At 64.8% G+C, this 114231-nt stretch carries 107 protein-coding genes (2 of these 107 running past the window's edge); 60 read left to right on the top strand and 47 right to left on the bottom strand.

What is annotated here, in order from left to right:
• From urtB to EN850_RS17300, 4 genes are all read right to left on the bottom strand, one after another.
• Nucleotides 1-246, bottom strand: the 5' portion of a protein-coding gene (gene urtB / locus EN850_RS17315) for an urea ABC transporter permease subunit UrtB (protein WP_127277729.1). 612 nt of this gene lie to the left of the window's left edge; only the first 246 of its 858 coding nucleotides appear in the window; it begins with the start codon at nt 244-246; the stop codon falls past the left edge of the window.
• 4 nt (nt 247-250) lie between these two features.
• The gene (locus EN850_RS17310) at nt 251-1372 is read right to left on the bottom strand and encodes a class II histone deacetylase (RefSeq protein WP_136091852.1); all 1122 of its coding nucleotides are present in this window, start codon (nt 1370-1372) and stop codon (nt 251-253) included.
• 84 nt (nt 1373-1456) lie between these two features.
• Nucleotides 1457-4171 (bottom strand): LuxR C-terminal-related transcriptional regulator, encoded by a 2715-nt coding sequence (locus EN850_RS17305; protein ID WP_136091851.1) that lies wholly within the window; start codon nt 4169-4171, stop codon nt 1457-1459.
• Entirely contained in the window at nt 4168-4815 is a 648-nt protein-coding gene (locus EN850_RS17300; protein WP_127277726.1) for a GNAT family N-acetyltransferase, read from the bottom strand. The genes EN850_RS17305 and EN850_RS17300 overlap by 4 nt, the downstream gene beginning before the upstream one ends.
• 177 nt (nt 4816-4992) lie before the next feature.
• Between EN850_RS17300 and EN850_RS17295 the strand changes: the two genes are divergently transcribed.
• The 4 genes from EN850_RS17295 to EN850_RS17280 are packed head-to-tail and all read left to right on the top strand — an operon-like array spanning nt 4993 to nt 9331.
• Nucleotides 4993-6294, top strand: a complete 1302-nt coding sequence (locus EN850_RS17295) for an ArgE/DapE family deacylase (RefSeq protein ID WP_189591133.1) — start codon at nt 4993-4995, stop codon at nt 6292-6294.
• Entirely contained in the window at nt 6291-7349 is a 1059-nt protein-coding gene (locus EN850_RS17290; RefSeq protein ID WP_136091850.1) for a phosphotransferase, read from the top strand. The genes EN850_RS17295 and EN850_RS17290 overlap by 4 nt, the downstream gene beginning before the upstream one ends.
• A 7-nt stretch (nt 7350-7356) precedes the next feature.
• Nucleotides 7357-8661, top strand: a complete 1305-nt coding sequence (locus EN850_RS17285; RefSeq protein WP_136091849.1) for an aspartate aminotransferase family protein — start codon at nt 7357-7359, stop codon at nt 8659-8661.
• A 13-nt stretch (nt 8662-8674) separates the two neighbouring features.
• Nucleotides 8675-9331 carry a GntR family transcriptional regulator gene (locus tag EN850_RS17280; protein WP_136091848.1) on the top strand — a complete coding sequence of 219 codons (657 nt, stop codon included), beginning with the start codon at nt 8675-8677 and terminating at the stop codon, nt 9329-9331.
• 22 nt (nt 9332-9353) lie between these two features.
• Here EN850_RS17280 and EN850_RS17275 read toward each other — a convergent pair whose 3' ends face one another.
• From EN850_RS17275 to EN850_RS17255, 5 genes are read right to left on the bottom strand one after another with little or no spacing between them, the layout of a single operon-like run.
• The gene (locus EN850_RS17275) at nt 9354-10658 is read right to left on the bottom strand and encodes an FAD-dependent oxidoreductase (protein ID WP_136091847.1); all 1305 of its coding nucleotides are present in this window, start codon (nt 10656-10658) and stop codon (nt 9354-9356) included.
• Nucleotides 10655-11638, bottom strand: coding sequence for a branched-chain amino acid ABC transporter permease (locus EN850_RS17270; RefSeq protein ID WP_189591132.1), 984 nt, complete (start codon nt 11636-11638; stop codon nt 10655-10657). The genes EN850_RS17275 and EN850_RS17270 overlap by 4 nt, the downstream gene beginning before the upstream one ends.
• Entirely contained in the window at nt 11635-12543 is a 909-nt protein-coding gene (locus EN850_RS17265; RefSeq protein WP_136091846.1) for a branched-chain amino acid ABC transporter permease, read from the bottom strand. The genes EN850_RS17270 and EN850_RS17265 overlap by 4 nt, the downstream gene beginning before the upstream one ends.
• Nucleotides 12540-13286 (bottom strand): ABC transporter ATP-binding protein, encoded by a 747-nt coding sequence (locus EN850_RS17260; protein ID WP_136091845.1) that lies wholly within the window; start codon nt 13284-13286, stop codon nt 12540-12542. The genes EN850_RS17265 and EN850_RS17260 overlap by 4 nt, the downstream gene beginning before the upstream one ends.
• Entirely contained in the window at nt 13283-14083 is an 801-nt protein-coding gene (locus tag EN850_RS17255; protein ID WP_136091844.1) for an ABC transporter ATP-binding protein, read from the bottom strand. Before EN850_RS17255 ends, EN850_RS17260 begins: the two co-directional genes overlap by 4 nt.
• A 126-nt stretch (nt 14084-14209) precedes the next feature.
• Between EN850_RS17255 and EN850_RS17250 the strand changes: the two genes are divergently transcribed.
• The 7 genes from EN850_RS17250 to EN850_RS17220 all read left to right on the top strand — a co-directional run bounded on the left by EN850_RS17250 (nt 14210) and on the right by EN850_RS17220 (nt 20167).
• Entirely contained in the window at nt 14210-14944 is a 735-nt protein-coding gene (locus EN850_RS17250) for a GntR family transcriptional regulator (RefSeq protein WP_127870547.1), read from the top strand.
• Nucleotides 14941-15423 carry a DUF3830 family protein gene (locus EN850_RS17245; RefSeq protein ID WP_136091843.1) on the top strand — a complete coding sequence of 161 codons (483 nt, stop codon included), beginning with the start codon at nt 14941-14943 and terminating at the stop codon, nt 15421-15423. The genes EN850_RS17250 and EN850_RS17245 overlap by 4 nt, the downstream gene beginning before the upstream one ends.
• A complete protein-coding gene (locus EN850_RS17240) occupies nt 15424-15783 on the top strand; it encodes a TIGR04076 family protein (RefSeq protein ID WP_127280858.1) in 360 nt (119 codons plus the stop codon). It begins immediately after the preceding gene.
• Nucleotides 15780-16835, top strand: a complete 1056-nt coding sequence (locus EN850_RS17235) for an aldo/keto reductase (protein WP_136091842.1) — start codon at nt 15780-15782, stop codon at nt 16833-16835. The genes EN850_RS17240 and EN850_RS17235 overlap by 4 nt, the downstream gene beginning before the upstream one ends.
• 4 nt (nt 16836-16839) lie before the next feature.
• Nucleotides 16840-17265: a DUF4440 domain-containing protein gene (locus tag EN850_RS17230; RefSeq protein WP_135929711.1), complete on the top strand. Its 426-nt coding sequence runs from the start codon at nt 16840-16842 to the stop codon at nt 17263-17265.
• Nucleotides 17266-17312: 47 nt separating this feature from the next.
• The gene (locus EN850_RS17225; protein WP_135881684.1) at nt 17313-18572 is read left to right on the top strand and encodes an ABC transporter substrate-binding protein; all 1260 of its coding nucleotides are present in this window, start codon (nt 17313-17315) and stop codon (nt 18570-18572) included.
• A 191-nt stretch (nt 18573-18763) separates the two neighbouring features.
• Nucleotides 18764-20167 (top strand): FAD-binding oxidoreductase, encoded by a 1404-nt coding sequence (locus tag EN850_RS17220; RefSeq protein ID WP_136091841.1) that lies wholly within the window; start codon nt 18764-18766, stop codon nt 20165-20167.
• 17 nt (nt 20168-20184) lie between these two features.
• On the opposite strand, the gene EN850_RS17215 is transcribed toward EN850_RS17220, so the two are convergent.
• From EN850_RS17215 to EN850_RS17180, 8 genes are all read right to left on the bottom strand, one after another.
• Nucleotides 20185-20985 carry an ABC transporter permease gene (locus EN850_RS17215; protein ID WP_135916139.1) on the bottom strand — a complete coding sequence of 267 codons (801 nt, stop codon included), beginning with the start codon at nt 20983-20985 and terminating at the stop codon, nt 20185-20187.
• Entirely contained in the window at nt 20982-21854 is an 873-nt protein-coding gene (locus tag EN850_RS17210; RefSeq protein ID WP_136091840.1) for an ABC transporter permease, read from the bottom strand. The genes EN850_RS17215 and EN850_RS17210 overlap by 4 nt, the downstream gene beginning before the upstream one ends.
• On the bottom strand, nt 21851-22954 hold the full coding sequence (locus tag EN850_RS17205; protein ID WP_136091839.1) for an ABC transporter ATP-binding protein: 1104 nt from the start codon (nt 22952-22954) through the stop codon (nt 21851-21853). The genes EN850_RS17210 and EN850_RS17205 overlap by 4 nt, the downstream gene beginning before the upstream one ends.
• Nucleotides 22955-23030: 76 nt before the next feature.
• The gene (locus tag EN850_RS17200; protein ID WP_136091838.1) at nt 23031-24056 is read right to left on the bottom strand and encodes an ABC transporter substrate-binding protein; all 1026 of its coding nucleotides are present in this window, start codon (nt 24054-24056) and stop codon (nt 23031-23033) included.
• A 52-nt stretch (nt 24057-24108) separates the two neighbouring features.
• Entirely contained in the window at nt 24109-25107 is a 999-nt protein-coding gene (gene araD1 / locus EN850_RS17195; protein ID WP_127870555.1) for an AraD1 family protein, read from the bottom strand.
• Between the two features lie 32 nt (nt 25108-25139).
• Nucleotides 25140-25919 (bottom strand): SDR family oxidoreductase, encoded by a 780-nt coding sequence (locus EN850_RS17190; RefSeq protein WP_135865110.1) that lies wholly within the window; start codon nt 25917-25919, stop codon nt 25140-25142.
• Between the two features lie 11 nt (nt 25920-25930).
• Nucleotides 25931-27658 (bottom strand): IlvD/Edd family dehydratase, encoded by a 1728-nt coding sequence (locus tag EN850_RS17185; RefSeq protein WP_135865112.1) that lies wholly within the window; start codon nt 27656-27658, stop codon nt 25931-25933.
• Nucleotides 27655-28446, bottom strand: coding sequence for a FadR/GntR family transcriptional regulator (locus EN850_RS17180; protein WP_167531350.1), 792 nt, complete (start codon nt 28444-28446; stop codon nt 27655-27657). The genes EN850_RS17185 and EN850_RS17180 overlap by 4 nt, the downstream gene beginning before the upstream one ends.
• Before the next feature lie 61 nt (nt 28447-28507).
• Here EN850_RS17180 and EN850_RS37750 point away from each other — a divergent pair, with 61 nt between their 5' ends.
• Both EN850_RS37750 and EN850_RS37745 read left to right on the top strand, forming a co-directional pair.
• On the top strand, nt 28508-28960 hold the full coding sequence (locus tag EN850_RS37750; RefSeq protein WP_281407278.1) for a hypothetical protein: 453 nt from the start codon (nt 28508-28510) through the stop codon (nt 28958-28960).
• Nucleotides 28957-29436 (top strand): hypothetical protein, encoded by a 480-nt coding sequence (locus EN850_RS37745; protein WP_281407277.1) that lies wholly within the window; start codon nt 28957-28959, stop codon nt 29434-29436. The genes EN850_RS37750 and EN850_RS37745 overlap by 4 nt, the downstream gene beginning before the upstream one ends.
• Before the next feature lie 25 nt (nt 29437-29461).
• On the opposite strand, the gene EN850_RS17170 is transcribed toward EN850_RS37745, so the two are convergent.
• The 8 genes from EN850_RS17170 to pcaQ all read right to left on the bottom strand — a co-directional run bounded on the left by EN850_RS17170 (nt 29462) and on the right by pcaQ (nt 37534).
• Nucleotides 29462-30907 carry an aldehyde dehydrogenase gene (locus EN850_RS17170; RefSeq protein ID WP_136091837.1) on the bottom strand — a complete coding sequence of 482 codons (1446 nt, stop codon included), beginning with the start codon at nt 30905-30907 and terminating at the stop codon, nt 29462-29464.
• Between the two features lie 35 nt (nt 30908-30942).
• A complete protein-coding gene (locus EN850_RS17165) occupies nt 30943-31728 on the bottom strand; it encodes a coniferyl-alcohol dehydrogenase (RefSeq protein ID WP_136091957.1) in 786 nt (261 codons plus the stop codon).
• 2 nt (nt 31729-31730) lie between these two features.
• A complete protein-coding gene (locus EN850_RS17160) occupies nt 31731-32786 on the bottom strand; it encodes a branched-chain amino acid ABC transporter permease (protein WP_136091836.1) in 1056 nt (351 codons plus the stop codon).
• The gene (locus tag EN850_RS17155) at nt 32783-33679 is read right to left on the bottom strand and encodes a branched-chain amino acid ABC transporter permease (protein ID WP_136091835.1); all 897 of its coding nucleotides are present in this window, start codon (nt 33677-33679) and stop codon (nt 32783-32785) included. Before EN850_RS17155 ends, EN850_RS17160 begins: the two co-directional genes overlap by 4 nt.
• Nucleotides 33676-34398, bottom strand: a complete 723-nt coding sequence (locus EN850_RS17150) for an ABC transporter ATP-binding protein (protein WP_136091834.1) — start codon at nt 34396-34398, stop codon at nt 33676-33678. The genes EN850_RS17155 and EN850_RS17150 overlap by 4 nt, the downstream gene beginning before the upstream one ends.
• Nucleotides 34395-35138: an ABC transporter ATP-binding protein gene (locus EN850_RS17145; RefSeq protein ID WP_136091833.1), complete on the bottom strand. Its 744-nt coding sequence runs from the start codon at nt 35136-35138 to the stop codon at nt 34395-34397. Before EN850_RS17145 ends, EN850_RS17150 begins: the two co-directional genes overlap by 4 nt.
• A gap of 21 nt (nt 35139-35159) precedes the next feature.
• Nucleotides 35160-36476 carry an ABC transporter substrate-binding protein gene (locus EN850_RS17140; protein WP_136091832.1) on the bottom strand — a complete coding sequence of 439 codons (1317 nt, stop codon included), beginning with the start codon at nt 36474-36476 and terminating at the stop codon, nt 35160-35162.
• A 140-nt stretch (nt 36477-36616) separates the two neighbouring features.
• Nucleotides 36617-37534 carry a pca operon transcription factor PcaQ gene (gene pcaQ / locus EN850_RS17135; protein ID WP_135916153.1) on the bottom strand — a complete coding sequence of 306 codons (918 nt, stop codon included), beginning with the start codon at nt 37532-37534 and terminating at the stop codon, nt 36617-36619.
• Nucleotides 37535-37627: 93 nt separating this feature from the next.
• Between pcaQ and pcaD the strand changes: the two genes are divergently transcribed.
• From pcaD to pobA, 6 genes are read left to right on the top strand one after another with little or no spacing between them, the layout of a single operon-like run.
• Nucleotides 37628-38437: a 3-oxoadipate enol-lactonase gene (gene pcaD, locus EN850_RS17130; protein ID WP_136091831.1), complete on the top strand. Its 810-nt coding sequence runs from the start codon at nt 37628-37630 to the stop codon at nt 38435-38437.
• Nucleotides 38430-38840: a 4-carboxymuconolactone decarboxylase gene (pcaC, locus tag EN850_RS17125; protein WP_127870566.1), complete on the top strand. Its 411-nt coding sequence runs from the start codon at nt 38430-38432 to the stop codon at nt 38838-38840. The genes pcaD and pcaC overlap by 8 nt, the downstream gene beginning before the upstream one ends.
• Nucleotides 38833-39585, top strand: coding sequence for a protocatechuate 3,4-dioxygenase subunit beta (gene pcaH, locus EN850_RS17120; protein ID WP_136091830.1), 753 nt, complete (start codon nt 38833-38835; stop codon nt 39583-39585). Before pcaC ends, pcaH begins: the two co-directional genes overlap by 8 nt.
• Complete coding sequence (pcaG, locus tag EN850_RS17115; protein ID WP_135921339.1) at nt 39585-40199, top strand: protocatechuate 3,4-dioxygenase subunit alpha; 615 nt, start codon at nt 39585-39587, stop codon at nt 40197-40199. Before pcaH ends, pcaG begins: the two co-directional genes overlap by 1 nt.
• Nucleotides 40200-40214: 15 nt before the next feature.
• Nucleotides 40215-41267 carry a 3-carboxy-cis,cis-muconate cycloisomerase gene (locus tag EN850_RS17110; protein WP_135916161.1) on the top strand — a complete coding sequence of 351 codons (1053 nt, stop codon included), beginning with the start codon at nt 40215-40217 and terminating at the stop codon, nt 41265-41267.
• Nucleotides 41267-42439, top strand: a complete 1173-nt coding sequence (gene pobA / locus EN850_RS17105; RefSeq protein WP_135865127.1) for a 4-hydroxybenzoate 3-monooxygenase — start codon at nt 41267-41269, stop codon at nt 42437-42439. The genes EN850_RS17110 and pobA overlap by 1 nt, the downstream gene beginning before the upstream one ends.
• 6 nt (nt 42440-42445) lie before the next feature.
• Here the strand turns inward: pobA and EN850_RS17100 are convergent, their stop codons facing one another.
• Genes EN850_RS17100 through EN850_RS17090 form a run of 3 tightly spaced genes read right to left on the bottom strand, consistent with a single transcriptional unit; the run spans nt 42446 to nt 45502 of the window.
• On the bottom strand, nt 42446-43309 hold the full coding sequence (locus EN850_RS17100; protein WP_135916165.1) for a carbohydrate ABC transporter permease: 864 nt from the start codon (nt 43307-43309) through the stop codon (nt 42446-42448).
• Nucleotides 43306-44196, bottom strand: coding sequence for a sugar ABC transporter permease (locus EN850_RS17095; protein ID WP_135881663.1), 891 nt, complete (start codon nt 44194-44196; stop codon nt 43306-43308). Before EN850_RS17095 ends, EN850_RS17100 begins: the two co-directional genes overlap by 4 nt.
• Nucleotides 44197-44209: 13 nt before the next feature.
• Nucleotides 44210-45502, bottom strand: coding sequence for an extracellular solute-binding protein (locus EN850_RS17090; RefSeq protein WP_135881662.1), 1293 nt, complete (start codon nt 45500-45502; stop codon nt 44210-44212).
• Between the two features lie 324 nt (nt 45503-45826).
• On the opposite strand from EN850_RS17090, the gene EN850_RS17085 reads away from it, so the two are divergent.
• From EN850_RS17085 to EN850_RS17055, 7 genes are read left to right on the top strand one after another with little or no spacing between them, the layout of a single operon-like run.
• Complete coding sequence (locus tag EN850_RS17085; RefSeq protein WP_136091829.1) at nt 45827-47098, top strand: extracellular solute-binding protein; 1272 nt, start codon at nt 45827-45829, stop codon at nt 47096-47098.
• A gap of 48 nt (nt 47099-47146) precedes the next feature.
• Nucleotides 47147-48079 (top strand): sugar ABC transporter permease, encoded by a 933-nt coding sequence (locus tag EN850_RS17080; protein ID WP_136091828.1) that lies wholly within the window; start codon nt 47147-47149, stop codon nt 48077-48079.
• Nucleotides 48076-48930 carry a carbohydrate ABC transporter permease gene (locus tag EN850_RS17075; protein ID WP_136091827.1) on the top strand — a complete coding sequence of 285 codons (855 nt, stop codon included), beginning with the start codon at nt 48076-48078 and terminating at the stop codon, nt 48928-48930. Before EN850_RS17080 ends, EN850_RS17075 begins: the two co-directional genes overlap by 4 nt.
• On the top strand, nt 48927-49667 hold the full coding sequence (locus EN850_RS17070; RefSeq protein ID WP_135881659.1) for a PIG-L family deacetylase: 741 nt from the start codon (nt 48927-48929) through the stop codon (nt 49665-49667). Before EN850_RS17075 ends, EN850_RS17070 begins: the two co-directional genes overlap by 4 nt.
• Complete coding sequence (locus EN850_RS17065; RefSeq protein ID WP_136091826.1) at nt 49664-50539, top strand: ROK family protein; 876 nt, start codon at nt 49664-49666, stop codon at nt 50537-50539. Before EN850_RS17070 ends, EN850_RS17065 begins: the two co-directional genes overlap by 4 nt.
• A complete protein-coding gene (locus EN850_RS17060; RefSeq protein WP_135881657.1) occupies nt 50536-51306 on the top strand; it encodes a GntR family transcriptional regulator in 771 nt (256 codons plus the stop codon). Before EN850_RS17065 ends, EN850_RS17060 begins: the two co-directional genes overlap by 4 nt.
• 39 nt (nt 51307-51345) lie before the next feature.
• Entirely contained in the window at nt 51346-52137 is a 792-nt protein-coding gene (locus EN850_RS17055) for an SIS domain-containing protein (RefSeq protein WP_135921326.1), read from the top strand.
• A 42-nt stretch (nt 52138-52179) separates the two neighbouring features.
• Here EN850_RS17055 and EN850_RS17050 read toward each other — a convergent pair whose 3' ends face one another.
• Nucleotides 52180-52851, bottom strand: coding sequence for an FCD domain-containing protein (locus EN850_RS17050; protein ID WP_127277803.1), 672 nt, complete (start codon nt 52849-52851; stop codon nt 52180-52182).
• Nucleotides 52852-53073: 222 nt separating this feature from the next.
• Here EN850_RS17050 and EN850_RS17045 point away from each other — a divergent pair, with 222 nt between their 5' ends.
• The 11 genes from EN850_RS17045 (at nt 53074) to EN850_RS16990 (ending at nt 67011) form a co-directional block, all read left to right on the top strand.
• Nucleotides 53074-53952 (top strand): fumarylacetoacetate hydrolase family protein, encoded by an 879-nt coding sequence (locus EN850_RS17045; protein WP_136091825.1) that lies wholly within the window; start codon nt 53074-53076, stop codon nt 53950-53952.
• Nucleotides 53949-54728 (top strand): alpha/beta fold hydrolase, encoded by a 780-nt coding sequence (locus tag EN850_RS17040; protein WP_136091824.1) that lies wholly within the window; start codon nt 53949-53951, stop codon nt 54726-54728. The genes EN850_RS17045 and EN850_RS17040 overlap by 4 nt, the downstream gene beginning before the upstream one ends.
• A 52-nt stretch (nt 54729-54780) precedes the next feature.
• On the top strand, nt 54781-56121 hold the full coding sequence (locus tag EN850_RS17035) for an amidohydrolase family protein (protein ID WP_135881653.1): 1341 nt from the start codon (nt 54781-54783) through the stop codon (nt 56119-56121).
• Between the two features lie 50 nt (nt 56122-56171).
• Entirely contained in the window at nt 56172-57173 is a 1002-nt protein-coding gene (locus EN850_RS17030) for a branched-chain amino acid ABC transporter permease (protein WP_167531366.1), read from the top strand.
• Nucleotides 57170-58195 carry a branched-chain amino acid ABC transporter permease gene (locus EN850_RS17025; protein WP_136091823.1) on the top strand — a complete coding sequence of 342 codons (1026 nt, stop codon included), beginning with the start codon at nt 57170-57172 and terminating at the stop codon, nt 58193-58195. Before EN850_RS17030 ends, EN850_RS17025 begins: the two co-directional genes overlap by 4 nt.
• A gap of 52 nt (nt 58196-58247) precedes the next feature.
• Nucleotides 58248-59495, top strand: a complete 1248-nt coding sequence (locus EN850_RS17020; protein WP_127870584.1) for an ABC transporter substrate-binding protein — start codon at nt 58248-58250, stop codon at nt 59493-59495.
• 25 nt (nt 59496-59520) lie between these two features.
• A complete protein-coding gene (locus tag EN850_RS17015) occupies nt 59521-60306 on the top strand; it encodes an ABC transporter ATP-binding protein (protein WP_246689229.1) in 786 nt (261 codons plus the stop codon).
• The gene (locus EN850_RS17010) at nt 60299-62515 is read left to right on the top strand and encodes an ABC transporter permease (RefSeq protein ID WP_136091821.1); all 2217 of its coding nucleotides are present in this window, start codon (nt 60299-60301) and stop codon (nt 62513-62515) included. The genes EN850_RS17015 and EN850_RS17010 overlap by 8 nt, the downstream gene beginning before the upstream one ends.
• A gap of 89 nt (nt 62516-62604) precedes the next feature.
• Nucleotides 62605-64791, top strand: a complete 2187-nt coding sequence (locus tag EN850_RS17005) for a flotillin family protein (protein ID WP_136091820.1) — start codon at nt 62605-62607, stop codon at nt 64789-64791.
• 255 nt (nt 64792-65046) lie between these two features.
• Nucleotides 65047-65484 (top strand): SRPBCC family protein, encoded by a 438-nt coding sequence (locus EN850_RS16995; RefSeq protein WP_135916184.1) that lies wholly within the window; start codon nt 65047-65049, stop codon nt 65482-65484.
• Nucleotides 65485-65493: 9 nt separating this feature from the next.
• Nucleotides 65494-67011: a zinc-binding dehydrogenase gene (locus EN850_RS16990; RefSeq protein WP_136091819.1), complete on the top strand. Its 1518-nt coding sequence runs from the start codon at nt 65494-65496 to the stop codon at nt 67009-67011.
• Nucleotides 67012-67017: 6 nt separating this feature from the next.
• Here EN850_RS16990 and EN850_RS16985 read toward each other — a convergent pair whose 3' ends face one another.
• Nucleotides 67018-68301 carry a D-tagatose-bisphosphate aldolase, class II, non-catalytic subunit gene (locus tag EN850_RS16985; protein ID WP_136091818.1) on the bottom strand — a complete coding sequence of 428 codons (1284 nt, stop codon included), beginning with the start codon at nt 68299-68301 and terminating at the stop codon, nt 67018-67020.
• On the bottom strand, nt 68298-69251 hold the full coding sequence (locus EN850_RS16980; RefSeq protein ID WP_135916187.1) for a sugar kinase: 954 nt from the start codon (nt 69249-69251) through the stop codon (nt 68298-68300). The genes EN850_RS16985 and EN850_RS16980 overlap by 4 nt, the downstream gene beginning before the upstream one ends.
• A 248-nt stretch (nt 69252-69499) precedes the next feature.
• On the opposite strand from EN850_RS16980, the gene EN850_RS16975 reads away from it, so the two are divergent.
• Nucleotides 69500-70534, top strand: a complete 1035-nt coding sequence (locus EN850_RS16975; RefSeq protein WP_127870590.1) for a LacI family DNA-binding transcriptional regulator — start codon at nt 69500-69502, stop codon at nt 70532-70534.
• Here the strand turns inward: EN850_RS16975 and EN850_RS16970 are convergent.
• The 3 genes from EN850_RS16970 to EN850_RS16960 form a co-directional block, all read right to left on the bottom strand.
• Nucleotides 70522-71472: an alpha/beta hydrolase gene (locus EN850_RS16970; protein ID WP_136091817.1), complete on the bottom strand. Its 951-nt coding sequence runs from the start codon at nt 71470-71472 to the stop codon at nt 70522-70524. The genes EN850_RS16975 and EN850_RS16970 overlap by 13 nt on opposite strands.
• 18 nt (nt 71473-71490) lie before the next feature.
• Nucleotides 71491-72639 (bottom strand): Gfo/Idh/MocA family oxidoreductase, encoded by a 1149-nt coding sequence (locus EN850_RS16965; RefSeq protein WP_136091816.1) that lies wholly within the window; start codon nt 72637-72639, stop codon nt 71491-71493.
• A 265-nt stretch (nt 72640-72904) separates the two neighbouring features.
• On the bottom strand, nt 72905-73666 hold the full coding sequence (locus EN850_RS16960) for a DeoR/GlpR family DNA-binding transcription regulator (protein WP_136091815.1): 762 nt from the start codon (nt 73664-73666) through the stop codon (nt 72905-72907).
• Nucleotides 73667-73828: 162 nt separating this feature from the next.
• On the opposite strand from EN850_RS16960, the gene EN850_RS16955 reads away from it, so the two are divergent.
• The 12 genes from EN850_RS16955 (at nt 73829) to EN850_RS16900 (ending at nt 85527) form a co-directional block, all read left to right on the top strand.
• On the top strand, nt 73829-74629 hold the full coding sequence (locus EN850_RS16955) for a class I fructose-bisphosphate aldolase (RefSeq protein WP_136091814.1): 801 nt from the start codon (nt 73829-73831) through the stop codon (nt 74627-74629).
• A gap of 3 nt (nt 74630-74632) precedes the next feature.
• Entirely contained in the window at nt 74633-75616 is a 984-nt protein-coding gene (locus EN850_RS16950) for a PfkB family carbohydrate kinase (protein WP_136091813.1), read from the top strand.
• A gap of 56 nt (nt 75617-75672) precedes the next feature.
• A complete protein-coding gene (locus EN850_RS16945; RefSeq protein ID WP_136091812.1) occupies nt 75673-76818 on the top strand; it encodes an ABC transporter ATP-binding protein in 1146 nt (381 codons plus the stop codon).
• A 111-nt stretch (nt 76819-76929) separates the two neighbouring features.
• Nucleotides 76930-78177 (top strand): sugar ABC transporter substrate-binding protein, encoded by a 1248-nt coding sequence (locus tag EN850_RS16940; protein WP_135932558.1) that lies wholly within the window; start codon nt 76930-76932, stop codon nt 78175-78177.
• Between the two features lie 138 nt (nt 78178-78315).
• Entirely contained in the window at nt 78316-79212 is an 897-nt protein-coding gene (locus tag EN850_RS16935) for a sugar ABC transporter permease (RefSeq protein ID WP_127275938.1), read from the top strand.
• Between the two features lie 5 nt (nt 79213-79217).
• Nucleotides 79218-80060: a carbohydrate ABC transporter permease gene (locus tag EN850_RS16930; protein WP_127870598.1), complete on the top strand. Its 843-nt coding sequence runs from the start codon at nt 79218-79220 to the stop codon at nt 80058-80060.
• Between the two features lie 179 nt (nt 80061-80239).
• Entirely contained in the window at nt 80240-81061 is an 822-nt protein-coding gene (locus EN850_RS16925; protein WP_136091811.1) for a sugar phosphate isomerase/epimerase, read from the top strand.
• Between the two features lie 3 nt (nt 81062-81064).
• Nucleotides 81065-82141 (top strand): Gfo/Idh/MocA family oxidoreductase, encoded by a 1077-nt coding sequence (locus EN850_RS16920; RefSeq protein WP_136091810.1) that lies wholly within the window; start codon nt 81065-81067, stop codon nt 82139-82141.
• A complete protein-coding gene (locus EN850_RS16915) occupies nt 82141-82959 on the top strand; it encodes a sugar phosphate isomerase/epimerase (protein WP_136091809.1) in 819 nt (272 codons plus the stop codon). The genes EN850_RS16920 and EN850_RS16915 overlap by 1 nt, the downstream gene beginning before the upstream one ends.
• Nucleotides 82959-83789, top strand: a complete 831-nt coding sequence (locus EN850_RS16910; RefSeq protein ID WP_136091808.1) for an alpha/beta hydrolase — start codon at nt 82959-82961, stop codon at nt 83787-83789. The genes EN850_RS16915 and EN850_RS16910 overlap by 1 nt, the downstream gene beginning before the upstream one ends.
• Nucleotides 83786-84508, top strand: coding sequence for a ribulose-phosphate 3-epimerase (locus EN850_RS16905; RefSeq protein ID WP_136091807.1), 723 nt, complete (start codon nt 83786-83788; stop codon nt 84506-84508). The genes EN850_RS16910 and EN850_RS16905 overlap by 4 nt, the downstream gene beginning before the upstream one ends.
• Nucleotides 84505-85527, top strand: coding sequence for an ROK family protein (locus EN850_RS16900; protein WP_136091806.1), 1023 nt, complete (start codon nt 84505-84507; stop codon nt 85525-85527). Before EN850_RS16905 ends, EN850_RS16900 begins: the two co-directional genes overlap by 4 nt.
• Before the next feature lie 173 nt (nt 85528-85700).
• Here EN850_RS16900 and EN850_RS16895 read toward each other — a convergent pair whose 3' ends face one another.
• Nucleotides 85701-87029: a dicarboxylate/amino acid:cation symporter gene (locus EN850_RS16895; RefSeq protein WP_127280707.1), complete on the bottom strand. Its 1329-nt coding sequence runs from the start codon at nt 87027-87029 to the stop codon at nt 85701-85703.
• Nucleotides 87030-87341: 312 nt separating this feature from the next.
• Between EN850_RS16895 and EN850_RS16890 the strand changes: the two genes are divergently transcribed.
• Genes EN850_RS16890 through EN850_RS16880 form a run of 3 tightly spaced genes read left to right on the top strand, consistent with a single transcriptional unit; the run spans nt 87342 to nt 90966 of the window.
• Entirely contained in the window at nt 87342-89159 is a 1818-nt protein-coding gene (locus tag EN850_RS16890; RefSeq protein ID WP_136091956.1) for an ATP-binding protein, read from the top strand.
• Nucleotides 89156-90508, top strand: coding sequence for a sigma-54 dependent transcriptional regulator (locus EN850_RS16885; RefSeq protein ID WP_136091805.1), 1353 nt, complete (start codon nt 89156-89158; stop codon nt 90506-90508). Before EN850_RS16890 ends, EN850_RS16885 begins: the two co-directional genes overlap by 4 nt.
• Before the next feature lie 29 nt (nt 90509-90537).
• Nucleotides 90538-90966, top strand: coding sequence for a GNAT family N-acetyltransferase (locus EN850_RS16880; protein ID WP_135881630.1), 429 nt, complete (start codon nt 90538-90540; stop codon nt 90964-90966).
• Here EN850_RS16880 and EN850_RS16875 read toward each other — a convergent pair.
• From EN850_RS16875 to murA, 9 genes are all read right to left on the bottom strand, one after another.
• Nucleotides 90963-92078 (bottom strand): anhydro-N-acetylmuramic acid kinase, encoded by a 1116-nt coding sequence (locus tag EN850_RS16875; RefSeq protein WP_136091804.1) that lies wholly within the window; start codon nt 92076-92078, stop codon nt 90963-90965. The two genes, EN850_RS16880 and EN850_RS16875, sit on opposite strands and share 4 nt — an antisense overlap.
• Before the next feature lie 4 nt (nt 92079-92082).
• Nucleotides 92083-93087 (bottom strand): serine hydrolase, encoded by a 1005-nt coding sequence (locus EN850_RS16870; protein WP_136091803.1) that lies wholly within the window; start codon nt 93085-93087, stop codon nt 92083-92085.
• Between the two features lie 208 nt (nt 93088-93295).
• On the bottom strand, nt 93296-95044 hold the full coding sequence (locus EN850_RS16860) for an ABC transporter ATP-binding protein (RefSeq protein WP_136091802.1): 1749 nt from the start codon (nt 95042-95044) through the stop codon (nt 93296-93298).
• The gene (locus EN850_RS16855; protein ID WP_127870608.1) at nt 95041-95880 is read right to left on the bottom strand and encodes an ABC transporter permease; all 840 of its coding nucleotides are present in this window, start codon (nt 95878-95880) and stop codon (nt 95041-95043) included. The genes EN850_RS16860 and EN850_RS16855 overlap by 4 nt, the downstream gene beginning before the upstream one ends.
• A complete protein-coding gene (locus EN850_RS16850; RefSeq protein ID WP_136091801.1) occupies nt 95880-96839 on the bottom strand; it encodes an ABC transporter permease in 960 nt (319 codons plus the stop codon). The genes EN850_RS16855 and EN850_RS16850 overlap by 1 nt, the downstream gene beginning before the upstream one ends.
• Before the next feature lie 34 nt (nt 96840-96873).
• The gene (locus tag EN850_RS16845) at nt 96874-98388 is read right to left on the bottom strand and encodes an ABC transporter substrate-binding protein (protein ID WP_136091800.1); all 1515 of its coding nucleotides are present in this window, start codon (nt 98386-98388) and stop codon (nt 96874-96876) included.
• A 164-nt stretch (nt 98389-98552) separates the two neighbouring features.
• Nucleotides 98553-99476 carry an N-acetylmuramic acid 6-phosphate etherase gene (gene murQ, locus EN850_RS16840; RefSeq protein ID WP_136091799.1) on the bottom strand — a complete coding sequence of 308 codons (924 nt, stop codon included), beginning with the start codon at nt 99474-99476 and terminating at the stop codon, nt 98553-98555.
• Nucleotides 99477-99639: 163 nt separating this feature from the next.
• Entirely contained in the window at nt 99640-100521 is an 882-nt protein-coding gene (locus EN850_RS16835) for an N-acetylglucosamine kinase (RefSeq protein WP_135921268.1), read from the bottom strand.
• The gene (gene murA / locus EN850_RS16830; protein WP_127870611.1) at nt 100518-101774 is read right to left on the bottom strand and encodes a UDP-N-acetylglucosamine 1-carboxyvinyltransferase; all 1257 of its coding nucleotides are present in this window, start codon (nt 101772-101774) and stop codon (nt 100518-100520) included. Before murA ends, EN850_RS16835 begins: the two co-directional genes overlap by 4 nt.
• A gap of 158 nt (nt 101775-101932) precedes the next feature.
• Here murA and EN850_RS16825 point away from each other — a divergent pair, with 158 nt between their 5' ends.
• Nucleotides 101933-102784 (top strand): MurR/RpiR family transcriptional regulator, encoded by an 852-nt coding sequence (locus EN850_RS16825; protein ID WP_136091798.1) that lies wholly within the window; start codon nt 101933-101935, stop codon nt 102782-102784.
• Between the two features lie 13 nt (nt 102785-102797).
• Here EN850_RS16825 and EN850_RS16820 read toward each other — a convergent pair whose 3' ends face one another.
• The 3 genes from EN850_RS16820 to EN850_RS16810 form a co-directional block, all read right to left on the bottom strand.
• On the bottom strand, nt 102798-104153 hold the full coding sequence (locus EN850_RS16820) for a glutamine synthetase family protein (protein WP_136091797.1): 1356 nt from the start codon (nt 104151-104153) through the stop codon (nt 102798-102800).
• A gap of 248 nt (nt 104154-104401) precedes the next feature.
• Nucleotides 104402-105100, bottom strand: a complete 699-nt coding sequence (locus tag EN850_RS16815; RefSeq protein ID WP_136091796.1) for a GntR family transcriptional regulator — start codon at nt 105098-105100, stop codon at nt 104402-104404.
• Nucleotides 105101-105283: 183 nt separating this feature from the next.
• Nucleotides 105284-107344, bottom strand: coding sequence for a N,N-dimethylformamidase beta subunit family domain-containing protein (locus tag EN850_RS16810; protein ID WP_136091795.1), 2061 nt, complete (start codon nt 107342-107344; stop codon nt 105284-105286).
• 42 nt (nt 107345-107386) lie between these two features.
• On the opposite strand from EN850_RS16810, the gene EN850_RS16805 reads away from it, so the two are divergent.
• From EN850_RS16805 to EN850_RS16780, 6 genes are all read left to right on the top strand, one after another.
• Nucleotides 107387-107698 (top strand): hypothetical protein, encoded by a 312-nt coding sequence (locus EN850_RS16805; RefSeq protein ID WP_136091794.1) that lies wholly within the window; start codon nt 107387-107389, stop codon nt 107696-107698.
• A gap of 88 nt (nt 107699-107786) precedes the next feature.
• Nucleotides 107787-108824 (top strand): cell division protein FtsZ, encoded by a 1038-nt coding sequence (ftsZ, locus tag EN850_RS16800; RefSeq protein WP_136091793.1) that lies wholly within the window; start codon nt 107787-107789, stop codon nt 108822-108824.
• A 185-nt stretch (nt 108825-109009) separates the two neighbouring features.
• The gene (locus EN850_RS16795; RefSeq protein WP_245512072.1) at nt 109010-110395 is read left to right on the top strand and encodes an SWIM zinc finger family protein; all 1386 of its coding nucleotides are present in this window, start codon (nt 109010-109012) and stop codon (nt 110393-110395) included.
• Entirely contained in the window at nt 110392-111831 is a 1440-nt protein-coding gene (locus EN850_RS16790; RefSeq protein WP_135865186.1) for a DUF5691 domain-containing protein, read from the top strand. Before EN850_RS16795 ends, EN850_RS16790 begins: the two co-directional genes overlap by 4 nt.
• A gap of 20 nt (nt 111832-111851) precedes the next feature.
• The gene (locus EN850_RS16785; RefSeq protein ID WP_135865188.1) at nt 111852-112931 is read left to right on the top strand and encodes an AAA family ATPase; all 1080 of its coding nucleotides are present in this window, start codon (nt 111852-111854) and stop codon (nt 112929-112931) included.
• Nucleotides 112932-112935: 4 nt separating this feature from the next.
• Nucleotides 112936-114231 carry the 5' portion of a DUF5682 family protein gene (locus EN850_RS16780; RefSeq protein ID WP_135865191.1) on the top strand. Its footprint extends 954 nt past the window's final position, so the window shows 1296 of its 2250 coding nt (coding positions 1-1296); the start codon lies at nt 112936-112938; its stop codon lies beyond the right edge, outside the window.

Below are 114231 nucleotides of genomic sequence, written 5' to 3'. Positions count from 1 at the left end.
GATGGCGAATTCCAGGATCCAGCCGACCACCGCGCCGGCTATCGGGGCAGCAAGCAGCCCCAGCCAGAAGGAGCCGCCGATGCTCTGGACGAAATAGACCGCGAAGGCACCGACGGTGACGAACTCGCCATGCGCCAGATTGGTCACGTTCATCAGGCCGAAGCTGATCGCCAGCCCGAGCCCGACCAGCATCAGGATGCTGATCAGCGTCAGCGCATTGAGCAGCGTGGTGACGACAAAATCCATCGCGTCAGGCCGCACTGGCGAGGCGATGGCGCAGGCCTGCGAGCAGGCCTTCGGCGGCGTCGATTACCTTGGCTTGGTGTGGCTGCAAATCCTGGCCGGCCCATTCGTCGATATGCTCCGACAGGGGATCGACCACTTCGGTGCGATGATTGGCCAAGGTTTCGATGACGGCGTGGCCACAGAACGGCACGTAGCCTTCGGAGTAGCCGCCTTCATGCGTCATCATCAGGCGCCCGTTCGAGACCTCGGCGGCCAGGGCCACCATGCGCGCGGCCAGGCGCCGGAAACATTCGCTGTTGAGCATCATGCGGCCGAGCGGGTCGAAGCCCGACGCGTCGAAGCCGGAAGCGACGATGACGAGGTCCGGCTTGTAGGCTCGCAGCGCCGGGGCGACGACGCGGTCGAAGCTCGCTTCATAGGCGCCGGTGCCGCTGCCGGCCGGCAGCGGGATGTTGATATTGTAACCTTCGCCTTCGCCCTTGCCGTTGTCGGCCAGCGCGCCGCGCCCGGTCGGATAGAGATTGTCCTGGTGCAGGGAAATCGTCAGCACAGACGGGTCGGAATAAAACACTGTCTCGGTGCCGTTGCCATGATGCACGTCCCAGTCGACCACCGCGGCGCGGCCGAGCAGGCCTTCATGCTGCAGCCGGCGCACCGACACGCCGATGTTGGAGAACAGGCAGTTGCCCATGGCCCGATCGGGTTCGGCATGGTGCCCTGGGGGACGCGCCAGCGCATAGGAATTGTCGACGCGGCCGGTCAGCACCGCGCGCATCGCCGCATAAGTGGTACCGGCGGACAGCAGGGCAATATCGAAGCTGTTGAGGCCGATCGGCGCTTGCGGCCCGGCGAAACCGGAACCGCGCTCGCTGAGCATGCGGATATCGTCGATATGGCGCTGCGTGTGCACGCGCAGCAGGTCCTCGACCGTCACTGGCTCGGCGATGATCGGCACCAGATGGCGCGACAGGCCACTCACCTGGATAAGGTTGTTCAGCCGGCGCTTCGAGCCAGGCGATTCCAGATGCCGGCCAGGCTCCACGAAACGGCCGGGCGGCATCATGTCGGCGCTGGAGCCGGTATCATGCCACATCAGCTGTTCGTGAAAGACGTAGCCTGTCGCCATCCGCGGCATCCTCCGAAAACCAGATGACGCTAGCAGGCTAACAATCGCCTGGCCCGACCCTAAAGAGGGGGCCACGTCTGCAATCTATGCCCCTCCTTTCGGAGGGGTGCGGACGTTTGTGGCGGCCTGCGCGGCGCGCACGGCCTGGACGCGGTTGGATACCGAGAGCTTGCCGAAAATGTTCTTCAAATGCCACTTCACCGTCGTTTCGCTCACCGACAGCGCAACGGCGATATCGCGGTTGGACATGCCTTCCGACAAGCAGTGCAGCAGCTCGGACTCGCGCTGGGTGAGCTGTTCCTTCTCGGCAACCGGGATGGCCGGCTTGCGCGTCGCCACCGGCGGTGTCTGCGCGGCATCGATGATGCGCGTTGCATAGGCCGACAATGCCGGGTCGGTCTTTGCCTGTGCCGCGCGCAGCCGCATCAATGCCTCGACGACGGGCCTGCCCTCATCGACGAAGGAGCGGATGAAGCCGGAGGGCTGGGCAAGGCGCAGTGCTTCGAGCAGATGCCGGTCGGCCTCGCGCTGGTCATGGCCGGCGCTCTTGGCGCGCAGGATCTGCGCCAGTATGTGCCGGCGCATGCGCCCGCTGCCTTTCGTTCGCTCCAGCAGCGCGTCGAAAATCGCCGCCGCCCCTGCGTAGGATTTCTCCGCCGTCAGCAGCCGGCCTTCGGCGAAGAACTCAAATTCGTTGGCGACAGTTGGGACGGTCTCGGCGCTTTCGCCGCGATGCTGGCTCAGCAATGCGCGTGCCTCGACGACGCGGTTCTGGTCGAGCAGCAGCCGGATGCGATCATGCACCAGCACCGAAGCGAGGCGGCGGTAGACGGAGCCGCGCACGCGCTGGTAGACGCGCTCCAGCATGTCCAGGGCCGCGTCGCCCCGGCCGGTCAGCTGCAGCACGCGGGCATAGGTCGGCACGCTGGCCAGGGGATAGACAATGACCGCGGCACCCTCGATCAGCGGCCCGAGATTCTCGACCAGCGCCAGTGCTTCGCCGGACGCGTTGGTCTCGTAGGCGAGTTCGGCAAGCAGCGTTCCGGCGAGCGCCTCGGCATAGGAGTTTGCGCCGATCCGCGTCCTGGCTTCGATGATCGCGTTGCGCAGCAGCCGTTCGGCGGCCGGCAGCCGGCCGGCCGATCGCTCGATGACGGCCATGTAGCAATTGGCGATGGTGACGCCGAGCAGGCTGCCGCTTCGCTCATGCGCCTTGCGCGCCGCGTCGACCGCCGCGCGCGCGCCTTCGAGGTCGCCCAACGCATAGAGATTATAGCCGATGACGTTGGCGGTCGCGCCTTCCATGAACCAGGCATCGGGCGCGATGATGCGCAGCGCGGCCAGCGCGGTGTCGCGTGCGTCCTCGAACTGTTCCAGCGTGCTGTGGACCGCAGCGGCAAGGACCTCGAGTTCTGCCTCGATCGTGGTGCCGGTCAGCGTGCCCGGGTCATTGCTGTCAGTCGGCCCGGTCTCGACCAGCTTGCGCGCGTTGGCGAGCGTCTGCTGGGCAATCTCGGGCTGGCTCGAGTGCACTGCCAACCACAGCACGACAAGCTGCAGCCGGATGCGCTGGTCGATCAGTTTCCTCGGCAGCAGCGCCAGCAGCTGGCGCACATAGAGCAACTGGCACTGGGCGATGAGTTCGAGCGCGTTGTTCTCGACGAACACCGCCGCGCGGGCCTGGTCGCCGGCGGCGAGCGCATGGCCGATGGCCTCGGTCAGCATCTTGCGTTCGCCGAACCATTCCGAAGCCGCCAGATGCAGCGGGGCGATCATCTCCGGCTCGCGCCGTTCCATCTCGCGGCTGAGAAAGTCATGGAACAAATGATGATAGCGGAACCAGCGGCGCTCCTCGTCGAGCGGCACCAGGAACAGGTTGCGGGTCTCGATCTCGGTGATAGCAGCCTCGGCGTCCGCCGCGCGTATCACCGCCCGGCAGGCCTCGGCGCTGAAACGCTCGAAGATCGAGGAGTAGAGCAGGAACTTCGCCAGCGCCGGCGGCAGTTCCAGGAACACTTCCCCCATCAGGAAGTCGGCGACGTTGCGGTTAGCACCGGTGAAATTGCCTATGACAGTTTCGGGCGCATGGGCGGCGCTGAGCGACAGCGAGGCGAGCTGCAAGCCCGCGGCCCAGCCTTCGGTGCGCGAGCACAAGGTTTCCACCGTGCCGCTGCCGATCGAGAGGCCAAGCTTGTCGTTGAAGAAGGCTTCGGCTTCGGACGAGGCGAAACGCAGATCGTCTGGGCCGATCTCGAAGACATCGCCGAGTACCCTGAGCTTGCCGAGCTGCAGGTCGGGCAGGTTGCGCGAACCGATGACGAAGGCGACGTTGGCGGGGGCCTGCCGTGTCAGGCGCTCCATGAACCGCTTCACCGCCGGTGCTTCGACAGCGTGATAATCGTCGAAGAACAGGGTGATGTCGGCATGGCGTGCCGCAAGACCCGCCACAAGGGCCGCCAACACCACGTCAAGCTGCGGGATCGGGCTCGACTGGAAGGCGAGGTCGAGCTCGGCCGGGTTCTGCACGAGATGGCGCAGCGCCCCAACCAGATGCGACAGGAAGGCGCCTTCGTCATTGTCCGTCGCTTCGCAGGACAGCCATGCCGTCAGCCGGCCGTGGCGCGCGACCTCGGCTGCCCATTGCGCCATCGTCGTCGACTTGCCGAAGCCGGCGGGCGCGGCAAACAGCACGATGCGCGTGTCGACATGCCGCTCCAGCCTCGACAGGATGCGCTCGCGCCGTACCCACCTTCGGTGGTGGGGCGATGCCTGGCCCGCGGGTTGCGAAGACGGTCTCATCTGGCGCCGGGCACCCATTCCGTTTCGATCAGCGGAATTTGCGGCGCGCAATCGCGCGGCAGGGTTCCCTTGATCCGCGGATCGTCGGTGATCTCGAAGCCGGCCGCGAAGGGTTCAAACCCGCAAGCCCGGTAGAAGCCAATGACGCTGTGATGATCGATGCTGCTGGTGTGCAGCCAGACACGCTCCGGCTTTAGGCGCCATGCCTGATCGAGCGCGCCCGCCATCAGTCGCTTGCCAAGGCCTCGGCCGGTCAAGGAAGGGAAGAGACCGAAATAGGTGATCTCGATCTCGTTCACGTCGGCGACAGTGAATTCGGCCATGCCGACATGGCTGCCGCTTTCATCGTGGCCGTAATAGAGATGCTGGCGCGGGTCGGCGAAATGCGCCGCGATGTCGGCGTCCGACATTTCGGCGGCGCGATCCCACAGCCAGGGAGCGCCGATCTCGAGAAAGACCGAACGGTAGAAGGCGGGCTCGGGGTTGGTGACGCGGGTCATCGCCAGCGGATGCGCGAGACCCTGCACCGGCGCGCGCACTTCCATCCACGTCACCGCATTGACGATCTTGCCGGCCGGAATACGCCGGTAGCCGGACGCGAGATCGGTGATTTCATCCGGCAATGTGCCTTCGGTGACTTGCATCTGTCCTCGATCTTCCGCCGCACGGCCTGCCGGCATGTCAAGAAGCTGATGCCAATTCTGCGGCCGACTGCCAAGAGGCTGCGGGGGTGGGCCATAATTTTGGCCGGCCTGTCTTCTTGCCTTTTCGGGAAATGGCATATGAGATATGATACACCATTCACAGGAAAGCGGAATATCATGCCTGGGCGAATTGCGGATGAGGCCATTTTGCGGGCGGTCGACGATGGTTTCGACCGTCAGCTCGCCTTTATGGCTGATCTCGTGCGCTTTCCCTCCCAACGCGGCGAGGAGCATGCCGCGCAATCCTTCATGGCGGCGGCTTATGAAGCCGATGGCTATGCGGTCGATATGTGGCGTGTCGATGTCGACGCGATCCGCGACCTGCCCGGATTTTCTCCCGTTGCGGTTTCCTATGACGACGCATTCAACGTCGTCGCCACTCACACGCCGAAAAACGCCACCGGCCGCTCGCTGATCCTCAACGGGCATATCGATGTCGTGCCGACGGGACCGCTCGATCGCTGGGTCCGCGACCCCTACGATCCGGTGATCGAGGATGGCTGGATGCATGGCCGCGGCGCCGGCGACATGAAGGCTGGCCTGTCGGCCTGCCTCTATGCGCTGGCCGCCTTGCGCAGCCTTGGCTATCAGCCGGCCGCGAAAGTGTTCCTGCAGTCGGTCGTCGAGGAGGAGTGCACCGGCAATGGCGCGCTCGCTTGCCTGCAGCGCGGCTACCGCGCCGACGCCGCCTTCATTCCCGAACCGCTGGAGCCAAGGCTGATGCGGGCGCAGGTCGGCCCGATCTGGTTCAGGGTCGAAGTCGATGGCGATCCGCAGCACGCGTCGGGCGCCTTCTCGGCCGGCGCCAATGCCATCGAAAAGGCCTTCCTCATCATCCAGGCGCTGAAGCAACTCGAAATCGTCTGGAATGCGAGAAAGGTCGACGACAGGCATTTCTGCGATCACCCGCACCCGATCCGCTTCAATCTCGGCAAGATCGAAGGCGGCGAGTGGACGTCCAGCGTTCCGGCGCGTTGCGTCTTCGAGATGCGTGTCGCGACCTATCCCGGCCAGAAGCTCGAGGACGCCAGGGCCGAGTTGGAAGCTTGTATCGCGGATGCGGCTCGCGCCGATCCGTTCCTCGCCAATCGTCCGCCGAGGATGACCTATAACGGCTTCATGGCCGAGGGCTATGTGCTGGAGGGCGCCGACGAGATGGAAGCCGTGCTGCGGCGCAGCCACACCGCCGTGTGGGGTGAGCCGCTGACGGAACACGTCACCTCGGCCACCACCGATGCGCGCTTCTTCGGCCTTTATGCCGACACGCCCGCAATCGTCTACGGCCCGATCTGCCGCATGCCGCATGGCTATGACGAGGCCGTCGATCTCGACTCCGTGCGCAAGGTCACGCAGACCATTGCGCTCTTCATCGCCGACTGGTGCGGTCTTGAACCCATAAATGCCGAGGTCAGGCCATGAACGCAGCCGTATCGGATGCCTTCGGCGAGACGCTTGCGGAGGATGCGCCTGATGTCTCGATCGCCGAGGCGCTTGCCCTGTTGCGCCGGCACTATGGGCTCACCGGCAGCGCGCGCCCGCTGCCGGGCGAACGCGACCATAATTTCCATATCCAGACCGAAGGCGAGGGCGAGTTCGTCCTGAAGGTCTCGCATCCGGCTGAAGAGGCCGGCTTCACCGATTTCCAGAACAAGGCGCTCGACCACATTCTGACGGTCGACCCTTCCTTGCCAGTTCCTTCCGTGCGCAAGAGCGTCGAAGGCGAAGCACAGTTCATGGTAGGCGTCGGCGGATCGCCGCCGCGCATCGTCCGGCTGGTCAGCTATCTGCCCGGCCAGCTGCTTTCGCGCTCGCCCACGTCAGCGGCGCAGGACCGCAATCTTGGCATCTTCCTCGCCCGGCTTGGCCGGGCACTGCGCGGCTTCTTCCATCCGGCCGCCGGCAGCGACCTTTTGTGGGACATTCGCAAGGTCGCCAAGACGCGGCCCATGCTGGCGCACATCGCCGATGCCGGCCATCGCGCCATGGTCGAGCGCGTCATCGACGCCTTCGAGGAACATGCGACGCCGGTGATCCCCGGCCTGCGCGCCCAGATCGTCCACAACGACATGAACTCCTACAATGTGGTGATGGATGCCGCGCGGCCGGAAGTGGTGAGCGGCATCCTCGATTTCGGCGACATGATCCATTCGCCGCTGATCTGCGACCTCGCCATCGGTGCCGTCTACCGCTGGCCGGCTGAAGCTCACCCTCTGGCGCCCGCGGCCCGCTTCGTCGCCGGCTATCAGTCGGTGCAGCCGCTCGAAATCGAAGAGCTTGGCATCCTCTTCCACCTCATTCGTGCGCGGCTTGCGCTCATCGCCAACATTGCCAGCTGGCAGGCCGAACGGTTTCCGGCCAAGCGCGACTATGTGCTTCGCCTCATCACCGAGGTCTGGACCTCGCTTGAACGGCTGGACGGTCTATCGTCCGCTGACGCCCGCCGCTATTTTCTCGACCATTCCAAGCCGGAGTAGATGCCCCGTGTCCCAGTCCTCGCCCGCAAGTGCCTCCGCCGATACCGGAGGTTCCGCACAAGAGCACGCGCTGCTCGAACGCCGCGCCAGATTGCTCGGGCCGACCTATCGCGCCTTCTACCGCAACCCAATCCATCTGGTGCGTGGCAGCGGTGTCTGGCTCTACGATGCCCAGGGCCGAAAATACCTCGACGCCTATAACAACGTCGCCTCGGTCGGACACTGCCATCCGCGCGTCGTCGAGGCATTGTCGGGACAGGCCGCCACGCTCAACACGCACACGCGCTACCTCAGCGAGATCATCCTCGATTACGCCGAAAAGCTGCTTGGCACGCTGCCGCCCCATCTCGGCCATGCCATGTTTACCTGCACCGGCAGCGAGGCCAACGATCTCGCCATCCGCATCGCCCAGCACTCCAGCGGCAACACCGGTGTGATCATCACCGAATTCGCCTATCACGGCGCCACCATCGCCACCGCGCAGTTGTCGCCGGCGGCGGTCGGGGCCAAGGGCGTGCCCGCGCAACACCGGACCGTGGCGGCGCCGGACACCTTCCGTGACGGCGGCCGCCCCGCGCATGATTTCGCCAAAAATGTCGCCGCCGCCATCGAGGATATGCGCGCGCGAAACATCCGTCCGGCGGCGCTGCTTCTCGATTCCGCCTTTTCCAGCGACGGCATCTTCTTCCCTGATGCTGCAGTCATGCGCGAGGCGGCCGATCACGTCAGGAAGGCGGGCGGCATCGTCATTGCCGACGAGGTCCAGTCCGGTTTCGGCCGGCTTGGCCGGGGCATGTGGGGCTTCGCCAATTATGGCCTCGAACCTGACATCGTCACCATGGGCAAGCCGATCGGCGACGGACATCCGATGGGCGCGGTGATCGTGCGGCCGCAGCTTGTGAGCTCGTTCGGTTCGAACACCGGCTACTTCAATACCTTCGGCGGCAATCCGGTCGCGGCCGCTGTCGGCATCGCCGTGCTCGACGTGATCGAGGGCGAGGGGCTGATCGAGAACGCGCGCACGGTCGGCGCCTATACCGGAGAACTGCTGGACGCCTTGAAAAGCCGCCACGGCATGGTGGCCGATGTCAGGCACAACGGCCTCTATTTCGGCGTCGAGTTGACGGCGGAGGATGAGGCCACCGCTGCCAAGACCACATCCGTCGTTGAAGCCATGCGCGAGGATGGCGTGCTGATCTCGTCCTGCGGTCCGCGCGGCAATGTCCTGAAGATCAGGCCGCCGCTGCCCTTTGCCAGGGACAATGCCGAGCAGCTGGCCGAGACGCTCGATCGCGCGCTGTCGGCATGGTGAGCTGAGCGGGCGCATGCTGAAGCTCGAGCATCAAACCCTCAACGACCGCGCCTATGGCGCGCTGAAGCAGGAATTGATTTCAGGCGGTTTCAGCCCGGGCCAGACACTGGTCATCCGCAAGCTCGCGGAAACCTTTGGCATTTCGACCACCCCGATCCGCGAGGCGTTGCAAAGGCTGGTCGCCGAGCGGCTTCTGGAAATGCAGAACAACCGCTCGATCATCGTGCCCTTGCTGTCCGGGCCCGCCTTCGCGGAACTGACGCGCATCCGCATCGCCGTCGAGGGATTGGCGGGCGAGATGGCCGCCACGCGCATGAGTGAGAGCGCGCTGGCCGACATACAGGTCGCGCTCGCCGGCATGCAACGCGCCATCGAGGCGCAGGACGCCAGGACCTATCTTTCCCTGAACGAGGCCTTCCATTTTGCTATTTATGAGCACGCCGGCGCGCCGATCCTCCTGAACATGATCCGCGATCTCTGGGGGCGCGTCGGACCTTATCTGAAGCTCCTGATGCGGGCCGATCGCTACATTCCGCAGTCCAATGACGCACATCACAGGATTGTCGCCGCGCTCGAACAGCGCAACGGTCCGGCCGTTCGTGTATCCCTTGAACAGGACATCGCCGTGGCGGCCGCGGTTCTCTCCGAAAATCTTCGCACGACAAACTGATCGGACGGCAGGCCCGGTCGGCCTATGCTGTTTCGTCCATCCGGTCGCGCAGCATGCTCCAGCCGAGCAACATGTTGGGTGCGTGTCGCAGCAGGGCGTGAAACGGAATCGGCGCCGGTGGCGCGAAAGGCAGTGGCAACTCGCGGGCGTCGGTTCCAGCGGCCCAGTCGGCCAGTACCTTGCCCATCGCCGTCGTCACGGCGATGCCGCGTCCATTGCAGGCGCGGCCGGCGATCAGGCCCGGGCCGAGGTCCAGGAGGTGCGGCAGGAAATCCGGCTCGACGGCGGCCATTCCCGACCAGCCATAGACAAGCGGGGGCAGGTCGGGCAGGTCGAGACGGGCGGCGAGCCGGCGCCAGATTGTTTGCGGTACGCGTCTGTCGGCACCGGCGCTTAGAATATGCATGCCGCCGCTGATCAGCCGGTTATCGGCATCGAAGCGGAAGGTGAAGAGATTGCGCCTGGTGTCGCCGACGCCTTGCCCCCCGGGAAGCAGACGCGTGCGGATTTCGAGTGGTAGCGGCGCCGTGGCGATCTGGAAAACCTTCAGCGGAAAATAAGTCCGCTGCAGCGACGGATCGAGCGACCCGCCATAGGCGTTGGTGGCGATCAGCACCCTGGCGGCGCGCACCGAGCCCGATGGCGTTTTCAGCGCCCAGCCGTCGGCCACGCGATCAATCGACGTGACACGTGCCTGTTCGAAAATCCGCGCGCCGGCCTTTTCCGCCGCATCGGCCAATCCGCGTGCATAGGCGACCGGATTGAGTACGCCGCCGGAACGGTCCATCCAGCCGCCGAGATAGCCGCGCGCGCCGGTCAGCGTTGCGACATCCTGCCGATCCAGGGTGACGACAGGCCGTCCACGCTGCGCCCATTGTCCCGCGCGTGATTTGACCTTCTCCAGGGCCGCCGGCGAGTGCGCCGGCTGGATCCATCCGTTCTGCACCGCGTCGCAATCGATGCCGTGCTGCCGGATCAGGCCGAAGACGAGGTCGGCGCTGCCGGCGGCAAAATCGATGAGGCGTTCGCCGCGTTCCGGGCCGAGATGGGCAAGGATGCCGTCCGGGTCCATCTTGGCGAAGTTCGGCACGACGAAACCGGCATTCCGGCCGGTCGCGCCCCAGGCGATGATTTCGGCTTCGAGAACGGCGACGGAAAGTCCTTTTCCGGCGGCGTGCAGTGCGGTTGAAAGCCCGGAAAAACCGCCGCCGACAATGGCGAGGTCGACATCGAGGTCGCCATTCAGCGCAGGCCGCTCGCGACGATCGCGGCTGACGGCGTGCCAGAGCGAAGCGCCATGCGCCTCCTGCCTGACCATCGCATTCATCCGTTGGAACTGCTTTTGGCCGTGTCCAGTTTCGCCCGCTTGCCGAAGCGTGCCCGCCGCGGCCTGTCGCCGAACAGGCCGTTTGGCCTGATCAGAAGGATGACGCAGAGCATGACGCCGATGGCAACGATTTGCAGCGAGGCGGCGCGCGCCTGCTGCTCGGGCGGGAAGAACACGCTGGTCGCCGTGCCCGATCCGGCCCATATTCCCCAGACCAGCACACTGCCGACGACGGCGCCGAGATTGCTGCCGGACCCGCCGACGATCAGCATGACCCAGACCTGGAAGGTCAGGATCGGCAGGTAATTGTCGGGTGCGATGAAGCCGGTGAAATGCGCCTGCAATGCCCCGGCCAGCGCCATGATGGCGCCGCCGACGGCAAAGGCCTGGACGCGGTAGAAACGCGCGCTCTTGCCGAGCGAGATCGCCGCACGCTCGTCCTCCCGCAGCGCCTTCAGCACGCGGCCCCAGGGACTGCGCGACAGATGCTCCAAGGCGAGATAGGCGATCAGCGTCACCACCGAGACGACGGCAAGGTTGGACAGGTTGAACAGCAGTGGCGTCTCCGCCAGGCCGCCGAAGGGGCGCGGGATGAAACCGATGCCGAATGGGCCACCCGTCAGCTTCTGCGCGTTGAGCGCGACCAGTTGCACGACCACGGCGACACCGAATGTGGTGATCGCCAGATAGTCGGATCGCAGACGCAATGTGGCCATGCCGGTAAGGGCTGCGGCCATACCGCCAACCACCATGGCGCCTGCCCAGCCGACAAGGATCGGCAGGCCGAAACCGCCCAGCCTCGCGGCGTCGTCCGGTGTCGTCAGCAGCGCCGATGTGTAGGCGCCGATGGCAACGAAGCCGGAGAGCCCGACATTGAACAGGCCTGTCAGCCCCCACTGCAGATTGAGCCCCAGCGTGACCAGCGAGAAGATCAGCGCCGTGGTCAGGAAGAAGGCGCCGTAGCCGACGATATCGATCATCTTTCCCGAACTCCGAAAAGGCCGATCGGCCGCACGAACAGCACCGCCATCAGGATGATGAAGGAGACGGCGGCGCGCCATTCGGCGCCGATCAATTGCACCGCACCAGCTTCGGCGAGCCCGATGATCAGGCCGCCGAGCACCGCGCCCGGGATGCTGCCGATGCCGCCGAGGATGGCGGCGGCGAACATCGGCAGCAGCATGTCGAAGCCCATGAAGGGGCGGATCTGCACCAGAATGCCGATCATCACGCCGGCAACGCAGGCAAGCGCGCCGCCGACGATCCAGGTGACGCGCACCACCTTGGCGACGTCGATGCCGACGATGCGGGCCAGCGCCGCGTTTTGGCTCAGCGCCTGCATGGAACGCCCGGTCTGTGTTCGCGTCATCAACAGATGCACGCCGAGCACGAGCAAGGCGGTCAGCGCCAGCAAGGCGATCTGGTCGGGCGTGATGCGGATGCCGAAGCCGACCGGCATGGCGATCTGGATGGCTCGGCTGAAATAGGTTGGCCGTGAGGTGAAGGTGAACTCCAACAGGCTCCGCAGCGCCATCGAGGCGCCGAAGCTCGCCATCACGACGATGATCGCCTGGCCTTGCGAGCGCAGCCGCGAGAACAACACCTTGTCGAGCAGCAGCGCCAGCAGTGCGGTGAACGCCATGCCGACGACCAGGGCAACAAGGAGCGGCCATCCGAAGGACAGCGGCCCGATCGGCGCCACTTTGCCGAATGTCGCGCCGATGGCGCTGACCACGGCCAGCGTCGCATAGGTGCCCCAGGCCATGAAGTCGCCATGGGCGAAGTTGGAGAAACGCAGGATCGAATAGGTGAGCGTCACCCCGATGGCACCGAGGCCGATCATCGAGCCGGTCAGCAATCCGTCGACGATGAACTGCAGGCTCATGCAGCGCCTCCCTGCTGGCGCTGGGGACGCTGGCCGAGATAGAGTTCGGCGACGACCGGGTCGTTCCACAATTCCGAGGCGACGCCCTCATGCCGGTCCTTGCCTTCGACCAGAACATAGGCGCGGTCGCCGATGGCAAGCGCTGCCTTGGCATTCTGCTCGACCAAAAGGATGGTGACTCCGGACTTGCGGATGCCGGCCAGCATCTCGAACACCGTCGAGACGAACTTTGGCGACAGGCCAGCCGACGGTTCGTCCAGCACCAGCACCTTGGGGTGGACGATCAGCGCGCGCGCGACGGCGAGCATCTGCCTTTGCCCGCCCGACAGATTGCCGGCGGCCGTGCGGCGCTGGCGGACAAGGTCGGGGAAGGCGGCATACATCTCCTCGAGGCGGGCCGGGATGTCGCGCCGCTCGAGGATGCCGCAGGCAACCCTGAGATTGTCCTCGACCGACATCAGCGGAAAGATATTCTCGGTCTGCGGCACGAAGGCGAGGCCAAGCCGCACCATGGTGTGGGCCGGTGCCGTGGTGATATCCTGGCCGTCCAGGAACACTGAACCGCCGGTGATCGGCACGAGGCCTGCGATCGCCTTGATGAAGCTCGACTTGCCGGCGCCGTTGGGACCGAGGACGACGACGATTTCACCTTTTCTGACCGTGATCGAGGCGCCGCGCACGATGGGCACGCCGGGTTCGTAGCCGGCTTCGAGATTGTGGACATCGAGGACGGTCTCGCTCATGCGGTGCCCCCGAGATAGGCCTCGATCACGCGTGGATCGCGGGCGACTTCTTCCGCCGTGCCTTCGCTGAGCAACTGGCCGCTCGCCATGACAAGGACGCGGTGGCAGAGCCGCGTCACCATGTCGATGTTGTGCTCGATCAGCAGGAAGGTGATGCCGCGCGCATTGATGTCGCGGATGCGGTCGATGATGACTTCGAGCAGCGTCGCGTTGACGCCGGCCGCCGGTTCGTCGAGCAGGATGATCGCCGGATCGGCCATCATCACCCGGGCAAGTTCGAGCAGCTTGCGCTGGCCACCGGAAAGCACGCGCGCCGGCTCATGCGCGAGGTGGGTGAGGGTGACCAGTTCCAGCAGTTCGAGCGCCTTTGCCCGGGCGGCTCTTTCCTGCGCCGCCACCCGCCACGGCGTGACGAAGTTGGCGAGCAGCCTTTCGCCCGCCTGGCCCTGTGCCGCCAGCATGATGTTCTCGATCAGCGTCAGATTGGGCAGCGGGCGCGGGATCTGGAAGGTGCGGCCGAGACCCCGGCCGATGCGCAGGTGAGCGGCTTCGCCGGAGACGCGCACGCCGTTGAGCAGGATGTTGCCACTGGTGGGCAGGATACTGCCGGCCAGCAAGTCGAACATGGTCGTCTTGCCGGCGCCATTGGGTCCGATCAGGCCAAGGATTTCGCCCGCTTTGACGTCGAACGAGACATCGTTGACGGCGACAAGGCCGCCGAACCGCCTGACGACCTGGCTCGCCGTCAGAACCGGCACACGGGTCTCCCGCCCTTGGCGTTCCGCTACCTCGCTCATCGAACCCTCTGGCCGAAGACGATCGTTGCCGCCTCCTGATTATGATTTGTGATCACACTTGCTTTGATCACGCTATTCGGCTTTAATTTCATCCGCAAGCCGAAAACCCGCCGAGAACGGAATTCCATGCAAAAGGCCGCTGTCGGAAAGAACAACGAGGCGATCGCGGCCCAGCTCGCGCCGGTCGGCCGCGAAACGGTGCAGGATCGCGTCTATTCCGAACTGCGGCGCGCGCTGATCGGCGGCCTGTTCGAGCCAAGCCAGGTGCTGACGATCCGCGGTCTGGCCGATGCGCTGGTCACCTCGACGATGCCGGTGCGCGAAGCGCTAGGCCGGCTGATCACGGAGAAGGCGCTGGAGGCGCTGCCCAACCGCTCAGTGCGCGTGCCGCCGATCACGCTGGAACGTCTCGACGATCTCCTGCGTGCCCGCGTCCTGATCGAGGGCGAGGCGATCGCGCTGGCCGCGGCGCGCATGGGGCCCCGCCAGATAGCCGCCATCGAAACCATTCTGGCTGAATGGGACGAGATGCGGGCGCTGAAACACAAGAAGGATGTCGACCGCGAAGTGACGCTCAACCAGAGCTTTCACTTCGAGATCTACCGATCCTGCGGCTCGGCCGTGCTGATTCCGATGATCGAGAGCTTGTGGCTGCAATCGGGGCCATGCATCCGCGTCGCCATCTACGCCTTCTCGGAAGCCGGCGAGGTCGACACCGCCCAGTATCACCGCCGTATCGTCGAGGCGCTGACCACGCAGGACGCGCATGCGGCGCGCGAGGCGCTGGCCGCCGACATCAGCCGGCCCTTCACCTTCCTGCGGAACAAGCTGCAATCCGCCGCCGCGAAAGCCCAGACATGACCTCCATCAGGATCAGTGAGCCTCGTTCGAAGCTTTCCGTCACCGCGCTCCTGTTGCCCGGGAAAGCGCCGGAAAACGCCGCCTTTCTCACGGCGTATCTGGCCACGCCACGCGTCGTCCCCGGCATCCACGCGATGTGGACGGGACCGGAGATTTCCTGTCCGGTTCCCGCCGCCGATCTTGAAGGCCAAACCTATGCCAAGCCCTTGCCGGCGGAGAACGCGACGCTGACGCCGCAGCCGGGCGACATCGTGCTGTCCTACGTGCCGCCACGCATGTGGGGCGGCAATCCCAATGCCATCTTCGACATCGGCCTGTTCTACGGGCAGGGCGCGCGCCTGCTGTTCCCCATTGGTTGGCTGGCCGGCAGCGTGGTGGCGCAGGTGCTTGCCGAGGACCGCGATCAATTCGCCGCCGCGTGTGGGGTGATCCGGCGTAACGGCGCCTGCGAAATCACCTTTAGCCTGGTGGAGGGTTGAATGGCTGAACGCGACGACAGTTTCGAGCTCTTCGATCTTCGCGTCGAGGCGGTCATCCCCGAGGGCAAACCGATCTACTGCGGCGCCAAGGCCGGCGATTATTTCGAGCTCAAGGGCGAGATGCTGTCGATGCCGGCGGGGCAGGGTTTTTCGATCTATTCGCTTGCCGCGGTGCTGCCGCTGCTGGCGGCAAAACAGCGCCCGACCCACCGGAACGACTGGATGACCTCGGACGCCGAGATCGCTTGTCCCGATCCCAATTGCGCCAGCCGGTTGCGGATCGTCAGGCTGGCCAAGCGGCGGTTCAGCCATGCCGAAACCACGGCCGTACCGCTGCCGAAGGAGAATGACCGGACATGACCGCCAAGGCCTTCGAGCTCAGCCCCGGCTATACCGTCTCACGTGTCATACGAGGCGGCTGGCAACTGGCCGGCGGCCATGGCGCCATTGATCGCAGCCAAGCGGTGACCGACCTGATCGCCACCTTCGATGCCGGGATTTGGACCTATGACTGCGCCGATATTTACACAGGCGTCGAGGAACTGATCGGCGCCGCGCGGTTGCGGCTGGCCAATGAACGCGGCCTCGATGCGGCGGCCAAAATGAAGGTGCACACCAAGCTAGTGCCTGATCTGGAACGGCTGGCCAACATCAGCCGCGATTATATCAGGGGCATCGTCGACCAGTCGCTGCGGCGGCTGAAGACCGAGCGGCTCGATCTCGTCCAGTTCCACTGGTGGGATTATGCGATGGCCGGCTACGTCGAGGCGATGGGCTGGCTCGAGGAGCTTCGGCGCGAGGGCAAGGTGCGCAATCTCGGCACCACCAATTTCGACACGCCACGGCTCGCCGAAATCCTGGCCGCCGGCATTCCGCTGGTCAGCCAGCAGCTGCAATATTCGGTGCTCGACCAGCGTCCGGCGAACAGCCTCGCGGCACTTGCCGAGAAAAACGGTGTCAGTTTCCTGTGCTACGGATCTGTAGCCGGCGGCTTCCTTAGCGACAGATGGCTTGGCGTGGCCGAACCTGTCACGCCGCTCGAAAACCGCTCGCTGGTCAAATACAAGCTGATCATCGATGATTTCGGCAGCTGGGACCTGTTCCAGCAACTGCTCCAGGCACTCAAGGTCGTCGGCGACCGCCACGGCGTCGACATCGCCACGATAGCCAGCGCTTGGGTGCTGGAGCAGCCGCAAGTGGCCGCCGTCATCGTCGGCGCCCGCAACCAGGCGCACGCGCTGGCCAATGCCGAGATCATGGATGTCGTGCTCGACGCCGATGACCGGGCACGGATTGCCGCCGCCATCGCGCGGGGCACCGGCCTTGAGGGGGACGTCTACACGCTGGAGCGTGACCGCCACGGCCGCCACGGCTCGATCATGCATTACAATCTGAACGCGGGCCGGGTGTGAAACCATGGACGACGACAGGCTGTTTTCGCAGGCCAGCGCCGAGATCATCGACCTGCACCGCTTTTTCGTCGACTGGTTCGTCGCCGCGCGGGCCGACAAAGTGGATTTCGGCCGCTTCGAAGCAGTCATGGGCGAAGGCTTGACCATGATCGCACCAGGCGGCCAGATCCTCGACCGCGATGCCGTGATCAACCATGTGCGCTCCAGCCGCGCCACTTGCGACGACGGCTTCGCCATTTCGATCGAAGACATCAAGCCCGGATGGCAGGATGGCGATACGATCGTCGTCCTCTACGTCGAGGCGCAGTCGCGTGGCGGCAGGCATAGCCGCCGCCAGTCTAGTGCCGTTTTCACCACCAGTTCATCGGCGCCCAATGGCGTTCAATGGCGGCATCTGCATGAAACCTGGCTGCAGGTGCCGGAACACTGAGACTTTCCAGACGTCAAATCAGTTCGTGTAACTCAAGGGGAACAACAATGAGAAAGACGATACTCCAACTCACCACCGCGCTTGCTCTTGTCACGATTGCCGGTGCTGCGCAGGCCGCCGACTGCAAGATCACCGTCGGCCTCGTCATGGAACTGACCGGTCCGGCCGGCGAATATGGCCAGGCCGGCGCCAAGTCGGTCGAAATGGCCTTCCGCGACATCAACGACGCCGGCGGGGTGCGCGGCTGCGATCTCGTCACCGATACCCGTGACAGTCAGAGCCAGGGCAACATCGCGGTCGACGCCGCGACCCAGCTGGTTCAGGTCAAGAAGGTGCCGGTCATCATCGGCGGCATCATCTCCTCGGTGTCGATTCCGATCCTGACCTCGGTCACCGCTCCGGCCAAGATCGTCCAGGTCTCGCCGGCGTCATCCTCGCCGACGCTGACGACACTCGGTCGCGACGGCAAGACCAACGGCATCTTCTTCCGCACCATCACCTCGGATGCGCTGCAGGGCGTGGCCGCCGCCAAATACGCCATCGACAAGGGCTTCAAGAAGCTGGCGATCATCCACGTCAACAACGACTTCGGAGTCAACATGGTGGCCGAATTCTCGCGTGCCTACAAAGCCCTCGGCGGCACCATCGTCTCCGACACGCCCTACAATGAGAAGCAATCGAGCTATGCCTCCGAGGTCACCGCGGCGATGGGAGGCGAGCCGGATGGACTTTATCTGGTCAGCACGCCGGTCGATGGCGCCACCGTTGCCCGCACCTGGATTTCCCAGGGCGGCGTGCAGAAGTTCCTGCTGAATGACGGCATGAACAGCCCCGACTTCATCGACTCCGTCGGCGCTGATTATCTGAAGGATGCCTATGGCACGTCCTCCGGCACCAGCCCTACCGCATCGACCGAGTATTTCACCAAGAACTACAAGGCATTCTCCGGCATCGAACCGTCGAACCCGGCGGCCGACCGCTCCTATGATGCCGGCGCCATCGTCGGCCTGGCCATCGCCATTGCCGGCTCCGAGGACCCAGCCAAGATCAAGGACGCCATGTACAAGGCGGTCGATCCCGCCGGCACGCCGATCTATGCCGGCAAGGAGGAGTTCGCCAAGGCGCTCGGCCTGATCAAGGATGGCAAGCCGATCCGTTACGAAGGCGTCATCGGACCGGTCGCCTTCGACAAGTTCGGCGACATCACCGGCCCGTTCCGGCTGTGGAAGATCGTCGACGGCAAGGTGACCACCGATGGTGAAATGACCACCGACGACGTCAACGCCCTGCAGGCCAAGCTTCAGTGAGCTGCGCGGTCCTTCCGGCATCAATCTCGGCTCTCGCGATCGATGCCGATATCGCTTGCACGGCATGCGATCACGAATAGGATCGGCCGGCTGCAATTGAAGGATGCGAGCGTGTTGAACAAGGCTACCCATCGGGCCGTCCGGTCGGTGTATGCGGATGACGCGTTTTGCCACACGGGCGCCTGAGCCCGATGTCGCCTGAAACGCAACGACTTCTGTCCGCGCTTGGCGATCGGCTGGGCGCGGGCGGCGTGCTCGCCGGCTCTGATGTCGACCAGCGCTACCGCGACGATCCCGACGGCAAGCTTGGCTTGCTGCCCGAAGTGGTGCTGCGTCCGCGCGATACCGTTGGCGTGGCGGCAGCACTCGCTGGCTGCAACGCTCTCTGTCAGCCGGTCGTCATCCAGGGCGGGCGCACCGGGCTGGCCGGCGGCACACGCGTCCAGTCGGGCGAGATCGTGCTGTCGCTGGAGCGGATGAACGGCCTTGCCGCGCCGGACATCCAAGCCGCCAGCATTGTCGCCGAAGCCGGCGCCACGCTGCAGGCGGTGCAGGAGGCGGCCGACGGCGCCGGGCTGATGTTCGGCGTCGATATCGGCGCGCGCGGTTCGGCCACGGTCGGCGGCAACATCGCCACCAATGCCGGCGGCATCCGCGTGCTGCGTTATGGCATGTACCGGGCGCAGGTGCTGGGGCTGGAAGCGGTGCTGGCCGATGGCAGTGTGCTGTCCTCGCTGAAGGGCCTGCCCAAGGACAATTCCGGCTATGATCTAAGCCAGCTTTTCATCGGCGCGGAAGGGACGCTTGGCGTCGTCACCCGCGCCGCGCTCAGGCTGCATCCGAAGCCTGCCTCCGAGGTGAACGCCTTCTGCGCGCTGCCTTCGCTCGATGCGGCGATCGCCTTGCTTGGGCTGCTGCGGCAAAAGCTCGGCCCGCTTCTGTCCGCCTATGAGGTCAACTTCGCGCCGCTCTATGACGTCATGGTTGCCAGCATGGCCATGCCGGCGCCGTTGCCTGCTGGCTCACCCGTCTATGTGCTGGCCGAAATCCAGGGCAGCGAGCCGGACCGCGATAGCGAGCGCTTCGCCGAGGTTCTGATGCAGGCGGTCGAGGACGGCGTCGTCGACCATGTCGTCATCTCGCAATCGCCGCGCGAATTCCGCACGCTCTGGGATGTGCGCGAAGACGCCAACCGCGTCCTGTTTTCGATCAAGGGCCTGATCGGCGTCGACATCAGCATCCCGCTGGCGCGCATGGGAGCCTTCCTGCAGGAAGCGGATGCCGCCATCCATGCCGTCGATCCCGGCGCCGACATCTATGTCTTTGGCCATCTCGGCGACGGCAACCTGCACTATCAGGTCCTGACCAAGGATCCGGCGGCGGCCTATGGCATCATCTATCGCGGCGTGGCGGCGGCCGGAGGCGGGGTGTCGGCCGAGCATGGCATCGGCCTCGACAAGAAGCAGTGGCTGCATCTGGTGCGCAGCGACGCCGAAATCAATGCGATGCGGCGGCTGAAGTCGGCACTTGATCCGAAGAACATCCTCAATCCAGGACGAGTCTTCGATCTCGGCCCGGCTGCTTCTGCCGGATGATCATCCTGGCTTAAACCTCAATTCCGTTCCGTCGCCATCTGCCTGGGAATGAGAAAACGGGCGGCGAGCACGCACAGCAGCACGGTGAACATCAGGATCAGCGCCACCAGGGCGTTGATGTCGGGCGAGAAGCCAAGCCGCATCATCGCCCACAGCCTGACCGGCAGCGTGCTTTGCGTGCCGGTGACCAGGATGGTGATCATCGTCTCGTCGAACGACAGCGCGAAGGCCAGGATGGCGCCGCCGACCATGGCGCTCGACAGGTTCGGCAGGATGACGCGCCAGAAGGTCTGCCAGCCGCTGGCGCCGAGATCGTAGGAGGCCTCGACCAGCGTGCGGCTCATCGACTGCAGCCGCATCAGCACGGTGCGATAGACGATCGCCAGCACGAAGACCGTATGCCCGATGACGACGGTCAGCAGCGAGCGTTCGAGGCCGATCTCGCGGAAGAAGATCAGCAGCGCGAGGCCGCTGATGATCGGCGGCATCAGGAACGGCAGGAAGATGATGAATTGCAGAACCGAACGGCCTGAGCGGCGGCCGTGGTAGTAGAGCGCCAGCAGCGTCCCGCTGACCACCGACAGGATTACGGTGCAGACGCCGACGATCAGCGTGGTGCGCAGCGCGGCCAGGATGTCGTGGTTCCCCGCCAGCGCCACATAGGTCGAAAGGGTCGGCGACGACCAGTCGACATTGCCGTGTGAAATGATGAAGAACGACGACACGATCGGCACGAACAGCGGGCTGTAGAGCAGCACCGCGACCAGTGACGTGATCGCGGCAAGGAAGATGGTGGACGGCCGGGGCAGCGCACTCATACCGACGTCCCCCGGCTGCGTCCGAACCGTTCGCCGATGAGAATGGCGGCGATCACCACGATCGCAAGCGCCACCGACAGCGCCGCGCCGAACGGCCAGTTATAGGCGGTGCCGAACTGGCTGTAGAGGATGCGGCCGAAGGTGAAGCCGCTGATCCCGCCGACCATCTGCGGCGTCAGGAAATCGCCGATCGCCAGCACGAAGACGAAACTCGCCGCCGAGGCGACGCCGGGCAGGCTGAGCGGCAAGGTGATGCGCAGGAACGTCTGCAGGCTGCTGGCGCCCAGATCGTCCGAGGCACGCAGCAAGGTCTGGGGGATCCGCTCCAGCGAGAGGAAGATCGGCAGGATGGCGAAGGGGATCAAAAGCAGGCTCAGCGTCAAAAGGATGGCGTTCATGTTGAAGACAAAAAGCGTCGACGGCTGATCCAGGATGCCGAGCGCCACCAGCGCCTTGTTGAGGAAGCCGTTGAGGCCGAGGATGCTGCGGATCGCATAGATCTTGATGACGTAGCTCATCAGCAGCGGCACCAGGAGCAGCATCAGCAAGGCGTAGCGCCACCGTCCTTTCAGCGTCGTCAGGAAATAGGCGGCGGGATAGGCGAGCAGGATGCAGATCACCGCCACCGACACGCACAGTACGATGGTGTTCCAGAACACCGGCAGAAAGATCGGATCGGTGAAGAACCTGACATAGTTGCCGAGCGTCGGCGAATGGACGATCGTGCCCTGGTCGACGCTGAAGAAACTGTAGACCAGGAAGATCGCCAGCGGCACGAGGACGAAGATCACCGGCAAGGCGAAGGCCAGCACCGTCACCAGCTGCGACAATCGCCGTTCCGCCGCCTGTGTCGACCCGGCTCCGCTCATGCCAGCACCAGATGGCCTTCATGCGGCGCAAAGCAAAGCGAGACCGTCTCGCCTGATTTCAAAATACTGCCGTCGATCCGACTCGGCATGCGCAACCGCAGGCGCTGAGCGGCGTTGTCCGCGCCCGCCATGATCGTGGCAACCGTCGACGAGCCGGCAAAGGCCAGATCGGCGATGACGCCGGAAAAGCGGTTGTCGCCATCATTGGCATCAGCAAGACGCAAGGCTTCGGGACGGAACGCCGCGAAGGCGCTGGCGCCGTCGGCGGCGGCCTTGAGATGCGGCTGGCCGCTGATCGAGCAGACCAGGCGGCCAAGCGCGGTCTCGATCGGCCGCTGCTCGCCCTGCACGGGACCGAGCTTTCCGGCCACCAGGTTGTTCTCGCCGAAGAAGCGCGCCACGAACTCGCAGTTCGGCTTGTAGTAGAGCTCGTGCGGCGTGCCGAGCTGGCGGATATGGCCGGCCTGCATGACGCAGATCCGATCGGCCATGCCGATCGCTTCTTCCTGGTCATGGGTGACGAACAGGAAGGTGGTTTTGATCTCGCGCTGGATGGATTTCAGGAATTCCTGCATCTGCCGGCGCAGTTCGAGATCGAGTGCCGCCAACGGCTCGTCGAGCAGGATCAGGCGCGGCTGGCAGATCAGCGCCCTAGCGAGTGCGACACGCTGGCGCTGGCCGCCGGAAAGCTGCGCCGGAAAGCGGTCGGCCAAACGCCCGAGCTGCACCAGTTCGAGGGCTTGCGACACACGGCTTGCGATCTCCTTGCGCTTGATATGGCGCACCGAAAGCCCGTAGCCGACATTGCCGGAAACCGTCATATGCGGGAACAGCGCATAGTCCTGGAACACGGTGTTGAACGGCCGCTTGTTGATCGGCATGCGGCTGATCTCCTGGCCGTCCAGCCGGATTTCGCCCGCGGTCAGCGGCTCCAGCCCGCCGATCAGCCGCAGGACCGTGGTCTTGCCCGAACCTGACGGCCCAAGAACGGTGAGGAACTCACCGTCCCGGATCGACAGGTCGATGTCGTGCAGCACGGGAACCGTGCCGTAGGATTTCGAGACGGACCGCAGCGTCAAGAGGTCGGTGTTCTGGTTCATGGAATATTCTCGCATACGCTTCGGCGGTCCGGAACGTCCGGACCGCCGGGTCCTTCGAGGTCAGGCGCGGAAAAGATCAGGGCGTCGCCTTGACCTCATTCCACATGTCCGAACGCTTGAGCGGATCCTCGACATTGTTGAGCCAGACCAGCTTGTCGTTGCCGCCGGCGCTGCTCGACTCGACCACGGTGTTGCCAAAGCCGGTACGCTCGGAAAGCTCGCCGCCGATCTTCTTGCTCAGCATGAAGTCGATCCACTTCTCGGCCGCCGCATTGTCGCGGACACCCTTGGAGATCACCCAGTTGTCTAGCCAGGCAAGCGCGCCTTCGCTCGGGTTGACGTAGGCGACATGGGCGCCGATCTTCTGCAACGCCTTGACCTGCTGCTGGCCGTAATTGGCCCAGATCAGGGCGACGTCATTGTTCTGGTATATCTGCTGCGCCTCGTCGGCGGTGGTGTAGAAGCTCAGCACATTGCGCTTGAGTTCGACCAGCTTGGCCTTGACCGCCGCCATCTGCTCCGCATTGAGGTTGAACGGATCCTTGTAGCCGAGCGTCAGCGCGGTGAAGGAGAAATTGTGCTCGCCATTGTCATAGGCGAGGATCTTGCCCTTGTAGGCCGGATCCCACAGCACTGACATCGAGGTCGGCGCCGGCTTGACCTTGTCGGTGTCGTAGATCAGCCCGATGGAATCGAAGCAGAACGGAATGCCGTAGACCTTGCCGTCCTTGGTGTCGCCGCTGACCTGCGACAGGTCGCGGAAGCGCGGCAGCACCTCCTTCTGGTTCGGCAGTTTCGCGATGTCGATCGGCGATACCAGATCGGCCTTGATGTAGCGCTGCAACTGGGCGGTGTTGACGGCGAAGACATCAAAGTCCTGCCCTTCGCTGCCCTTGATCTTGGCCCAGATCTCGTCATCGCTGCCGATGAAGACGACATCGACGCCAATGCCGGTGGCGGCGGTGAAGTCTTTCACCCAGTCCGGGTCGGCATAGCCGTCCCAGGCCAGCACGCGAAGGTTCGCGGCCAGCGCCGCCGATGTCATCAGGCCGATGCCAAGCCCGATTGTCGCTAATCTCAGAAATGCTTTCTTCAGTCCCATTTTTAATCTCCCATTGTCGTTCTGGTGGACCGTAATTTCCGGGGCTTTGCCGTCACAGCTGGGTGACGGCGACCAGTCCCTCGTCCGGCACCGACACCATCCGGTTGCGCAGCGGCTTGCCGAATGCCTGTGCCTGGATTTCATACTCGTCGCCGGAAGCCGTCTTGATACCGGAGGCGTAGCTCATCACCGCCGCCCCGAAGAAATAGGCGTGCAGGTCGCCCGCCCTGCGGTGCATGGGGTAGCGGAAATGGAAATGTTCGAGATTGGCGATCGAGTGCGACATGTGCGCTTCGCCCGACAGGAATTCCTGTTCCCAGATGACCGCGCCGTCGCGCAGGATGCGGGAATGGCCGCGCACTTCTTCGGGCAGGTCGCCGATCAAGAGCTCCGGACCGATCGAGCAGGAGCGGAGTTTCGAATGGGCGAGATAGAGGTAGTTCTCGGCCTCCGTCACATGGTCGGAATATTCATTGCCGAGCGCATAGCCGATGCGATAGGGGCGGCCATCAGGCCCATTGAGGTAGAGCCCGACGATCTCGGCCTCCTCGGCACCGGCGCGTGCGAAAGCCGGCATGGGCAGATCGGCGCCGGGCGGCACGACACAGGTGCCGACACCCTTGAAGAACCATTCGGGCTGGATTCCGATCTTGCCGGCGCCGGGCTTGCCGCCTTCCAGGCCCATGCGGAAGATCTTCAGCGAATCCGATTCCTCGGCGTCTTCGCCATGGGTCAGCACATGCATCTTGTCGCGCGCGGCGGCACTTCCGGTATGGGTCAGGCCGGTGCCGGTGACCAGGAACCGCGCCGGCTCCGGGTGGTCGACGGGAGCGAGCACGCGGCCATCGCGCAGCAGTTCGCCATAGTCGACCGTGGCCGCACCTGTCCGCTTCTCGACCAGCGCCGTGATCGATGCACCCTGGGCAATCGCCGCTTCGGCGAGTTCCAGCACGGTGCTGGTCTTGTCGAGCGGATGCAGGCGGTTGCCGTCATCGGAAACCCGGCCGACCCGCCTGCCGCCATCGGGCGTTGTGTACTGTACCAGACGCATGAAATACCCTTCTTCCTTTGAGGCTGTACCGGTCACACCCAGCCAGCATCGACGATGAACTGCTGGCTCGTGCACATGCGGCTGTCGTCGGCGGCGAGGAACAGCGCCATGCGCGCGATGTCGGAGGGCTGCAGCCGATCGGGCAGGCACTGCCTCTCGTCGATCTGGCGTTCGCCGGCCGGGTTCAGCCACAGGCTCATCTGGCGCTCGGTCATCACCCAGCCCGGCACCATGCAGTTGACGCGGATGCGCTCGGGGCCGAGTTCGCGGGCCAGCGCCCGCGTCATGCCGTACACCGCCGCCTTGGCGGTCACATAGGCGGGGCAATCGGGATCGCCGACCATCCAGGTGATGGAGCCGAAATTGATGATCGAGCCGCCGCCCTGCGCGCTCATCTGCGGGCGCACTGCCTGGGCCGCGAAGAACTGGTGGCGCAGATTGACCGCCATGCGGTCGTCCCAATACGCCACCGTCACGTCCTTGGTCTGGTGGCGGTCGTCATTGCCGGCATTGTTGCAAAGCACCTGGATCGGGCCGTTGTGCTGCATCGCCTCCGCGGTCGCCGCTTGCAACTGCTCGACATTGCGCAGGTCGCAGGGAATGAACAGCGGCGCGGCATGCCCCTCGGTCACGATCGCATCGACCAGGCGCCGCGAAGGCTCCTCGGCCAGATCGGCGAAGGCGACGCGGCTGCCTTGCGCACAGAAATGGCGCACCAGGCTTTCGCCGATACCGCTTCCGCCGCCGGTAATGAACACGCTGCGGCCCTTGAGGCTGGGGTAGGTCGCGTAGCTGCCGATCTGATCCGTCATCGCGCGCCTCTCTAGTGGGAATGCCGGGGGACGCCGGCATCGCGCCGGCCGACGAGAAAGTCGAAGTCGCAGCCCTTGTCGGCCTGCAGCACGCGCTCGACATAGAGGCTCTGGTAGCCGCCCAGCGGTGGCGTCGGGGGCTTCCAGTCACGGCGGCGGATGGCCAACTCTTCATCCGACACCAAAAGCTCGAGACGACGGCCGGCAACGTCGAGCTCGATGAGATCACCGTCACGCACCAGGGCAAGCGTGCCACCTGCCGCGGCTTCGGGCGCCACATGCAGCACCACCGTACCGTAGGCCGTGCCGCTCATGCGCGCGTCCGAAATGCGCACCATGTCGGAGACGCCTTCTCTAAGCAGCTTGGCCGGCAGCGGCATGTTGCCGACCTCGGCCATCCCGGGATAGCCGCGCGGCCCGCAGTTCTTCAGCACCATCACCGAGGAGGCATCGATATCCAGTTCCGGATCGTCGATGCGGGCGTAGTAGTGCTCGATATTCTCGAAGACGACGGCCCTGCCGCGATGCTGCATCAGCTCGGGTGTTGCCGCGGACGGCTTGATGACCGCTCCGTTGGGCGCCAGATTGCCGCGCAGGATCGAAATGCCGCCCTCCTTGGTCAGCGGCTCGCTCAGCGGGCGGATGACCTCACGGTTGTAGTTGGGCGCACCGTCGATCAGTTCACCGATGGTCTTGGCGCTGACGGTCATGGCGTCGCGATGAAGAAGCCCCACTTCATCAAGCGACGCCATGACCGCAGCTAGCCCCCCGGCATAGTAGAAATCTTCCATCAGGAACCGGCCCGACGGCATCAGGTCGACAATGGTCGGAACGTCGCGGCCAAGGCGGTCCCAGTCATCGAGGCTGAGATCGACACCAACCCGGTTGGCGATGGCGATCAGATGCAGCACCGCATTGGTCGAACCGCCGATCGCGCCGTTGACGCGAATGGCGTTCTCGAAGGCCTGCCTGGTGAGGATCTGCGAAATCGTCACGTCGCGGCGGACGAGATCGACGATCTGGCGTCCGGCCAGCTGGGCGAGCACGCCACGGCGCGAATCCACCGCGGGGATCGCGGCGTTGTCCGGCATGCCGATGCCGAGCGCTTCCACCATGCTTGCCATCGTCGAAGCGGTGCCCATCGTCATGCAGCTGCCCGCCGACCGGCTCTGGCCCTGCTCGGCGGCGAGGAAGTCGGCGACCGGCATGCGGCCGGCCTTGACCTCCTCGGCGAATTTCCAGACATGCGTGCCGGAGCCGATATCCTGTCCACGGAACTTGCCGTTGAGCATGGGTCCGCCTGACACGGCGATGGTCGGCAGGTTGCACGAGGCAGCCCCCATCAAGAGCGCCGGCGTGGTCTTGTCGCAGCCGACCAGCAGGATGACGCCATCGATCGGATTGCCACGGATGGATTCCTCGACATCCATGCTGGCGAGGTTGCGAAACAGCATGGCGGTCGGGCGCATGTTGCTTTCGCCCAGCGACATGACCGGGAATTCCAGCGGCAGGCCGCCGGCCTCGTAGACGCCACGTTTGACGTGGTCTGCCAGCGCCCGCAAATGCGCATTGCACGGGGTCAGTTCCGACCAGGTGTTGCAGATGCCGATCACCGGGCGGCCGTCGAAAGCGTCTGCGGGAATGCCCTGATTCTTCATCCAGCTGCGGTGCATGAAGGCATTCTTGCCCTCACCGCCGAACCAGGCTTCGGACCGCAGTTTGCGTTTGGTTTCGGTCACGATTGCTGGCCCCGGTCATTGCGGCGTTTGTTGCGGTTCTCGACGCTGCGGCGCACGTCGTCCTCCGCATTGTCGATGAGCACCAGCAGCGCCTTTTGCGCGCCGGCGGCGTCGCCGGCGGCAATCTTCTCGGCCACTTCCCGGTGCAGCGGCAAGGAATGGCGCTGGCCTTCCGGATTGTCGTTGGAAAGGCGAAAGCTCATTACCAATGCGGTCTCGACCAGCGCCGCCAGCGAGCCGATCAACTCGTTGCCGGTCATGCGCAGGATGGTCTGGTGGAACACCAAATCGGGCTTGGCGAAGCGGTCGCCATCGTCGCTGACTGCTTCCATTTCGGCCAGTGCCGCATGGATCTCGGCGATCTGCGCCTCCGTTGCACGCTGCGCGGCGAGGGCTGCCGACATCGGCTCGATGGCGCGGCGCAATTCGAACAACGCCCGCACATCCTCGGCGCTGACACCGCCGGCATAGCGCCAGGACAGGACGTCGGGGTCGAGGAAATTCCAGTCGGCGCGAGGCCGCACCCGCGTGCCGGTCTTTGGCCGCGATTCGACCAGCCCCTTGCCGGCCAGCACCTTGATCGCCTCGCGCAGCACCGTGCGGCTGACCCCCAGCATCTCGCTGGAATCGTCGGCATTGGGCAGGGCCTCGCCGGGGAGGAAGTCGCCTTGCACGATCCGCAAGCCGATCTGCTCGACAACGGTGGCGTGCAGCGCGGTGGAGCCGCTGGAAACCGCCACGGCAACCCGTGACGTGCGTGCCGTGCTGAACGATTTTCTATTCTTCATACTATTCATATGATATGTCTTATCGCCATGGCGATTGGAGTCAAGGGATTGGGGAGTGCCAATGACAAAGAATTCCGCTGTGGCCGTCGCGCAGCGCACGGAGCTGGTCTCGATCAGTGACGGCATCGCGACGGTCGAGATTGCTCCGGCGGCCGGCGGAGCGCTGGCGTCGTATCGGTGGTGGCAGGATGGTTCAGCCGTGGATTGGCTGCGCCCGACCGATCCAGTGGCGATCAGCCGTCGCGATGCTGGCGCCATGGCTTGCTTTCCGCTCGTTCCCTACTCCAACCGTATCAGGGGTGGCCGCTTCGAATTCGCGGGGCGTTCGATCCAATTGCCCAGCCAGCCTGACGATCCGCACTACGAGCATGGCCATGGCTGGCGTCGCCCATGGACGGTCATCAGCCACCAAGCCAGCATGATCGTCCTGCGCTACCGGCACACCGCCGATACCTGGCCATGGAGCTATGAAGCCGAGCAGAAGATCTTTCTGGCTGACGGCAGGCTTGCATGACCATTGCGGTGCGCAACCTGTCGGACGCGCCGATGCCGGTGGGCTTCGGCCTCCATCCCTATTTCCCGTCGACACCGTGGACGCATGTCCAGGCCCGGGTATCAGGCATGTGGGAAACCGATGCGGAGGTCCTGCCCATCCGGCATGTCCCGCCGCCTGGCGGGGCCGATCCATCCATCGGCTTTGACGTATCGGAGGTCGACTTCGACACGGTCTTCACGGGATGGACGCGCCGCGCCCGAATCTCCTGGCCCGAACACGAACGGCAGCTGGACATCGAGGCGGAGGCGCCGCTCGATTTCCTCGTCCTCTACACGCCGCCGGGCGAGCCGTTCTTTTGCGCCGAGCCGGTCAGCAACATCACCGACGCTTTCAACCGGATGGATGACGAGAAGATCCATACCGGCTGCATCGTACTGGCGCCTGGCCAGAAGCAATCCGCCAGTATTCGCTTCACACCGTCGCTGGCTGTTTGACGGTCAGCCGTCCAAAGCAGTCCGGTCAGAACGGATAATGCTGGCCAGGGTCCTCGATCGTCACCCAGCGCAAATCGGTGAATTCGGCGATCGAGGCCTTGCCGCCGAAACGGCCATAGCCGGAGCCCTTGACGCCGCCGAACGGCATCTGCGCCTCATCGCCGACCGTCGGTCCGTTGATATGGCAGATGCCAGCTTCGATGCGGGCGGCGACGGCAAACGCACGTTTGATGTCGCGGCTGAAGACGGCTGACGACAGGCCATATTCGGTGTCGTTGGCGACCCGCACGGCCTCGTCCTCGCCCTTGACGCGGATCACCGGCTTGACCGGTCCGAAGGATTCTTCCGAATAGACGCGCATCGTCGGCGTCACGTGATCGAGCAGCGTTGCCTCGACCACGGTACCGCTGCGCTTGCCACCGGCGACAAGCTTGGCGCCCTTGGCCACGGCATCGGCGACAAGTTCCTCCATCTTGTCGGCCGCCTGGCTGCTGATCAGCGAGCCCAGCACGACATGGCCGCGCGGGTCTCCCGCCGGCAGTTGCGAGGCGCGGACCGCGAGTTTTGCCACGAATTCATCGGCGATCTTTTCATCGACGATCAGCCGCTCTGTCGACATGCAGATCTGGCCCTGATGCATGAAGGCGCCGAAAGCGGCCGCATTGACCGCCGCGTCGATGTCGGCATCGTCCAGCACCAAAAGCGGCGCCTTGCCGCCGAGTTCGAGCAGCGCCGGCTTGAGGTGCCGGCCGGCGAGCTCGGCGATGATCCGGCCGACCTTGGTCGAGCCGGTAAAGTTGACGCGTTTCACCGCGGGATGCGCGACTAGCGCTTCAACGATACCGGCAGCGTCTTTAGGATCGTTGGTGACGACGTTAATGACGCCCTTGGGCAGCCCTGCCTCGACCAGCACCTGGCCGATCAGCCGATGCGTGCCCGGGCACATTTCGGAGGTTTTCAGCACCACGGTGTTGCCGCAGGCGATCGGCATGGCCACGGCGCGTGTCCCGAGAATGACCGGCGCATTCCAGGGTGCGATGCCGAGGCATACACCGGCCGGCTGGCGGATCGCCATGGCGAGCGTGCCCGGCTTGTCGGACGGGATGATCTCACCCGAAATCTGCGTCGTCATGGCGGCCGCCTCGCGCAGCATATTGGCGGCTAGCATGACGTTGAAGCCAGCCCAGGGGCCGGTGGCGCCGGTCTCTTCCATCATCAGCCTGGTGAATTCAGCGACCTTCGAGCCCATCACATCGGCGGCCTTGGAGAGCAGCGCGCGTCGTTCGCCGGGACCGGTCCTCGACCAGGCGGGAAAGGCGGCGGCGGCTGCGTCGACGGCCGCGTTGGCGTCGGCGATGCTGGCCGCCGCGGCGCGCGTCGCCAGTTTGCCGGTGAAGGGATCCAGGCGCTCGTAGGAGGCCTTGCCTGTTGCCGCCCTTTCGTCGCCGTCGATCAGAAGTCCGATATCCATTGTTTTTTCCCTCGCTCTCGATGGAGCTTCACAGATTAGAAGCCGAGCACTTCGGCATTGATGGATGCTTCGAGGCCACCGTCAACCGGCACATTAGCGCCGTTGACCCAGCGCGCGCCGTCCGAGCACAGGAACAGCACGACAGGCGCGACGTCACCCGATGTGCCGGCACGTCCGACCCGGGCGATATCGCTGTCGACGCGGGCATCGCCAAGCACGGAGCGAAACTGTTTCAGGATCGGTGTTTCGACCGGGCCAGGGCTCACCGCATTGACGCGGATGCCACGGTTCCTGAACAGCTCCTGATGTGCCGCGCGCATCGTCCACAGGAGCAGCAGTTCCTTGGACACGGGGTAGCCTTCCTCGTTCTTCATCGCGTGGTCGGCGACCACTTTGGCGACATCGGGGAAACCTTCGATGCCGACCATCGAGGCGGCGCGGTTGAGATTGGCGCGCCAGCCATAACCGGCGATCGAGGCGACGTTGACGATGGCGCCGCCTTCGCGAAGGCTGGGCGCAAGCCCTTCCGAGAGCGCACGCAGACCGAAGAAGTTGACGGCCAGCGTCGAGGCCGCACCGGTGTTGCCGGAGAGGCCGGCGACATTGCAGAGTGCATCGATGCGCTGCGGCAGGCGCGCGATGAGCTCATCGACGCCCGCCTTCGACGAGATGTCGGCCTTGACGAAACTGCCAACCGCTGCAGCCGGCTCGCGCACATCGGCGCCGATCACGTCGGCGCCGAGCTGGCCGGCAAGCTCCGCCGTGCGTGCGCCGATGCCGGAGGCAGCCCCGGTGATGAGGATGGTCTTGCCGAAAAGCATGCTCATGCCTTCTCCTGATATGTTGTGGCTTGCTGCGACGGGATCATGCCGCCATCGGCGACGTTCGCCGGCAGCTTGACGCGGTAGCCGACCGGCAGCAGGCGCAGCCCAAAGCGCTCCTCGATCGTTCCCCACAGGCCGCGCGGCAGGAAAAGCGAAAACAGCACGGCGGTGGCGCCGAGGCCGATCAGGTACCAGACGCCGGCGCCGCCGAACCAGGTCTCGATGAGGAAGAAGACCAGCGCGCCGAGAATGGCGCCCTCGAACGTGCCGATGCCACCGACCAGAACCATGAAGATCATGTAGGCTGTCCACTGCACGTTGAAGTAGGTTTTCGGCTGGAAGGTGATGGAGGTCGCCAGCCACAATGCGCCGGCAATGCCGATGCCGAAGGCGGCAAGCACGAACAGCAGCCGCTTGGTGCCGGTGACGCGCACGCCGACCGAAGCGGCCGCATCCTCATTGTCGCGAATGGCGCGGATGGCGGCGCCCGTGCTGCCGCGCAGCAGGCCGAAGAGGGCAGCGAGCAGGGCCGTCATCGAGGCCAGCGCCAGCCAGTAGATGGTCACCCGCCTCATCGAGGCATCGTAGACGTTGAGCGAGATCAGCGAGGTGCCGGTTTCGCCTTGCACCAGCCGGTCGAGATTGACCAGGAGATGGGTGAGCGCCGCGATCACCCACATGCCAATGGCGAACTCGCCGTTCTTGAGCCGCAGCATGAAGAGCGACAGCGGCCAGGAAACCGCGCCGACGATAATTCCCGATGCAAAGAGCGCCAGGAAAGGATTGAGACCGGCATCGGCAAGACGGATGGCGAAATATGCGCCAAGCCCGAAGAACACCTGCTGGCCGACCGAGACCAGGCCGCCGAAACCGGCCAGCGCGTTCCACATCGCCGCCAGGATCACATAGATGAACAGCGCCGTCATGCGGTCCACCGCGCCGGCCGACAGGAATTGCGGGGTGATGGCGAGCAGCCCAATGATGATGGCGACCGTTATCGCCGCAATGCGCGAGGTCGCGGTGCCGCGCTCGATGACGGGCGAGACGGCGCTCATGACGCGCTCCTCGACGGCGGGTTGAGCAGGCTGCGCAGGCTGAGGTCGGCCATCGAAAGCCGCACGAACAGCACGATGAGGAACACGGCGTGGCCGCCGATGAGGAAGCCTTGCGGATGCACCTGCGCGCCGAGCGTCTGGGCCAGCGCCAGCACGATGCCGCCGACCAGCGTGCCCCACAGCGAACCGGCGCCGCCGATGACGGCGGCCTCGAAGGCGAACAGCAGTTGCGGCGCACCGGCATAGGGATCGAAGGTAGCGCGCATGCCGAGGAAAGCGCCGGCAAGACCGACCGTCACCATGGCGATTGCCGCGGCGACAGCATTGGCGCGGCGCGCATCGACGCCGACCAGCCCGGCGGTGTCGGGATCCTCCGAGGTGGCGCGGATCGCGCGGCCGAGCCCGGTGCGGCTGAGGAAGAGCTGCAAGCCGCCAAGCAGCACCACGGCGGCGATGAACATGATCACCGCCAGCTTGCCGACATAGATGCTTCCCGGCCATTCCCAGGAATCGTAGGACAGGCTGCCGATATAGGGCGCCAGCGAGCGCGTATCGGCGCCGAACTGTTCGAACAGCATGTTGTCGATGACGATGGCGAGGCCGAAGGTCGTCAGGATCGGCAGCAGCGCGCCGCCGCGCGCGCTGCGCTCGAGCAGGAAGCGCTGCAGCGCCCAGCCGATCAGGGCCATCAGCGGCAGCACGATGAGCAGGCCGGCAAAGGGCGGAATGTGGAAGCGCGAGGCCAGCCACCACAGCGCGTAGGCCGAGAACACGGCCAGGCTGCCATGGGCGAGATTGATGATGCGCATCACCGAAAACATGAAGGACAGGCCGCAGGCGATGAGCGCGTAATAGCCGCCAAGCAGGACGCCCTGGACGATCTGGTTGCTCATGCCGGCTCGGCCTTCTGCTTGTGCAGGCCGAAATAGGCTTTCGTCACCTCGTCGCGCGAAACGCTCTTGCTGTCGGCCGCGAGCGCGATGCGTCCTTCCAGCATGCAGATGACCTTGTCGGAGACTGACAGCGCCCGGTTGAGATCCTGCTCGACCAGGATGATCGTGGTTCCCGAGCGGATCAGGCCTTGCAGCGCGGCATAGACGCGGTCGACGATCAGCGGCGACAGGCCGAGCGACACCTCGTCGAGCAGCAGCACGTCGGGATTGCTCATCAGCGCCCTGCCGATCGCCGTCGCCTGCTGCTCGCCGCCGGAGAGATGACCAGTCTTGGCATGGCGGCGCGGTTTCAGATTGGGAAACATGTCCAGCACTCTGTCGACGCTCCAGTCGCCTGGCCGCCCAGTGGTCTTGCCCAGCAGCAGGTTCTCCTCGACCGTCATCCGCACGAACAGTTTTCGCCCTTCCGGCACCAGCGCTATGCCCATGCCGACGCGTCTGTGCGACGGCACGCTGGTGAGATCGGCGCCATCCAGAAGCACACGGCCGGCCGCCGGCTGGTGCGCGCCGGCGATGGCCCTGAGCAGCGTCGTCTTGCCGGCGCCATTGGCGCCGACCAGCGCCAGCGTTTCGCCGCGCTTGACGCCGAAGCTGACGCCGCGCACCGCCTGCAGCAGGCCGTGCCGGACAACCAGGTTCTCGACCGACAGCAGGCTCATTTCGGGCCTCCGCCGAGATAGGCGCGCACGACCTCCGGGTCGGCCATCACCGTTTGCGGCTCGCCATCGGCGATGATCTTGCCCGCATCCATGCAGATCAGCCGCTCGGCCACCTGCAGCAGGATGTGCACGATGTGCTCGATCCAGACGATGCCGATCTTGCGCCGACGCAATTCCTTGATCGTGTCGACAAGCTCGCCGGCTTCGCCATCGGTCAGGCCGCCGCCGATCTCGTCCAGCAGCAGCAGCGTTGGCCGGGCCGCCAATGCGCGTGCCAATTCCAGACGTTTCCGGTCGAGCAGGCCGAGCGTCTCGGCGCGCCGGTTGGCGACCCCAAGCATGCCGCACAGCTTCAGCGAGCCGAGCGCCTCCTCATAGGCCTCGTCGCGGCCGAGCCCCGCGCCATGTGACGCGGCAACAAAAACATTCTCGAAGGTGGTCATGCCGCTGAATGGTTTAGGCACCTGATGCGTGCGCACCAGGCCCAGGCGGCAACGCGCCGTCGCCGGCAGCGCCGTTACATCGCCGCCCTTGAAGGAGACCGAGCCGGCGCTCGGCGGAAAGGCGCCTGAAAGCACGCTGAGCAGCGTGGTCTTGCCGGCGCCGTTCGGGCCGACAATCCCGACCGCCTCGTCGGCGGCCATGGTGAAATCGACGGCCTCCAGCACCACGAGCGCGCCGAAGCGCTTGTGGATGCCGGCGGCGGCGAGAACAACCTGTTGTTGCGGATGGGTCACCAGGCGGTCCTCGTCAGCGGTCCATCAGCCGTTGTAGGGCAGCAGCTTGGCTTCGACAGGCACTTTCGGGTCGGTGGCGTTCTCGGTCACGACGTAGTCGAGCGGGAACTTGCTGCCTTCCTTGCCGGCAATCCATTGCGTGCCGATGATCGGGCCGGGCGACACATTGGCCACCGGGCCGCCGGTGAAGTCGACTTTGCCGATCATGGTTTCGGTCTTGAGCGTGCTCAGCGCCTTGGCCACAGCCGCCTTGTCCTTGGCATTGGAGCTCGCTTTCAGCGCCTCGAAGCCGGCGTCGAGCAACGACATCGAGGCGCCGAGCTGCTGCGTCCATTGTTTGCCGCTCGCCGCCTCGTAGCCGTCGGCAAGCTCGGTCCCAGAGACGCCGGTCAAAGGCGACTTGTAGGGGAAGGCCTTATGCCAGTAGGCGGCGCTCGAAATCTTCATGCCGAGGTCGCCGAGCGCCTCGATGTCGGAGGGAAACAGCCCGGTCTTGGCCACCTGGCAGATCTTGATCTGCCTGATCAGGCCTTGCTGCGCCGCCTGGCGCCAGAAAGCGGCGAAGTCCGGCGGGATCGGGAACGAGTTGAAGATCTCGACGCCTTCCTGCTTGAACAGCGCGATCTGCGAGGAATAGTCGGTGGTGCCGGTCTCATAGGCGCCGGGATCGACAATGGTAAAACCCTGCTTGGCCAGCAACGGGGCCAGATGAGCTCGGATGGCGTTGCCGTCGGCGTCGTTCGGATACATGACGCCGACCTTCTTGTTGGTCTCGATCAGATTCCACTGCGACACGTAGGCCCTGAAGAATTCGTCGACCCCGAAGCCGAAATGATAGGTCCATTTGAACGGCGAGGGCGCGCCGGGCTTGGCGCCGCGGCCGAAATACCAGGCTTCCCACGGCATGACCGTCGACAGGCATGGCACGCCGGCGGCTTCGCAGGCATCGGCCACCGGGTTTATCACTTCGGGCGTCGATACCGCGAGCATCAGGTCGATGGCCTGGTTGTTGATCAGGTCCTTGGCGAGCTGGCCCGCGCGGGAGGGGTCCGATTGCGTGTCCTGGTCGAGGATTTCCACACTGTATTTCTTGCCGCCGAGCTCGATGCCGCCGGCCAGCGCCTTGCGGGCTAGGTCGAGCACATAGCCGTCGGTCTCGCCGAAGCCGCCGAGCGGTCCGGTGCGCGGGCTGACGAAGCCGACCTTCAGCGTGTTCTCAGCCTGGGCGAAGGCCTTGCCGCCACCAAGCGCGAGTGCCGCGCCGCCAGCCATCGAGGTGGCGAGAAACTGGCGCCGCGACACGCCACGAATACTGGATCTGCTACTGCTAGCGTAGGTCATGCATTCCTCCCTCTGTGGTCCTCCATCGGTACAGTGCACCAGTGATTTGGTTCGGTAAAATGATATTTTGCGGTGTTTCATTAACCCTGGGGTTAGCGGATTCCTGAGGGAAGACGGAGCCCGTCTGACCAGTCGATGCCTTAGCTGCCCGATCTGGCCGCCTCGCGAATGGTTTGCAGCAGAATGGTGAAGGCCGGCGAGGGGGCGGTGTCGGTGCGCATCGTCAGGCCGACCGGCCCCTTGGTCTCGTCGGTGTCGACCGGCAGGGAGACGAAGGCGCCGTTGGCGATCTCGTTGGCGACCACGCCGGCCGAAATGATCCACACCGCATTGCTCTGCCGCATGAAGGCGCGGCCGAACGAATCCGAGACCGTCTCGATCTCGGTGGCCGGCGCGGTCATGCCGTTGGTTATGAACAGGCGATCGACAAAGGGCCGGATGACGGATTCCCGGGTCGGCATCAGCACCGGAAATTCGTCGAGGCTGGCGAAGATGTCGGCCCCCGGCTCCAGTAGCGGATGTCCGGCCCGCACCACGAACAGCACTTGTTCGGAGTAGAGATGTTCGAAGAAAAAGCCGGTCATGTTCTCGGGCGCCGCCAGCCGTCCGACGACGAGGTCGAGCGCGCCGATGCGCAACTGTTCAAGCAGAACAGCGTTTTCGCCGGTGACGATTTTGAGAGCGGCGCCGGTATTTTCCCGCAGGAACAGGCTCATGGCTCGCGGCATGACCTTCGCCGACACGGTCGGCAGCGCGCCGATGCGGATCGGATGGCGATTGACGGCGCCGTCCTGGCGGACGGAATCGACACCGCGCTTGAGAGCCGTAATCGCCGAACCGGCATGGCCGAGGAAAATCTCGCCAAGCCTCGTGACGCGGATGCCGCGCCCGTCACGCTCGACGACGGCGACACCGAGCGCGTCTTCCAGTTCACGCAGCGTCTTGGTCACCGCCGGCGCGCTGACATGCAGAAAATCGGCTGCGCGAGCCACGCTGCCTTGTCGCGCAACTTCCAGGAATGCCTGCAGGTGGCGGAACCGGATGCGGCTCTCGGACATGAATTTGATAACCCCTGAGTTAATGAAACGGCGCAAAATATCATTTTACCGAACCAAATGCCTTGTGCAATGTGGAGATGGAGGATCGAAATCGTGCCATTCGTCACCCTTGGCGGCATCACGCTGCATCACCGATATGTCGAGGCGAACGGCAGGACGCCACCGTTGGTGTTCATCAATTCGCTGGGCACCGACTTCCGCATCTGGGACGAAACTGTCTCGGCGCTCGATGGGGAAATGCCCTTGCTGGTCTATGACAAGCGCGGCCACGGACTGTCCGACATCGGCGACATCAGGTCGATCGACGATCATGTCGACGATCTCTCTGCGCTCATCGATCATTTCGGGTTGGAGAAGGTCGTGCTGTGCGGCCTGTCGGTCGGTGGCATGATCGCGCAAGGGCTCTATGCCAGGCGGCCCGAAATCGTCGAGGCCATGATCCTGTGCGACACGGCCCACAAGATCGGCACGACGGACAGCTGGAACACACGCATTGCGACGGTCGAAAGCAAGGGTATCCAGGCCATTGCCGATGGCGTGCTCAAAGTGTGGTTCACTCCGACCTTCCATACCGCGCGGACGGCCGAGCTTGACGGCTATTGGAACATGATGACCCGGCAATCGCCCGCCGGCTATATCGGGACTTGCGCGGCGGTTCGCGACGCGGATTTCACCGATGCCGCACGCCGCATCGCGGTGCCCACGCTCTGTATCGCCGGCGACCAGGATGGCTCGACACCACCCGATCTCGTCCGCTCGCTGGCGGCTCTTATCCCCGGTGCGCGTTTCGAGATCATCCGCGACGCCGGGCACATTCCCTGCGTCGAACAACCCGAGGCGCTCACCGCCCTGATCCGCGATTTCATCGCATCGCTTGCCCCTGGAGCACAAACCCATGGATGAAGTCCCCGGCAACGCAGCCAGGTATCGCACCGGCCTTGCGGTGCGGCGCGCCGTGCTCGGCGATCCGCATGTCGATCGGGCCGAGGTCGCTGCCACCGATTTCGACCAGCCTTTCCAGGAACTGATCACCGAGGCTGCCTGGGGAACGGTGTGGGCCAGACCAGGCTTCAGCAAGCGCGAACGCTCGATCGTCACGCTGGCGCTGCTGGCGGCACTCGGCCATGATGAAGAGGTCGCCTTGCATGTGCGCGCCACCGCCAACACCGGTGCGACGCGCGAGGATATTTGCGAGGCCTTCCTGCATGTCGCGATCTATGCCGGCGTGCCGGCGGCCAACCGCGCCTTCAGGATTGCCAAGGAGGTGTTTGCGGAAATGGACGCAGACAAGGCTGCCCATGGCTGAGCCCGGCTCCAACCGGACGCCGGAAACCGGCGCCTTCTTCCAGCGCGACCGCCAATGGCACCCGCCGGCGTTCACGCCGGGTTACAAGAGTTCTGTGCTGCGTTCTCCACAGAAGGCATTGCTGTCATTCGACAACACGCTGTCGGAACTGACCGGCCCGGTGTTTGGCCATTCCATGATCGGTGAACGCGACAACGACCTGATCCACAATTTCGCCAGGCCAGGCGAGAGCGCCATCGGCGAGCGCATCATCGTCCATGGACGGGTGCTCGACGAGCGCGGCGTCGGCGTCCCCGGTGCACTGCTTGAGTTCTGGCAGGCCAATGCCGGCGGCCGCTATCGCCATAAGAAGGACGGCTATCTGGCGCCGCTCGATCCGAATTTCGGCGGATGTGGCCGCACCCTCACCGGCGAGGACGGCGCCTATGCCTTTCGCACAGTCCGGCCCGGTCCTTATCCCTGGCCGAACGGCCCGAACGATTGGCGGCCGGCGCACATCCATTTCTCGGTTTTCGGCCACGGCTTCGCGCAGCGGCTGATCACGCAGATGTATTTCGAGGGCGATCCGCTGATCTGGCGCTGTCCGATCGTCGGCGGCATTCGCGACAAGGCGGCCGTCGAAGCGCTGATTGCCGCGCTCGACATGCAATCGACAATCCCGATGGACGCGCTTGCCTACAAATTCGATATCGTGCTGCGCGGGCGCCGCTCGACGCTGTTCGAAAACAGACCGGAGGGCAATTGATGGCGCAGTCGCTCGACCGGCCGAAAGAGAGCCCTTCGCAGACCGCCGGACCCTATGTCCATATCGGGCTGACGCCGAATTTCTGCGGCATCGGCGGCGTCTATGAGGACGATCTTGGCTCGGCCATGGTCAATGAGCGGACCAAGGGCGAGCGCATCGAGCTGCGCATTCGCGTGCTCGACGGCACCGGCACGCCGTTGAAGGACGCGCTGATCGAGATCTGGCAGGCGGATGCCGACGGGCTCTACAATTCGTCCGCAGAGATGCGCGGTGCCGCCGATCCGAACTTCTTCGGCTGGGGCCGTTGCCCGACCGACATGGAAACCGGGCTCTGCTCGTTCGAGACCATCAAGCCCGGCCGGGTGCCGTTCCGCGACGGTCGCCTGATGGCGCCGCACATCACGCTCTGGATCGTCGCGCGCGGCATCAACCTCGGTCTGCATACACGGCTCTATTTTTCCGACGAGGAAGAGGCCAATGGCGAGGATCCGATCCTGGCGCGTATCGAGCACCGCGTTCGCGTGTCGACGCTGATCGCCGAGCGCCAGGGCGACGCCTATATCTTCGATATCCATCTCCAGGGGGAGAAGGAAACCGTCTTCTTCGACAGTTGATGGACGGAGCAGGACATGACCGTATCGCCCTTCGACCATCCGCTGCTTTCGGGCCTGCTCGGCGACGAGGAGGCGGCGCGGCATTTTTCGGTGGAAGCCGACATTGCCGCGATGCTGGATTTCGAACGTGCCTTGGCCGAAGCCGAGGCCGACCGCGGCATCATCCCCAGGGAGGCCGCGGCGGCGATCGTCAAGGCGATTGCCTCGTTCCGGCCGGATACCGGCAAGCTGCGCGCTGGGGTCACCAAGGATGGCGTCGTGGTGCCGGAGCTGGTGCGCCAGATCAAACTGGCCGTCGGCGAACCGCATGGCGGTTCGGTCCATTTCGGCGCCACCAGCCAGGACGTCATCGACACCAGCCTTGTGCTCCGGCTGAAATCCGTCGTCGAGCATCTCGGCCTGCTGCTGACCGAGACAATCATAAGGCTCGCGTCCCTGGAGGAGCGCTTCGGGGGTAGGGCGCTGACCGGGGTGACCCGCATGCAGCCGGCGATCCCGATCACCGTGGCGGATCGCGTGACGGCGTGGCGGGCGCCACTGCAGCGGCACCAGGAGAGGCTGTCGCAACAGTCGACGCGCCTGCTCGTCCTCCAGTTCGGCGGCGCCGCCGGCACTCTGGAAAAGCTTGGCGACAAGGGGCTGGCGGTGCGCGCCGCACTTGCCGCCAGGCTCGGCCTCGGCGATGCCTCGCAATGGCAGAGCCAGCGCGATGCGCTCGCCGATCTTGCCGGCCTGATGTCGCTGATAACGGGAAGTCTCGGCAAGTTCGGCCAGGACATCGCGCTGCTGGCGCAAGGCGGCACCGACATCGAGCTATCGGGCGGTGGCGGCTCGTCGGCGATGCCGCACAAGCAGAACCCGGTGAAGGCCGAAGCATTGGTGGCGCTTGCTCGTTTCAACGCCATGCAACTTTCCGGCATGCATCAGGCGCTGGTGCATGAGCAGGAGCGTTCGGGTTCCGCCTGGACGCTGGAATGGCTGCTGCTGCCGCAGATGGTCGTCGCGACGGCCGCATCCCTGCGCCTTGCCGCCGAACTGGCCGCGCAGGTCGAAAGCCTCGGCCACTGATGCGCACCCAGGTCGTCATCGTCGGCTCGGGACCGTCCGGCCTGCTGCTCGGCCAGTTGCTCGCCACCATCGGCGTCGAGACCGTCATCCTCGAGCGGTCGAGCCGCGAGCACGTGCTTGGCCGCGTGCGGGCCGGCGTGCTCGAACAGGGCACGGTCGACCTGCTTGGGGAGGCTGGTGCTGCTGAAAGGCTGCATGCCGAAGGCCTTCCGCACTCCGGCATCTCGCTTGCTTTCGACGGACGGCTGCACCGCATCGATCTCACTGCACTCACCGGTGGCAAGCATGTCACCGTCTATGGCCAGACCGAGGTGACACATGATTTGATGGACAAGCGCGAAGCGGCGGGACTGGTCACCGTCTATGAAGCAGCCGATGTCGCGCTGCACGATTTCGACGGTGCCGCGCCTTTCGTCACCTATGAGAGGGATGGCGTCAGCCATCGCATCGACTGCGACTTTATCGCCGGCTGTGACGGCTATCACGGTGTCTCCCGCAAATCGGCACCAGCGCGGGCGCTGAAAACCTTCGAGCGGCAATATCCGTTCGGCTGGCTGGGCGTGCTGGCGGAAGTGCCGCCGGCCGATCATGAACTGGTCTATGCCAATCATGAGCGAGGCTTCGCGCTGTGCTCGATGCGGTCGACGCACCGCAGCCGCTACTATGTGCAGTGCCCTCAGGACGACAGGGTCGAGGCATGGTCCGACGACCGCTTCTGGGACGAGCTGCGCCGCCGCTTGCCGGAGCGGACGGCAGCAGGCGTCACCACCGGGCCGTCCTTCGAAAAGTCGATCGCGCCGCTGCGCTCCTTCGTCGCCGAACCGATGCGCTTTGGCCGGCTGTTCCTGGTCGGCGATGCAGCCCATATCGTGCCGCCGACCGGCGCCAAGGGTCTCAACCTCGCCGCCAGCGACGTGCGCTATCTCTTTGCCGGCTTGCGCGACTTCTACCGCGAGAAATCCATGGCCGGCATCGACGCCTATTCGCAAAAGGCATTGGCGCGGGTGTGGAAGGCGGTGCGCTTTTCCTGGTGGATGACGACCATGCTGCATCGCTTTCCCGATACCGGCGACTTCGGCCAGCGCATCCAGGAGGCCGAACTCGACTATCTCGTGCACTCGCGCGCAGCGTCGACCGCGCTTGCCGAGAACTACGTCGGCCTTCCTTACTGAGGACGGCTACCCCTTGATCGCCGAGCCGACGATGGAATCGACGAAGAAGCGCTGCAGGAAGACGAACAGGATGAGAGGCGGCAGCACGGCCAGCGTCGCGCCGGCCATCACCAGTCCGGTGTTGACCGCGCCCCTGTTGTAGCTCAACAGCCGGCTGAGGCTGATGACGATCGGATAGGCGTCGGCGTTGCCTTGCAGCACCGTCAGCGGCCACAGATAGCTGTTCCAGTGATAGACGAAGGCAAACAGCGCCAGTGCGGCGATCGCGGGCGCCACGCTCGGCGCCACGATCTTGAACAGGATCAGCAGTTCCGAGGCGCCGTCCATGCGCGCGGCGTCGATGAGGTCGTCGGGCACCCCGGCGATGAACTGGCGCATCAGGAAAATGCCGAAGGCATTGGCGAGGTTGGGCACGATGATGCCGGCAAGGCTGGCATTGAGGCCGATCGAGCCGACAAGACGATAGAGCGGGATCAGCGTCACGATCGGCGGCAGGAACATGGTGGCGATCAGCACCGAAAACAAAAGCGAGCGGCCGGGGAAGTGGTATTTGGCGAAGGCGTAGCCGGCCATCATGCTGGTGACCAGCACGCCGCCCGTGGTGATTGAGGCGATCACCAGCGAGTTCCACATCGACCGGCCGACATTGACCACACCCGAAACTTTTTCATAGGCCTCGAGGCTCGGCGCATGCGGTATCCAGACCGGTGGCACCTGCATGCTCTCGGCCGGCGTTTTCAGGCTCGACAGCACCATCCACACCAGCGGGAAGGCGGATGCGACGGCGGCCAGCAGCATCAGCGTCGCCAGCAGCGCCTTGCGGCCGGAGGGGCGTCCGCGCGGAAGCCAGCTCGACGATCCCGCGCTCATTCCTGGTTCTTCCGGTTGGCGAGTGCGAAGAGCGCGCAGACAACGACGATCAGCGACAGCATCAGCATGACAGCCATGGCCGAGCCCAGTCCGCCCTGCGCGCGTTCGATGCCGACACGGCGGATGTGATAGGTCAAGACATTGGTCGAGCCAACCGGCCCGCCCTGCGTGATCAGCGCCACCGGCTCGAACACCTGCACCGCGTTGATGATGGCGATGACGGCGCTGAACAAAAGCGTGCGCCGCATCAGCGGCAAGGTGATGAAGCGGAACTGCTCGAATCGGTTGGCGCCGTCGAGCTTCGCCGCCTCGTAGAGGCTGCCCGGAATCTGCGTTAGCCCTGCGATTGCCAGCACGGTGAAATAGCCGACCTGCTGCCAGACGTTGAGGAAGACGATCGAGATCAGCGCCGAGCGCGGCGACGACAAGAAGGGCTGCGGTCCGACGCCGATCAGGCCGAGCATCTGGTTGAGCGGCCCCTCGCTCGGCGAATAGAGTTTCGACCAGACCAGCGCCACCGCGATCATCGGCACCATATAGGTGGAGAACAGCACCGTCCTCAGCGCCGTGCCGCCGGCGACATCGTGCTGGTAAACCATCAGGCCGAAAGCCACCGACAGCGGCAGGATCAGGACGACGGACAGTGCGGTATAAATGGCGGTGTTGGTCAGCGCGCCCTTGAAGTCGCGCCCGACCGAGGTCGGCCCGAAGATCTCGCGGAAATTGTCAAGGCCGATGAAGCTGGCGCTGGAAAACGGTGTCTGCGTCGACCAGTCCTGAAAGGACAGCCAGACGGTGAGCAGCATCGGCAGCAGGATGAAGATGCCGATCAGCGTCACGGCGGGCATAAGCATGATGCCCGCCGAGGCACAGTACCTCTGGATCATTACGGTCTGATCATTATTTGGCGGCGCGCTCCAGGATCGAGGTGGCGTCGGCCTGCGCCGTCGCCTGCGCATCCTTGGCCGAGACCTGGCCATACTGCAACGCCTCGATCGTCTGCTGCAGGGATTCCGAGAATTCCTGTCCGCCGGGCACCACCGGGAAGGGCTTTGCGTCGGCGAGCACGCTGACATAGCCGGACAGGAATTCCGAGCCGAGCTTGTCCTTGTGCGCCTCGATGTCGGAGGTGCGCGACGGCAGGATGCCCATCGACATCAGGATGTCGGACATGGCCGACGCGCCGTTCTTGCCGGACTTCGGATTGTTGAGCCAGGCCAGGAAATCCCATGCCGCCTTCTGCTCGGCCTGGCCCGCATTGGCGTTGACCACGGTCATCCAGGAATAGGAGATCGCATGCGGCTTGTCGCCGCTCGGGCCGACGGGGATGGGGGCCGTGGCGATGTCGGTGAACTTGTCGCCCATGCCGGTCTTCAGCGCACTCTCCCACCAGTTGGCCATGATGATCATGCCGGTCTTGCCGGAGACGAAATTGTCGAGGAACGGGCCGGTGGTGTTGGCGTCGGCGGTCGCCATGGCCGGCACGCTGGCGCCGGACTTGATGAGGTCTTCATAAAGCTGGAACGTCTCGCCGGCCTGCTTGCTGTCCAGCACCGGCTTGCCCTCCCTAACCAACTCGCCGCCATTGGAAACCAGCAGTGACGCGAAGGGATGGACGACGCCCGCGGCCCATGAATTGATCATGCCAAAACCCTGTTGGCCGGCGTCCTTGTTGGTCAGTTTCCGCGCCGCGTCCTTGAACTCGTCCCACGTCTTTGGCGGAGCGGCGATGCCGGCCTGCTTGAACAGCGCCTTGTTGTAGTTGAGCGCGTAGACGTCGATCTCGTTAGGTATGCCGTAGAGCTTGTCGCCGACCGAAGCGGCGCTGGCGACGCCCGCCGGCCAGGCGCCCTTGACCTCGCTCGCCACCGCATCGGGGGCAGGAGCGACGAGCTTGTCGCGGGCGAGTTCCGGCAGCCAGAGATCGTAGATGCCACCGATTGTCGGACCGTCCGCACCGCCGCCTTGGGAGCGAAGCGTGGTCAGGAGATCGCCGAAAGGAACGGCGCGCACGGTGACGCTGATGTCGGGATTGGTCTTGGCGTAATCCTTGGCCGCCGCTTCCAGCAGCGCCACCGTCTCGGGCGACCAGTGCGTCAGGTAGGAGATGTTGACCGATTGCGCCCAGCCGCTGGCGGGCAGGATGGCAAGACCCGCGGCCAGTGCCAGTTTCGACGTCCAGGCAAACGACATCCTCATCCTCCACTTGAGCATAGCGATCACAATGACGTTATGACAACATGAAGCGATCGCGCAAGGCCCGTTTGCGAAAAAGCTGCATGCAGAAACTGGCACCATCTTTCCATGGCCACCACAGTGAGATATTTAGTTATTCAAAAACAATAAGTTATTAGAATTTATTGAATCAGATCATTCGACGATGCCGTTCTGAGGGAAAATGACACCTCTTGCTAACAACGCTATGTCGTTATAATGACTTAGGCCGAGCGAATGACTCTCGTGCGGCATCGAAGTGTCGCGGGACGCCAAGGACAGAGAAAAACGGGAGAACTGGCAATGAGCATGCTTTCAATTCACCGGCGCGCCGCGCTAGGGCTGATCGGCGGCCTTGCCGCCGCCTGCGCGGGCATCTTCACGACCCTGCCGGCCAGGGCCGACAGCACGGTGACATTGTGGAGCTGGCGCACCGAGGACGAGGCGGCGATGCGCCGCATCTTCGACGCCTTCGAGGCCAAGAACCCCGGCATCAAGGTCAACATCCAGTTCACCCCGGATGCCGACTACCAGAACCGGCTGAGCACGGCGCTGCGCGGCGGCCGCGGGCCTGATATCGCCCAGCTCAAGGCCTATGGCGAGTTGCAGCCCTTCGTCGATGCCGGCTATCTCGACGTGCTCGACGACAGCGTGCCGGAATTGAAGAACATGCCGGACGCAGCCCTTGGCGGCGCGCGCGGCCGCACCGACGGCAAGGTCTACGGCGTGCCTTATTCGGTGCCGATGATGGGGGTGTTCTACAACCAGGATATCTTTGCCGCGCAAGGCATCGAGATCCCCAAGACCTACAAGGATTTCGTCGCCGCCTGCGAGAGGCTGAAGGCGGCCGGCATCACCCCGATCGCCACCGGCGGCGCCAATGGCTCCGCCTGGGAACTGGAGATCGGCGTCGGCGTCATCGGCCCGACCGTCTACGGCCCCGGCTTCTACGACGAGATGATGACCGGCAAGGCGACCTTCGAGGACCCCCGCTATGTCGCGGCACTGAAGCGCTTCGCCGAGCTGAAGCCCTATTTTCCCGACGGCTTCGCCGGCATCGACTACACCACGGCCACGCAGCAGTTCATCGGCGGCAAGGCGGCGATGTTCCTCGGCGGGTCCTTTGAGAACGGCAGTTTCAAGGCGCAGAACCCGAAGCTGAAATTCTCCATCTTCCCATTCCCAGCCGACGAAGCCGGGGCAAAGCTCTATACCTCGGCCTTCTCGGACGGCTCCTATGGTCTCGTCTCCGAGAGTCAGAACAAGGAGGACGCCACCAAGGTGCTGGGCTTCATGGCCTCGGCCGAATTCGCCCAGCTGTTCGCCGACGAGCTCGGCTGGCCGCCGGCCCGCACCGATGTGACGGTGAAGGACCCTGTGCTGGCGCAAATGATGGAAATGTCGAAGAAGTCGACACCCTATCTGACGCTGGTCGGCTTTCGCTGGCAGTCGCCGACGGCCTCCTCGGTCTTGCAGTCGGAGATCATCGACATGGTCGAAGGCAACATCGCACCCGAGAAGCTGGCCGCCGATATTCAGGCCGCCGTCGCCACCTGGTTCAAGCCGAAGCAGTGAGGAGCCGGGCCGGTCGCATCGCGGCCGGCCTCTCGCCGGACAGAACGTATGGCCAACCTTCACCGCACAAGCAGCCTGAAACGCACGCAGCAGCGCATGGCCGTGCTTTTCATCCTGCCGGCACTGGCCGTCTATGCGCTCTTCGTCCTCTATCCCCTGGCGATGTCGCTATGGGGCAGCTTCTTCATCTGGAAGGGGCTGCGCATGGTCGAGTTTGCCGGTTTGTCGAATTTCTCGCGGCTGTTCGTCTTCCCGAGTGGCGCGCGGCTCTACGGCGCGCTCTGGCACAACACCGCCTGGTTCTTCGGCATCATGGTCCTCCAGAACGGCATCGGCCTTTTGTTCGCCTGGCTGCTGTTCCTGCGCGACAGGGGCGCGGCCTTCTTCCAGTCGGTGTTTTTCTTTCCGGCGGTGCTGAGCCCGGTCATCGTGGGTGCGCTGTGGCGGCTGCTCCTGGCGCCCGGCGGCGTCGTCGAATGGGCGCTGAACGGGCTTGGCCTGCATGAGGGCAGCCTCACCGTGCTAGGCAACAGCCACACGGCGCTCGGAATGCTGATCGCCGTCGACGCCTGGAACTGGATGGGCTTGCCGGTGCTGATCTACACGGCCGGCCTGCGGCAGATTTCCGGCCAGATCTTCGAGGCGGCCAAGCTCGACGGCGCCGGCAATGCACGCATGCTGTTTTCGATCGCGCTGCCGCTTTTGATGCCGGCGCTCGGCACGCTGACGACGCTGTCGTTTATCAACACCTTCAACCAGTTCGACATCGTCTATGTTATGCAGGGCGTGCAGGGCAATCCGAGCTACGCGACCGACACGCTGGTGACCTATTTCTACCGGCTGGCCTTTGGCGCCGAGGGCGCTGTCGGTATCACGGATATCGGGCTGGCGCTGGCCTTGGGCACCGTACTGTTCCTGATCCTCAGCATCGGCACGCTTCTGATGCTGCGCTTCTTCGATCGCCGCACGGTGCAGCTATGAGCGCGCTGGCGATCCCGCACAGGACCTTCTCGCCGAGACTGGCGCGGCTGCCCGGCTGGACGGTGCTGGTCTGCTGGACGGCCGCGGTTCTGCTGCCGCACTACATCCTCGTCGTCTCCTGCTTCAAGACGACCGCCGAGATCTATGACAATCGGCTCGGCCTGCCGCAAAGCTGGGCCTTCGACAATTTCGTCCGGGCGTGGACGCGCGCCGATCTCGGCCACAATTTCATCAACAGCCTGATCGTCACCGGCGGCGCGGTCATTCTCACCATCGTCGTCTCGGCGATGGCCGCCTATCCGCTCAGCCGCTACCGGCTCGGCTGGAACGCCATCATGCTCGGCCTGTTCCTGTCGGGCATCATGCTGCCGATCAGGCTGGCCTCGGTCGAACTGTTCACCTTGATGCGCAATCTCGGCCTGCTCGATTCGCTGACCGGGCTGATCCTCGTCTATTCGGCGATCCGCATTCCCTTCGCCGTCTTCATCTTCGCCAACTTCATGCGCGTGTTGCCCTCCGAACTCGACGAGGCGGCGCGCATGGATGGCGCCGGCGAGGTCCGCATCCTGTTCCAGATTATCCTGCCGATGGTGAAGCCGGCGGTGTCGATCGTCGCCATCTTCACGGCGATCGCCGTGTGGAACGACTTCTTCTTCCCGCTGATCTTCATCTTCGACGACCGCTACAAGACCGTGCCGCTGGCGATCAGCGTCTTCGTCGGCCAGTTCCGCACCGACTGGGGCCTGGTCTTCGCCTCGCTGGCGATCTCCATGGCGCCCATCCTGATCATGTATTGTCTGCTCGCCCGCCAGATTCGCGAAGGCGTCGGCGCCGGGGGAGGCATGAAATGATCGAAGACAGGATCTACGCCGCAAGCTCCATCCTGGTCGTCGGCGCGCACGCCTTCGATGCCGAGGTGATCGCTGGGCCGCTGGCCGCCGCCGCCGTTAAACGCGGCGCTTCGGTGACCTTCCTGCACCTGACCATGGGCGAGCAGGGGCATCCCTGCCTCATCCCCGCGCATTATTGCGTGCAGAAGGAAGAGGAAGCGGGCAGGGCCGCCGAGCGGCTTGGTGTCAAGGTGCGCAGCCTCGGCCTGCGCGACGCCTTCCTGCCGTCGGACGACGAGACGGCGCTCGAGGTATGCGACATCATTCGCGAACTCAAACCCGAGATCGTCATCACTCATTGGCACGGCAGCTGGCACAAGGACCATCGCGCCGCCGCGCATCTGACGCAAACCGGCATCTTCTACGCCGCCCTGCCAACGGTAGCCAGCGACAACCCGGCGCACACGCCGCAACTGCTCCTGTTCGGCGAGAACTGGGAGGATGATGACGGTTTTCGGCCCGAACATCTCGTCGATGTCAGCGACGGCTTCGAGGACTGGAGCGAGGCGGTCAAGGAGTACGAGTTGGCGCGGGGCCTGAGCAGCTTTCCCTATGTCGATTACTACAGCGCGCTCTACCGGTTGCGCGGCTGCCTGCGCGGTACGCGTTACGCACAAGCCTTCGCGGCGGCGTCGCATTCGTGGAATGCCGGCAGCGGCCTGTTCGCGCCGCCGTTCGGCAAGGGGCCCGGCCGATGACGCGGGTTCTGGCCATCGATCTCGGCGGCACCAATCTGCGCGCCGCCGTCTTCACCGGCGATGTCGGCGCGCTGGACATGCCGAGCCGCGAGCCGGCGCCGGCAAGCCTTGATGCGTTCGTCGCCCGCATCCAGGCGCTGCGCGCTGGAGCCGGGGCGGTCGAGGCGCTCGGCATCGCGGTGCCCGGGCTCGTCGAAGGTGTCGTCTGCCGCTGGATCCCGAACCTGCCGTTTCTCGACGGCGTCGACGTCCAGGCCCTGTTTCCAGGCCTGCCCGTGGCGCTCGGCAACGACGCGCAGATCGCGCTGCTGGCGGAAGCCGTCGAGGGTGCGGCAAAAGGCATGTCGGATGCGATCCTGCTCGCCATTGGCACCGGCATCGGCTCGGCGGTGCTGGCCAACGGCCGCATCGTTGCCGGCGCGCATGGCGGCGCCTGCTCGTTCGGCTGGGCTTGCGCCGACATCAAGGATCATGGCGAGGAGCGCAGCGGCTGGCTGGAGCGCGTCGCCTCGGGCCGGGCGCTCGATGCGCTTGCCGGCCAGATCGGCCTCACCGATGGCCGCCAACTGATCGCCGCCGCTCAGGCAGGCGAACTCGCAGCGCAGACCTTGCTGGAAGTGCCGGCGCGGCGGCTCGGCACGGCGCTGGCCGGGGCCGTGGCGCTTCTCGATCCGCAGGCGGTTCTGATTTCGGGGGGACTGGCCGAGGCGCTGGAGGTGATGCGGCCGCCGCTGCTTGCCGCGCTGCGGCATCAGTTGCCGGCGCATCTGCGTGGCATCGATGTCCGGCCCGGCCGGTTCGGTCCGGGTGCCGGTCTTGTCGGCGCGGCGCTGGCTGGTCGCGCCGGGAAAGAGTGGAGACAGGTGCGATGAGCGAAGCGAGCTTTCAGCAGCCGGACCGCAGACGCCCGGAGCCGCTCTGGTATCAGGTCGAGGAGGCGATCCGCGCCATCGTCAAGAGCGGCGAATGGGCGACCGGCGACCAGATCCCGGCGGAAGACCGGCTGTGCGCTCTGTTTGGCGTCAGCCGCATCACCTTGCGCCATGCTCTGCGCAATCTGGAGGAAGGCGGGCTGCTGCGGCGCGAGCATGGCCGCGGCACCTTCGTGCGCTCGACCACGCTGGTGGCCGGCACGCGCGAGCTGACCAGCTTCACCCAGGAAATGGGCAATATGGGCGTGGTCGCCGGCTCGCGCCTGCTCGATTGCAGCCTGACGACGGCCAATGCTGCGGCGGCCGGCGCGCTGGAGATCGAGGAAGGCGATCCGGTGGTGCGCATCCGGCGTCTCAGGTTGGGCAACAACGAGCCGATCGGCATCCAGACGGCGCAGCTTTCGGCGGCGCGCGTGCCGGGGTTCCTCGACGCCGGCCTGCTGCAAGGCTCGCTCTACGAAGCGCTCGAGCGTCACTACGGCATCGTGCCGGTGGCCGCGCGGGAAAACTACCGCGTCGGTGCCGTTGGCGCGGCGGACGCCGACCTGCTCGATCTGCCCGCCGGCAGCCCCGCCTTCATCGTCGAACGCATCACCACCGACGAGCGCGGCCCGTTCGAATTCACCGTCTCCATCATGCGCGGCGACCGCTACGAAATCCGCTCGACGCTGCGCGCCGGGCGCGTCCCGTCGAACCCGCGAAGCTGATCCACCCTCCCAAGCAGACACTTAAACAGGAGTACCCACGTGTCCGATCTCTACATCCACCGTCTCGCCGCTCTCATCGACAAGGCAGCGAAAACCAACGAAGAGGCCTTCGGCCAGGCCGCCACCCGCTTCGCCGATTCGCTTGAAGGCGGCGGTCTGGTCCATCTCTACGGATCGGGCCATTCGGTGCTGCCGGTGCAGGAAGTGTTCCCGCGCTACGGCAGCTATGTCGGCTTCAATCCGCTGACCGACCCGCGCGTGATGTGGCACAACGTGCTCGGCGCCGGCGGCGTGCGCGAGCTTCTGTGGCTGGAGCGGACCGAGAAATACGCCGAGAAGTTCCTCGATCACCAGCCGCTCAACAAGGGCGATTCCATCATCATCTTCGGCCATAGCGGCCGCAATTCGTCGGGCATCGACACCGCGCTCTACGCGAAAAAACGCGGCATCTTCGTCGTCGCGGTGACCAGCAAGAACAATCTCGACAAGCCTGCCACGCATTCCTCCGGCAAGCGGCTGGCGGATGCGGCCGATCTCGTCATCGACACCTGCTCGCCGATCGAGGACGCCATCGTGCCGGTCGAGGGCTGGAGTCGTCCGGTGTCCGGTTCGTCGACGGTGCTCGCCATGATCCTGGCGCATGAGCTGATTGCCCGCACCGCCGAGCAGCTCGCCAAGCGCGGCATCGAACTGCCGGTCTTTGCCTCGCCGACGATCGCGGGCGTCACGCTGCACGACACCGACGTCATCTACGGTGTCTACCGCGAACGCATGCTGGAAGCGCAGAAGAAGCACCTGCCGACTTTCCAGGCAACGATGCGCGGCGAGTGATACTAGGGGCGGGGGAGGCGCTGCCGCGCCTTCCCGGCGCGATCACCGCCCCAAAAGATTGCGCTCGACGGTTTTCAGATGCGCTAGCATGGCCTGGCTGGCGCTCTCCGGATCGCGGCGCAGCAGCGCGTCGAGAACCGTCTGGTGTTCGCTGCAATAGATGCCGCGGCGCTCCTCGGAAAAGGAGCGCTTCTTCATTTCGAACCACGGTGCCTGATTGCGCAGGATGCGCATCAGATTGTGGATCTCCTTGAGGAATTCGTTGCGCGAGCAGGCGAAGATGCGGTGGTGGAACTCCGCGTCCCAGTGTTCGAAGGTCGGCATGTCCTGCGCTTCGCAGGCGATCTTGTGCGCCTCGCGCACCGCGTTCAGTTCCATGGCGCTGGCATTGGTGGCGGCGAACGATGCCGCCGCCGGTTCCAGCAACTGCCGGATCTCCATCATATCGGCAGGGCTGGTGCCTTCCATCCGGCCGACAACCGCCGCCATCGAGGCCGGATTGGTGGCGGTCAGGAAAGTTCCGCGCCCGACATGGCGCACCACCGTGCCGTCCTCCTCGAGGAAGGAAACGGCGCGCCGCACCGTGTTGCGCGCGACGCCGAACTCACTCGCCAGATCGCGCTCCGGCGGCATGCGGCCATTCTCGATCCACTCGCCCGAGGAGATGCGTTTTTTCAGGACGGTGGCGATATCGTTGGCGACGAGCTTCGGCATGTCTGGCAACTTTTATCTGATCCGATACTGAACCACGCATATCAGCTTCTTGCGCCGCCGTCCATTACGCAGCACCGGAGCGATTCCGCTGAAACTGGCATATCGCGGTCGGATACTTTTGGTGCGCTCAGCCGAGATTCCACTTGCGGCCTAAACCAATCGGCGATAGCGTGTAGCGAAAGAGCAAAAAATTGGCTCAATATTGGTTCAGGGAGGAACTGGATGCGGGTCGCGACTTTTTCGATATCAGGCGAACGTCGCGTCGGTCTTGTCGACCTCGATGCCCAGACTATCGCGCCTTTCGATTTTTCGGTCGACCAGGCCAGGTCCGGCATCCTGGCGCTGGTCGAGCGCAACGGCGCCGGCATCCCGCGTACCTTGTCGCCGATCCCGCTTGCGCAGGTCGAGATCGAGGCGCCGATCCCCCAGCCGCGCCGCAACATTTTCTGTGTCGGCAAGAACTATCACGAGCACGCGCATGAGTTCGCCCGCTCGGGCTTTGATTCCAGTGCCGGCGCCGGCGCGATCCCGAAGCACCCGATCATCTTTTCCAAAGTGCCGGAATCGGTGGTCGCCAACCATGCCAGCGTGCTGATCGATCCCTCCGTCTCGACGGCTATCGACTACGAGGCGGAACTCGCCGTCATCATCGGCAAAGGTGGACGCGGCATTTCCAGGGAGAACGCGCTCGATCACGTCTGGGGCTACACCATCGTCAATGACGTCACCGCGCGCGACCTGCAGGGCAAGTACAGCCAGTGGCTGATCGGCAAGTCGCAGGACACGTTCTGCCCGATGGGCCCCTGGGCGGTGACCAGGGACGACCTCGACCTGGCGACCGCCGGAATAAGGTGTTTCGTCAACGAGGATCTGCGCCAGGATTCCAGGATATCGCTGCTGATCTTCGATATTCCCACCATCATCGCCACCCTGTCGCAAGGCATCACGCTGAAGCCCGGCGACATCATCGCCACCGGCACGCCGGTCGGCGTCGGCATCGGCTTCGATCCGCCAAAATATCTCAAGGCAGGCGACGTCGTACGCATCGAGATCGACGGCATCGGCACGCTGGAAAACCGCTTCGCGGAGCATGCACGATGACCACCGTGACGGTTGGCCAGGTCGTTGCCGAAACTGTCGGCGAGGGGGCTGCCGTGGCGATGATCCACGGCCTTGGCGGCACCTCGAACATGTTCCAGCCGCAGATGGCGGCATTGTCCGCCTACCGCGTCATCCGGCTCGATTTGCCGGGCTCCGGCCGCTCGCCGCGTCCGATCGAGCCGCTGACCATCGAAGGCATGAGCGAGGCGGTGATCCGCGCCTTGGCCGGCATGGGGGTCACGTCAGCCCATTTCGTCGGCCATTCGATGGGCACCATCGTCTGTCAGCAGATCGCGGCGGCGCAGCCTTCGCTGGTTAGGTCGCTCGCCCTGTTTGGGGCCTTGGCCGAGCCGACCGAAGCGACACGGCAAGGGCTCGGCAAGCGGGCGCAACTGGCGCGCTCGGGCGGTATATCAGACATAGCCGACCAGATCGTCGCCAACGCGATCTCGGCACACAGCAGGGAAACCTCGCCGGCGGCAGTCGCCTTCGTGCGGGAATCGATCACGAGGCAGGATCCCGAATCCTATGCCCGCACCTGCGAGGCGCTGGCCAAGGCGACCGCCGTCGATGCGCGCCGGATCTCGGCGCCGACACTGCTGGTTACCGGCGATGCCGACACGGTCAATCCGCCCGGCGTCGCCCAGTCGCTTGCCGATAAAATCAAGGGCGCCGTATTCTCGTCGCTGGATCGGTGCGGACATTGGGCAACGGTCGAGAGCCCGCGCGAAAGCACCCAAAAGCTCGCTGATTTTTTGAGACGGGTTGATAGGTGAGGAATTCTGATCGGGCGTAAACTTATGCGCTCGGCAAGTTGGGAGGCTTGTGATGGCAGACGACAGCTGGAACGGCAACGGCTCGGGCAGCACGCTGTTCACCAATGTGCGCGTGCTCGACGCAACTGGTGAATATCCCTACACCGGCGAGGTGCTGGTGCAGGGCAACCGCATCAAGCAGATCACCAAGGGTTCGTCGCGCTTCGGCTCGTCCTCGTCGTCCTCCTACAGCGGTGGTGCAGCGGGGGGAGCAACTATCATCGACGGCATGGGCGCGACGCTTATGCCCGGCATGATCGACGCGCATCTGCACCTGTCCTGGAACAACGCGCCCGGCATCGATCCCATCCAGATGATGGAGGTCGAGGAACACATGCTGGTCACCATGGAGATGGCCAAGCTGGTGCTCGACGCCGGCTTCACCGCCGGCCGGGGCGCTGCCGCTGCCAAGCCGCGCCTCGATGTCGTGGCCAAGAAATTCATCAACCAGGGCCGTTTCCCCGGACCACGCTATCTCGCGGCGGGTCCCGAGATCACCACGGTCGGCGGTCTCGGCGATTCAGCGCCCTCGCACATTCCGCATGAGGGGCTGAACCTCGGCCTCGTCGTCTCCGGCCCCGAGGAAATCCGCCGCACCGTCCGCCAGCTGATCAAATACGGCGTCGATTCCATCAAGCTCAATTTGTCCGGCGAGAGCATCACCGGCATGGGCGCCGAGGAAACGCCGATGTCGGAGGAGGAGGTTGCCATGGCCGCCTCCGAGGCGCGCTGCCGCAACAAGGTGCTGTCGGCGCATGCGCGCTCGTCCGGCTCGGTCAAGCAGTGCGTGCGCCACGGCATCCAGAACATCTATCACGCCTCCTTCGCCGACGAGGAGGCGCTCGACATGCTCGAGGCGGTCAAGGACAAGCACTTCGTCGCGCCCGGCATTGCCTGGCTGATCAACACCGCTCGCCATGCCGAGCAATGGGGCATCAAGCCCGGCTCGCCGCTCTCGCTCGAATATGAGCGCGAACTCGAAATGTGCATCGACACGATGAAGAAGATGCATCGGCGCGGCATTCGTGTGTGCATCGGCGGCGACTACGGCTTTGCCTGGACGCCGCAAGGCACCAACGCCAAGGACATTCAGACCTTCGTCGAGATGCTCGGCTTCTCGCCGATGGAAGCGATCCAGGCCGGCACCAAATATGGCGGCCAGATCATGAACATGGGCGACGAGCTCGGTCTGATCAAGGAAGGCTACCTCGCCGATATCCTGCTCATCGACGGCGATCCGATCTCGGATGTGCGCATCCTGCAGGACAAGAACCGCATCCTCGCCATCATGAAGGACGGCAAGTTCCACAAGGCGCCGCGCATGAACGAGCAGCGCCGGCGGCTGACGGCATGAGCCTGCTCGACCAGCCATCCTCGTCGTCCGGGCTGTCCTCGGGCGATGGCATGACGCGCGGGCAAGCGTGGGGCCTTGTTGGCCTGCTCGCCGCCGCTGTCATCGCATGGCTGGTCTTTGCCGTCTGGCCCGATTGGCTGAACGCCATCCTGATCTCGAAGAAGGCTTTCGTCAGCGCCATCCTCAACGGCATTACGCTGGCCGGCCTCTATTTCCTCGTCGCCTCGGGCTTCACTCTGATCTTCGGCCTGATGCGCAACGTCAATCTCGCACATGGCTCGCTCTATCTGCTCGGCGCCTATATCGGCTACGAGGTCACCAACCGCACCGGCTACTGGCTGCTCGGCGTCGCCGCCGGCTTCGCGGTGCTGGCCATCGTCGGCGTCGTCATGCAGGTCTTCGTGTTCCGTCGCCTCGAAGGCGACGACCTGCGGCAGACCCTGGTGTCGATCGGCATTTCGATCGTCGCCGCCGACCTGATGCTGGCGGTCTGGGCCGGCGGCACTTACCAGATCACGACGCCGGAATGGCTCGACGGCGCCTTGACCTTGCCTGTCATCACGGCGGTGCGTTCCAACGGCGCCTCGGTCTTCCTCACCTATCCGCTCTACCGCGTCGTCGTGCTGGCGGCGGCGATCGTCATCGGCGTCGGCCTCTGGCTGATGCTGCACAAGACCCGCGTCGGCATGATGATCCGCGCCGGCGTCGACGACCGCGCCATGCTGCAGGCCTCCGGCGTCAACGTGCACGCGGTGTTCGCCATCGTCTTCGCGGTTGGCGCAGGTCTTGCCGGTTTTGCCGGCGTCGTCGGAGGGTCGGCACTGTCGGTCGCGCCCGGCGAGGACGTGCGCTACCTCCTGGCGTCGCTGGTCGTGGTCATCGTCGGCGGCATGGGCTCGATCACGGGCGCGGCCATCGGCGCGCTGCTCATCGGTCTCGCCGAGCAGATCGGCCTCGTCTATTTCCCGACCTACGGCATCGTGCTCACCTTCGTCATCATGGTGGTGACGCTGGCGGTCAGGCCGCAAGGCATCATGGGGAAGGCCCGATGAGCCTCGCCATCGCCACGGACGGCACGACGCAGCAGAGCTGGGTGGAGAAGCTCGGCGCCGGCCACATCATCCTTGGCGTCGCGCTGGTGCTGTACCCGCTCGTGGCGTCGGACTTCTTCCTGACCCAGATCGGCGGCTATTCGCTGATCTTCGGCATGCTGGGCCTCTCGCTTATGTTGCTCGCCGGTTATGGCGGCATGGTCAGCTTGGCGCAGATCACCGTTGCCGGCATATCGGCCTATGCCATCGCCATCCTCGGCAACAACAATTCCAATATCCTCGGTTTCGGCTGGCCGTGGTGGCTGGCGGTGCCATTCGCCGTGCTCGCGGCGGCGCTGGCATCGGCGCTGATCGGCTGGATCTCGGTGCGCACCGAGGGCATCTACACGATCATGATCACGCTGGCGATCGCCACCGCGACCTACTATTTCGCCCAGCAGAACTACGCCATCTTCAACGGCCATTCCGGCTATGCCGGCATCCGCGCGCCGGCCTTCTGGGGCATCGGCTGGCGCGACGCCAGGCCCTTCTATTACCTTTGCCTCGGCCTGGCGGCGCTCTGCTACGCGGCGGTGCTCTACGGATCACGCTCGACCTTCGGCATGACCTTGCAGGCGATCCGCGACAATCCGCGCCGCATGCGCGCGCTTGGCTACCATGTCACCGCGCACAAGGTCTTCGCCTGGCTGCTCTCCGGCGTCATTGCCGGTCTGGCGGGCATGCTGCTGGTCTGGTTCAACGGCCGCGTCTCGCCCGGCACTATCGGCGTTGATGCCGCGATCGATGTGCTGATCATCGCCGTCATCGGCGGCCTGCGCCATCCGATCGGGCCGTTCCTCGGCGCGCTCGTCGTCGTCCTGATGCAGACCTTCGCCATCGACATCGTCGGCGCTGAGCGGTTCAACACGCTGATCGGCCTTGTGTTCCTGGTGATCGTCTTCGTCTCACCGGACGGAATTCTTGGGTTGTGGGGGAGGATCAAGCCACATCTTGCCCAGGAGTCCTTGCGTTCCGGCGCCTAGCGACCGGGATGGAATGAACCACTGCAAAACGAAATCAACGGGAGGAAAAAACATGAGGATGCATAGACGTACCTTACTGGCGCTCGCGGTGTTCACCGGGCTGACCGCGCCGTCGATGGCGCTGGCCGCCGACGACACCGTCAAGATCGGCCTGCTCGCCACCTTCGAGGGACCGTTCACGGTGCTTGGCGAGGACGGCGAACGCGGCGCCATGACCGCGGTCGAAGAGATGAAGGGCATGGTCGCCGGCAAGAAGATCGAGATCGTCAAGGGCTCGTCCGACGCCTCGCCCGACAGCGCGGTGCGCGCGGCGCGCAAGCTGGTCGAGCAGGACGGCGTCAAGGTGCTGGTCGGCCCGCTTTCGGGCGACGAAGGCATCGCCGTCAAGGACTACGCCAAGACGCAGCCGAACGTGACCTTCATAAACGGTACGTCGGCCGCGCAGGACACCACTTTGCGCAATCCGGCGGAAAACTTCTTCCGTTTCTCCACCGACGGCGCGCAGTGGATGGCCGGCCTTGGCACCTATGCCTTCAAGGACAAGGGCTACAAGAAGGTCGCCACCGTCGCCGAGGACTATTCCTTCCCCTACACGCAGGTGTTCGGCTTCATGGCCGAGTTCTGCAAGGCCGGCGGCCATGTGCCGTCGAAGTCGTGGGTGCCGATCGGCAACAAGGATTTTTCGTCGGTCATCGCAGCCATTCCCGAGGACGTCGATGCGATCTATGTCGCGCTCGGCGGCGCCGACGCCGTCAACTTCCTGACCCAGTACCAGCAGGGCGGCGGCACCGCGCCGCTGATCGGCGGTTCGATCACCGTCGACCAGACGGTGCTGACCTCGAAGGGCAAGCTGAAGGACGTGCTCAAGGGCACGCCGTCGGCCGGACCGACCGCCGACACCAATGACGCGCCGGCGTGGAAGGCGTTCGTCGAGGCCTACAAGAAGCAGCCTGGCGCCTTTCCGTCGCCCTCGCTCTTCGCCCATGGCTATTATGTCGACATGAAGGCGACATTGCTCGGCCTCGACCAGGTCGGCGGCGATGTCTCCGACGGCGGCAAGAAGCTGCGCGACGCGCTGTCGAAGCTCTCCTTCGACACGCCGACCGGCAAGGTGTCGCTCGACAAGAACCGCAACGCGATTGCCGACATCTTCCTGACCGAGGTCACCGAAGGTGCCGACGGCAATCTCCTCAACAAGCTGGTCAAGGTCGTGCCGCAGGTCAACCAGACGCTCGGCATTCCCGAAGACGAGTTCATGAAGCTCGGCGCGGTCAACCGCGACAATCCGAGCTGCCCGTAACAGCCAATATCGAATGCAGCCGCCAGTGACCGAAAGCCTCGCAGCAAACCGCCTCCAGAGCACCGGTGCCTATGCGCTGGAGCTCGATGGTGTGGCGCGGCATTTCGGGGCGCTGGTGGCGCTTTCGGGCATCACCATAAGGATCGCGGCCGGAGAACGGCGCGCGGTCCTCGGCTCCAACGGCGCCGGCAAGACCACGCTGTTCAACGCCGTGACCGGCGACTTCATGCCGACGTCAGGGCGCATACGCTTCTTCGGCGAGGACATCACCGACCTGCCGCCGCATGAGCGCATCCGGCGCGGCCTGCGGCGCACCTATCAGATATCGCAATTGTTCAAGGGCCTGTCGGTTCTCGATTCCATCTTCCTTGCCTGTCGCGGCGTCTCGAGGCGGCGCTTCTCGCTGCTGCGGCCGGCTGCGTCGGACGTCAACATGGTGCAGGCGGAATCGATCCTCAACGCCGTGCATCTGGAAACCTATCGCGACACGCTGGTGGCGACGCTGAGCCATGGCCAGCAGCGCCAGCTGGAGATCGCCCTGGCGCTGGCTGGTGCGCCGCGCTTCATCCTCTTCGACGAGCCGGCGGCTGGCCTGTCGCCGACCGAGCGCCGCGACCTCGTCGCCATCCTCAACGCACTGCCCAGGCATATCGGCTACATCATCATCGAGCACGATCTCGACGTCGCGCTGCGCGTCTCGGAATATGTCTCGATGATGCACAATGGCCGCCTGTTCAAGGAAGGCACGCCGCAGGAGATCGAAGCCGACCCGGAAGTCCAGGAGATCTATCTCGGGGGCAAGCATGGCTGAGCGTGCCGGGAAGACCGCCAAGGCAATGCTGCGCATAGAAGACCTCCAGGTCTTTTATGGCGAAAGCCATGCCTTGCAGGGCGTTTCGCTGACGCTGGAAAGCGGCGTGCTGTCGGTGGTCGGCCGCAACGGCATGGGCAAGTCGACGCTCTGCAACACCATTGTCGGCCTGAAGCGCGCGAAGTCCGGTTCGATCCGCCTCGAAGGCCGCGAAATCACCTCGCTTGAGCCGCACGAGATTCACCGTCTAGGCGTCGGCTATGTGCCGCAAGGGCGCCGCGTCTGGCCGAGCCTGACGGTCGACGAGCATCTGCGCCTCGCGGCCGGCAACAGGCGCGACGCCTCCTGGACGGTCGAACGGGTCTACCAGACCTTTCCGCGTCTGGCCGAACGCTGGACAAATGGCGGCTCGCAGCTTTCGGGCGGCGAGCAGCAGATGCTGGCGATTTCGCGTGCGCTGCTCAGCGATCCCAAGCTGTTGGTGATGGACGAGCCGACCGAAGGGCTGGCGCCGGTCATCGTTGACCAGGTCGAAAAAATGCTGGTCGATCTCGCCGCCGAGGGCGAGATGGCGGTGCTGGTCATCGAGCAGAACATCGGCGTGGCGACCTCGGTGTCGAACCAGGTCGCCATCATGGTCAACGGCCGCATCAACCGGCTGATGGACGCCAAGGCGCTGGCCGCCGACCGCGAACTGCAGCAGCGGCTGCTTGGCGTCGGCCGCCACGCCGAGGAAGCGCCCGTCACGCTGGCCGAAGCCGCGCAGGCCAGGGAGCAACTGGCGGAAGTCTATCGCGTCGACCGTACCGGCACCGCATCGGGCGAGCCAATGCCTCAAGACGGCGTCTACCGACCGGTCGTCGAACTGCCCAACCGCTGGAACGTCCCGGTCACCGAATTGCGCCAGGCGGCGGTCGACAAAACCGCCCCGCAGGACGATCCGAAAAAAATCTTCGCCATCCCCTTTGCCGAGCGCATCGGCAGGACCGTGCTGGTTGTCGGCACCTTCGATACCAAGGGCAAGGAATTGCGCTTCATGGCCGACCGGCTGAAGGCGCTGGGCCTGCCAGTCCGCACCGTCGACTTGTCGACATCGGGAAAGCCGACCAGCGCCGACGTTCCGGCCATGCAGGTCGCCGGCATGCATGCGCGCGGATCCTCGGCCGTCTTCACCAATGACCGCGGCGGTTCGGTAAGCGCCATGGCTGAAGCCTTCGCGCGCTGGATCGAGCGCGAGCCGCGCATCGGCGGCGTGATTTCCGCCGGCGGCTCCGGCGGCACCACGCTGGCCACCGCAGGCATGCGCGTGCTGCCTGTCGGCATTCCCAAGCTGATGGTGTCGACGGTGGCGGCCGGCGATGTCGCCCAATATGTCGGCGGCGCCGACATCATGATGTTCCATTCCGTGGCCGATGTGCAAGGGCTGAACTCGATTACCGAACAGGTGCTCTCCAATGCCGCGCACGCCATGGCCGGCATGGTCGCGCAATTGCCCAATGCCGAGGCCTGGGAAGCCAAGCGCAAGCTGGCGCGGCCGGCCGTCGGCATCACCATGTTCGGCGTCACCACACCTTTGGTGCAAGCCGTCACGAAACGCCTCGAAGCCGACTATGACTGCCTCGTCTTCCATGCCACCGGCATTGGCGGGCGGGCGATGGAAAACCTCGGCGATTCCCGGCTGCTGTCGGCATTCTTGGATCTCACCACGACGGAAGTGGCCGACGTGATTGTCGGCGGCGTCTTTCCGGCGACGCAGGATCGTTTTGGCGCGGCGATCCGCACCGGACTGCCCTATGTCGGCTCGACCGGCGCGCTCGACATGGTCAATTTCGGCCCGCGCGACAGCGTGCCGGAGAAATTCCGCAGCCGCAAATTCGTCATCCACAATCCTAACGTCACACTGATGCGCACGACGCGCGACGAGAACCGCGCCTTCGGCGAATGGATCGGCGCGCGGCTCAACGCCATGAACGGCCCGGTGCGGTTCTTGCTGCCCGAGGGCGGCGTTTCCATGCTCGATGCGCCCGGCCAGCCCTTTCATGATCCCGAGGCTGACAACGCTTTGTTCGAAGCGATCGAGAGGACCGTTCGCAAGACACCGCAGCGTAACGTCGAGCGGGTGCGGGCCAACATCAATGACCCTACCTTTGTCGACGCGGTGATTTCCGCGTTCCACGCCATCACGCCGAAGCTGCAGAGGCGGGCATGAAGAATTGGACTTCGCCACCATACGGGTGGATGTTTGAAAATACCGCCGGTCGCCTCGCGCCGACCGCATTGTCTTGGGGAGGATAGATCATGGACGCGCAGGCCTTTGGCGCTTTCCTGTTGTGGCTGATCATTGCGGCGATCGTCGTCGTGATCGCCGTCTACATCTTGCGCTGGCTCTATCGCCGCTCGACGAAGGAGACGGCGTTCGTGCGCACCGGCTTCATGGGCGAGAAGGTGGTCGTGAATGGCGGCGCTTTCGTCATTCCGGTGCTGCATGAGATCACCCCGGTCAACATGAACGTGCTGCGCATCGAGGTGCGCCGCGAGGACGCGCTGGCGCTGATCACCCGCAACCGCATGCGCGTCGACCTGATCGCTGAGTTCTTCGTCCGCGTCGGCGCGCATCGCGAACTGGTGGCCGCCGCCGCGCAGACGCTCGGCCGCCGCACGCTGCAGCCCGACAGCCTGCGCGAATTGCTGGAAGGCAAATTCGCCGGCGCGCTGCGCACCGTCGCCGCCCAGATGACGCTGGAAGAAATGCATGAACTGCGCGGCGACTACGCGGCCAAGGTGCGCCGGTTGGCGGAGGAGTCGCTCGCCGCCAACGGGCTCGAGCTCGAAAGCGTCGCCATCGTCGATCTCGACCAGACCAGTCTTGAATATTTCGACCCGTCCAACGCCTTCGACGCCGAGGGCCTGACGCAACTGACCGAATCGATCGAGACCCGGCGCCGCATGCGCAACGAGATCGAGCAACGCACGCTGGTCGATATCCGCAACCAGAACCTCGACACCCAGCGCAAGGTGCTGGAGATCGACCGCGACACCGAATATGCGCGCCTCGAACAGGAGCGCGAGGTCGAGATCCGCCGCGCCGCGCAGCGTTCCGAACTCGCCATAGAGCGCGCATTGCGCGACCAGGAGTCCGAACAGGCGCAGCTTTCCTCGCGCGAGGCGGTCGAGAAATCGCGGCTCAACCAGGAGCGCAACATCACCGAGGAGCGCATCAAGAGCGAGGAGGACACGCAGCGCCGCGAGATCGCGCGCCGTCGTTCGCTCGACGAAACCGAGATGAAGATGCGCGAGCTGACCGAGCGCGAGCAGATCGCGCTCGAACTGTCGCTCGAGAAAGCCCGCATCGAACGCGAAGGCACGCAGCGCGAACTCGAAATCCAGCGCAAGAAACTGCTCGAAGTGGCCGAACTGGAGCGGCAGATCGCACTCGCCGAAAAGGCGCTCGAGGTGACGAAGGCGGAAGCTGAGAAGCGCCGCGCCGAAATTTCCGAGAACCAGGCGACCGAGACCGCGCGCATCGCGCAAGAGCGTGCGGTCGATGAGGTGCGGATCGCCAGGGAGCGGCATCTCGAAGCGCTTCAGATCGCCAAGCGGCAGGCCTTCGAGGAGGCCGAGATTTCGGCCGGCGAGGAGGTCGAACGGGCCCGCATCACCACCGAGCGCGGCATCGAGGAAGCGCGGCTGATCAAGGAACGCGACATCCGCCAGCTTGGCGTCGACCGCGACCAGAAGATCGAAATCGCCGAAATCCAGAAGGCGATCGACATCGCCAAGAAGACACAGGAGCGTTCTTCCGCGATCGCGGCGTCCGAAGCCGTGCGCGCCAAGGCCATCCAGGCCGAGGAACAGGCCTTCACTGCCCGCGAACGCGAAATCGCCGAGCGCCGCAAGCTGACCGACCTGATCGGCGCGCAGCGCGAGGCCGAGCGCGAGGCGCTGCGCGTCACATCCGCTGCCGACGCCGAGATGAAGGCGGCCAAGAGTCTGGCGGAAGCGCAGAAGATCGCGGCGCTGGCATCGGCCGAAGCGGAGAAGATCCATGCCCTTGCCGCGGCACAGCGTTACGAAGTCGATGCCGCCGGCAACCGCCAGCTCAACGAGGCCGAGAACCTGTTGTCCAGCGAGGCACGCGCCGGCCGCCTGCGCGGCAAGCTGCTCGACCACATGGAAGGCATCATCCGCGAAAGCGTCAAGCCGATGGAGAAGATCGACGGCATCAAGATCCTGCATGTCGATGGCATCAATGGCGGGCAGGGCGGCAACCGCAACGTCACCGACGAGGTCATCGACTCCGCGCTGCGCTATCGCGTGCAGGCGCCGATGATCGACAATCTGATGAAGGAGATCGGCATCGAGGGCGGCTCGCTCGGCCGCATGACCGACGTGCTGCGCGACGCCAAGGATATTTCCAGCCTGACCCGCGACAAGAAGGGCAAGGGCAAGGCCGCCAAGGACGACGATGACGACCGCGATCATTGACGGGAACGTCTGCGCTGCCCCTCACCTGCCTGCCGGCATCCTCTCCCCGTATAGTGACGGGGAGAGGGGCGCCGTCATCGACGGTTTCGCCAGCAGCCAGCGTTGCAAGGTGGGCGCCGAGGTAGCGGCCAGCCTCTTTCGCCCCGTCACTATACGGGGAGAAATGTCCGGCAGGACAATGAGGGTCGGCGCTGACATCAACAGGGAGGGCACACCCAAGCTCGGCCTCCATCGTTCCACTCTCGGCCAGCAAGCATGACCAAGGTCTATGTCTCTTCGGTCATTCCCGCACCGGCGGCGGAGGTCTGGAAGATCGTGCGCAATTTCAACGGTCTGGCAGGCTGGGCGCCGTTCGTCGCCGAAAGCCGCATCGAACAGAATGCGCAGGCCGACCAGATCGGCTGCATCAGGAATTTCACGCTCAAGGACGGCGGTCGCATCCGTGAAAGGCTGCTGGCGCTGTCGGATTACGACCTGTCCTGCAGCTATGCGATTCTGGAAAGCCCGATGGCGGTGGAGAACTATGTCGCCACGCTATCGTTGACGCCGGTCACCGACGGCAATCTGACGCTCGCCGAATGGCAGGCGGAGTTCGACTGCGCCGACGATCGCGAGGCGGCACTCATGCAACAGATCGGCAATGGCGTGTTCCAGACCGCGTTCACCGCGTTAAAGCACCGGTTCGGGCGCTGACGCCGGCCGATGGTCAGGGTTTGCCAGAGCACGATCATCGATGCACCGATCGACGAGGTCTGGGCGATCCTGCGCGATTTCAACGGCCATGATCGCTGGCACCCGGCGATCGCCTTCAGCGAGATCGAAGGCAGCGAGCCGGTCGATGCCGTCGGCTCGGTGCGCCATTTCAGGCTGAACGACGGCGGCGAATTGCGCGAGCAATTGCTGGCGCTGTCCGACAAGGACCGGCGGCTGAGTTACTGCCTGCTCGAAGCGCCGCTGCCGCTGATGGGCTATGTCGCCTCGCTGCGGCTGAAGCCGGTGACCGACGGCGACGCCACCTTCTGGGAATGGCGCTCCGAGTTCAACCCGCCGGCGCATCGCCGCGACGAGCTGGTAAAGCTGGTCACCGAAGGCATTTATCAGGCCGGCTTCGCCGCCGTGCGCGCTCTTCTGCGGCGGCGCAACGCCGGCGCGCCGGTGGAGGCGCGATCATCGCCAGCGATCGTCGCGCCGACCTCATCCGCAAGCGTGCCGCTCGTTGCTTCAAGGGCTGCCGCCGAAACGACCCACGCGATCGTCGTCGAACGCTACGGCGGACCGGAGGAGTTGCAGCTCAGGGACATCGCCTTGCCTCCGCCCGCGCCGGGCGAGGTGCGGATCCGTCACACGGTGATTGGTGTCAATTTCATCGACGTCTACTGTCGCACCGGTTTCTTCGACCTGCTGCGGCCACCCGGCGTGCCGGGCATGGAAGCCGCCGGCATCATCGAGGCGGTTGGTCCGGCGGTATCGGGTTTCTCAATCGGCGACCGCGTCGCCTATGCCTGTCCGCCGGTCGGCGCTTACAGCGAGCGGCGCAACATGGCGCCCGAACTGCTGGTTCGTCTTTCCGACGATATTTCGGACGAGACCGCCGCCGCCGGCCTGCTCAAGGGCGTCAGCGCGAGCTTCCTTCTGCACGATGTTCATGCCGTGAAGCCGGGCGAAATCGTGCTCATCCATGCGGCGGCCGGCGGCGTCGGTCAGTTGCTGGTGCAGTGGGCGCGTCATCTCGGCGCGACGGTGATCGCTACGGTGTCGAGCGACGACAAGGCCCGCATTGTCGAGCGTCTCGGCGCGCACCATGTGATCGTCTATTCCCGCGAGAACTTCGCCGATGCCGTCATGCGGTTGACGGCGGGCAGGGGTGCCGATGTCGCCTATGACGCGGTCGGCAACGACACCTTCGCCGGCTCCCTCGCCGCCCTTGCGGTGCGCGGCCATCTCGTCAGCTTCGGCCAGGCCTCGGGGCCGGTCGGCAATTGGGATATCGGCCGCTTCGCGTCGAAGTCGCTGACCATTTCGCGGCCCAACTATGCCCATTTTACCGATACGCCGGAGAAACTCGCCCCGCATGTCGTCAGGTTCTTCCAGGCGCTCCGCCAGGGCGTGGTCAGGGTCGACGCGCCGACCCGCTACGACCTTGCCAACGCCGCCGACGCTCATCGCGATCTGGAGGCGCGCCGCACCACCGGGGCGCTGGTCCTCGTGCCGGGACCGTAGCCTGGATCAGCCGGTTGCTCTGGCGTAGACATCGAGAATGTCGGTCACGCCGGCGATCAGGAGCTCCCTGGCTTTTGGCGCCACGGATCCGCTCGCCACCCTGCCGTCGAGGCGGCCGAGATACTGGCTGATCAGCGGGGAGGGAATGTCGCGCTCGCCCAGCGCCTGCATCAGCGCGTTCACGGCCTGCCGCGCCGTCGGCACCGGCCAATAATAGCGGATGCGGTCGCTGTAGGAGAAATGGCGTTCGATGCGCTGTTCGGCCTCCGAGCCGTGATAGTAATTCTTCCAGTGGCCCGGCGCCGCCAGCATGGCGCGCTCCATCGCCGCCGGCAGGCTTTCCCGGGATGGATCGGGTGCAAGAATGTCGGCGATATGGCTCAAACCATAAAGCGCTTCGCGCAACGCGAAGGTCAGCCAGGGCCCGACTTTCAGGATGGCGAAGCCATCGTCGACTAAGGCGCTCAGCGCCGCGATAGGCTGGTAGTCGGTCGAATGCGCCTCGAATACGAATTGCGGCAGGTCCCGCGGCGTGCCGGCCAGCGCCTGGGCGCGTTCGGGCCGGTAGGTGATGACCTCGGCATTGCCGAATTCGACGCCGGGCTGGACGACGACGCCAATCGCCCGCGAGAAGGCATGGTCGAGGCCACGCTGGTGGAAGGCCTGCTGGTGGATGCGCACCGTCTCGCCAGCCGCTTCCGGTGTCGTCACAGCCAGATGGTCCATCGCTTCCAGGGCACCGCCCGGCACCGGCACTTCCGTGCCGATCACATAGACAGGCTTGGCGCCGGCTGTTCGTTCAACCGCGGCCTCCGCCACCTCGGCCAGTTCGGCGGCGCGCGCGGCGATCGTCGCGTCGGGTGGTGCGGCACCTTCGCCGGCACAGCCCATGCTGGCGTCCAGGTGGATCTTGGTGAAGCCGGCCTGGGCATAGGCGTCCACCATGCGCGCTGCCTTTTCCATCGCCTCGGGCGCCGGCAGGTGCTTCCAGGGATTGGGGCCGAGATGGTCGCCACCGAGCACAAGCCTGTCCAGGGGAAACCCGGCCTTGCCGGCGATCGTCTCGACGAAGCGGCGGAAATCGCCCGGCGTCATGCCGGTATAGCCGCCTTCGTGGTTGACCTGGTTGCAGGTGGCCTCGATCAGCACATCGGCGCCGCGCGCCTTGCCGTGGCGCAGCGCCGCTTCGATGACCAACGGATGGGCCGAGCAGATCGAGGCAATGCCGGCGCGCTCGCCGGCCGCACGACGCTTTGCTATGGCGGCCAGCCTGTCGGTCGCCTGGCTCATGCCGGTGCTCCGGTCCTGGCGGTCGCGACGAACGCCTCGACAGTGGCCAGCGAGGCGATGCCTTCCATCGGGCCCTTCTTCGTCACCGCCAGCGCGCCGCAGCCATTGGCGATCTCGAGCGCCCTCCAAGGCGCTTCTCCACGCAGCCAGAAGGAGACGAAGGCCGCCGCAAAACAGTCTCCGGCGCCAGTCGGGTCGATTTCCTCGACGACGAAGCCGGGTGAAGCGATGCGCCCCGACCGGTCGTAGTGAACGGCGCCCTGCGCGCCCTTCTTGACGACCACGGCGGAGATGCCGCGGTCCAGCATTTCGCTAGCCGCGCTCTCCTCGTCGGTTGCCTCGGTGAAGGTGAAAAGTTCCGGCCCGCTCGGCAGGAAGACATCGGTCTTGGACAGCACGAAATGCAAGGCGTCGCGCATGCCCGGCAGATCGAGCATCTCCTTGCGAATGTTGGGGTCGAAGGAGACCGTGCCGCCGCGCGTCTTGACGGCTTCGATCCCGTCGCGGACAACCTCGATCACCTCGGGCGAGAACAGCGATGTTCCCATGACGTGAAAATGGTCGGCGCCAGAGAGCAGCGCGCGCGCTTCCGCACCGATCTCGATCAGTCCGGCGGCACTCTGTTTGATGTTGTAGACGAAGTGCCGGCTGCCATCGGTCTCATAGGTGACGAAGGCGGTTCCGGTCGCGGCACCCCGATGGACGGTGATGGCCGAGATGTCGGCGCCGTCGGCGCGCAAGCGCTCTATGTTCAAATGGCCGAAATCGTCGTCGCCCACTGCCGCGATCAGCCCCGCCGGCTGACCGAGCCGCGCCGCCTGGTCGATGAAGATGGCGGGAGCGCCTGACGGAAACGGGCCGACCAGCGGGCCGGCGGCGCGAAAACTCTGGCCGATCCGCTCGGCCATGATCTCGACCAGGATCTCGCCGGCGCAAACCAGTTTCTTCATGTCCTCACCATCTGCCGGACTCTGGTTGCCGTACGCTCCCCCCATGTCCGTGCGAGTTCAAAACCTAAGTTGTTGTTTTCAGAGCGTCAATAAATAATTTGACGTGCGCAATACTTTTGCGTTGTACTGGAAACGTGGAAATTTGACTGAATAAGTTCGGTCAAGCAATGCTGCCTCATCGCGACGGTCGCAAGGCTGATTCTGGCCGGAGCGCGAAGGGCGGCTTTGAGGTAAAGGGCTAAATATAGATGGCGGAGAAGACCCACCGGACGATGGATGATTTCGCCAGGGCGTCCGGCGTGTCGCGGCCGACCCTGTCGAAGTATTTCGACGATCCGGCCAGCGTGAAGCCGGCGACACGGGCGCGCATCGAGGCCGCACTTCGTTCCTCGGACTATCAGCCGAATGTTTTTGCACGCAATCTCAACCGCAAGCGCACCCGCAATGTCGGCATCGTCGTGCCGACGATCACCGATCCGTTCTACGCCGAGATGGTCAGCCGCATCGAACTGCGCTGCCGCGACGAAGGGTTTTGGCCGATCGTCATTTCCTCGCACGGTTCGCCGAAGCTGGAGGCGGAATCGGTCAGGACGCTGATGTCGCTGAAGGTTGCCGGCGCCATCGTCGCTCCTTTGGGACGGGTCTCCGAACCTGGCGTCTTCGAGCGGATGAGCGAGGACATCCCGATCGTCTATTTCGACACTTACATCGAAGGCGACACGCCGTTCGTCGGCAATGACAACCACCAGAGCACCTCGACGATCGTCGATTATCTCTGCCGGTCCGGCGAACCGCCGGTCTATGTCGACATTCCGCATGTCAACCACAATTCGGGCGAACGTCTGCAGAGCTATGTCGACACGATGCACGCCGCAGGCCTGGAGCCCACCGTTCTCAAGGCGGCGGGCGACTACAGCTGGGACTTCGAGCGCATCGGTCACGAATGGATGGACAGGACGCTCGAGAAAGGCGGCCTGCCGGCCCGCACGCTGCTCTGCGCCAATGACCGTCTCGCCTTCGGCGTCATGTCGGCCGCCTTTTCGCGCGGGCTGAAGATCGGCCGCCGCGCCGATTGCGATTTTCGCGTCGCCGCCCACGATGATCATCCGCTGAGCCGCTACACCTGTCCCGCGCTGACCACCATGGCGCAGGACTTTGCCGCCATGGCCGGCCGCAGCGTCGAGATCCTGCTGGCGTTGCTGGACGAGGCCGATCCGCCCGGCCACGACATGGCGCGCAACGTCAAGCTCGGCGCGACGCTGGTGATGCGTCAGTCGGCCTGAGCCCGCGTCTGGGCGTGGAGCCAGGCCGCCGCCTCGCTCACCGCTTGCCGCGCGGCCAGGATGTGGCGGCCCATGGAGACGAAGCCATGGATCTGGCCCGGCCAGTGCCGCAACACCAGCGGCACTCCGTCGGCGCGCAGGCGCTCGGCATGGGCCGTGCCTTCGTCGGCAAGGATGTCGTGGCCGGCAATCGCGACGAAGGCCGACGGTGCGCCGGCAAGGCTGGAGGCCAGAAGCGGCGAAACACGCCAGTCCGCGATGTCGTCAGGCGTTCGCACATAGCGGTCGCGGAACCAGGCCATGGTGGCGGCGGTGAGCCCGAAGCCGTCGCCGAAACGCCGGTAGCTGTCCGCCGTCTGGCGGGCATCGGTGTTGGGATAGATCAGAATCTGGGCGGCAAGCGGCGGCGCCAGTCCGTCGCGGGCAAGCAGCGCCAGAACGGCGGCAAGGTTGCCGCCGGCACTGTCGCCGGCGACGGCAATGCGGATTGGATCGATGCCGAGGTCTCCGGCATTCCCAGCCATGAAGCGCAGCGCTGCCGCGCAGTCCTCGAGCCCGGCGGGAAACTTGTGCTCCGGCGCCAGCCGGTAGTCGGGACAGATGACGACCGCGTTGCCGAGATTGGCCAGCCAGCGGCAGATCTCGTCATGCGAATCGAGATTGCCGATGACCCAGCCGCCGCCATGCAGATAGAGCAGGGCGCGCGCCCCCATCCGCGCCGCGCCGATACCGCGATGGATGCGGATCGTCACCGGGCCGTTCGGCCCGTCGATCTGCCGTTGCTCGGTTGCCGCGACCGGCTCGCGGTCGCCCTGCTGGGTTGGGAACGAAGCGATATAAGCTGCCCGCGCCGCCGCCACGCTGCCATTCTCGAACGGCTCGCCGCCGGCGGCCCGGCCGATTTCGAGGGCACGCTGTGCATCCGGATCAAGTGTCATCGTGATCTCCATTGGAGGTCAGGCGAGCAGGTCGCGCGCCTCGTCTTCGCCGAGCAGGGCCGGCTGGACGACGTCACCGGCAATGGCGACCGAGCTTTTCGTCTCGCCCGACCGCAGGATCGCTTCCATGATCTCCAGCACATGCAGCGCCAGATTGCCGGACGCGCGCGGCGCTGCTCCCGTCTGCAGCGAACGTGCGAGATCGGCGACGCCGAGCATGCGGTAATTGGCGCGGTCGGGCGCTGCGTAAGGCCAGTTGCGGGCGCCGTAGAGTTCGCCTTCGCTGGCGAAATCCTTCCACTCCGCGCCGCGTTCGGACAGCGAGACGGTGCCGCCGAACGTGTCCGGGTCGGGCAGGCGCAGCGAGCCTTCCGTGCCGTGCAGTTCGATCGGATGGTTGGAATGCCTGAAGACGTCCCACGATGCGCCGAAGGTGACGGTGGCGCCGGAGCGGAATTCGAGCAGCGACAGCACATTGGTCGGGGTGCCCACCTTGAACGTCGTGTTCTTGAACGGCCCTTCGGCCGATATCAAACGTTCCTCCTGGCCCTTCGTCGCCATCGCCATAACGCGCGCTACCGGACCGAGCAGGTTGACCAGCATGGTCAGGTAGTAGGGCCCCATGTCGAACACCGGGCCGCCGCCAGGCTGGTAGTAGAATTGCGGATTGGGATGCCAGTGCTCCATGCCGCGCCCCATCATGAAGGCGGTGCCGGTGACAGGGCGGCCAATGGCGCCCTCGTTCATCAGCCGGCGCGCACGGCGCCCGGCAGCACCCAGGAAGGTGTCCGGGGCCGAGCCGAGCAGCAGGCCGCGTTTGGCCGCCTCCGCCACCAGGCGGCGGCCGTCGCTGGCCGACGTCGCCAGCGGCTTTTCGGTGAAGACGTGTTTCCCTGCCGAGAGCGCCGAAAACGAAATATCGAAATGCGCCGCCGGAATGGTCAGGTTGAGGATCAGGTCGATCTCGGGGTCGGCCAGCAGCGCATCGACACCGAGCGCCCGGATGCCATATTCCTTGGCCCGCAACGCCGCCATGTCGGCCGAAATATCGGCGCAGGCGCGCAGCTCGATACCCCCGAAGAGGGCGGCATTGCGCAAATAGGTCATCGATATGTTGCCGCATCCGATGACACCGATTCCGAGTTTGGCCTGTGAGCTTGCCTGCATTTTAGATCGGTCCTCCCTGTGCCTCATGCTCTGCCGGATCCGCTGCGCCGGCAACGCGTCGTGCCGAGAAAGCGCTATACAACGTTTTAAATATTGACGCGCGTAAAATTTTTATAGAACATGCGGAAATGCTGGCGCGATATCGGGAGGCTGCCGGCGCTTGGGAGGAGAAGATGACAGGCAAAAATCGGCCAGGCGCCGACCCGAATCTCGTGCGTCAGACGCGCATTGAATCCCGGCCACGCGGCCGTGGATCGCGACGGCTTCAGGCATAGATCACCTTGGCCACGGTCCTATCGAGCTGGCTGCGTATCGGGCCGGACAGGCCATCGTCGGTGATCACCACATCGACACCCGACAGCGAAAAAGCCTTGGAGGTTCCGCTGACGCCCCATTTGCTCGAATCCGCAAGCAGAACCACGCGCCGGGCCATGCGCACGAGGTTTCGCTTCGTTCGCGCCATGTCTTCATTCACGTCGACCACATCCAGTGAGGAGTCGATCGCATGCGCTCCGACAAAGACCTGATGCGCCACCAAGCCGCCGAGAGCCGTGTCGGCATCGGTGATCAGCGTGCTCACCGTGTCTGGATAGACCCGGCCACCGATCATGTGAACGTCGAGCCCGGGCCGATGCATCAGATGCTGCACGATATTCATCGCCGTGGCCGCGACCACGACATTGCTGAGCGGCGGTAACTGCATGGCAACCTGCATCAATGTCGAGCCGCCGTCGAAGATGACCGACTGGTTGTCCTCGAACAGTTCCACCGCCGCCCGGGCGATGCGTTTCTTTGCCTCGATGTTGGTTTGCATGCGCCGCGCGAACGCGGCCGTGGTCGAATCCGTGGTCCGGGTCACCGCACCGCCACGGGTCTTGGTCAGCAGTCCCTTGCGGTCCAGTATCTCGAGGTCGGAGCGCACCGTGACTTCCGACACGCCGAAATCGTCGGACAGGTCCTTGATGCGAACCTGTCCGCTGCGTTGCACCTCGCCCAGGATCGCTTGGCGTCTCTGCTCTGACAACATTGCCCCGTCCTTGCCTCCACGCGCCAGGCGATCGCCATGGCCTCGGTTCGTCACACCCAAAATACGCAAATTCGAAAGCTTTCGAAAGATTGATTTTGTGATTTCTTTCGCAAACACTGCGTTTGGGATTTTGAAATCAACCGATTGGAGAATTTTGCAGTCATGAGTCTCGGAACCAAGGTGCGCCTTGCGCGCCTCTTCTCACATCCATCGGGGAACCTTTTTGGCGGCGCGGTCGACCACTTCGTCGGCTATGGCGACGTGCGCAAAGGCGGCCTTGCCGACCTGCCGGGCGCGCTCGCTCGCGTCATGGAAGGTAAGCCCGACTACGTCAGCATCCAGCCCGGCACCGCGCGCCATCTGTGGCCGCAATACGCAGGCAAGGCTTCCCTGGTCATCCAAGCCGGCTGCTTCACCCCGGACGATCGCATCAGCGAACTGATTGCGACGCCCGAGGACGCGGTGCGGGCTGGCGCCGACGCGCTGGCCGTTGCCATTCCGGTGCGCGGCGCGACCGAGGGCAAGTACATTCGCTGGCTGACAGATTCGGTGAACGCGGCGGCCCGTTATGGCATGCCTGTTGTGGCGCATATCTACCCTCGCGATTTCACCGACGGGGCAAAGATCGTCTTCACCCCCGACGAGATCGCCTATGCGGCGCGCATCGGCTACGAGTCCGGCGTCGACGTGATCAAGATCGGTTACACGGGCGATTTCGAGTCGTTTCGAGAGACCGTCCGGACCTGCCCGGTGCCGGTTGTCATCGCCGGCGGCCCGAAGACCGATACGCTGCTCGGCGCCCTTCAGCAGACGGCGGACGCCATCCGTGCCGGCGCGCGCGGTGCCGTGGTGGGCCGCAATCTCTGGGGGCATGGCGATCCGCAGAAGGCGGCCATTGCCTTCCGGAGCGTCATCCATGACGGCCTTTCGGCGCAGGACGCCCTGGCGAAGGCGGGCGCCTGAACCATGCCCACCGTCCCTGCAATCCTCGGCTTCGGAGCGATCTCGATCGACGACATCGTCTATGTCGATCAGCCGTTGTCGGCGGGCAAGGGGAAGGTTCTGCAAAGTGCCCGGGCTTTCGGAGGAAATGTCGCGACGGCCCTTGCCGCCGTCGCGCGGCTCGGCGGAAGCGCCGGATTCATCGGATGGCTTGGCAGTGCCGTGGACGACGCCGTGCTGTGCGATCTCGTTGCGAGCGGCGTTGAAACCGCGTTCGCGCCGCGCCACGCCGATGCGCGCCCGGTGCGCTCACGGATCACGGTCGGTTCGGATGGGGACCGGTTCATCGCCTATGACGACGAAGCGATGCTGGGCACCGCACCGAACTTTCCGGACGAGGTCCTCAGCCGCGCGACAGTCCTGATCGTCGATAGTTATGCGATCGGGTCGCTGGATGTCGTGGCGCGGGCTCAGGGTCTCGGCCTTGCGATCCTCGGCGACGTCGAATGGAACGGCGGTCCAGCCACCGAGAGGCTGATCGCGCTCTGCGACCATCTCATTCTTCCCCTCGGCTTTGCGCGGACCGCCACGGGCCGCCGATCGCCGGCCGAGATACTCGATGCATTGTGGTTGCCGTCGCGGTCCGCCGTGGTTCTGACGGATGGCGGCAGGGGCGTCTACTATCGCGGACGCGACGAAGCCGGGCTGTGGCACCTGCCTCCGCACCGGGTTGAAGTCGTCGACTCGACCGGCGCCGGCGACTGCTTTCATGGCGCCTACGCCCTTGCATTGACGCGCGTCGCCGACACCGCGGGCCGGGTCGCATTCGCGGCCGCTGCTGCGGCTCTTTCGATAACGGGGCGGGGCGGGCGCGAAGCGCTTCCGACCGACGACCAGGTCAAGGAACTCCTGGCATCGACGAACGCGCCGTCGGCAGTCGAACTGAAGCATGCGCGGCTCGATACCGCAACAGAGCCCGAACTATCCGAGGAAATATCTCGCAGGTGAACACAAGCCGAGGATAATCATAAAAATCAGTGGCTTGGACTTGTGGAGGGAGGAAGATGGCAGAAGTCGTTCTTGAGAATATCTGCAAGACCTACGGGAACAATTTTCACGCGATCGACCAGCTGAATCTGTCGGTCGAGGACGGCGAGTTCCTGATACTCGTCGGGCCGTCCGGTTGCGGCAAATCCACCGCGTTGCGGATGATCGCGGGATTGGAGGACGTCACCAGCGGCAGCCTTCGGATCGGCGGTATCGACGTCGTCGACATGCCGCCCAAGGACCGCGACATCGCGATGGTCTTCCAGAGCTACGCGCTCTACCCGCATATGACGGTGTTCGAAAACTTCGCCTTTTCGATGCGGCTGGCCGGCAAGCCAAAGGCCGAGCGCAAGAAGCGCGTCGACGAGATCGCCAAAACCCTTCAGCTGACGTCTCTGCTGGACAGCAAACCCGCGAACCTTTCGGGCGGACAGCGTCAACGGGTTGCGATGGGCCGCGCCATGGTGCGCGAGCCGGCCGCCTTTCTCATGGACGAACCCCTTTCCAATCTGGACGCGAAACTGCGCGTGCAAATGCGCGCCGAAATCACCAGCCTGCAAAAGCAGCTCGGCGTAACGACCATATACGTGACCCACGACCAGACCGAAGCGATGACGATGGGGGACAGGGTCGCGGTGTTGAAAGGCGGCGTGCTGCAGCAGGTTGACACCCCCAAGAGACTCTATGAATCGCCGGTGAACGCTTTCGTTGCCGGCTTCATTGGGTCTCCTTCGATGAACCTTTTCGAGGCGAGCCTGAGGGGCGACGAACTGACGTCCGGCGCCTTGGCCATCCGTTTGCAGGATACGGCCTTCGTCCGCAGGCCGGGCTTGAGGTCCTATGCGGGACGCAAGGTCGTGTTCGGGATCCGACCCGAGGATCTCTATGACAGCAACCTCGAATCGGGCCGCAAGTATCAGACGATACCGGCAAAGGTGACCTCGATCGAGGAACTCGGATCCGAACACATCGTCCATCTCAACATCGATGCGGTCCGGGTGGACTCCGGCGACCCGGACGCGGTGCAGGATTTCGGCCTGGCGTCGAACGCGGTGGCGAGATTCGAACCGGCCAGCACGGTCCGCGCCGGCGCGGAAATCCGCTTGGCCCTGGATGACGCCAAGCTCCATTTCTTCGATCCCGAGACGCATCTGGCGATCTGAAGACCCGCGGCAAGGCCCGCAGGCGAGGGTGAGGCGCCTGCGTAAGAAGACTTCTGAATAACCAGACGGTCGTCCGCATTGTGCGGTCGATCCCCAAAGAAGGAGGAGAAAATGACGTTTCGTATTAAACCCGCAATGCTGAAAATAGCCGCGGCCGCATGGTTGCTCGGCGCAACCGGCGCCCTGGCGGACACGACGCTGGAATTCACCCAATGGTGGGAGCCCGAATTGCCGGCTGGCTCGCTCAGGTCAATCATGGATGAGTTCGAGGCCGCGAACCCCGGCATAAAGGTGACGCTGGTCAGCGGCCCCTACGCGACCACGCGAGACCAGATCTCGGTTGGTGCTGCGACCGGAACGCTCAGCGACGTTGTCGGTCTCGACGGTGCCTGGGTGAACAATCTGAATGCGCAGAACGCGCTCGCCGACATGAATCCGATGATGGATGCGAGCAAGTTCGACAAAGGCCAGGTCGCCGATATCATCAAGGTGGACGGCAAGGCGGTGATGTTTCCGGTCGCCTCCTTCGTCTATCCGGTCTTCGTCAATCTGGATCTCGCCGCCAAGGCCGGCGTGACCAAGCTGCCGTCGACCCGCGCGGAATTTCTCGACGCCGCCAAGAAGATGACCGACGCCAACAAGAACCAGTATGGCTGGGTGCTGCCGCTGTCGCTGCAGTCTCCCGGCGGAGTCCAGAACGATCTGATGTCGTGGGTCTGGGCTTCGGGCCAGTCGATGATGGCGGACGGCAAGCCCGCCCTCGAGGGCAAGCCGGTGGTCGATATGCTGTCCTTCGTCAAATCGCTCAATGACGCCGGCACCATCTCGCCCGGCATCGCCACCAAGACCGAGCAGGAAAAGGTCGAGGAATTCGTCAACGACCGCGTCGGGATGATGATCGACTCGCTCGCGCATGTGAACCTCATCCGCAAGCGCAATCCGAAGCTGAACTTCGACCTGATCCCGGTCCCGGTCGTGGAAAACTATACCGGCAAGCGCGGCCTTCCCTATGCGTCCTGGGGCATCGGCATCTCCGCCGCCTCGAAACATCAGGAGGAGGCCTGGAAACTCGTCCAGTATCTGATGAGCGAAAAGGTGAACGCCAAGCTGGTCTCGCTTGCAAACGCCTTCCCGGGCAACGTCAACGCCAAACCCGACTTCGTGACGTCCGACAAGGCTTTCGGCAAGGCCTTCGAGATCTTCAAGACCGGCTATCTCGCCAACGAGTTCACGGGCCTGCCGGTGGCCGAAGACCTGATGACCCAGTTCGACGTGCAAGCCCAGAAGATGCTTGCCGGCGAGCAGACACCGGAAGAGGCGGCCGCTGCCGCGCAAAAGGGCTGGATGGCGAAATTCTGATCGGCCTGTTCCCCTTTGCTATCTTCGACCGGGTGGCCCGGCTTCGGGCAGGCCACCCGGCAACAACGGATCGGCAATTTGAGATGGACCTGTTTTTGAAGCTTACCTTCTCTTGAAGGCGTATCCCAAGGTTGGCACATGACCCGGCAAAAGCGCTCCCACCACAAGCTGAAACGAGCGGTCGCACCCTACCTCTATCTGTCGCCCTCGCTGCTCATCATCGGCCTTCTGATGCTGTTGCCGATGGTGACGGTGATTGCCTATTCGTTCCAGAACAGCGCCGTGCTGCGTCGTGACCCATCCTTTGCCGGACTGAAGCACTACCAGGCGATCTTCGACGACCCGGTGTTCTGGGCGTCGCTTTGGCATACGCTTTACTTCACATGCATGAGCGTCATTTTCCACATGACCATCGGCATGGTCTTCGCCCTCATGCTGAACAGCGACCGCATCAATCCGACGCTGCGCAACATTCTGCGCGTGCTCTATATCTTGCCCTGGCTGTTTACCGCGGTGATCATCGCCGTGATCTGGCGCCTGCTGCTCGAGCCGAATGGCGTGGTGAACAGCATTCTCATGCAGATCGGCATCATCGGTTCCAAGGTCGAGTGGTTTTCCTCGCCGCAGACCGCGCTGCACGCCGTCACCTTCGCCAACATCTGGGCGGGCTATCCGCTGTTCATGGTCAGCCTGCTCGCAGGCCTGCAAGGCATTCCCAAGGATTTCTACGAGGCCGCCGATATCGACGGGGCGAAGGCCTACCAGAAGCTGATCTTCATCACCATCCCGCAGCTGATGCCGATCATCATCAGCATCTCGCTGCTCGATTTCATCTGGACCATGCAGGTCTTCCCGTTGATCTGGATAACCACGGGCGGCGGTCCGATCTACGCGACCGAGGTCCTCAGCACCTACACCTACAAGCTGGCGTTCTCGAGCTACAACCTGTCTCAGGCGTCGGCGAGCGCCGTGGTCATCCTGCTGATCTCGCTTGGCCTGACGCTGTTCTATATCCGTTATCAGAAGGCTCGGTAGTCACCATGAGGAAACGAAACTCTGGCAAAGACAAGCTGATCACCGTCGCGCTGCATGTCGCTCTTGCGGCAGGGCTGTTCTTCGCGGCCTTCCCGATCTACTGGATGCTCAGCAGCTCGTTCAAGTCGAACACCGAAATCTTTGCCCTGCCGCCAACCATCCTGCCGAAGGCTTTCACGCTGGAAGCGTATGCCGCCATCCTTGGCGACCCGGTAAAGCTGCGCTTCTTCTTCAACAGCTACTTCGTGGCGGGAGCGGTGACCGTGCTGACGGTGCTGATCGCCTTGCTGGCGGCCTATGGGTTCAGCCGCTTCAACTTCCGCGGCAAGGGCAGCCTGAATACAATCATCATCAGCACGCAGACGATCCCGCCGATCACACTTTTGATCCCCTTCTTCGGGCTTGTCGTCTCGTACGGTATCTTCGACACCTATGTCGCGCTGATCCTGACTTACCTGGTGTTTACGTTACCCTATGCGATCCTTTTGATGACGGGATATCTGAACACCTTGCCCCGCGATCTCGATGAAGCAGTGGCTGTCGACGGCGGTAGCAGTTGGACCGCACTCTGGCGGGTGATCGTCCCGATTTCACTGCCTGGTATCGTGGCGACGTCGGTCTACACCTTTCTGTTGTGCTGGAACGAATTTCTCTTTGCCCTGACGCTGACCAAGTCGACGTCCATGCGCACCGTCCCGATCGGCATCCAGCTGTTGATGGGGCAGCACGCCTTCGAATGGAACCAGATGATGGCGATGAGCGTGCTCGGCTCGCTACCGCTCTTGCTCATCTACCTTGTTGCCCAGAGGTACTTCCTCGCCGGCATGACCGCGGGCTCGGTCAAGTAGGATGTTCATCCCCAGGAGAACTGACCCGCGTATTGCAATCGATGATTGGACCTTGTCTGCTGGCAGGCGATATCGCCGCGGCCTCGTCCGTCATCACCGTTCCGCTACTCGTGTTGTTCTTCTAGCGCCACATCATCGCGGGGCGGCATCAAGAGTAAGCGGTATCAAGGAATGAAAGGATGAACGTGAAAGACCTCAAAGTCGGCTGCCAGACCTTCACCTGGGAAATGCTGGGAGACCGGTTTACCAGCGGTCCCGACGATCTGTTGAAGGCGATCGCCGATGGCGGCTATGCAGGCATCGAGATCACCGACACCATGATCGGCCGCTATGCCGGCAAGCCGGCCGAGTTCGCCGCTGCCCTGAAGTCGTCCGGGCTGACGCTCGTCTCCTTCGCCTTCGGCTCACGCAGCGGCTTCACGCTGAAGGATCAGATCGGCACCGATCTCGAAACCGCCAAACGCTGGATCGACTTCGTCGCCGCCTTTCCTGGCGCGCTAGTGTCGATGGGCTCGGCGACCCTCGTCTCCGACGGGCCGCGCGACGGCAAATTCGCTATTGCCGCCGAGGTGTACAACAAGGCCGGCGAGCTCGGCCGCAAGGCTGGCGTCCAGGTGGCGGTGCATCCGAGTTCGCACCACAACACGCTGCTCTTCGACCGCGCCGACTACGACGCGATTTTTGCCTTGCTCGACCCCGACCTGGTCGGCTGGGTGCCGGACACCGGTCACATCCTGCGCGGCCACAAGGACATGGCCGACACGCTCACCACCTACCGTGACCGCATCCGCTACATCCACCTCAAGGACGTCGACGCCAGTGGCATCTGGGCGATGCTGGGCGAAGGCGTCTGCGACACACCTCAAGTCATCGAAATCGCCGGTACGGCGCCGCACTTCAACGGCTGGCTGGTGCTGGAAGAAGAATCCGACACCGCCGCCGCCGATCCGGCCGCGGCGGTCAAGACCAACCGCCAGACAATGCGCGGCTACGGGGCCTGAGCGATGATCAAGAAACAGGACAGACGCCTCAGGGTCGGCGTGCTCGGCTGCGGCCCGATCGCGCAGTTCGCGCATCTGGAATCCTGCGTCAAGGCCGGCAATGCCGACCTCTACGCTATCTGCGACGCGGCGCCCGATCTGCTCGCCCGCATGGGCGCCACCTACGAACCGCAGAAGATGTATCCCGACTATGACGCCATGCTCGCCGATCCGGAGCTGGAAGCGGTGATCGTCGCCACGTCGGATGCCTATCACGTGCCGATGTCGATCAAGGCGCTCGATGCCGGCAAGCATGTTCTCTGCGAAAAACCGATCGGCACCTCGGTGGAGGAAGGCGAGGCGCTGGCGGCGGCGGTCAGGCGCTCCGGCAAGGTGCTGCAGGTCGGCCACATGAAGCGCTTCGACCCGGCACTGGAGGCCGCGCGCGACTTCGTCCGCGACGAGATGGGCGAGGTGCTGGCGCTGAAGGCCTGGTATTGCGATTCCACCCACCGCTACACCAACACCGATGCCGTGCAGCCGCTGCCCGTCACCAGCAAGCTGGCGAAAAAGCCGGCGGGAAATCCCAAGGCCGATCTCAGGCAATATTTCATGCTGGCGCACGGATCGCATCTCGTCGACACCGCGCGCTTTCTGTGCGGCGACATCGTCGCCGTGCGTGCCCGCCTCAATGAGCGCTTCGGCGCCTATTGCTGGTTTGTCGAGACCGAATTCGCCAGCGGCGCGCTCGGCCATCTCGATCTGACCGTCGCCGTGCGCATGGACTGGCACGAGGGCTTCCAGCTCTATGGCGAGAATGGCTCGGTGATCGCCAAGACCTTCAACCCCTGGTACTTCCGCGCCAGCGAGGTCGACATCTTCCATGAGAAGGACGCGACCTCGCGAAAGCCGCTCGGCGCCGACGGCCATTTCTTCCGCCGCCAGCTCGAAGGCCTTGCCGACACCGTGCTCACCAGCGCGCCGATGCGCGGCGCCAATGTCGAGGACGGCATCGCCTCTATCCGCGCCATGGTGGCCATTGCCCGCTCTGTTGTATCAGGCGAACGGGTTGAACTCGCCTCGGTTTCGGGTGCCGTCTGATGCGCCTCGGCATCTTCGCCAAGACTTTTCCGGGCACCGACCCGGCTGCCGTCTTGGCCGCGGTCAAGCAGGCCGGATATGAGACGACGCAGTTCAATCTCGCTTGCGCCGGCTTGCCGTCGATGCCGGATGCAGTGCCGTCGGACGCCGTCGCTGCCATCCGTGTCGCTGCGCGATCGTCTGCCGTTTCGTTGGCGGCGCTCTCGGGCACCTACAACATGGCGCATCCCGACAAGGCGGTACGCGTTGATGGACTCAAGCGCCTGGCCGTGGTCATCGCCGCCGCCGCCGCCCTCGGCATTCCGCTGGTCACGCTCTGCACCGGCTCGCGCAATATCGCCGACCACTGGGCCTATCATCCCGACAACGCCGCGCCGGCGGCTTGGACCGACATGGCCGCCGAGATGGAGAAGGCGTTGGCGTTGGCCGAACGCGCCGGCGTCGATCTCGGCATCGAGCCCGAACAGGCCAACATCGTCACGTCGGCAAGCGATGCAACCCGGCTGATCGCCGAGATGGGCTCGAAGCATCTGAAGATCGTGCTCGATCCGGCGAACCTGTTCGAGCACGCGACACCCGACGGGGCCCGCGCCATCGTCGCCGCCGCGATCGACCAGGCCGCCGGCCACATCGCCATGGCGCACGCCAAGGACCGGCACGGTGACGGCCGCTTTGCCACCGCGGGGCAAGGCGTTGTCGACTTCCCGGATTTCGTCGCGCGGCTGAAGGGCGTGGGTTTCGATGGCGCGCTCGTCACGCACGGCTTGTCCGCCGACGAGGCTGCCGGCGTCGCCGCCTTCCTGCGAGGGTTGCTCTGATGGGCGCGGCGCCGACGATCATGCTGCGCGACGATGCAGCGCTCCGTGTCTTCGATACGGGGCAGGGCCTTCCCATCGTCTTCCAGCACGGTCTCGGCGGCGATGCCGCCCAGGTGGCTTTGAACTTTCCCGACAGCCCTTCGCGCCGGCGGCTGACCGTCGAATGCCGCGCGCAAGGCGGCGCCAGTGCCGGCAGCAAGCGTCCGTTCTCGATCGCGATGTTCGCCGATGATGTAATGAACGCGGCCGACGCAGCCGGAATGGAGCGTTTCGTCGCCGGCGGCATCTCGATGGGAGCGGCGATTGCGTTGCACCTGGCGGCCCGGCATCCCGATCGCGTCTCTGGCCTCGTACTGGTGCGCCCCGCCTGGGCCTTCGACGCGGCCCCGCAAAACATGCGCCCTTACGTCGAAGTGGCGCAACTCATCAACCGGCTTCCGGTGGACGAGGCACGCGCGGCCTTCACTTCCTCCGCGACTGCTGCCCACTTTCGCGGCGAGGCGCCGGACAATCTCGCCTCGCTGCTCGGCTTCTTCGCGCGCGAAAACGCGACCGTTTTTGCCGAGGTGATGCAGGCGATCGCCAATGATGGACCCGGCGTGACGCGAGCCGAAGCTGCCGGCCTTGCGATGCCCACGCTCGTCATCGGCAGCGGCATCGATCTCGTCCATCCCCTGGCGACCGCCCGCGAACTCGCTGAGACCATCCCCAAGGCGATCTTCACCGAGGTGACACCGAAGGCCACTGACAAGGATCGCCACTTCGCCGAAATCCGTGCCGCCATCGGCGGTTTTTTCGACAGAAATTTCAACAACCAGGACCAGTCATGATCTCGAAACCTTTGTCAGGCCCGGCCGCCATCGCCGCATTGCCGCGCGACCGTCTGATCGCCGAATTCTCCTCGTGGTCGGCCAATCTCGCCAATTTCGAGAGCGACCTCAAACGCATCGAACCCTATGTCGATCTGCACCACATCGACGTCGCGGACGGCCATTTCGCGCCGTCCTTCCTGTTTTTCCCCGATCTCGTCGCCCGCATTGCCAAGCTGACGGCCAAGCCCATCCATGTCCATCTGATGGTCGATGGGGCAATCGTCGAAGAACAGACGCGTCAGTTCATCGAGGCCGGCGCCGACATGATCAGCGTCCATGCCGAGAACGGCGAGGCGGGCCTGCGCGCGGTGCGGCTGGCGCGCGAACTCGGCGCCGAGGCCGGCGTCGTGCTGAGGCTGGAGACCCCGGTCGAGGCGGTGACGCCTTTCGTATCCGAGGTCGCTTTCGTAACGCTTCTCGGCACCGCGATCGGCGTCAAGGGCCAGGGCCTGTCGGAGAAGGCCTGTGACAGGCTGGGTGAGGCCCGCGCCATCCTGCGAAAGGCCGGCCGCGAGGCGGCGGTGGTGCTCGCCGCCGACGGCGGCATCCGCCACGAAACCGTGCCGTTGCTGCGCGTCGCCGGCGCCGAGACGGTGGTTCTGGGTTCGCTCGCTTTCGGCGACAAGGATCTCGCCGGCCGCATCGGCTGGCTGCATGGTTTGAAGGTCGCGGCATGAACATCGAAGCCGCCCTCGCGATCGATCTTGGCGGCACGGAGCTTCGTGCCGCTTTGGTCGACCGTGACGGCAAGATCCTGGCCTTCGCGGCGGTGCCGACGCAGGCGCAGGCCGGCCCCGACGTGGTGATCGGCCAGATCGAGGCGCTGGCCGCGACCATCCATGCCGAGGCGCCGGCACTGTCGATCCTAGGCGTCGGCGTCGGCGCGCCGGGTCCGCTCGATCCGCTCGCCGGCATCGCGGTCGGACCGCCGACGCTGGCCGGCTGGCAGGACGTGCCGCTGGCCGACATACTCGAGCGCCGGCTCGGCCTGCCGGTACGGCTGGAGAACGACGCCAATGCGGCAGCGCTCGGCGAATGGCGTTTCGGCGCCGGCCACGGCGCTCGCTCGCTGGTCTTCGTCACCGTCTCGACCGGGATCGGCGGCGGTGTCGTTGCCGACGGCCGCATCCTGCACGGCCGCCGCGGCCTTGCCGCCGAGATCGGCCACATGACCATTACCAACGAAGGCGAGCGCTGCGTGTGCGGCGTCGTCGGCTGCTTCGAGGCCATTGCCTCGGGTACAGCGCTCGGCCGCCGCGCCAACGCGGCGACGTCGCCCCTGGACGGCTCGACGCTGCGCCGCCTCTCGGCAAACGCCGAGGTGACCGGCCGCCACGTGGTCGAGGCGGCACGGCTGCAGGACGACCTCGCTGTGGCGCTGCTCGAGGAGGAAGCTCGCTGGCTGGGCGTCGGCTTCACCAACCTGTTGCATCTCTATTCGCCCGATGTGCTGGTCGTCGGCGGCGGCATCGCCAATGGCCTCGACCTGATGGCGCCCGTCATCGAGGCGACCATCCGCCAGCGCGCCATGCGCGCCTATCGCGACGTGCCGGTCGTCCAGGCCCAGCTCGGCCGCCATGCCGGGCTGGTCGGCGCGGCGAGCCTCGTCCTGTTCGACGATGGCGGCACGTTGACGGCCCGCATGCCTGCCGGCCCAAGCACATATCGGGAGAGGAGGAGGGACTTCAATGGCTGAGGTCAAGCTGCCCGGCCCTGTCTCGCCGCAAGTCGATCCGTCGCGCTGCTATCTTTTCGCTGCCGATGGCAAGGCCCTGGCGCCGCTGGGCAAAGCCGCCTGGCAGCGATGACACATGACAATGGCCGCAAGCGGTGTGCTTGCGGCCATGCTCCTTGGCATGAAACCGTGGATCACTCGGCGGGAACGATGTCCGCCGGCAGGCTGTCGTCGGCCGTGCCAGCCAGTGCCCGGGCCAGCTTGGCTTCGTCGAGCTCGCCTTCCCAGCGCGCCACGACCAGCGTGGCCACCGCATTGCCGACGAAGTTGGTCAGCGCCCGGCATTCCGACATGAAGCGGTCGACGCCGAGGATCAGCGCCATGCCGGCGACCGGCACGGAGGGAACCACCGAAAGCGTGGCGGCAAGGGTAATGAAGCCGGCCCCGGTGATGCCGGCGGCACCCTTCGAGGATAGCATCGCCACCAGCAGCAGCAGGATCTGATCCGATATCGACAGATGGATGTTCGTCGCCTGGGCGATGAACAGCGCCGCCAGCGTCATGTAGATGTTGGTGCCGTCGAGATTGAAGGAATAGCCGGTCGGGATGACCAGCCCGACCACCGAGCGCTTGGCGCCGGCCTTTTCCATCTTCTCCATCAGCGAGGGCAGGGCGGCTTCCGAGGACGATGTTCCGAGCACCAGCAGCAGCTCTTCCTTGATGTAGCGGATGAGCGACAGGATCGAGAAGCCGTTGTAGCGGCAGACCGCACCCAGCACGACGAAGACGAACAGGAACGAGGTCGCGTAGAAAGTGCCGACCAGCATGGCGAGATTGATGACCGAGCCGATGCCGTATTTGCCGATGGTGAAGGCCATGGCGCCGAACGCGCCGATCGGGGCTGCCTTCATCAGCACGCTGACCAGCTTGAACATCGGCGCCATCAGTGCCTGCAGGAAGTTGAGCACCGGCGCACCCCGGTCGCCGACCAGCGCCAGCGCGATGCCGAACAGCACCGAGAAGAACAGCACCTGCAGGATGTCGCCATCGGCGAAGGCGCCGACGATCGTGCCGGGGATGATGTTCATCAGGAAGCCGGTGACAGACTGGTCATGTGCCTTGGCGGCGTAGGTGTTGACGGTCGACGCGTCGAGCGTCGCCGGGTCGATGTTGAAGCCGGCGCCCGGCTGCACGACATTGGCCACGACAAGGCCGATGATCAGCGCCAGCGTCGAGAAGGTGAGGAAGTAAAGCATCGCCTTGCCGGCGACGCGGCCGACCTTCTGCAGGTCGCTCATGCCGGCGATGCCGGTTGCGACCGTCAGGAAGATGACCGGCGCGATGATCATCTTGACCAGCTTGATGAAGGCGTCGCCGAGCGGCTTCATGCTCTCCCCGATCGACGGATAGTAGTGGCCAAGCAGGATGCCGACGGTGATCGCCACCAGCACCTGGACGTAAAGCTGGGCATAGAGGGGCTTGCGCTGCGCGGCGGGCGCGGCGGATTGGTCTGCGATATGCATCGAACTCTCCCTGGCCGGAAGGGACGGACATGCGCCGTCCTGCGTGACTTCTCCCATCGCGGCGCTCCGGTTGCCCGCCGCTGGAAGAACTTTTGCAAGCGCCGTGCCAAATCGGAGGAAGGCCGGAATCCCCGGGTTTCGGCCGTTCCTGCCCCCGCTTTCGACGGAGACGTGTGCGGATTTCCGCACACGTCTTGTTTGCCCTGGCGGAATTTCGCATTAGACTGGGGGCCAAAGCCGTGCAGGGAAGGGAGAGGGCCGACGCCGCGACAGCGCATCGATAGCGAAACCCCTGGGTTTGCCGGCCGCGACCTGTTGCGCGAAGCGGTAGCGCGCCTGCGTGATGGCCGTTGGCTGCTTGCGGCAATCGCGCTCGCGGTGCTGGCCGGCGCGGTTGCCATTGCCGGCCGCATCGCCGCGGGCCAGGCGGCCGGCGAGCTGCGCGATGGGGCACTGGCCGCCTTGCCCCTGGCGGCGGGAACCTTGACCGGCGAAATCGAAAAGCAGCGTCTCGTGCCGCTGGTGCTGGCGCGCGACGATGCGGTGCGCGATGCGCTGCGCCGCGCCGGGAAGGTCGAGGAAACGGCTCTCGACGCCAAGCTGAAGGCGATAGCCGGCGATGCATTGGCCTCGGCCATCTATGTCATCGACACTGCGGGCATCGCGATATCGGCCAGCAATGCCGGCCAGCCGGACAGCTTTGTCGGCATCGACTATAATTTTCGCCACTATTTCACCGATGCGATGGCCAAGGGCGCTGCCAGTCAGTACGGCCTCGGCACGATCAGCGGCAAGCCGGGACTCTACCTCGCCGGCCGTGTCGACGATGCCGGCAAACCGCTTGGCGTCGCGGTCCTGAAGGTCGAGCTCGGCGGTGTCGAAGCCAATTGGCGCGCAAGCGGCTTTCGCGTTTTCGTCACCGACGAACGCGGCATCGTTCTGGCCACCAGCCAGCCCGACTGGCGGTTCCATGCGCTGGCGCCGCTCTCCGCCGCGGATGCAGCCGCCGCGCATGCCCAGCTTCAGTTGGACGCAGCCTTCGAACCGCTGCCGATACGGCGTGGCGCCGGTGATGGCCTGGCGACAATCGAGGAGGCTGGAAAATCGCGCCGGTTCGTCGAGGTGGTGCAGGACTTGCCTGGTGCCGTCCCCGGCTGGCGCCTATGGTTGCTGACGCCCGCCGATGCCGCCCTGACCGCCGCCGCCAACACGGCGCGCCTGACGACGCTGCTCGGGCTGTTGTTGACGGGCTTGCTTGCCTATGTGCTCACCCGGCGCCGCCGCACAAGCCGGCTGCGGCAGGAGGCGCTGGCCCGCATGAACATCGAGCTGGAGAGCCGGGTCAGCACAAGGACGGCCGAATTGACGCGATCGAATACGGCGCTTGCCGGCGAAATCGCCGAGCGCGAAAACGCCGAGGCCAAGGTCCGCCGGCTCCGCGACGATCTCGCCCAGGCCAACAGGCTCTCCATCCTCGGCCAGATCGCCGCCGGCGTCGCGCATGAAATCAACCAGCCGGTCGCCGCCATCCGTACCTATGCCGAGAATGCCGGCCGCTTTCTCGACGCCGGCAAGACCGAACCGGCGAGCGGCAATCTGACGTCGATCGTCTCGATGACCGAACGCATCGGCGCCATCACCAGCACCTTGCGCAGTTTCGCCCGCCGGCCCGGCGTCGCGGCATCGCCACTGCCGGTGCGTGAGGCGATCGAAGGTGCGCTGTCGCTCCTGTCCGGCCGCATCCGCGATTCCGGCGTCACCATCGTCAAGCCGCGCGGCACCGCCTCGCCATTGGTGATGGCGAGCCGCATCCGGCTGGAGCAGATCCTCGTCAACCTGTTGCAGAACGCGCTGGACGCCATGAAGGACCGGCCCGATCCCCGCATCGAGATCGACCTCGCCGAACGTGACGACCGGGTGCTGATTTCGGTGCGCGACAATGGTCCCGGCCTCGGGCCGGAAGCCGCCGGAAATCTGTTCATGCCGTTCCAGACCACCAAGGAGAAGGGGCTTGGCCTCGGCCTGGTGATCTCGCAGGAGATCGCCCAGGAATTGGGAGGCACGCTGCGGCTCGACCCCGACACCGCCGCCGGCGCATCCTTCACAATCGACTTGAGGCGGATCGAATGACCGAGGGATCAGGGCTGGTCGCGCTCGTCGACGACGATGCGGACCTGCTGCATGCCACCACGCAACTGCTCGAACTTGCCGGTTTCACGGTCATTGCACTGAAGGCCGCCGAAGCGGCGCTCGGCGTTGTCGACGAGAGTTTCGAAGGCGTGGTGGTCAGCGATATCCGCATGCCCGGCATGAACGGTCTGCAGCTCTTCGACCGCGTCAAGGCAGTTGACGCCGACTTGCCGGTGATCCTGGTTACCGGGCATGGCGATGTCGATCTTGCGGTCGCCGCGCTCAAGGATGGCGTCTACGATTTCATCCCGAAACCCTATGCGGCGGAGCGCTTGGTCGAGGCGCTGAAACGGGCATCGGAGAAGCGGCGGCTGGTGATGGAAAACCGGCGGCTGCGCGAAGCCGCGGCACTTGCCGCCGACGGTATGCCGTTGATCGGCGAGGCGCCCGCCATCCGCCGATTGCGCGAGACCTTGCGCCAGATCGCCGACATGGATGTCGACGTGCTGGTGGAAGGCGAGACGGGAACCGGCAAGGAAGTGGTGGCCGACCTCCTGCACAGATGGGGCAGGCGCCGTGCAAAGCCGTTCGTGGCGCTGAACTGCGGCGCCCTGCCGGAGACCGTCATCGAGAGCGAACTGTTCGGTCACGAGGCCGGCGCGTTCACCGGCGCGCAGCGGCGACGCATCGGCCGCGTCGAGCACTCCAGCGGCGGCACGCTGTTTCTCGACGAGATCGAATCCATGCCACCGGCCCTGCAGGTCAAGCTCTTGCGGGTGCTGGAAACGCGCAGCCTCACCCCCCTCGGCTCGAACGAGACACGGCGCCTCGATCTCAGGGTCGTCGCGGCGACCAAGGTCGATCTCGGCCGGCCGGATCAACGCGGCGATTTCCGCGAGGACCTCTATTTCCGCCTCAACGTGGTGACGCTGCGCATCCCGCCCCTGCGCGAGCGGCGCGGCGATATCCCGATGCTGTTCGGCCATTTCCTCGGCAAGGCCGCGGAACGCTTCGGCCGGCCTGTCGGCAAGGTGAATGCCGCCGTGAGCGATTATCTCCAGTCGCACGACTGGCCGGGCAATGTGCGTGAACTCGCGCATTTCGCCGATCGCGTCGCGCTCGGCCTTGGGCCCGATGACGAGGCCGGCGCGAGCCCCGCGCGGCCGGGGCCTGCCGCCGCGCTGCCCGAAAGGGTTGGGCAGTACGAGGCGCAGCTCATCCGCGACGCGCTACGCGACCATGGCGGCGACGTGCGCGGCGCCATCGACGCGCTCGGCGTGCCGCGCAAGACGTTCTACGACAAGCTCAAGCGCTATGGCATCGCCGCATCCCACTTCCGCCCCTCTTGATGCTTCCAACCGTGCAATCCGGAAAAACCATGAACACCACGCTCGAGACGACCGCCAATCCCATACCGGAAGACCTCGCCTTTCTCGGCGAGCGCCTGACGGCGTTCAACGACAGCGATGTCGGGGCTTCCCAGAGGAAGGCGCTGGCGGTGTTCGTCCGCGACGAGGATGGCGCGATCGTCGCCGGGATCTCCGGCTATACCGCCTGGGGCTGGCTCTATGTGCAATGGCTGTGGGTCGATGAAAGGCTGCGCGGCCGGCACATGGCTGGCCAGATGCTCGAGGCGGCCGAACAGGAAGCCGTGGCGCGCGGCTGCCACGGCGCGTTGATCGACACCTTCAACCCGAACGCCGACAAGGTCTACCAACGGCAAGGCTACCAGCCTTTCGGCACGCTTGCCGATTTCCCCGTCGGCCGCAGCCGCATCTTCCTGCAGAAGAAGCTGTCGCCCGCCTAGCCGGCGAGCTTACCGCCGCGCATGGGCTGCGGCGCCCCGGTGGTGCTTGGGAAACTGATCGGCAGACCGCGCAGGACGCGGACCGCGAGAAAAGCAAAACACTCCGCCTCCACTGCGTCGCCACTCCAGCCGAGGCTTTCGGCCAGCACCACCTCGACGCCGGCGCGGCTGGCCAGCATCGCCATCATCGTCGGGTTGTGGCGGCCGCCGCCACTGACCACCAGCTTCCTCGGCCGGCTGGGCAGGAGGTCGAGCGCCTTGCCTACGGCGCCGGCCGTGAAGGCGGTGAGCAGGGCCGCGCCATCCTCGGCATCGAGGCCGTCGGCCATGGCGGCGCCGAAATCGAAACGGTCGAGCGATTTCGGATAGGGCTTGCTCAGATAGGGATGCTGCAACAGCTTGGCGAGCCGGGCTTCGTCCACCTTGCCCGCGCCGCCCAGCGCGCCGTCGCGGTCCATTTCGCCGAGCCCTTTCGACTTGATGAAATCGTTGAGCGGCGCGTTGGCGGGGCCGGTGTCGAAGGCGATGACATTGTCGGCGCCGTCCCACCAGGTGATGTTGGCGACGCCGCCGAGATTGAGCACGGCCACCTCGCCACTGGCGCCGGCGCTGCGCATCAGCGCGGTGTGATAGGCCGCGGCCAGTGGCGCGCCTTGCCCGCCGGCGCGCATGTCGGCCGAGCGGAAATCATAGGCAACCTTGGTGCCCAATATCTCATGCATCAGTTCACCATCGCCGAGCTGCCGGGTCTGGCCGAGCCGCCCGACCTGCGGCGCCCGATGCAGCACGGTCTGGCCGTGGAAGCCGACGACGCCAATCTCGGCCATCGTCATGCCGTGGCCCTCGACCAGTTCCTTGACCGCCGCCGACTGGGCGCGCGTCAGCGCCTCTTCGGCCTTGCGGAAGATCGCCGGTTCTGGCCCGGTGAAATTCCAGGCCCTGGCCGCCGTCAGCGTCTCTTCCAGCAAGGAGCGGATCGATTGGGGATAGGGCATCAGCCGGTAGGTACCGAAATCGTCGATCCGCTCGCCGTCGGTCTTGATCAGCGCCACGTCGATATTGCCGTCAAGTACGGTGCCGGTCATCAGGCCGACGGCCCAGATTGGTTCCATGGTCCTAGTCCCTGTTGATGAGATCGCCGACCGCCTGCCGCAGCGAAACGATGCCGCTGTCGAAATGACGTGTCGGATGAATGCGGTTGGTGAGCAAGGTCCATGCCTTGCCTCTGTCGAAGTCGATCCACAGCCCGGTGCCGGTAAAGCCGGTATGGCCGATCGTTCCCGGACCGCACAGCGCACCGCCGGACCACCCTTCATAAGGGCATTCCCAGCCATGGGTGCGGGTGGCCGACAAGGGCGTACGCATCAACGCGATCGAACGCTCAGATGCGCCGGTGCCGTCCAGCAGCGCTTGCGCGAAATCGAGCACCGAAGCGGCCGTGCCGAACAGGCCGGCATGACCCGCACCTTGCAGGGCCGAGCAATTGTCGTCGTGCACCTCGCCCGACAGCACGCGATGGCGCCAGGTGCAGTCCTCGGTCGCGGCGGTGGCATCGGGTTCAGCGAACCAGGCAAAACCCGGCCCGGGCTCCATGTCGCGGATGCTCTTGCCCGACAGCCGCTCCAGCGCGAAGCCGAGCAGTATGAAGTTGATGTCGGAATAGACGGGATCACGGGCGCGCCATTCGCGCTGCAGGATGAAGGCGCGCAGCAGTTCGGGATCGCGTCCATAGGTGTAGATCGGCTCGACGGCAGGGAAGGGCGTCTGGTGGCCGAGGCACTGGCGGAAGGTCACCTTCCGCTCCCAGGCGTTCGCGTCATACTGGCGAAGGTCGGGAAGCAGGGTGATCAGCGGCGCGTCGAGATCGATGGTGCCGTCCTGCGCCAGCGCCAGGATGCGTGGCGTGGTGAAGATCACCTTGGTCAGGGACGCCAGGTCGAACCAGGTGTTTTCCCGCATCGGCCTGACCTTGGGCACGAGCTGTGCCGAGCCAATTGCGCGGACGATGCGTTCGCCACTTTTGTCGACAATGCCGAGCACACCGCCGGGGATACGCTTGGCCGAGACGGCCGTTGCCAAGGGCGCGAATGCGCGATCGAAGATCTGGGCGAGGTCGGTCAATGCCGGCCTCCTTCGGAGAGGTGGCGTCCTACGGCGCCCCCCTCTGTCCTGCCGGACATCTCCCCCTCAAGGGGGGAGATTGGCAGTTCGTGCGCGGCGCCAGCCCTCAGACGTTGAAGATTGGCGAAGGCCAATGTGACATCCGATCTCCCCCCTAGAGGGGGAGATGCCCGGCAGGGCAGAGGGGGGCGCTGTCCCGCTAACATGTCTAGGTCTCCACCCTCGCCATATGATCCCCGCCGAACCGCTCCCATCTCGCCGGCGCCGGCTCAAATCCCTGCGGCCTGACCAGAGAAGGCACCTGACGCGTGTCGATCTCGAAATGCTCGTGCCGCCGATCGATGGCCGGAACGGCTGATATCAGCTTCTTCGTATAGGAATGCCTCGGCTGCGATAGCACGGACTGCGCGTCGCCGATCTCGACGATCTGGCCGGCATAAATGACGGCGATGCGGTGCGCGATCCGTTCGACCACCGCCATGTCGTGCGAGATGAACAGATAAGCCAGCCCAAACTCGCGCTGCAGGTCGACCAGAAGCTCCAGAACCTTCGCCTGCACCGAGACATCGAGCGCCGAAACCGCTTCATCGAGAACGACCACGGACGGGTTGAGCATCAGTGCGCGGGCAATACATAGCCTTTGCCGCTGGCCGCCGGAGAATTCGTGCGGGTAGCGCTCGAGGCTGTTCTTGGGGAGGCCGACGCGTTCGAGCAGGCGCGCCATCCTAGCCCGTGTTTGGGCATCCACCCGCCCACCGGTGGCGATGACCGGCTCGGCGAGGATGCTCTCGATGGTGAGCCTCGGGTTGAGCGACGCGTAGGGGTTCTGGAACACCATCTGCACGGGCTTGGCACTGCGCTCCGCCGACGCCATTCGGCTGGCGACGGAGAAACTGCCACGCGTCGATCGCACCAACCCCAGCACCGCCTTGGCGGTGGTGGATTTGCCGGAGCCGCTCTCGCCGACGATGGCCAGCGTCTCGCCTTGCATGAGGTCGAAGTCGACGCCGTCGACGGCATGCACCGCGCCGGTCGCGCGACTGAAGAAACTGCTCTTGAGCGGAAACCGCACCACGAGCCCATCGACCTTCAAGGCCGGTTGCGTGTTCGCGCCCTTGTCGCGCAGTCCGTCCGCGCGCGCGGCCCGACCGCTGGCGAAATGCGGTACGTCCTGCAGCAGATGCTGCGTGTAGGGATGCTGGGGGCTGTCGAGGATCTGGTTCAGTTCGCCCTGTTCGACAGCCTGGCCGTTCTGCATCACCATCACCTTGTCGGCGATGCCGGCAACCAGGCCGATATCGTGGGTGATGAAAATCATCGACATGCCGCTTTCGCGCTTCAGCTCGGCCAGCAGCGCCATGATCTGTGCCTGCACCGTCACGTCGAGCGCCGTCGTCGGCTCGTCGGCGATCAGCAGGCGCGGATTGCAGGCGAGCGCAATGGCAATCATCACCCTTTGCAGCATGCCGCCGGACAGCTGGTTGGGCGTGTATTTCAGTCGTCGCGCGGCATCGGGAATGCGCACGCGGTCGAGCGCGTCCCTGGCTGCCGCCGTGGCTTGCCGGCCCGTCAGCCCGCGATGCAGCCGGAACGATTCCTCGATCTGCGTGCCGACGGTCAGCACCGGGTTGAGCGACGTCATCGGTTCCTGGAAGATCATGCCGATTTCGGCGCCGCGAATGCCGGTCAGTTGTGGCTCGGTTGCGGTCGCCAACTCGAAGATGGTCCCATCGGCCCGCTTGAGCTTCATCGAGCCGCCGGTGATGCGGCCGCCGCCGAAGTCGACGAGCCGGTTGATCGACAGCGCGGTGACGGATTTGCCCGAGCCGCTCTCGCCGACAATGGCCAGCGTCTCGCCGTCGGCGACATCGAAACTGACGCCGCGCACCACTTCGTTGGCCTGGGGATTGCGGCCGAAGCCGACGCGCAGGTCTAAAACCGAGAGGAGCGGGGTCATGCCAACGCCCTTCGCATCTTCGGGTCGAGAATGTCGCGCAAGGCGTCGCCCAGCAGGTTGAAGCCCAGAATGCTGATCATGATCGCCAGGCCCGGGAAGATCATCAGCCAGGGCGCTGTCTCCATCAAATTGCGACTGTCGCTCAGCATCAGGCCGAGCGAGGCGGCGGGCGGCTGCGTGCCGAGGCCAAGGAAACTCAAGCCGGCTTCCGTCAGCAGCGCCCAGGCGAGCGCCAGCGTCACCTGCACGGTCAAGGGCGCCACAAGGTTGAGCAGCAGATGCCGCGTCACGATGTAGGACGAGCTGCTGCCGAAGGTACGCGCCGCATCGACGAACTCGCGTGTCTTGAGCGACAGCGCGGGGCCGCGAACCACCCGCGTGAAGATCGGCGTGTAGACGATGCCGATGGCCACCACGCTGGTCCAAGTGCCCGGCCCGGCAACGGTAACGATGAGCAGCGCCAGGAGGATCGCCGGGAAGGCCAGCAGCACATCCATGACCCGCATCACCACGCCGTCCCAGCGGCGGCCGAGCCAGGCGGCGGCAAGCCCCAGCACCGTGCCGGCAAGGGTGGCGAAGGCAACCGAGAAGAAGGCGACCGTGAAGGACTGGCCGATGCCCGCCATCAGCCGGCTGGCGACGTCGCGGCCGAACAGGTCCGTGCCCATCCAGTAGCCGGCGCTCGGCGCGTGCAGACGGTCGATGCGGTATTGCGTGATCGGATTGTGTGGCGTCAACCCGAGCAGGCCAAGGATGGCGAGCAGCAGATAGACGCAGACGATGCCGCCGCCGATGCGGCCGCTGCCATGCCGGAAGACGGCGCGCAGGATGCGCATCACTGTTCCCCAAGCCGGATGCGCGGATCGAGCGCGACATAGGCGAGGTCGACCAGGAGATTGACGATCATGAAGTTGAAGGCGATGAACAGCACGCTTCCCTGCACCAGCGCGTAGTCGCGCTGCAGGATGGCGTCGAGCACCATGCGCCCGAGGCCGGGCAGGGCGTAGATCTGCTCGACGATGACCGCGCCTCCCAGCAGATAGCCGAACTCGATGCCGCTCAGTGTCACGACCGGGATCAGCGCGTTGGGCAAGGCATGCCGCCAGATGACGCTGCGCGCCGAGGCGCCCTTGCTGCGCGCGGTTCGCACATAATCGTCGCTCAGCACGTCGAGCATGGCGGAACGGGCTATGCGGGTGACGGACGCCGCGAAGGCGAAGCCGAGCGTGATGGCGGGCAGGATCAACTGGCTGAGATTGCGCAACGGATCCTGCCAGAGCGGCGCGAATTCGCCCATCGCCGGCAGTACGCCGAAGCCTGCCGAAAGCGTGTAGATGATCAGCAGTCCAAGCACGAAGCTCGGCGTCGACTGGCCGATCATGGCGACGATACGCACGCCGAGATCGGACGGCTTCTCATTGTGCGTGGCGGCGTAGATGCCTGCCGGCATGCCGACCAGGAGCGCGATGATCATGGAGAGCACAGCTAGCTCCAGCGTCAGCGGAAAGCGCTCGAGGATGACGTCGAGAACCGGCCTGCCATAGGTGACGGAGATGCCGAAATTACCGTGCAGGATGCCGCCGATCCAGCGCCAGTACTGGACGAACCAGGGCTGGTCGATGCCGAAATAGGCGGCAAGCGAATCCCGCTGTGCCGGCGTCAGCAGGCCGGCTTCGGTGCCCAGCATCGCCGTGATCGAATCGCCGGGCACCATCCTGATCGCGACGAAGACCAGGATGGACACGCCAAGCAGGACGAGAGGAAACGTCGCCAGCCGTCGCAAGAGATAGTCCACGCGAAGAAGTCCTCTCGTCCAATGCCTCCGGCGGCTACTGCTGGATGGTAACCTTGCTCAGGCTGAACAGCGTGCCGGTCGGCGTCGGCACGAATCCGGCGATGTTCTTCTGCTGCGCCGTGTAGCTGTAGGACGTGTAGAGCCAGATCCAGGGCGACATCTCGGCGAGATGCTTCTCGAACGCGGCGAAGATCGCCTTGCGTTTGGCCGGGTCGGTCTCGGCGCGGCCCTGCTGCATCTGGCTGTCGAGCGTGTCGTCGATGTAGTTCGACACCTTTTGCAGATTGCCAGCCTTGGTCCAGTAGCGGTTGTACATGGTGTAGGGGTCGGCACGGCCGCCATTGAGCGCGATCGCCATGTCGAAATCGCCCTTCAGCCAGGCGTCGACATAGACGTTGAGCTCCATCATCTTGATGTCGAGCTTGACGCCGATTTCAGCGAGCTGCGACTGGATGACCTGGGCTTCCGCCGCCGCCGTCGGCGGCTCGCCGGTGGCCCCGATCACGGTCGCCGAAAAGCCGTCGGCAAAGCCGGCCTCGGCCATCAGCTTCTTGGCCTTCTCGACATCGCGCTTGTAGCAGAACAACTGGCTCGGATCGGTGGCGAGCGCCGGGATGGTCAGCGGCCCGGTGACTTTGCCTTCGCCGAGCGAAGCGGTGTCCAGCACCTCCTGCCGGTCGATGGCGCATGAGATCGCCTGGCGCACCTTGAGCTCCGTCATCGGCTTGCGCGACGGATTGAGCTGCAGAACGTGATAGGCCAGCACCGGCACGCGGTTGAGCTGCAGGGTGGGTTCTTTCGGCACCAGCGTGGCGACGAGCGGATCATTGAGCAGGGCAAAATCGATTTGCTTGGTACGCATGGCGGCGAGGATCGCCGCTTCGTCCGGCAGTACGCTGATCTCGATGCCGTCGACGCCGGTAGCACCCCCGGCCCAGTCCTTGTTGGCGCTCAGGACTTCCTTGGCGTTGGGGTCCCATTTGTCGAGCTTGAACGGGCCGGAACCGACCGCCTTGGTGCCGATCGAACCGGCCTTGATCTCGGCCGCCGGAACAATGGCCGCGTTGACGTCGCTCATCGCCGTCAGGATCGGCACGTCGGGTTGCGAGAGGTGGAACACGACGGTCGCCGCATCCGGCGTGTCGATGCTCGCGATAGACAGGAAGTTGGCGCGGGCGGCGGCACCCGTCTTCTCGTCGAGGATGCGCTCGAACGAGGCCTTGACGTCGGCGGGGGTCACGGCCGTTCCGTCCTGGAACTTCGCCTTCGGATCGAGCTTGAAGGTCAGCTCCTTGCCGTCCTTGGAGAACGCCCAGGAGGTGGCGATGGCGGGGATGATCTGCAGGCTGGCATCGACCCGCACCAGCGGTTCATAGATCAGCTCCAAAAGCCGCAGCGACGAGAACGCCGTCTGCTTGTGCGGATCAAGCCCGGTGGCGTCCTGCGACCAGGCCATGTGCAGCGTCGCCGCCTGCGTCGAAACCGTCGCGATGCCCAGCATCGCGGCAAGGGTAATGCCCGAAAGCAGCCTTCTTGTAAGATGAACCATTCTCGTCTCCCATTATTGAACTCGATGCCTTGCAGTTTCCGTCGGCCGCTTCCAAGGCACACATGCTTTGGAGTATCGGCCCAGTCTATGCGGCTTGACGCCGTCTTGTCCCATGCGGCTTCTTGCCGTCATGTCTAAAGCGGCTTCAGCCGTTTTGTCCGGGCTCAGGCCGCTTCGTCGCTGATCGCCTTTCGCAGGAACCCTCCGGCCTTGAACAGCGCGGCCCGCGCCACTTCGACGTCGAGGCCGGTAATCGTCACCAAGATCGCCAGCTTGACGTCATTGCCGGTCCGGTCGAGCGCCTGTCGCGCCTGCGGCGCGGTGCAGCCGGTCGTCTGCATGACGATCCTGATCGCCCGGGCGACCAGTTTCCGGTTCGACGGGTTCAGGTCGACCATCAGATTCTGGTAGCTCTTGCCGATGCGGATCATCGAGGCCGTGGTCAGCATGTTGAGCACCAGCTTCTGCGCGGTGCCCGATTTCAGACGCGTCGAGCCGGTGAGAACCTCCGGGCCGACGACAGGCGAGATGGCGATGTCGGCGATGCCGGTAATGGTCGATGCCGGATTGCAGGACAGCGCGACCGTCGCCGCGCCCAACTGCTTGGCATAGGTCAGGCCGCCGATCACATAGGGCGTGCGCCCGCTGACCGCGATGCCGACCACCACGTCATCGGGTGTGAGCCCGATGTCCTGCAAGGCCTTGGCGCCCATCTTCGGATCATCCTCGGCGCCTTCCGTCGAGCGCACCAGCGCGTCGGATCCACCGGCGATCAGGCCGACGACCATGCCTTCGGGTACGCCGAAGGTCGGCGGGCATTCCGAAGCGTCGAGCACGCCAAGCCGGCCGCTGGTGCCGGCGCCGATGTAGATCAGGCGCGCGCCTTTCTGGAAGGCGAGCACGATGCGATCCACCGCGGCGGCGATTTCCGGCATGACCTTATCGACGGCCGCCGGGACAAGCCTGTCCTCGTCATTGATCCTGCGCAGGACGTCGATGGTCGGCAACAGGTCGATGTCGACGGTCCTTGGGTTCCGGCCTTCGGAAACCAGCCGGTCCAGCTCAGACATCAACCCTTGCTCGGTCATTCCAGCCTTTCAAAATCATGCTGCACGGCGCCGGGCATCGCTCGACGGGCGGAGCGGGTCCGGATCCTGGGTCCGCCATCGCAGTTTTCTTTGTTAACTTTTTAGAATTCAATATTCACATCGTCAATCGAAGTTTGGAATATTTTATTCCTATCTTGTCGACCTAGCCTCCGCCAACCGACCTCTTGGCAAGAATGATCGCGCCGGACACGGCGTCGCCGTCGGCGGGCTTCAGGCGTCGGCGCACGTCAGGGGAAAGCCAGGGTTCGAGTGGGCTGGCGAGGCCACCGAGCAAGGTCACGTGCGGCGCGCCTTTTTCGAACAGCACCCGCACCAGTGTGTCGATCTGTTCGGCGGCGCTTTGCACGATGCGGCGTCCGACAGGGTCGCCCTGGTCGGCATGGCGCATCACCATGGGTGCAAGCGCGGCATAGTCCGTCGCGCTGGCGCGGTCCATCCAGGTGACGGCCTCCATCGGGTCGCCGGCGAAGCGCTGCATGACCTCCGCCAGCAGCGCGGTCCGTTCGTGCCGGCCGTCATGGGCGCGCAATGCCAATTGCACGGCTTTCAGTCCGAGGTCGGCGCCGCTGCCCTCGTCGGAGATCGGAAATCCATAGCCGCCGGCGCGCAGGTCGCGGCCCTCGACAAAGCCAAGGCCGATCGAGCCTGTCCCGGCAATGACGATGGCGCCGTCCTTGCCGGAGTGCGCGCCAAGGCAGGCGCCGACGCCGTCGCTGACGAAATCGATGCTGGCAAAGGGATGCGCGATTGCCCGCAGCGCCTCCAGCGCGCCCTTGCGGCCGATACCGGCAAGGCCGATGCCGGCATGGATCCGGGCGGTCTCGGCTGGCGCGAAACCTGCTTCCTCGACCGCCGCGCCGAAGGCTTTCGCGATCGAGGCCCAGGCTGCCTCGATACCGAGCCGCGTCGTCGCCGGGCCGGACAGGCCCTGTCCCAGCACCACGCCTTGCGCGTCCTCGAGGCGGGCGCGGCAACCGGTGCCGCCACCATCGACGCCGAGGAAATAATGCGCCTCGGTATTCATGCGCCCAGCCGCTCGATGTCGGCACCGCAAAGGCGCAGCTTGCGGTCCAGTTGCTCATAGCCGCGGTCGAGGTGATAGACGCGGTTGATTGTTGTCTCGCCTTCACTGACCAGCGCCGCCAGCACCAGCGACACCGAAGCGCGCAGGTCGGTGGCCATCACCTGCGCGCCATGGAGCTTCGCGCCGCCGCGCACCAGCGCCATGGTGCCTTGCAGCTTGATGTTGGCGCCGAGCCGCATCAGTTCGGGCACATGCATGAAGCGGTTCTCGAAGATGGTCTCGCGCAGCAGCGACGCACCCTCCGCGCAGCACATCAGCGCCATGAACTGCGCCTGCAGATCGGTCGGAAAACCGGGATAGGGTTCGGTCGTCAGGTCGGCGGCCTTGAGCGGCCGGTCGCGCGACACGATCAGGCCGCGATCGCCCGGCCAGACGCTGACCCCCGTCGCTTCCAGCAATTGCACCACCGAGGCCATGTGTTCGAGCCGGGCATGGGTGAGTTCGAGCTGACCGCCGGTGATCGCCGCGGCGATCGCATAGGTGCCGGCCTCGATGCGGTCCGGGATGATGTCGTGCCTGGCCGGGCGCCAGCTGGTTTCGCCCGCGATCAGGATGCGGTGCGTGCCGGCGCCATCGATGCGCGCACCCATGGCGTTGAGGCAAGCCGCGAGATCGGCCACTTCGGGTTCGCGCGCGGCGTTGAGGATTTCGGTTTCGCCCTTGGCCGTGGTCGCCGCCATCATGGCGGTTTCCGTCGCTCCGACCGATGGCGAGGGGAGCACGATGCGGGTGCCGGTCAATCCGTTCGGCGCCGAGGCAACGATCAGGCCGTTCTCGATGGCGATCCTGGCGCCGAGTGCGGCGAGTGCGGCGACATGCATGTCGACCGGCCGCGCGCCGATCGCGCAGCCGCCCGGCAGCGAAACCCGCGCATGGCCGAACCGCGCCAGCAACGGCGCCAGGACGAGCACCGTCGCCCGCATCTTCCGCACCGTGTCGTAGGACGTCTCCTTGGAGACGGCGGCACTGGTGTCGATGGTCGCGGCATGGGCGGACCGCGTCACGTCGGCGCCGTGAAGCCGTACCACGCCGAGCATGTTTTCGACGTCGGTTACGTCAGGCAGGTTGGTCAGTTCGAGCGGATAGGGGCTGAGCAGCGAAGCCGCGATCTGCGGCAAGGCGGCATTCTTGGCGCCCGATATGGTGACCGCGCCTTGCAGTCTCTGTCCGCCGACGATCCGCAATCTGTCCATGGCTGAAACCTTGACGATGAGGGCCACACTGGCGACCTGCTCCGAATCCCGCACTTTGATCCGGGTCGAGTTGAGAATTAATTCTGCATTCTTGGCTGTCAATCGAAATTGGAATAATTTATTCCTCGTCTTGCAAGTCTGAACAGCGAGGAATTCCCGTGTCCGTCCTAAGCAGGATCAATGCGAAGCTCGACGGCATGGCGCCCGGCGATCGCGAGATCGGCCGGTACATCGTCGACAATCCCGACCAGATGCTGCGCCTGTCGACGGCGGCGCTCGCGGCCGAGATCGGCCGCAGCCAGTCGAGTGTCGTCAAGTTCAGCCAGAAGCTCGGCTATGCCAGCTACCAGGAGCTCAAGCTCGCCGTCAGCGAGGCCAAGGCGCAGGACTGGCAGGTGCCGGCCGGTGTCATCCATGGTTCGATCGAGGTCGGCGACAACTTTCCGGTCATCCTGAAGAAGCTGATCGGCAGCAAGCTGCTGTCGATGCAGCAGACCGTCGCCGCCAACAGCGAGCGCATCATCTCCCGGACGCTGGAACTGCTGGATGGCGCGCGCCGCATCCATCTGGTCGGCGTCGGCGCCTCCTCGCTGGTGGCGCGGGACTTCTCCTACAAGCTGATGAAGCTCGGTCGCAATGTGCTGCACGACAGCGACAGTCACATCCAGATGGCCAACGCCTCGACGTTGGGGCCCGACGATGTGCTGTTCGCGCTCTCCTATTCCGGCGCCAGCATCGAAACCCTACGCATCGCCGAGCTTGCAGCCAAGCGCGGAACAATGGTGATCGCCGTCACCGGCCTGCACGACAATCCGCTGAGCCGCGTCGCCGACATCCGCCTCTACACCATCGCCGATGAGGAACGTGCGCGCTCCTCGTCCATCACCGCGCGCGACGCGCAGCTCACACTAACCGACCTGTTGTTCATCCTGTTGGTGCAGAGGCAGCCCGACGCCAACGACTATGTCCACAACAGCGAGGCGGCGGTCTCGGTGCTGAAGGCCGGATGATCGCCGTAAACACTCAGACGCTTTCGAGATAGGTCTCGATCTCGAAGTCGCTGACGTTGAGGGCAAAGGTGTTCAACTCCTGGCGTTTGCAGGCGACAAAAGAGTCGCGCAGGATCGCCGGGAAGATCTCCGCCACATGCGTTCCACCTTCGAAAGTGGCGATCGCGGAGGCCCAGTCCGGCGGTAGCTTGGCTGGCGCCGCGCCTTGGCCATCGCTCCCGGTAGGCTCGCCCGGCGACATCTGTCTTTCGATGCCGATCAGGGCTGCTCCCAATATGGCGGCAAGCACCAGATAGGGATTGGCATCCGCCCCCGACACGCGATGCTCGATGCGGCGCGCCCCGGTCGGGCCGCCGGGAATGCGGATCGCGACCATGCGGTTCTCGTAACCCCAGGCGACCGCGGTCGGTGCATAGGAGCGCGGGCGAAGGCGGCGATACGAATTGAAGTGCGGTGCGAAGACCAGCGTGCTCTCGGCCATCGCCGCCAGCAGCCCGCCGACCGCGTTGCGCATGGTTTCGGAGCCCTGATCGGTGCCGTCGTCGAACACGTTGCGACCGTCGGCGTCGACCAGGCTGAAATGGACGTGAAAGCCGTTGCCGGCCCGGTCGCCATAGGGCTTGGCCATGAAGCAGGCGGCAAAGCCATGCTTGCGGGCAATGCCCTTCACCGCGCGTTTGAACAACACCGCATCGTCGGCGGCCCGCAGGGCGTCGGCGACATGGTTGAGGTTGATCTCGAACTGGCCGACGCCGTTTTCGGCAATCGCCGTGTCGACGGGAATGCCTTGCGCCCGGCAGGCCTCGTAGACGTCGTGGATGAAGGCCTCGAAATCGTCGATCTCGTCGATCGACAATGCCGCGTCGGAATCGAGACGCCGCCCGGTGACCGGCGAGACAGGTCCGACCGGCCGCTGCGACTGCGGATCAACCAGATAGAATTCAAGTTCTGTCGCCGCGACCGGGGTCAGGCCGAGCGCCTTGTAACGGTCGAGGATACGGGCCAGCGCGCGCCGGGGATCGCCGAGATAGGGCGCTCCGCTCTCGTCGGCTAGCCAGAGCGGGACAAGCGCGGTCGGATGCGCGGTCCAGTCCACCGGCAGGATGCCGCGTCCCGTCCATTGGCAAAGGCCGTCGGCATCGCCGGTCGAGAAAACCAGCGTGTTGCCTTCGATATCCTCGCCCCAGATGTCGAGCCCGATCAGCGAGTAGGGCATGCGCAGCTTGCCTTCGAGCGCCTTGCGGGCCTGCTCTACCGGGATGCGTTTTCCCCGCATGACGCCGTTGAGGTCGCACACCGCCGCCCTCAGGCTCTGGATGTCGTTTCTGCTTTCAAGCCAGCTCAGAACGTCCGCAATTGCATCGCTCAATTTCCGTTACCTCTGGTTCCCTGCGGTGCCGCGCCTAAGGCGGCCACCCTATTTCACGACAAGACGGCTGATGAGTCCATGAAGGCATCTCCGACATCAGTCGGAAGAATTTCCTTCATTTTTTCAGATCATTAGCCGGGATGTCGGGAGGCATTTCAGGAACCAATTGCGCGATTTGCGATCGCAACATAGCGGCAAGGCAAGGGAAAGCCAAGTGGCATCTGGTGACGGGTCCAGGAGACACCGGTCTAGCTCCTCGCTTCCGGAAACCTGGCCTGCCGCAGGATATGCGCGGCGCCCTCGTCGATGTCGCGAACGATGGCCGCGCGCGCCCGCGCGCCGTCCTGTGCCTCGATCGCCGCGACGACTTCCTCGTGATAGTCGATGTCCAGAATGGAGGAGAGGTCGTCCTCGAACCCCATGGCGAGGTTTCGGAGAAACGGGCCGACCTGCATCCACACCGTCTCGATCAGGAAGACCATCTGCTCGTTGCCGCAATGACGATAGATCGAGAATTTGAAATCGTGGTTCTTCCTGAGATAGTCGCCGATGTCGCCCTTGCGGGCGGCCAGGGTCAATTCCGCGCAATGGCGTCGGATCGCCCGCAGATTGTTGCCGTTGATCAGTTTCGTCGCAAGCTCGGTCGCCGGGCCTTCGAGGATCGTGCGCACGGCGGTCAACTGCGAAAACCGCTCGGCCGAGATCACCGGCACCTCGACGCTGCCGCTCGGCATCGGGCTCAGCGCCCGCAAGGCCTGCAACCGCATGAAGGCACTGCGCACCGGCATGTCGCTGGTGCCCAGTTCCCTGGCAAGCTTGCGCGAGGTCAGCTTCTGGCCGGGCAGGAATTGGCCTGACATCAAGGCCCGCACGAGCTCCAGATAGACCTTCTCGTGCAAGGGCACGGTGTCGACGGCGGTCAAACCGAAATGTGTTCTGTCGGCCATTGGCGGGTTGCTTCATGCGTTCTGAAATTGACCTGACGACACGCGCCGCGGACAAACCTTGAGCCGGGCACGGCGGGAACACCCAAGCCGCCGATTGATCATACATGATAGACGCTTCGGTCGTTGCGCGGCAAGCCAACTGCCCGAACCGGCGCGGTGCGGTGGGTTGCCTTCCTTTCCGGGCTATCGATCCCCGGCCTGCCGGCTCTTTTCCGCCGCCAGATGCGTCAGCAAATTCTTGGTGATCCGGCCGACGTCGTTCATGGCATCGCCCGCCGGCAAGGCGCCGCACCAGGCGACCGAACTCGCGCAGAAGATCAGGCCGCCCGAAGACAGATGGCGCAGCGTCATCTCCGCGCAGCGGCGGCCGTCGCGCTCGCTTTCACCTCCCTCGTACCAACGGGTGGCATCATGGACGAAGCTGTCCGGGAAGCCGGTCGCGCGGGCAATGACCATGGTGTCGGGGGACGTGCCCAGATGCGGATCGGTGGCATCGACTTCGTAGCCGGCGGCGCCGCCAAGGACGATGCCCTCGTCGCCGAAGGTCTCGCTGGTGACGCCGTCGAACAACCACGCGGCCGAGGGTTGATGGCTTTCCGGCGTGCGTGTGAAGGGTCGCGCGCCGTCAAAACCCATCAGCGAGATCGCGACGCCGGTCAGCGAGAATTCACCGCGCCCACTGGCGCGCAGATAGCCGCCCGGCTGGTTGGTGATCGACAGTGACTGTTCGGCGATGGGGCCGTCCCAGGTCCGGCCCGCCTCGAGCGGCGAGCGGCGCAGTTCCATCAGATCGTCCTTGAATGCGACCTTGCCGGCAAAGCCATTGCCGCCGAGATAGGCGATGCTGTCGCCCGCCGCCGCGAACTGGCGCAGCGCATGCTCCATCTCGACCGACATATATTCGGGATGGCTGCCGGTGATGACAGCCTGATAATCCTGCAGGCCGGCAAGGCCCCGCTCATGCAGATCGCGGTCGGTGATGAGATCGAAGGCAATGCCGTTGCTGTGGCAGAAGCGCAGAAAGTGCAGGTCGACCGGCAGATTGTGCGGGCAGCCGCACAGCGGATAATTGTAGTCGTCGCGCAGCGTCGCCTTCGGCTTCCTGATGGAACAGATAGACACGCCGCTGAGATCGCTGTGGTAGTCGTAGAGCGACTTCAGATTGTTGTCGATCGCGAAGCGATGGCCGCGATCCTCGCACATCCATTCGTAGAGATGCGCCGGCAGGAATTCATCCGCATAGGCGAGATAGGTGGCCGTCGGCACCAGGAACAACAGTGGCGCCCGGCGCACCGACGAAGTGATGAAGAAGACGACGCGCTCCGATCCGGCATCGTGACCGACCTCGAAAGCGTAGACCCCGGACGGCGTCTCGGCGGGAACCTGTAACTGGTAGGAGGCGGGCCACTGCAACGCGCCCATGTCGTCGTCGTGGCAATGCACGGCGTCGTAATGCGACGGCACCAGGCGGGGATCGAAACTCGACCCGTCCCAGCGCCGCGAGGTCATGCAGAAAGCGGGCTGGTTGACCGTTTCCAGCAAGAGGCCGCGATCGGCGCCTGTCGAAGCGAGCGGGCCGCTCGGCAGCAGAGTAGGAAACGCCCAGGCGATGCGACCGGCCGCGGTTCGCAGCGCGATTGCCGAGAACTTGGCGTTGAGCGACCTGAGGTCGTTTGCCGCGCTGGTCCCGAAGACCATGTCTCCGGACAGGGGCCGCCAGGGGAGGTCGAATTGACGATGCAGGCGAAACGGCGACAGGAGATCGTCCGATTCGATGCGCAGCACGGTCACGCCGTCGTTTGCCGAAATCTCGACCTTGAGCCAGGTCTTTGCCGGCAAGGCCACGTGGGTTTCGAGCGGCTTGCCGTCGTGGCCTGACGTCAGCCGCCCGTCCTGCAAGCCCAGGCGCAGGTTTCCGCTCTCGAACAGCACGCGGGCGCCATCGTTGCGCGTCAAATACACTTCGAAGGCGACGCCTTCGATCTCGGTGGCCTTGGCCAGTTCCGCCGCCGCGATCTTCAGGAAGGATCCGTGATCGAAATCGCGGTGGGACACGGCATTTCCCGTCGGCTCGACGCGCCAGCCCATCGGCTCGGCCGCGGGAGTATCGAGCCGCACGACGTGCACGTCGCGTAGCTGCCGCGACGACGAGACATGAAGGGCGACCGGTGTTCCGGCCGCTGTATGCCAGGGAACGGTGTAGCCTGAGACGGCCATGGCGCCGTGATCGACGGGGCGTTTCATCGCCGCGAAAGTCCGCGCCGCAATCCCGGCTGACGCAATCTCATGGCTGGCAAACTGGACAACTCTTTCAATTTTTGGGTTCTGGAAGGGAGATATACCCCTCCAGCTTTGATTGATGTCGAACTCCGCGGAGATCTCGCCCTGGCCATTGAGACGATCGGCAAAGGCGGGTTCCGCCCGGCCATCGCCAGGCATCCGTCGTGGCGCCTGATCCGCGACGACAGTATCGCGATCACCCGGGACCGGACAATCGCGTTCTCGCAGGTCGGCCTCTTCATCACAAAACTTGACCTTCACACACTTGCACGTGCGGCCGCTCTCTGGCTTTTTGGGGTACCCATCCGAACGGACTGATTCGCGTCATGCCGCTCGATTGCAATGTCCTACGGGCAGTCTGCTTGTGGGTCGTGAAGCGCACGCAATTGGCGAAGGAGAAGCAGGCATGGCCGAGTTCAAGAAGCCGGAAATCTCCGAGATGAGACCCAAGATCACCGTTATCGGCGTCGGCGGCGGCGGCGGCAACGCGATCAACAACATGATCGTGGAACAGCTTCAGGGAACCGAGTTCATTGCCGCCAACACCGATGCCCAGGCGCTGACCATGTCGAAGGCGACGCGGCTGATCCAGCTTGGCGCGCACGTCACGGAAGGCCTCGGCGCCGGCTCGTTGCCCGAGATTGGGCGTGCCGCGGCCGAGGAATCGCTCGACGAGATCATGGATCATCTGGCCGGCACCCATATGAGTTTCGTCACCGCCGGCATGGGCGGCGGCACCGGAACGGGTGCGGCTCCGATCATCGCCCAGGCGGCGCGCAAGGCCGGCATCCTGACGGTCGGCGTCGTCACCAAGCCGTTTACCTTCGAGGGCAGGCGCCGCATGCAGATGGCCGAAGAGGGCATCGAGCGGCTGCGCGAGGCCGCCGACACGGTGATCGTGATCCCCAACCAGAACCTGTTCCGCATCGCCGATGCCAAGACCACCTTCGCCGACGCTTTCGTGATCGCCGACCGGGTGCTTTATTCCGGCGTCAGCTGCATCACCGACCTCATCGTCAAGGAAGGCCTGATCAACCTCGACTTCGCCGACGTCAAATCGGTGATGCGCGGCATGGGCCGCGCCATGATGGGAACCGGCGAGGCGTCCGGCGACGGACGGGCGATGAAGGCGGCGGAAGCCGCGATCGCCAACCCGCTGCTCGACGAAATGTCCATGAAGGGCGCCAAGGGCGTCCTGGTGTCGATATCGGGCGGCAGGGACATGACCCTGTTCGAGGTCGACGAGGCGGCCACCCGCATTCGCGAGGAAGTCTACGAGGACGCCGACATCATCGTCGGTGCCATCTTCGACAAGAGCATGGAAGGCCGGTTCAGGGTCTCAGTGGTGGCGACGGGGCTCGATCGTTCGCTGGCCGAGGGGGAGGTCCATGCCGATATGGCGCGTGACCATCCAGGCCACGCGCCGACACGAATCCTCCAATAGAATTTATTGGCGGGTCTCGCCAATATCGCCTTTTTGCGTGCGCAGCGGGCTGGTAGAGACAATCGGCACGCAGCGCCTGTATTGATCTCCAGTCCGCCGCTGCTACAAGAATCCGTCACAGACGGCCATCTATACTGGCAACTGGCATTCGTTCTGGCGACCAGAGGCGCGGCTTGGAATTTGACTTGAAAACGATCGAGGCGCTTGCCCCTGACCAGGCATCGCTGAGCGCCGCTTCCAAGCTGACCAAACGATCGAACTGGCCACGCCTCGAAAAGAACGAAGCGCTGGCCCTTATGTGGGGCGAGTGTCAGGGATCCGGTTCCAATCCCTATCGTGTGGTCGTCGACACCGGCGATCATGGCTATAAATGCACGTGCCCGTCGCGGAAATTCCCCTGCAAGCACAGCCTGGCCTTGATGTGGATCGCCGCCACGGTGCCGACCAGTTTTACCCCCGCCGATTCGACGCCGGAGTGGGTGAATGATTGGCTCGGCCGCCGCAGGAAGACCACGCCGCCGAGCACGCAACAGGCCTCGGGTGCCGGCGGCAAGAGCATCGGTGAAGCCGCGCGGACCGACGAGAGCACCGAGGTGGAAGACACGGCGGCCGTGGAACGCCGCGAAGCGGCACAGCGCAAGCGGGCCGAGGAGACACGATCTTCGGTCTCGGCGGCGCTGGACGAGATGGACCAGTGGATATCGGATCAGTTACGGCTTGGTCTTGCCGGATTTGTCGACAACAGCGGCGACCGTTGCCGCCGGATTGCCGCGCGGCTGGTCGACATGAAGGCGACGGCCCTTGCCGGCCGTCTCGATGAGATTCCGTCGCGGTTGATGTCGCTTCGCAGCGAAGAACGGCCCGATGCGGCGATCCGCGAACTTGGCAAGCTGGTGCTGCTGGCCAAGGCCTGGCGTGCCGCGCCCGACGATCCCGAAATGAAGCGGTTGGTGTCGACTTCCGAAACGCGCGAGCAGGTTCTGGCCAGCCCCCACGCGGTCCAGGTCGAAAGTGCATGGGAGGTTCTCGGCGAGAAGATCGAGACCCGCCGCGACGGTCTCGTCAGCCATTCGACCTGGCTGCTCGATATCAGGAGTGCCGCTCCGCAATTCGCGCTTCTGCTCGATTATTTCCCGGCTTCGGCCGGCCGCCGGTCCAACGCCTTCACACCAGGCGACCGCTTCGACGCGCGGCTGATCTTCTATCCGTCACGCCAGCCGCTGCGTGCCCTGGTGATGGACCGCAAGGGTAAGGTTTCGTCGGGCGAGTGGCCTGCTGTTGCGTCGAGCGAAACGGATCCGCTCGCCACGCATCTTTTCTGTCAGGACGCGGCGCCGTGGCTCACCGATTGTCCTGTCATGCTGCCGCCAGGCGCGATCCTGCTCGACGACCGGGGCGCGCCCTGGTGGCAGGCGGCTGGCGACCCGAACGGCATCGCTCTGCCGATCAACGAGGCTGTCAGTCCAACCCTTCTCGGTATCGATCTCGCGGCAACGGTCGCGCTTTGGAATGGCAGCCGGCTCGACCTCCTGGCGGCGCGGAGCAGTTTCGGGAGGCTCGACCTGTCGTGAACGAGCTTGAGCAGATCGGCCTGGCGGCGATGCGTGACTGCTGGATCACCGGCGGAACGAGCTTCGACCTGGCCCCGGTGGCGTGGCAACAAATCGCCGGCGGTTCGGACCCCGACGAGAAGGAGCGCCGGCTGCTGGTGATCGCCGCGCAGGCGCTTGAAATCGCCTTGCGGCCCGCCGCGCCATCGACGCTGAAACGCCGCCCCCCGTTACCAGCACTCGCTTTGCCGATGTTGCCCGCCCAGCTGCGGCCGCTTGTCAGAGCCGCACTCAAACAGGCGGCCGACACAAGGGGCAAGGTACGGGTGGTGGCGCTTGTCGCCAGCCATGGCCTGGTGCTGCATCCGATGGACTGGATGCCGGCCGCCTCCGATCAGGACAGTCCTGATGTTTATGCCCCCTGGGTCGACTGGCAGGCGGGCGTCGAAGGGCAAAGCCATATCAGCCAAGACAGGCTGACGGCGCAAAACTGGCATGATTTCTACCCCGCGGCGCGGCGTACGGCACTGGCCGAGATGCGCCGCCGCGAACCGGCTTCGGCCCGGCTGCTGATCGAGACCAAGGGATCCGGCGAGCCTGCGGAGATCAGGCTTGCCCTTATCCAACTCATGCATTTCGGGCTGGGGCCGGATGACGTGCCGTTTCTGAAGGGCCTCTCCGCCGATCGCTCAGGCAAGGTGCGCGAACTCGCCGGCCGGCTGTTGGCAAGGTTGGGTCAGCACGGCCTTCCAGGTGAGGGCGGAGGCGAAGATCCGGTCACCGAACTTGCGGCCTTCATCAGCGCGGGCAAATCCGGGTTCATCCGCCGTCGCACGACCTACACGCCGGTGAAACCAAAATCCCCGGCGCAGGACCAGCGCCGCGCCGAATTGTTCGGCACCTGCAATCTCGTTGATCTCGCCACACGCTTTGGCGTTGGCGAAACCGAATTCATCGCCGGTTGGCAGTTCGGCGCCGACAACAATGCCGATATCTTTTTCGCGCGAATGGTGGCCGCCTCGGGCAGCGATGGCGCGGTGGCGCAGATGGCCGACACGCTTGTCGCGGAAGGCGGCAAGCCGGCGCTTTTCGTGCTCCAGTTGATGCCGCGCCTGGATACCGGAAGAAAACAGGCCCTCATCCGGCTGATCTTGAAAGACGCGGCATATCTCGCCTCGCTCAGCCTGCTTGAAGCCGCCGAGGCGGGCTGGGTGGAGTGGGGCGACCTTGGGCAGGTCCTGCAGGCGCTGCGTCCGGCCGTTGGCGGAAGCGATGACGCCGCCAGGCGGACCGCCGACAACGTCCTCGAAATGCTTGGCTTTCTTGCCACGTCAGCCACGGCAAAGCGGCTGATCGACGAGATGGTAACAGCCGGCATGCCGCCGGCAGCCCCTTCGCTCGGCTTGCTGCGCCTCAACGCGGCGCTGGCCGAATATCAGTCCGAATCTCGAAAATGATCAAATCCGGAGAACAGCAAATGAACGCAGTCATCCGTCTTCCGGTCGAGCAGGCCTATGCCGGCGAGTTGCAGGCGCTGGCGCGTAACGACGATCGGCAAAAGCCCGCCGGCTGGAGCCTGTCGCCAAAGGCGGTGCTGACCTATCTCCTCGGCGGAAAAGCCGACGACGGCACGCCGATTACGCCGAAATATGTCGGCCGTCGCCGATTGATGGAAACCGCGGTGGCGACGCTCGCAACCGACCGCGCCCTGCTGCTGCTTGGTGTTCCCGGTACCGCCAAATCCTGGGTGTCGGAGCATCTCGCCGCCGCCATCATGGGCGACTCGACGCTGATCGTGCAGTGCACCGCCGGCACCGACGAAAACCAGATCCGCTATGGCTGGAACTACGCACAGCTTCTCGCCAAGGGCCCGAGCGAGGAGGCGCTGGTGCCGACACCGCTTTATCGCGCCATGCAAGGCGGCAAGCTCTGCCGCCTCGAGGAACTGACGCGCATGGGTTCGGACGTGCAGGATACGCTGATCACCGTGCTGTCCGAAAAGATGATGCCGATCCCCGAGCTCAACACCTCGATCTACGCGCAACGCGGCTTCAACATCATCGCCACCGCCAACAACCGCGACAAGGGCGTCAACGAATTGTCCTCGGCACTGAAGCGCCGCTTCAACGTCGTCGTGCTGCCCTTGCCCGAAGACATGGCGGAGGAGGTGGCGATCGTCTCCAAGCGAGTCGGCGAGATGGCCGGCGGTCTCGACCTGCCGGTACCGAAGAATGTCGGCGACGAGATCGCTCGCGTGCTGACCATTTTCCGCGAGCTTCGCTCGGGCGCGACATCGGACGGCAAGGTGACGTTGAAGACGCCATCCGGGTCGCTGTCCACGGCCGAGGCGATCGCGACCATGGTCGGCGGGCTCAGCCAGGCGGCATGGTTCGATGGCGGCAAGCTCGGCGCCGAAGGCCTGGCCGCCAGCCTCGTCGGCGCGATCGTGAAAGATCCGGTGCAGGACAAGCTCGTGCTGGAGGAATATCTGGAGACGGTGCTGAAGAAGCGGCCCGACTATGCCGGTTATTACGCGGCCTTGAACGCAGCGATCTGACGCCATGGCGCAGGGCGAGGTTTCCTATTTCGGCATACGCCATCACGGGCCCGGCTCCGCCGACAGTCTGGTGCAGGCATTGCAGGACTTGAAACCGGTCGCCGTGCTGATCGAGGGGCCCGCGGATGCTTCCGCGCTGCTGCCGTTGCTCGCCCGCCCCGAAATGCAGCCGCCGGTGGCGCTGCTGTGCTATCCCGAAGACGATCCGGCTTCGACAAGCTTCTGGCCGTTCGCCGAGTTCTCGCCGGAATACCAGGCGGCCCTGTGGGCCGTTGGCAACAACGCGGCATTGCGCTTCATCGACCTGCCGTCATCAGCCCGGGTAGCACCGCTTGAAGATGCGCAAGACGCTGCTGCCGACGAAACGGGAGCCGAGGTCGAGACTGAAACGGCGCCGCATCTGCGTGACCCGATCGGCGCGCTGGCACAAGCCGCCGGCTACGAGGATGGCGAAAGCTGGTGGGCAGACATCATCGAGCAGAACCCGGAGCCGGGGCCGATCTTCGCGGCCATAGCCGATGCGATGACGACACTGCGCGAAGGCGAAGGTCCGCTTGCCGAATTCGAGGCCAAACGCGAAGCGCATATGCGGCTTGAGATCGCCGCCGCGCGCGAGGAATTCGACGGGCCGATCGCTGTCGTCTGCGGCGCCTTCCATGTGCCGGCACTGCAGGCGACACGTCCGCAAAAAGAGGATCAGGCCCTCCTGAAAGGGCTAGCCCGGCGCAAGAGCACGATGACCTGGGCGCCTTGGACCGGACCGCGTCTGGCGCTTGGCTTCGGCTATGGCGCCGGCGTCGTCGCCCCCGGCTGGTGCAAGCATCTGTGGCGCACCCGCGGCCGACATGACGCGGCGACCTTGTGGCTGGCCATGATCGCCGCGGTGCTGAGGGCTAAGGGGCATATGGTCTCTACCGCCTCGCTGATCGAAGCCGAAAGGCTGGCCCGCGCGCTGGCTGTAATCCGCGAACGGCCAAAGCCCGGCTTCGAGGAATTGCGCGACGCCGCGATCGCCGCCTTGTTCAACGGCGAAGCCATCCTGTGGGCGCTGGTCGAGGCCGAACTGCTGTTGGGTGCGGATGTCGGCGAAATTCCGCCCGATACCCCGTTGGCGCCGCTGATCGAGGATCTGCAGCGCAACCAGAAGGCGGCGCGGCTGAAGCCCGAGGCGCTGGAGCGCGAATTGTCGGTCGACCTGCGCAGTGAAAGCGGGCTGTTTCGGTCGACCTTGCTGCACCGGCTGAATGTGCTTGGCGTGCATTGGGGCAAGCTGACCGACGCAGGCCGCAGCCGCGGCACC

This window comes from Mesorhizobium sp. M8A.F.Ca.ET.207.01.1.1 (assembly GCF_004794715.1).
Lineage (GTDB): Bacteria > Pseudomonadota > Alphaproteobacteria > Rhizobiales > Rhizobiaceae > Mesorhizobium.
Note: the sequence above shows the minus strand (reverse complement) of the source record. Positions and strands in the feature narration are given on the sequence as shown.

Excerpts from the sequence above, each read along its gene's own strand:
- EN850_RS17310 (WP_136091852.1), bottom strand. The coding sequence starts at position 1,372 with ATGGCGACAGGCTACGTCTTTCACGAACAGCTGATGTGGCATGATACC.
- EN850_RS17305 (WP_136091851.1), bottom strand. The coding sequence starts at position 4,171 with ATGAGACCGTCTTCGCAACCCGCGGGCCAGGCATCGCCCCACCACCGA.
- EN850_RS17300 (WP_127277726.1), bottom strand. The coding sequence starts at position 4,815 with ATGCAAGTCACCGAAGGCACATTGCCGGATGAAATCACCGATCTCGCG.
- EN850_RS17295 (WP_189591133.1), top strand. The coding sequence starts at position 4,993 with ATGCCTGGGCGAATTGCGGATGAGGCCATTTTGCGGGCGGTCGACGAT.
- EN850_RS17290 (WP_136091850.1), top strand. The coding sequence starts at position 6,291 with ATGAACGCAGCCGTATCGGATGCCTTCGGCGAGACGCTTGCGGAGGAT.
- EN850_RS17280 (WP_136091848.1), top strand. The coding sequence starts at position 8,675 with ATGCTGAAGCTCGAGCATCAAACCCTCAACGACCGCGCCTATGGCGCG.
- EN850_RS17275 (WP_136091847.1), bottom strand. The coding sequence starts at position 10,658 with ATGAATGCGATGGTCAGGCAGGAGGCGCATGGCGCTTCGCTCTGGCAC.
- EN850_RS17270 (WP_189591132.1), bottom strand. The coding sequence starts at position 11,638 with ATGATCGATATCGTCGGCTACGGCGCCTTCTTCCTGACCACGGCGCTG.
- EN850_RS17265 (WP_136091846.1), bottom strand. The coding sequence starts at position 12,543 with ATGAGCCTGCAGTTCATCGTCGACGGATTGCTGACCGGCTCGATGATC.
- EN850_RS17260 (WP_136091845.1), bottom strand. The coding sequence starts at position 13,286 with ATGAGCGAGACCGTCCTCGATGTCCACAATCTCGAAGCCGGCTACGAA.
- EN850_RS17255 (WP_136091844.1), bottom strand. The coding sequence starts at position 14,083 with ATGAGCGAGGTAGCGGAACGCCAAGGGCGGGAGACCCGTGTGCCGGTT.
- EN850_RS17250 (WP_127870547.1), top strand. The coding sequence starts at position 14,210 with ATGCAAAAGGCCGCTGTCGGAAAGAACAACGAGGCGATCGCGGCCCAG.
- EN850_RS17245 (WP_136091843.1), top strand. The coding sequence starts at position 14,941 with ATGACCTCCATCAGGATCAGTGAGCCTCGTTCGAAGCTTTCCGTCACC.
- EN850_RS17240 (WP_127280858.1), top strand. The coding sequence starts at position 15,424 with ATGGCTGAACGCGACGACAGTTTCGAGCTCTTCGATCTTCGCGTCGAG.
- EN850_RS17235 (WP_136091842.1), top strand. The coding sequence starts at position 15,780 with ATGACCGCCAAGGCCTTCGAGCTCAGCCCCGGCTATACCGTCTCACGT.
- EN850_RS17230 (WP_135929711.1), top strand. The coding sequence starts at position 16,840 with ATGGACGACGACAGGCTGTTTTCGCAGGCCAGCGCCGAGATCATCGAC.
- EN850_RS17225 (WP_135881684.1), top strand. The coding sequence starts at position 17,313 with ATGAGAAAGACGATACTCCAACTCACCACCGCGCTTGCTCTTGTCACG.
- EN850_RS17220 (WP_136091841.1), top strand. The coding sequence starts at position 18,764 with ATGTCGCCTGAAACGCAACGACTTCTGTCCGCGCTTGGCGATCGGCTG.
- EN850_RS17215 (WP_135916139.1), bottom strand. The coding sequence starts at position 20,985 with ATGAGTGCGCTGCCCCGGCCGTCCACCATCTTCCTTGCCGCGATCACG.
- EN850_RS17210 (WP_136091840.1), bottom strand. The coding sequence starts at position 21,854 with ATGAGCGGAGCCGGGTCGACACAGGCGGCGGAACGGCGATTGTCGCAG.
- EN850_RS17205 (WP_136091839.1), bottom strand. The coding sequence starts at position 22,954 with ATGAACCAGAACACCGACCTCTTGACGCTGCGGTCCGTCTCGAAATCC.
- EN850_RS17200 (WP_136091838.1), bottom strand. The coding sequence starts at position 24,056 with ATGGGACTGAAGAAAGCATTTCTGAGATTAGCGACAATCGGGCTTGGC.
- araD1 (WP_127870555.1), bottom strand. The coding sequence starts at position 25,107 with ATGCGTCTGGTACAGTACACAACGCCCGATGGCGGCAGGCGGGTCGGC.
- EN850_RS17190 (WP_135865110.1), bottom strand. The coding sequence starts at position 25,919 with ATGACGGATCAGATCGGCAGCTACGCGACCTACCCCAGCCTCAAGGGC.
- EN850_RS17180 (WP_167531350.1), bottom strand. The coding sequence starts at position 28,446 with ATGAAGAATAGAAAATCGTTCAGCACGGCACGCACGTCACGGGTTGCC.
- EN850_RS37750 (WP_281407278.1), top strand. The coding sequence starts at position 28,508 with ATGACAAAGAATTCCGCTGTGGCCGTCGCGCAGCGCACGGAGCTGGTC.
- EN850_RS37745 (WP_281407277.1), top strand. The coding sequence starts at position 28,957 with ATGACCATTGCGGTGCGCAACCTGTCGGACGCGCCGATGCCGGTGGGC.
- EN850_RS17170 (WP_136091837.1), bottom strand. The coding sequence starts at position 30,907 with ATGGATATCGGACTTCTGATCGACGGCGACGAAAGGGCGGCAACAGGC.
- EN850_RS17165 (WP_136091957.1), bottom strand. The coding sequence starts at position 31,728 with ATGCTTTTCGGCAAGACCATCCTCATCACCGGGGCTGCCTCCGGCATC.
- EN850_RS17160 (WP_136091836.1), bottom strand. The coding sequence starts at position 32,786 with ATGAGCGCCGTCTCGCCCGTCATCGAGCGCGGCACCGCGACCTCGCGC.
- EN850_RS17155 (WP_136091835.1), bottom strand. The coding sequence starts at position 33,679 with ATGAGCAACCAGATCGTCCAGGGCGTCCTGCTTGGCGGCTATTACGCG.
- EN850_RS17150 (WP_136091834.1), bottom strand. The coding sequence starts at position 34,398 with ATGAGCCTGCTGTCGGTCGAGAACCTGGTTGTCCGGCACGGCCTGCTG.
- EN850_RS17140 (WP_136091832.1), bottom strand. The coding sequence starts at position 36,476 with ATGACCTACGCTAGCAGTAGCAGATCCAGTATTCGTGGCGTGTCGCGG.
- pcaQ (WP_135916153.1), bottom strand. The coding sequence starts at position 37,534 with ATGTCCGAGAGCCGCATCCGGTTCCGCCACCTGCAGGCATTCCTGGAA.
- pcaC (WP_127870566.1), top strand. The coding sequence starts at position 38,430 with ATGGATGAAGTCCCCGGCAACGCAGCCAGGTATCGCACCGGCCTTGCG.
- pcaH (WP_136091830.1), top strand. The coding sequence starts at position 38,833 with ATGGCTGAGCCCGGCTCCAACCGGACGCCGGAAACCGGCGCCTTCTTC.
- pcaG (WP_135921339.1), top strand. The coding sequence starts at position 39,585 with ATGGCGCAGTCGCTCGACCGGCCGAAAGAGAGCCCTTCGCAGACCGCC.
- EN850_RS17110 (WP_135916161.1), top strand. The coding sequence starts at position 40,215 with ATGACCGTATCGCCCTTCGACCATCCGCTGCTTTCGGGCCTGCTCGGC.
- pobA (WP_135865127.1), top strand. The coding sequence starts at position 41,267 with ATGCGCACCCAGGTCGTCATCGTCGGCTCGGGACCGTCCGGCCTGCTG.
- EN850_RS17100 (WP_135916165.1), bottom strand. The coding sequence starts at position 43,309 with ATGAGCGCGGGATCGTCGAGCTGGCTTCCGCGCGGACGCCCCTCCGGC.
- EN850_RS17095 (WP_135881663.1), bottom strand. The coding sequence starts at position 44,196 with ATGATCCAGAGGTACTGTGCCTCGGCGGGCATCATGCTTATGCCCGCC.
- EN850_RS17090 (WP_135881662.1), bottom strand. The coding sequence starts at position 45,502 with ATGTCGTTTGCCTGGACGTCGAAACTGGCACTGGCCGCGGGTCTTGCC.
- EN850_RS17085 (WP_136091829.1), top strand. The coding sequence starts at position 45,827 with ATGAGCATGCTTTCAATTCACCGGCGCGCCGCGCTAGGGCTGATCGGC.
- EN850_RS17080 (WP_136091828.1), top strand. The coding sequence starts at position 47,147 with ATGGCCAACCTTCACCGCACAAGCAGCCTGAAACGCACGCAGCAGCGC.
- EN850_RS17075 (WP_136091827.1), top strand. The coding sequence starts at position 48,076 with ATGAGCGCGCTGGCGATCCCGCACAGGACCTTCTCGCCGAGACTGGCG.
- EN850_RS17070 (WP_135881659.1), top strand. The coding sequence starts at position 48,927 with ATGATCGAAGACAGGATCTACGCCGCAAGCTCCATCCTGGTCGTCGGC.
- EN850_RS17065 (WP_136091826.1), top strand. The coding sequence starts at position 49,664 with ATGACGCGGGTTCTGGCCATCGATCTCGGCGGCACCAATCTGCGCGCC.
- EN850_RS17060 (WP_135881657.1), top strand. The coding sequence starts at position 50,536 with ATGAGCGAAGCGAGCTTTCAGCAGCCGGACCGCAGACGCCCGGAGCCG.
- EN850_RS17050 (WP_127277803.1), bottom strand. The coding sequence starts at position 52,851 with ATGCCGAAGCTCGTCGCCAACGATATCGCCACCGTCCTGAAAAAACGC.
- EN850_RS17045 (WP_136091825.1), top strand. The coding sequence starts at position 53,074 with ATGCGGGTCGCGACTTTTTCGATATCAGGCGAACGTCGCGTCGGTCTT.
- EN850_RS17040 (WP_136091824.1), top strand. The coding sequence starts at position 53,949 with ATGACCACCGTGACGGTTGGCCAGGTCGTTGCCGAAACTGTCGGCGAG.
- EN850_RS17035 (WP_135881653.1), top strand. The coding sequence starts at position 54,781 with ATGGCAGACGACAGCTGGAACGGCAACGGCTCGGGCAGCACGCTGTTC.
- EN850_RS17030 (WP_167531366.1), top strand. The coding sequence starts at position 56,172 with ATGACGCGCGGGCAAGCGTGGGGCCTTGTTGGCCTGCTCGCCGCCGCT.
- EN850_RS17025 (WP_136091823.1), top strand. The coding sequence starts at position 57,170 with ATGAGCCTCGCCATCGCCACGGACGGCACGACGCAGCAGAGCTGGGTG.
- EN850_RS17020 (WP_127870584.1), top strand. The coding sequence starts at position 58,248 with ATGAGGATGCATAGACGTACCTTACTGGCGCTCGCGGTGTTCACCGGG.
- EN850_RS17010 (WP_136091821.1), top strand. The coding sequence starts at position 60,299 with ATGGCTGAGCGTGCCGGGAAGACCGCCAAGGCAATGCTGCGCATAGAA.
- EN850_RS17005 (WP_136091820.1), top strand. The coding sequence starts at position 62,605 with ATGGACGCGCAGGCCTTTGGCGCTTTCCTGTTGTGGCTGATCATTGCG.
- EN850_RS16995 (WP_135916184.1), top strand. The coding sequence starts at position 65,047 with ATGACCAAGGTCTATGTCTCTTCGGTCATTCCCGCACCGGCGGCGGAG.
- EN850_RS16990 (WP_136091819.1), top strand. The coding sequence starts at position 65,494 with ATGGTCAGGGTTTGCCAGAGCACGATCATCGATGCACCGATCGACGAG.
- EN850_RS16985 (WP_136091818.1), bottom strand. The coding sequence starts at position 68,301 with ATGAGCCAGGCGACCGACAGGCTGGCCGCCATAGCAAAGCGTCGTGCG.
- EN850_RS16980 (WP_135916187.1), bottom strand. The coding sequence starts at position 69,251 with ATGAAGAAACTGGTTTGCGCCGGCGAGATCCTGGTCGAGATCATGGCC.
- EN850_RS16975 (WP_127870590.1), top strand. The coding sequence starts at position 69,500 with ATGGCGGAGAAGACCCACCGGACGATGGATGATTTCGCCAGGGCGTCC.
- EN850_RS16970 (WP_136091817.1), bottom strand. The coding sequence starts at position 71,472 with ATGACACTTGATCCGGATGCACAGCGTGCCCTCGAAATCGGCCGGGCC.
- EN850_RS16965 (WP_136091816.1), bottom strand. The coding sequence starts at position 72,639 with ATGCAGGCAAGCTCACAGGCCAAACTCGGAATCGGTGTCATCGGATGC.
- EN850_RS16960 (WP_136091815.1), bottom strand. The coding sequence starts at position 73,666 with ATGTTGTCAGAGCAGAGACGCCAAGCGATCCTGGGCGAGGTGCAACGC.
- EN850_RS16955 (WP_136091814.1), top strand. The coding sequence starts at position 73,829 with ATGAGTCTCGGAACCAAGGTGCGCCTTGCGCGCCTCTTCTCACATCCA.
- EN850_RS16950 (WP_136091813.1), top strand. The coding sequence starts at position 74,633 with ATGCCCACCGTCCCTGCAATCCTCGGCTTCGGAGCGATCTCGATCGAC.
- EN850_RS16945 (WP_136091812.1), top strand. The coding sequence starts at position 75,673 with ATGGCAGAAGTCGTTCTTGAGAATATCTGCAAGACCTACGGGAACAAT.
- EN850_RS16940 (WP_135932558.1), top strand. The coding sequence starts at position 76,930 with ATGACGTTTCGTATTAAACCCGCAATGCTGAAAATAGCCGCGGCCGCA.
- EN850_RS16935 (WP_127275938.1), top strand. The coding sequence starts at position 78,316 with ATGACCCGGCAAAAGCGCTCCCACCACAAGCTGAAACGAGCGGTCGCA.
- EN850_RS16930 (WP_127870598.1), top strand. The coding sequence starts at position 79,218 with ATGAGGAAACGAAACTCTGGCAAAGACAAGCTGATCACCGTCGCGCTG.
- EN850_RS16925 (WP_136091811.1), top strand. The coding sequence starts at position 80,240 with ATGAACGTGAAAGACCTCAAAGTCGGCTGCCAGACCTTCACCTGGGAA.
- EN850_RS16920 (WP_136091810.1), top strand. The coding sequence starts at position 81,065 with ATGATCAAGAAACAGGACAGACGCCTCAGGGTCGGCGTGCTCGGCTGC.
- EN850_RS16915 (WP_136091809.1), top strand. The coding sequence starts at position 82,141 with ATGCGCCTCGGCATCTTCGCCAAGACTTTTCCGGGCACCGACCCGGCT.
- EN850_RS16910 (WP_136091808.1), top strand. The coding sequence starts at position 82,959 with ATGGGCGCGGCGCCGACGATCATGCTGCGCGACGATGCAGCGCTCCGT.
- EN850_RS16905 (WP_136091807.1), top strand. The coding sequence starts at position 83,786 with ATGATCTCGAAACCTTTGTCAGGCCCGGCCGCCATCGCCGCATTGCCG.
- EN850_RS16900 (WP_136091806.1), top strand. The coding sequence starts at position 84,505 with ATGAACATCGAAGCCGCCCTCGCGATCGATCTTGGCGGCACGGAGCTT.
- EN850_RS16895 (WP_127280707.1), bottom strand. The coding sequence starts at position 87,029 with ATGCATATCGCAGACCAATCCGCCGCGCCCGCCGCGCAGCGCAAGCCC.
- EN850_RS16885 (WP_136091805.1), top strand. The coding sequence starts at position 89,156 with ATGACCGAGGGATCAGGGCTGGTCGCGCTCGTCGACGACGATGCGGAC.
- EN850_RS16880 (WP_135881630.1), top strand. The coding sequence starts at position 90,538 with ATGAACACCACGCTCGAGACGACCGCCAATCCCATACCGGAAGACCTC.
- EN850_RS16875 (WP_136091804.1), bottom strand. The coding sequence starts at position 92,078 with ATGGAACCAATCTGGGCCGTCGGCCTGATGACCGGCACCGTACTTGAC.
- EN850_RS16860 (WP_136091802.1), bottom strand. The coding sequence starts at position 95,044 with ATGACCCCGCTCCTCTCGGTTTTAGACCTGCGCGTCGGCTTCGGCCGC.
- EN850_RS16855 (WP_127870608.1), bottom strand. The coding sequence starts at position 95,880 with ATGCGCATCCTGCGCGCCGTCTTCCGGCATGGCAGCGGCCGCATCGGC.
- EN850_RS16845 (WP_136091800.1), bottom strand. The coding sequence starts at position 98,388 with ATGGTTCATCTTACAAGAAGGCTGCTTTCGGGCATTACCCTTGCCGCG.
- murQ (WP_136091799.1), bottom strand. The coding sequence starts at position 99,476 with ATGACCGAGCAAGGGTTGATGTCTGAGCTGGACCGGCTGGTTTCCGAA.
- EN850_RS16835 (WP_135921268.1), bottom strand. The coding sequence starts at position 100,521 with ATGAATACCGAGGCGCATTATTTCCTCGGCGTCGATGGTGGCGGCACC.
- murA (WP_127870611.1), bottom strand. The coding sequence starts at position 101,774 with ATGGACAGATTGCGGATCGTCGGCGGACAGAGACTGCAAGGCGCGGTC.
- EN850_RS16815 (WP_136091796.1), bottom strand. The coding sequence starts at position 105,100 with ATGGCCGACAGAACACATTTCGGTTTGACCGCCGTCGACACCGTGCCC.
- EN850_RS16810 (WP_136091795.1), bottom strand. The coding sequence starts at position 107,344 with ATGAAACGCCCCGTCGATCACGGCGCCATGGCCGTCTCAGGCTACACC.
- EN850_RS16805 (WP_136091794.1), top strand. The coding sequence starts at position 107,387 with ATGGCTGGCAAACTGGACAACTCTTTCAATTTTTGGGTTCTGGAAGGG.
- ftsZ (WP_136091793.1), top strand. The coding sequence starts at position 107,787 with ATGGCCGAGTTCAAGAAGCCGGAAATCTCCGAGATGAGACCCAAGATC.
- EN850_RS16785 (WP_135865188.1), top strand. The coding sequence starts at position 111,852 with ATGAACGCAGTCATCCGTCTTCCGGTCGAGCAGGCCTATGCCGGCGAG.